General features: G+C 68.2%; 82 protein-coding genes and 1 other RNA gene. 46 read left to right on the forward strand and 37 right to left on the reverse strand.

What is annotated here, in order from left to right:
• On the forward strand, positions 1-1,160 hold a 1,160-nt coding region (gene eno / locus RMP06_RS16680), incomplete at its 5' end, for a phosphopyruvate hydratase (protein ID WP_310462920.1).
• A gap of 16 nt (positions 1,161-1,176) precedes the next feature.
• Positions 1,177-1,470, forward strand: coding sequence for a cell division protein FtsB (ftsB, locus tag RMP06_RS16685; protein WP_310462921.1), 294 nt, complete (start codon positions 1,177-1,179; stop codon positions 1,468-1,470).
• A 21-nt stretch (positions 1,471-1,491) separates the two neighbouring features.
• Here the strand turns inward: ftsB and glcF are convergent, their stop codons facing one another.
• The 4 genes from glcF to RMP06_RS16705 form a co-directional block, all read right to left on the reverse strand.
• Positions 1,492-2,742, reverse strand: coding sequence for a glycolate oxidase subunit GlcF (gene glcF, locus RMP06_RS16690; protein WP_310462922.1), 1,251 nt, complete (start codon positions 2,740-2,742; stop codon positions 1,492-1,494).
• On the reverse strand, positions 2,732-3,826 hold the full coding sequence (gene glcE / locus RMP06_RS16695; protein ID WP_310462923.1) for a glycolate oxidase subunit GlcE: 1,095 nt from the start codon (positions 3,824-3,826) through the stop codon (positions 2,732-2,734). Before glcE ends, glcF begins: the two co-directional genes overlap by 11 nt.
• Positions 3,826-5,265: an FAD-linked oxidase C-terminal domain-containing protein gene (locus RMP06_RS16700; RefSeq protein ID WP_409050190.1), complete on the reverse strand. Its 1,440-nt coding sequence runs from the start codon at positions 5,263-5,265 to the stop codon at positions 3,826-3,828. The genes glcE and RMP06_RS16700 overlap by 1 nt, the downstream gene beginning before the upstream one ends.
• A 170-nt stretch (positions 5,266-5,435) precedes the next feature.
• Positions 5,436-6,335: a LysR substrate-binding domain-containing protein gene (locus RMP06_RS16705; protein WP_310462925.1), complete on the reverse strand. Its 900-nt coding sequence runs from the start codon at positions 6,333-6,335 to the stop codon at positions 5,436-5,438.
• A gap of 74 nt (positions 6,336-6,409) precedes the next feature.
• On the opposite strand from RMP06_RS16705, the gene pnuC reads away from it, so the two are divergent.
• From pnuC to RMP06_RS16720, 3 genes are all read left to right on the forward strand, one after another.
• Complete coding sequence (gene pnuC / locus RMP06_RS16710) at positions 6,410-7,036, forward strand: nicotinamide riboside transporter PnuC (RefSeq protein ID WP_310462926.1); 627 nt, start codon at positions 6,410-6,412, stop codon at positions 7,034-7,036.
• Between the two features lie 7 nt (positions 7,037-7,043).
• Complete coding sequence (locus RMP06_RS16715) at positions 7,044-7,682, forward strand: AAA family ATPase (protein WP_310462927.1); 639 nt, start codon at positions 7,044-7,046, stop codon at positions 7,680-7,682.
• A 61-nt stretch (positions 7,683-7,743) separates the two neighbouring features.
• On the forward strand, positions 7,744-9,036 hold the full coding sequence (locus RMP06_RS16720; protein WP_310462928.1) for an acyltransferase family protein: 1,293 nt from the start codon (positions 7,744-7,746) through the stop codon (positions 9,034-9,036).
• Here RMP06_RS16720 and RMP06_RS16725 read toward each other — a convergent pair.
• Positions 8,975-9,793: a ferritin-like domain-containing protein gene (locus RMP06_RS16725; RefSeq protein WP_310462929.1), complete on the reverse strand. Its 819-nt coding sequence runs from the start codon at positions 9,791-9,793 to the stop codon at positions 8,975-8,977. The two genes, RMP06_RS16720 and RMP06_RS16725, sit on opposite strands and share 62 nt — an antisense overlap.
• Before the next feature lie 51 nt (positions 9,794-9,844).
• Here RMP06_RS16725 and RMP06_RS16730 point away from each other — a divergent pair, with 51 nt between their 5' ends.
• The 3 genes from RMP06_RS16730 to RMP06_RS16740 all read left to right on the forward strand — a co-directional run bounded on the left by RMP06_RS16730 (position 9,845) and on the right by RMP06_RS16740 (position 12,141).
• The gene (locus RMP06_RS16730) at positions 9,845-10,372 is read left to right on the forward strand and encodes a gamma carbonic anhydrase family protein (protein WP_310462930.1); all 528 of its coding nucleotides are present in this window, start codon (positions 9,845-9,847) and stop codon (positions 10,370-10,372) included.
• The gene (gene hslO / locus RMP06_RS16735; protein WP_310462931.1) at positions 10,369-11,346 is read left to right on the forward strand and encodes an Hsp33 family molecular chaperone HslO; all 978 of its coding nucleotides are present in this window, start codon (positions 10,369-10,371) and stop codon (positions 11,344-11,346) included. Before RMP06_RS16730 ends, hslO begins: the two co-directional genes overlap by 4 nt.
• Before the next feature lie 315 nt (positions 11,347-11,661).
• Positions 11,662-12,141, forward strand: coding sequence for a DUF1097 domain-containing protein (locus RMP06_RS16740; RefSeq protein ID WP_310462932.1), 480 nt, complete (start codon positions 11,662-11,664; stop codon positions 12,139-12,141).
• Between the two features lies 1 nt (position 12,142).
• Here the strand turns inward: RMP06_RS16740 and RMP06_RS16745 are convergent, their stop codons facing one another.
• Complete coding sequence (locus tag RMP06_RS16745; RefSeq protein ID WP_310462933.1) at positions 12,143-13,087, reverse strand: alpha/beta hydrolase; 945 nt, start codon at positions 13,085-13,087, stop codon at positions 12,143-12,145.
• 154 nt (positions 13,088-13,241) lie between these two features.
• On the opposite strand from RMP06_RS16745, the gene RMP06_RS16750 reads away from it, so the two are divergent.
• On the forward strand, positions 13,242-14,087 hold the full coding sequence (locus RMP06_RS16750; RefSeq protein ID WP_310462934.1) for a basic amino acid ABC transporter substrate-binding protein: 846 nt from the start codon (positions 13,242-13,244) through the stop codon (positions 14,085-14,087).
• Between the two features lie 15 nt (positions 14,088-14,102).
• Here RMP06_RS16750 and RMP06_RS16755 read toward each other — a convergent pair whose 3' ends face one another.
• The gene (locus tag RMP06_RS16755) at positions 14,103-16,616 is read right to left on the reverse strand and encodes a putative bifunctional diguanylate cyclase/phosphodiesterase (RefSeq protein WP_310462935.1); all 2,514 of its coding nucleotides are present in this window, start codon (positions 16,614-16,616) and stop codon (positions 14,103-14,105) included.
• 162 nt (positions 16,617-16,778) lie between these two features.
• Here RMP06_RS16755 and RMP06_RS16760 point away from each other — a divergent pair, with 162 nt between their 5' ends.
• Entirely contained in the window at positions 16,779-17,531 is a 753-nt protein-coding gene (locus tag RMP06_RS16760) for an amino acid ABC transporter permease (RefSeq protein ID WP_310462936.1), read from the forward strand.
• Between the two features lie 21 nt (positions 17,532-17,552).
• Here RMP06_RS16760 and RMP06_RS16765 read toward each other — a convergent pair whose 3' ends face one another.
• On the reverse strand, positions 17,553-18,524 hold the full coding sequence (locus tag RMP06_RS16765) for a tripartite tricarboxylate transporter substrate binding protein BugE (protein WP_310462937.1): 972 nt from the start codon (positions 18,522-18,524) through the stop codon (positions 17,553-17,555).
• A 111-nt stretch (positions 18,525-18,635) separates the two neighbouring features.
• Between RMP06_RS16765 and RMP06_RS16770 the strand changes: the two genes are divergently transcribed.
• A complete protein-coding gene (locus tag RMP06_RS16770) occupies positions 18,636-19,547 on the forward strand; it encodes an AEC family transporter (RefSeq protein ID WP_409050188.1) in 912 nt (303 codons plus the stop codon).
• Here the strand turns inward: RMP06_RS16770 and queG are convergent.
• Entirely contained in the window at positions 19,527-20,672 is a 1,146-nt protein-coding gene (gene queG / locus RMP06_RS16775; RefSeq protein WP_310462938.1) for a tRNA epoxyqueuosine(34) reductase QueG, read from the reverse strand. The genes RMP06_RS16770 and queG overlap by 21 nt on opposite strands.
• A 3-nt stretch (positions 20,673-20,675) precedes the next feature.
• Here queG and tsaE point away from each other — a divergent pair, with 3 nt between their 5' ends.
• The 3 genes from tsaE to RMP06_RS16790 are packed head-to-tail and all read left to right on the forward strand — an operon-like array spanning position 20,676 to position 24,078.
• Positions 20,676-21,167: a tRNA (adenosine(37)-N6)-threonylcarbamoyltransferase complex ATPase subunit type 1 TsaE gene (gene tsaE, locus RMP06_RS16780; RefSeq protein ID WP_310462939.1), complete on the forward strand. Its 492-nt coding sequence runs from the start codon at positions 20,676-20,678 to the stop codon at positions 21,165-21,167.
• Complete coding sequence (locus RMP06_RS16785) at positions 21,164-22,654, forward strand: N-acetylmuramoyl-L-alanine amidase (RefSeq protein ID WP_310462940.1); 1,491 nt, start codon at positions 21,164-21,166, stop codon at positions 22,652-22,654. The genes tsaE and RMP06_RS16785 overlap by 4 nt, the downstream gene beginning before the upstream one ends.
• Complete coding sequence (locus tag RMP06_RS16790) at positions 22,651-24,078, forward strand: alpha/beta hydrolase family protein (RefSeq protein WP_310462941.1); 1,428 nt, start codon at positions 22,651-22,653, stop codon at positions 24,076-24,078. The genes RMP06_RS16785 and RMP06_RS16790 overlap by 4 nt, the downstream gene beginning before the upstream one ends.
• On the opposite strand, the gene RMP06_RS16795 is transcribed toward RMP06_RS16790, so the two are convergent.
• Entirely contained in the window at positions 24,065-24,727 is a 663-nt protein-coding gene (locus RMP06_RS16795; protein WP_310462942.1) for a DedA family protein, read from the reverse strand. The two genes, RMP06_RS16790 and RMP06_RS16795, sit on opposite strands and share 14 nt — an antisense overlap.
• A gap of 190 nt (positions 24,728-24,917) precedes the next feature.
• On the opposite strand from RMP06_RS16795, the gene RMP06_RS16800 reads away from it, so the two are divergent.
• Together RMP06_RS16800 and mutL are read left to right on the forward strand one after the other, a co-directional pair.
• On the forward strand, positions 24,918-26,036 hold the full coding sequence (locus RMP06_RS16800) for an ABC transporter substrate-binding protein (protein ID WP_310462943.1): 1,119 nt from the start codon (positions 24,918-24,920) through the stop codon (positions 26,034-26,036).
• A 30-nt stretch (positions 26,037-26,066) separates the two neighbouring features.
• Complete coding sequence (gene mutL / locus RMP06_RS16805; RefSeq protein ID WP_310462944.1) at positions 26,067-27,869, forward strand: DNA mismatch repair endonuclease MutL; 1,803 nt, start codon at positions 26,067-26,069, stop codon at positions 27,867-27,869.
• Between the two features lie 14 nt (positions 27,870-27,883).
• On the opposite strand, the gene RMP06_RS16810 is transcribed toward mutL, so the two are convergent.
• The 4 genes from RMP06_RS16810 to RMP06_RS16825 form a co-directional block, all read right to left on the reverse strand.
• Entirely contained in the window at positions 27,884-30,454 is a 2,571-nt protein-coding gene (locus tag RMP06_RS16810; RefSeq protein WP_310462945.1) for a GspE/PulE family protein, read from the reverse strand.
• Between the two features lie 120 nt (positions 30,455-30,574).
• The gene (locus RMP06_RS16815; protein WP_310462946.1) at positions 30,575-32,071 is read right to left on the reverse strand and encodes a hypothetical protein; all 1,497 of its coding nucleotides are present in this window, start codon (positions 32,069-32,071) and stop codon (positions 30,575-30,577) included.
• Positions 32,072-32,083: 12 nt separating this feature from the next.
• Complete coding sequence (locus RMP06_RS16820) at positions 32,084-33,337, reverse strand: ATP-grasp domain-containing protein (protein WP_310462947.1); 1,254 nt, start codon at positions 33,335-33,337, stop codon at positions 32,084-32,086.
• Positions 33,334-34,845: a pyridoxal phosphate-dependent decarboxylase family protein gene (locus RMP06_RS16825; protein ID WP_310462948.1), complete on the reverse strand. Its 1,512-nt coding sequence runs from the start codon at positions 34,843-34,845 to the stop codon at positions 33,334-33,336. The genes RMP06_RS16820 and RMP06_RS16825 overlap by 4 nt, the downstream gene beginning before the upstream one ends.
• 168 nt (positions 34,846-35,013) lie before the next feature.
• Here RMP06_RS16825 and RMP06_RS16830 point away from each other — a divergent pair, with 168 nt between their 5' ends.
• The 3 genes from RMP06_RS16830 (at position 35,014) to RMP06_RS16840 (ending at position 37,613) form a co-directional block, all read left to right on the forward strand.
• The gene (locus tag RMP06_RS16830) at positions 35,014-36,462 is read left to right on the forward strand and encodes an 8-oxoguanine deaminase (RefSeq protein ID WP_310462949.1); all 1,449 of its coding nucleotides are present in this window, start codon (positions 35,014-35,016) and stop codon (positions 36,460-36,462) included.
• Between the two features lie 239 nt (positions 36,463-36,701).
• A complete protein-coding gene (locus RMP06_RS16835; protein WP_310462950.1) occupies positions 36,702-37,151 on the forward strand; it encodes a hypothetical protein in 450 nt (149 codons plus the stop codon).
• Between the two features lie 33 nt (positions 37,152-37,184).
• Positions 37,185-37,613 (forward strand): GFA family protein, encoded by a 429-nt coding sequence (locus tag RMP06_RS16840; protein WP_310462951.1) that lies wholly within the window; start codon positions 37,185-37,187, stop codon positions 37,611-37,613.
• On the opposite strand, the gene RMP06_RS16845 is transcribed toward RMP06_RS16840, so the two are convergent.
• The 5 genes from RMP06_RS16845 to RMP06_RS16865 form a co-directional block, all read right to left on the reverse strand.
• On the reverse strand, positions 37,600-37,842 hold the full coding sequence (locus RMP06_RS16845) for a type II toxin-antitoxin system VapB family antitoxin (RefSeq protein ID WP_310462952.1): 243 nt from the start codon (positions 37,840-37,842) through the stop codon (positions 37,600-37,602). The genes RMP06_RS16840 and RMP06_RS16845 overlap by 14 nt on opposite strands.
• 12 nt (positions 37,843-37,854) lie before the next feature.
• Positions 37,855-38,736 (reverse strand): TolB family protein, encoded by an 882-nt coding sequence (locus tag RMP06_RS16850; RefSeq protein ID WP_310462953.1) that lies wholly within the window; start codon positions 38,734-38,736, stop codon positions 37,855-37,857.
• Between the two features lie 19 nt (positions 38,737-38,755).
• Positions 38,756-39,577, reverse strand: coding sequence for an IclR family transcriptional regulator (locus RMP06_RS16855; protein WP_310462954.1), 822 nt, complete (start codon positions 39,575-39,577; stop codon positions 38,756-38,758).
• A 74-nt stretch (positions 39,578-39,651) separates the two neighbouring features.
• Positions 39,652-40,860 (reverse strand): CaiB/BaiF CoA transferase family protein, encoded by a 1,209-nt coding sequence (locus RMP06_RS16860; protein WP_310462955.1) that lies wholly within the window; start codon positions 40,858-40,860, stop codon positions 39,652-39,654.
• The gene (locus tag RMP06_RS16865; protein WP_310462956.1) at positions 40,860-41,723 is read right to left on the reverse strand and encodes an HTD2 family dehydratase; all 864 of its coding nucleotides are present in this window, start codon (positions 41,721-41,723) and stop codon (positions 40,860-40,862) included. Before RMP06_RS16865 ends, RMP06_RS16860 begins: the two co-directional genes overlap by 1 nt.
• 211 nt (positions 41,724-41,934) lie before the next feature.
• Here RMP06_RS16865 and RMP06_RS16870 point away from each other — a divergent pair, with 211 nt between their 5' ends.
• Genes RMP06_RS16870 through RMP06_RS16895 form a run of 6 tightly spaced genes read left to right on the forward strand, consistent with a single transcriptional unit; the run spans position 41,935 to position 48,813 of the window.
• Entirely contained in the window at positions 41,935-42,366 is a 432-nt protein-coding gene (locus RMP06_RS16870) for a VOC family protein (protein ID WP_310462957.1), read from the forward strand.
• A gap of 58 nt (positions 42,367-42,424) precedes the next feature.
• A complete protein-coding gene (locus tag RMP06_RS16875; RefSeq protein WP_310462958.1) occupies positions 42,425-44,113 on the forward strand; it encodes a tannase/feruloyl esterase family alpha/beta hydrolase in 1,689 nt (562 codons plus the stop codon).
• 56 nt (positions 44,114-44,169) lie between these two features.
• On the forward strand, positions 44,170-45,198 hold the full coding sequence (locus RMP06_RS16880; RefSeq protein WP_310462959.1) for a TRAP transporter substrate-binding protein: 1,029 nt from the start codon (positions 44,170-44,172) through the stop codon (positions 45,196-45,198).
• Positions 45,199-45,200: 2 nt separating this feature from the next.
• Positions 45,201-47,090, forward strand: coding sequence for a TRAP transporter large permease (locus RMP06_RS16885; protein WP_310462960.1), 1,890 nt, complete (start codon positions 45,201-45,203; stop codon positions 47,088-47,090).
• An 8-nt stretch (positions 47,091-47,098) separates the two neighbouring features.
• Positions 47,099-48,025 carry an NAD-dependent epimerase/dehydratase family protein gene (locus tag RMP06_RS16890; RefSeq protein ID WP_310462961.1) on the forward strand — a complete coding sequence of 309 codons (927 nt, stop codon included), beginning with the start codon at positions 47,099-47,101 and terminating at the stop codon, positions 48,023-48,025.
• 17 nt (positions 48,026-48,042) lie between these two features.
• Entirely contained in the window at positions 48,043-48,813 is a 771-nt protein-coding gene (locus RMP06_RS16895) for an SDR family NAD(P)-dependent oxidoreductase (protein WP_310462962.1), read from the forward strand.
• Between the two features lie 57 nt (positions 48,814-48,870).
• On the opposite strand, the gene RMP06_RS16900 is transcribed toward RMP06_RS16895, so the two are convergent.
• From RMP06_RS16900 to RMP06_RS16915, 4 genes are all read right to left on the reverse strand, one after another.
• Positions 48,871-50,322: an aldehyde dehydrogenase gene (locus RMP06_RS16900; RefSeq protein ID WP_310462963.1), complete on the reverse strand. Its 1,452-nt coding sequence runs from the start codon at positions 50,320-50,322 to the stop codon at positions 48,871-48,873.
• Positions 50,323-50,360: 38 nt separating this feature from the next.
• Positions 50,361-52,082: a GMC family oxidoreductase gene (locus tag RMP06_RS16905; RefSeq protein WP_310462964.1), complete on the reverse strand. Its 1,722-nt coding sequence runs from the start codon at positions 52,080-52,082 to the stop codon at positions 50,361-50,363.
• A gap of 122 nt (positions 52,083-52,204) precedes the next feature.
• Entirely contained in the window at positions 52,205-53,392 is a 1,188-nt protein-coding gene (locus RMP06_RS16910) for a GAF domain-containing protein (RefSeq protein ID WP_310462965.1), read from the reverse strand.
• A 59-nt stretch (positions 53,393-53,451) separates the two neighbouring features.
• Positions 53,452-54,405: a LysR family transcriptional regulator gene (locus RMP06_RS16915; RefSeq protein ID WP_310462966.1), complete on the reverse strand. Its 954-nt coding sequence runs from the start codon at positions 54,403-54,405 to the stop codon at positions 53,452-53,454.
• Between the two features lie 98 nt (positions 54,406-54,503).
• Between RMP06_RS16915 and RMP06_RS16920 the strand changes: the two genes are divergently transcribed.
• From RMP06_RS16920 to RMP06_RS16935, 4 genes are read left to right on the forward strand one after another with little or no spacing between them, the layout of a single operon-like run.
• Positions 54,504-55,490, forward strand: a complete 987-nt coding sequence (locus RMP06_RS16920; RefSeq protein WP_310462967.1) for a 2Fe-2S iron-sulfur cluster-binding protein — start codon at positions 54,504-54,506, stop codon at positions 55,488-55,490.
• A 25-nt stretch (positions 55,491-55,515) separates the two neighbouring features.
• Positions 55,516-56,784: an aromatic ring-hydroxylating dioxygenase subunit alpha gene (locus RMP06_RS16925; RefSeq protein ID WP_310462997.1), complete on the forward strand. Its 1,269-nt coding sequence runs from the start codon at positions 55,516-55,518 to the stop codon at positions 56,782-56,784.
• A gap of 36 nt (positions 56,785-56,820) precedes the next feature.
• Positions 56,821-57,291, forward strand: coding sequence for an aromatic-ring-hydroxylating dioxygenase subunit beta (locus RMP06_RS16930; RefSeq protein ID WP_310462998.1), 471 nt, complete (start codon positions 56,821-56,823; stop codon positions 57,289-57,291).
• A gap of 34 nt (positions 57,292-57,325) precedes the next feature.
• A complete protein-coding gene (locus RMP06_RS16935; protein ID WP_310462968.1) occupies positions 57,326-57,643 on the forward strand; it encodes a non-heme iron oxygenase ferredoxin subunit in 318 nt (105 codons plus the stop codon).
• A gap of 15 nt (positions 57,644-57,658) precedes the next feature.
• Here the strand turns inward: RMP06_RS16935 and RMP06_RS16940 are convergent, their stop codons facing one another.
• Together RMP06_RS16940 and RMP06_RS16945 are read right to left on the reverse strand one after the other, a co-directional pair.
• Positions 57,659-57,994, reverse strand: a complete 336-nt coding sequence (locus RMP06_RS16940) for a c-type cytochrome (protein WP_310462969.1) — start codon at positions 57,992-57,994, stop codon at positions 57,659-57,661.
• A complete protein-coding gene (locus tag RMP06_RS16945; protein ID WP_310462970.1) occupies positions 57,991-59,685 on the reverse strand; it encodes a PQQ-dependent dehydrogenase, methanol/ethanol family in 1,695 nt (564 codons plus the stop codon). Before RMP06_RS16945 ends, RMP06_RS16940 begins: the two co-directional genes overlap by 4 nt.
• A 171-nt stretch (positions 59,686-59,856) precedes the next feature.
• Between RMP06_RS16945 and RMP06_RS16950 the strand changes: the two genes are divergently transcribed.
• A complete protein-coding gene (locus tag RMP06_RS16950; RefSeq protein WP_310462971.1) occupies positions 59,857-61,029 on the forward strand; it encodes a helix-turn-helix domain-containing protein in 1,173 nt (390 codons plus the stop codon).
• A gap of 16 nt (positions 61,030-61,045) precedes the next feature.
• On the opposite strand, the gene RMP06_RS16955 is transcribed toward RMP06_RS16950, so the two are convergent.
• A complete protein-coding gene (locus RMP06_RS16955) occupies positions 61,046-62,713 on the reverse strand; it encodes a Na/Pi cotransporter family protein (protein WP_310462972.1) in 1,668 nt (555 codons plus the stop codon).
• 84 nt (positions 62,714-62,797) lie between these two features.
• Between RMP06_RS16955 and RMP06_RS16960 the strand changes: the two genes are divergently transcribed.
• The 8 genes from RMP06_RS16960 to RMP06_RS16995 all read left to right on the forward strand — a co-directional run bounded on the left by RMP06_RS16960 (position 62,798) and on the right by RMP06_RS16995 (position 69,605).
• Entirely contained in the window at positions 62,798-63,559 is a 762-nt protein-coding gene (locus tag RMP06_RS16960; RefSeq protein ID WP_310462973.1) for a GntR family transcriptional regulator, read from the forward strand.
• A 109-nt stretch (positions 63,560-63,668) separates the two neighbouring features.
• Positions 63,669-64,718 (forward strand): ABC transporter substrate-binding protein, encoded by a 1,050-nt coding sequence (locus tag RMP06_RS16965; RefSeq protein ID WP_409050189.1) that lies wholly within the window; start codon positions 63,669-63,671, stop codon positions 64,716-64,718.
• A gap of 18 nt (positions 64,719-64,736) precedes the next feature.
• Positions 64,737-65,558 carry an ABC transporter ATP-binding protein gene (locus RMP06_RS16970; protein WP_310462974.1) on the forward strand — a complete coding sequence of 274 codons (822 nt, stop codon included), beginning with the start codon at positions 64,737-64,739 and terminating at the stop codon, positions 65,556-65,558.
• Positions 65,555-66,322, forward strand: a complete 768-nt coding sequence (locus RMP06_RS16975; RefSeq protein ID WP_310462975.1) for an ABC transporter permease — start codon at positions 65,555-65,557, stop codon at positions 66,320-66,322. Before RMP06_RS16970 ends, RMP06_RS16975 begins: the two co-directional genes overlap by 4 nt.
• A gap of 27 nt (positions 66,323-66,349) precedes the next feature.
• Positions 66,350-66,850 carry a nucleoside deaminase gene (locus tag RMP06_RS16980; RefSeq protein WP_310462976.1) on the forward strand — a complete coding sequence of 167 codons (501 nt, stop codon included), beginning with the start codon at positions 66,350-66,352 and terminating at the stop codon, positions 66,848-66,850.
• A 267-nt stretch (positions 66,851-67,117) separates the two neighbouring features.
• Positions 67,118-67,333 (forward strand): cold-shock protein, encoded by a 216-nt coding sequence (locus RMP06_RS16985; protein ID WP_310462977.1) that lies wholly within the window; start codon positions 67,118-67,120, stop codon positions 67,331-67,333.
• A gap of 84 nt (positions 67,334-67,417) precedes the next feature.
• Positions 67,418-68,248 (forward strand): urease accessory protein UreD, encoded by an 831-nt coding sequence (locus RMP06_RS16990; RefSeq protein ID WP_310462978.1) that lies wholly within the window; start codon positions 67,418-67,420, stop codon positions 68,246-68,248.
• Positions 68,249-68,312: 64 nt separating this feature from the next.
• On the forward strand, positions 68,313-69,605 hold the full coding sequence (locus tag RMP06_RS16995) for a patatin-like phospholipase family protein (protein WP_310462979.1): 1,293 nt from the start codon (positions 68,313-68,315) through the stop codon (positions 69,603-69,605).
• Here the strand turns inward: RMP06_RS16995 and RMP06_RS17000 are convergent.
• The 11 genes from RMP06_RS17000 to gyrA form a co-directional block, all read right to left on the reverse strand.
• Positions 69,583-69,921 carry a ComEA family DNA-binding protein gene (locus RMP06_RS17000; RefSeq protein ID WP_310462980.1) on the reverse strand — a complete coding sequence of 113 codons (339 nt, stop codon included), beginning with the start codon at positions 69,919-69,921 and terminating at the stop codon, positions 69,583-69,585. The genes RMP06_RS16995 and RMP06_RS17000 overlap by 23 nt on opposite strands.
• A gap of 131 nt (positions 69,922-70,052) precedes the next feature.
• Positions 70,053-71,204: a lipopolysaccharide assembly protein LapB gene (gene lapB / locus RMP06_RS17005; RefSeq protein ID WP_310462981.1), complete on the reverse strand. Its 1,152-nt coding sequence runs from the start codon at positions 71,202-71,204 to the stop codon at positions 70,053-70,055.
• Positions 71,194-71,517: a LapA family protein gene (locus RMP06_RS17010; RefSeq protein WP_310462982.1), complete on the reverse strand. Its 324-nt coding sequence runs from the start codon at positions 71,515-71,517 to the stop codon at positions 71,194-71,196. Before RMP06_RS17010 ends, lapB begins: the two co-directional genes overlap by 11 nt.
• 19 nt (positions 71,518-71,536) lie before the next feature.
• On the reverse strand, positions 71,537-71,839 hold the full coding sequence (locus tag RMP06_RS17015; protein ID WP_179632597.1) for an integration host factor subunit beta: 303 nt from the start codon (positions 71,837-71,839) through the stop codon (positions 71,537-71,539).
• A 25-nt stretch (positions 71,840-71,864) separates the two neighbouring features.
• A complete protein-coding gene (gene rpsA / locus RMP06_RS17020; protein WP_310462983.1) occupies positions 71,865-73,580 on the reverse strand; it encodes a 30S ribosomal protein S1 in 1,716 nt (571 codons plus the stop codon).
• An 80-nt stretch (positions 73,581-73,660) separates the two neighbouring features.
• Complete coding sequence (locus tag RMP06_RS17025) at positions 73,661-75,700, reverse strand: bifunctional 3-phosphoshikimate 1-carboxyvinyltransferase/cytidylate kinase (RefSeq protein WP_310462984.1); 2,040 nt, start codon at positions 75,698-75,700, stop codon at positions 73,661-73,663.
• Between the two features lie 27 nt (positions 75,701-75,727).
• A complete protein-coding gene (locus RMP06_RS17030; protein ID WP_310462985.1) occupies positions 75,728-76,609 on the reverse strand; it encodes a prephenate dehydrogenase in 882 nt (293 codons plus the stop codon).
• Between the two features lie 19 nt (positions 76,610-76,628).
• The gene (gene pheA, locus RMP06_RS17035) at positions 76,629-77,726 is read right to left on the reverse strand and encodes a prephenate dehydratase (protein WP_310462986.1); all 1,098 of its coding nucleotides are present in this window, start codon (positions 77,724-77,726) and stop codon (positions 76,629-76,631) included.
• Positions 77,727-77,769: 43 nt separating this feature from the next.
• On the reverse strand, positions 77,770-78,870 hold the full coding sequence (gene serC / locus RMP06_RS17040) for a 3-phosphoserine/phosphohydroxythreonine transaminase (RefSeq protein ID WP_310462987.1): 1,101 nt from the start codon (positions 78,868-78,870) through the stop codon (positions 77,770-77,772).
• 46 nt (positions 78,871-78,916) lie between these two features.
• A complete protein-coding gene (locus RMP06_RS17045; RefSeq protein ID WP_310462988.1) occupies positions 78,917-79,507 on the reverse strand; it encodes a DUF2059 domain-containing protein in 591 nt (196 codons plus the stop codon).
• The gene (gene gyrA, locus RMP06_RS17050) at positions 79,507-82,179 is read right to left on the reverse strand and encodes a DNA gyrase subunit A (RefSeq protein ID WP_310462989.1); all 2,673 of its coding nucleotides are present in this window, start codon (positions 82,177-82,179) and stop codon (positions 79,507-79,509) included. The genes RMP06_RS17045 and gyrA overlap by 1 nt, the downstream gene beginning before the upstream one ends.
• Before the next feature lie 231 nt (positions 82,180-82,410).
• Here gyrA and ompA point away from each other — a divergent pair, with 231 nt between their 5' ends.
• The 8 genes from ompA to RMP06_RS21515 all read left to right on the forward strand — a co-directional run.
• Positions 82,411-83,106 carry an outer membrane protein OmpA gene (gene ompA, locus RMP06_RS17055; RefSeq protein ID WP_310462990.1) on the forward strand — a complete coding sequence of 232 codons (696 nt, stop codon included), beginning with the start codon at positions 82,411-82,413 and terminating at the stop codon, positions 83,104-83,106.
• Between the two features lie 88 nt (positions 83,107-83,194).
• The gene (gene ubiG, locus RMP06_RS17060; RefSeq protein ID WP_310462991.1) at positions 83,195-83,911 is read left to right on the forward strand and encodes a bifunctional 2-polyprenyl-6-hydroxyphenol methylase/3-demethylubiquinol 3-O-methyltransferase UbiG; all 717 of its coding nucleotides are present in this window, start codon (positions 83,195-83,197) and stop codon (positions 83,909-83,911) included.
• Positions 83,908-84,579: a phosphoglycolate phosphatase gene (gene gph, locus RMP06_RS17065; RefSeq protein WP_310462992.1), complete on the forward strand. Its 672-nt coding sequence runs from the start codon at positions 83,908-83,910 to the stop codon at positions 84,577-84,579. Before ubiG ends, gph begins: the two co-directional genes overlap by 4 nt.
• A gap of 13 nt (positions 84,580-84,592) precedes the next feature.
• Positions 84,593-84,952: a transfer-messenger RNA gene (gene ssrA, locus RMP06_RS17070) on the forward strand.
• A gap of 184 nt (positions 84,953-85,136) precedes the next feature.
• Positions 85,137-86,444, forward strand: a complete 1,308-nt coding sequence (locus RMP06_RS17075; protein WP_310462993.1) for a tyrosine-type recombinase/integrase — start codon at positions 85,137-85,139, stop codon at positions 86,442-86,444.
• Between the two features lie 1,112 nt (positions 86,445-87,556).
• Entirely contained in the window at positions 87,557-87,832 is a 276-nt protein-coding gene (locus RMP06_RS17080; RefSeq protein WP_310462994.1) for a hypothetical protein, read from the forward strand.
• A 94-nt stretch (positions 87,833-87,926) separates the two neighbouring features.
• Positions 87,927-88,250: a hypothetical protein gene (locus RMP06_RS17085; protein ID WP_310462995.1), complete on the forward strand. Its 324-nt coding sequence runs from the start codon at positions 87,927-87,929 to the stop codon at positions 88,248-88,250.
• 55 nt (positions 88,251-88,305) lie between these two features.
• Positions 88,306-89,093: hypothetical protein (locus RMP06_RS21515; RefSeq protein WP_310463000.1), on the forward strand; the 788-nt coding region annotated here is incomplete at its 3' end.

An 89,093-nucleotide genomic window follows, 5' to 3' on the forward strand; every position in this document is an offset into this window, starting at 1 on the left:
CCACCGGCTCGCGCGAAGCGATCGAGCTGCGCGACGGCGACAGCGGTCGCTACCTCGGCAAGGGCGTGCTCAAGGCCGTCGAATACATCAACACCGAAATCTCCGAAGCGGTGCTGGGGCTGGACGCCTCCGAGCAGGCCTTCCTCGACAAGACGCTGATCGACCTGGACGGCACCGACAACAAGGGCCGCCTGGGCGCCAACGCGATGCTGGCCGTCAGTATGGCGGTGGCGCGTGCCGCCGCCGAGGAAGCCGGCCTGCCGCTGTACCGCTACTTCGGCGGCATGGGCGCGATGCAGATGCCGGTGCCGATGATGAACGTCATCAACGGCGGCGCGCACGCGAACAACAACCTCGATCTTCAGGAGCTGATGATCATCCCGGTCGGTGCCCCCACCTTCCGCGAAGCCGTCCGCTGGGGCGCCGAGGTGTTCCACGCGCTGAAGAAGATCCTCCACGACAAGGGCATGAGCACCGCCGTGGGCGACGAGGGTGGTTTCGCCCCGAGCGTGCCGAACCACGAAGCCGCGATCCAGATGATCCTGGACGCGATCGAGGCGGCCGGCTACCGCGCGGGCGACCAGATCGCGCTCGGCCTGGACTGCGCCGCCAGCGAGTTCTACAAGGACGGCCAGTACCACCTCACCGGCGTGGGCTTGGTGCTGACCGCCGAAGCCTGGACCGACATCCTGGCCACCTGGTGCGACAAGTACCCGATCATCTCGATCGAGGACGGCATGGCGGAAAACGACTGGGCCGGCTGGAAGGTGCTGACCGACCGCCTGGGCAAGAACGTGCAGATCGTCGGTGACGACCTGTTCGTCACCAACACCAAGATCCTGAAGGAAGGCATCGACAAGGGCATCGCCAACTCGATCCTGATCAAGATCAACCAGATCGGCACCCTGTCCGAAACCTTCGCCGCCATCGAGATGGCCAAGCGCGCGGGCTACACCGCCGTGATCAGCCACCGCTCGGGCGAAACCGAAGACTCGACGATCGCGGACATCGCCGTCGGCCTGAACGCCGGCCAGATCAAGACCGGCTCGATGAGCCGCTCGGACCGCATCGCCAAGTACAACCAGCTCCTGCGCATCGAAGAGGACCTGGGCGAGATCGCCGTGTACCCGGGCCGCGCCGCCTTCTACAACCTGCGCTGAACGCCTGAAGGCTGGCATGACGACCTCGCGCGTCATCACCGTGCTGCTGCTGGCCCTGCTCGGGCTGGTGCATGCCACCCTCTGGTTCGGCAGCAGCGGCACGCCGCGCGTGCGGGAGCTGTCGGCGCAAGTCGCCGATCAGCAAGCCCGCAACGCCGCGGCCCGCGTGCGCAACGACCAGTTGCAGGCCGAGCTGAAAGACCTGAAGGACGGTCTGGAAATCATCGAGGAGACCGCCCGCCACGAGCTGGGCATGGTCAAGCCCGATGAGATCCTGGTGCAGTACCCGCAAGCGCCGCGGGCAAACTGACTGACCGCCCTGCCGCGGCGCTCACATCCTCCCAAGCGCCGCGTCCACCACCTCCACCCAATGCCGCACCGGCGTCGCGCAGCGCGAACCTGATCCGGTCTGCAGGTGCGTGATGCAGCCGATGTTGGCCGAGACGATCGTGTCCGGCTTCAGCGCGCTCAGATTCGCCAGCTTGCGTTCGCGCAACTGCTGCGACAGCGCCGGCTGCAGCACCGAGTACGTCCCCGCCGAGCCGCAGCACAGGTGGCTCTCGTCCGGCAGCGCCACTGTGAACCCCAGGTCGCGCAGGCCCGCTTCCAGCCCGCCCTTGAGCTGCTGGCCGTGCTGCAGCGTGCAGGGCGGGTGCAGCGCGAGCTGGCCGGCTTGTGCGGCGGCGACCAGCTTCGGTTTGAGGACCGGCACCAGCATCGGCAGCAGCTCGCTCAGGTCGCAGGTCAGCGCACTGATGCGGGTGGCCTTGTCGGCGTAGGCGGGATCGCCCGCGAGGTGGTGGCCGTATTCCTTCACCGTGACGCCGCAGCCGGAGGCGTTCATCACGATCGCCTCGACCTCGCCACGCTCGACCAGCGGCCACCACGCATCGATGTTGCGCCGCATGTCCGCCAGCCCGCCGCCCTGGTCCCCCAGGTGCGCCCGGATCGCGCCGCAGCAGCCGGCGCCGCGGGCGGTCACCACCTCGATGCCCGCCGCGTCGAGCACGCGCGCGGTCGCCGCGTTGATGTTCGGGCTCATCGCCGGCTGCACGCATCCCGCCAGCATCAGCATCCGCCGTGCATGCGACCGCGTCGGCAGGCCCCGCGGATCGGCCGGCACCGACTCGGGCACCTTCGCCTTCAGCACCGCCGGCAACAGCGGGCGCACCACCTGTCCGAGCGCCATCGCGGGCGCGAACAGCGGCGAAGTCAGCCCTTCCTTGAGCAGCCAGCGGGTCGCACGCTCCCGCAGCGGACGCTCGACCCGCGCGTCCACCAGCCGCCGGCCAATGTCCACCAGCTCGCCATACGGCACGCCCGACGGACAGGTCGATTCGCAGTTCCGGCAGGTCAGGCAGCGGTCCAGGTGCAACTGCGTCTCGCGCGTGGCCGGCTCGCCTTCGAGGAATTCCTTCATCAGGTAGATGCGGCCGCGCGGGCCGTCCAGCTCGTCGCCGAGGAGCTGGTAGGTCGGGCAGGTCGCAGTGCAGAAGCCGCAGTGCACGCACTTGCGCAGGATCGCCTGCGCGGCCTCGCCATCGGCGGTGCCGGCGAATTCGGGGGAGAGTTCAGTGTGCATGGGCGTGGCCGAGGAAATCGAACAGTCCGTGGGGATCGAAGGACGCGCGGACCTGCTGGTTCAGCCGCGCCAGCACCGAAGGCAGCGGCACGGTGCGCGGCTCGCCTGGCGCAGCGCCGACGTGGCACTCCGCATGCCCGCCCGCCTGCGCCGCCGCGGTGTGCACGGCGTCCACCGGCTCGTCGCTCAGCAACCAGCGCTGGCCGCCATGCCACTCGATCAGCCACTCGCCGCGCAGCCGCAGCATCGGCGCGTGCGGCGCGACCGACAGGCGCCACAGCCGCTGGCCGTTGGGCAGCCCCTGGGCGGCGAACGCCCACAACGCATGCGTGCGATCCCGCAGGTTGTCCCACAGCGGCCCTGCGACAGCATCCTCCAGCCGCGCGCCACCCAGGCTGTGGCGCGCCGCGTCCACCGCCGCCTGCGCGCCGCTCAGGCGCAGCAGCAGCACTCCTTCGTGCCACACGCTCGCGTTCAGCGGCAGCGGCTGGCGCGACCATGCGGTGAGTTTCGCCAGCGCTTCCGGTGCGCTCAGCGCAAAACGCAGCGTCGCCGTCGCTACCGGCCGCGGCAGCACCTTCAGCGACACGTCGCACAGCACGCCCAGCGTCCCCCACGACCCGGCCAGCAGACGCGACACGTCGTAGCCGGCGACGTTTTTCATCACCTGCCCGCCGAAGCTCAACAGCTCACCCCGGCCGTTCAGCATCGTCACGCCCAGCACGAAGTCGCGCACACTGCCCACCGAGGCCCGCGACGGCCCGGCCAGCCCGGACGCGACCATGCCACCGACCGTGCCGCGCCCGCCCAGCCGCGGTGGCTCGAAGGCGAGGCACTGGCCCTGTTCCACCAGCGCCGCCTCCAGTTCCGCCAGCGACGTGCCGGCGCGCGCGGTCACGACCAGCTCGGTCGGCTCGTAGGCGCTGATGCCGGCCAGCGGCGTCACGTCCAGCACCCGGGCCTCGGCACGAACCGGCACAGGGCGCCACGCGTCCTTGCTGCCGTGGCTGCGGATGTCGAGCGGCGTGTGGCTGGCGGCAGCGTCGAGGATCTGCGTGCGCAGGAATTGCAGTGCGTCGTCCATCAGAAACGCTCCAGTTCGGGAAACGGCAGCAGGCCGCGGCTGACGTGCATCTTTCCGTACTCGGCGCAGCGCTGCAGCGTCGGGATCACCTTGCCGGGGTTGAGCAGACCGGCCGGGTCGAACGCCGCCTTCAGCGCCAGCATCTGCGCGCGCTCCTCGGGCGAAAACTGCACGCACATCGAGTTCAGCTTCTCCACGCCGACGCCGTGCTCGCCGGTGACCGTGCCGCCCAGGCGCACGCTGGTTTCCAGGATGTCGGCGCCGAACTGCTCGCAGCGGCGGAGCTGGTCCGGGTCGTTGGCATCGAACAGGATCAGCGGGTGCAGGTTGCCGTCGCCGGCGTGGAAGACATTGCAGCAGCCCAGGCCGTACTTCTGCTCCATCGCCTCGATGGCGCGCAGGATCTCGGCCAACCGCTTGCGCGGGATGGTCGAGTCCATGCACATGTAGTCCGGGCTGATGCGGCCTGACGCCGGAAACGCGTTCTTGCGGCCGGACCAGAACCGCAGACGCTGCGCCTCGTCCCGGCTCACCGCCAGCCGGCTGGCGCCGCAGCGCTGCAGCACGGCGGTCATGCGACCAATTTCTTCCTCGACCTCCTCGGGCGTGCCGTCGCTCTCGCACAGCAGGATGGCCGCGGCGTCCAGGTCGTAACCGGCGTGGACATAGTCCTCCACCGCCGCCGTCATGCGCTTGTCCATCATCTCCAGCCCGGCGGGGATGATGCCGGCGGCGATCACGGCGGCCACCGCATCGCCCGCGGCTTCCACCGTATCGAAGCTGGCCATGATGCAGCGGGCGAGCTTCGGCTTCGGGACCAGCTTGACCGTGACCTCGGTCGTCACCGCCAGCATGCCCTCGCTGCCGACGACCACGCTCAGCAGGTCCAGCCCCGGTGCGTCGAACGCCTCGCCGCCGAACGTCACCGGCTCACCCTCGGCGGTGTAGCCCTTCACGGCGAGCACGTTGTGCAGCGTCAGACCGTACTTCAGGCAATGCACGCCGCCCGAGTTCTCCGCCACGTTGCCACCGATGGTGCAGGCGATCTGGCTGGACGGGTCGGGGGCGTAGTACAGGCCGAACTTCGCCGCCGCCTCGCTGATCGCCAGGTTGCGCACGCCGCATTGCACGACTGCCAGCCCGGCTTGCGCGTCCAGCCGCAGGATCTTGTTGAACTTCGCCAGCGACAGCGTGACGCCCTCGCGGTGCGGCATCGCGCCGCCGGACAGGCCGGTGCCGGCGCCGCGCGCCACAACCGGCACGCCCATCGCGTGGCAGATGCGCAGGATGTCGGCGACCTGCGCATCCGTCTCGGGCAGCGCCACCAGCAGCGGACGCTCGCGGTAAGCGGTCAGGCCGTCGCACTCGTAGGGCGTGACATCGGCTCGGCGCGACAGCAGCGCGTGCGCCGGCAGCACCGCGCGCAGGCGGGCCAGCACAGCGGCTTGCCGGGCGTCGCGGGCGGCGTCGTCAAGGCGGGATTCGGGGGTCTGGATCGACACGGCGCGCGCTCCTCACCCGAGGCGGGTGAACTGCTGTGGATCCTGCCGCGCCTCCGCTGCGCGGGCGTGAGAGTTGTTGCGCCCGGACGTGAAGGTTTTTCAGGTGGTCAGGCGACCGGGCCGATCGCCTGGCGCAGCCAGTCCGCGAACGCCGCGCATTCCCAGCGCTCCATCGCCCCCGGCCGCCAGCACAGGTGGTGGTGCTGCGGCGACGCTACCGCCCGCGGCGACAGGCGCACCAGCCGTCCGCTGTCCAGCCACGCCCCGCCCAGCCGCCGCCGCAACAGCGTCACCCCGAAGCCGCAGGCCGCCGCGTCCAGCATCAGCCCGACATCGTTGAACTGCGCACCCTCCCGCGGCTCCGGCAGATCGAGCCCGCAGGCGCGAAACCAGGTGCTCCACGGCTCCAGCGGGCTGCGGATCAGGCGCACGCGGGTGATGTCGGCGGCAGTGTCGAACGCGCCGAGCGGGCCGACCTCGTGCAGGTACTGCGGGCTGCAGGCGGGGAAGACCTCGTCGCTCAGCAGACGCACCTGCTCGACATCCGCGTAGGGGCCGGGGCCGTAGCGGATCTCCAGATCGGCCTCTTCCGACGTGACGTTGGTGAAGGGAATCACCACCTGCAGCACCAGTTCGATCTCCGGCCATGCCTGCCGGAACAGTGCCAGCCGCGGCAGCAGGATCTCGCGCGAGAAGGTGGGCGTCACCGCCACGCGCAGGGTGGTGCTGCGCCGTTCGACCGCCGCGCCGGGCACCTGCTGCAGCGCCAGCAGTCCTTCGCGCACGCGGGCAAGGTAGGCTGCGCCGTCCGGTGTCAGGCTGAAATCGCTGCGGGCGAAGAGCTTCGCGTCAAGCTGGGTTTCGAGCTGACGCAGACGGTGGCTGACGGCACTGGGCGTGACGCTGAGTTCGTCGGCGGCGCGCGTGACGCTGCGCAGCCGCGCCAGCGACTCGAAGGCGGCCAGACAATGGATGGGTGGGATTCGGCGGATGGCATCGGGGTGCATGGCGTGCCATGATCGTTCATCTGTCACACGCTGACACCCTCGGGTGCTCCCGAACTGCCTCGAAAGACCCGTCGATGGACGCCATCACCACTGCCCTGCAACCCATCCTCATCCCCGCCTTCACGCTGTGGGAGGCTCCCTTCACCTGGCTGGAGCTGATCGCCTTCGTGCTGTCGATCGCCATGGTGTTTGCCAACATGCGGGTGATGCCGGTGGCCTGGCCGCTGGCGATCGTGGCCTCGTTGCTCTACTTCGGACTGTTCTGGACCGGCAAGCTGTACGGCGACGCTTCGTTGCAGATCTTCTTCGCCGTGGTCGGGGCCTGGGGCTGGTGGCAGTGGCTGCGTGGCAGCGACCATGGTGCACCGCTGGTCGTGCGCCACCTGAGCACCTCCCAACGGCTGCCGCTGCTCGGTGCGGGACTCGCACTGTGGCCGGCAATCGGCTGGTTCCTGGACACCTACACCGACACCGACGTGCCCTATTGGGACGCCTTCCCGACCGCCTTCAGCCTGATCGGGCAATGGCTGCTGGGCCGCAAGTACGTCGAGAACTGGCCGACCTGGATCGTGGTCAACGTCGTCAGCGTGGCGCTGTTCGCCTACAAGGGCTACTACCTGACGGTGCTGCTCTACAGCATCTTCATCGTGCTGTCGGTGGTGGGCTGGAAGGCCTGGCGCCAGCAGGTCAGCCACCCGTGAACACCTGATGGCGGCCCGCGTCATCGCCATCGTCGGCGCCGAAAGCACGGGCAAATCGACGCTGGCCCGCGCGCTGGCCACCTCGCTGGAAGCCGACGGGCTGGTGGTCACCCAGTTGGACGAATATCTGCGCACCTTCTGCGACACCCACGGCCGCACGCCATGGCAGGAGGAACAGGCCGCCATCGCCGCCGAGCAGACCCGCCGCATCGCCGCCGCACGCGATGCGCGGCTGCTGCCCGTGGATGTGGTCGTCGCGGACACCACGGCGCTGATGACTGCGGTCTACAGCGAGCTGGTGTTCGGCGACACCACGCTGTATGCCTCCGCGCTGGCCGACCACCGGCAGGCGGACCTGACGCTGCTGATGGCGCTCGACCTGCCGTGGGTCGCCGATGGCTTGCAGCGCGACGGGCCGCAGGTGCAGCAGCCGGTGGACACGCTGCTGCGCGGGGCTCTGCTGGGTGCGGGCATCGGCTTCTCGGTGATCGGTGGATCGGGACCGCAGCGGCTGGCCAACGCCCGCGCCGCGTGGGCCGCTTCGCTTCGCCACGCCGTGCCACGCCCGCCACAACCCGGCGGCTGGCGCCACCGCTGCGGACGCTGTGGTGATCCCTTCTGCGAGCAGCATCTTTTTTCACGCTGAACCAGCGCGCGTTCCCCCGCACCAGAAACACCGCGCAGACACGCATGGCAGCATCGCCGCCGTGACTGCGCGCACCCCCTCCCCCACCCTGGCTCCCGGCCATCTGGCCCACCTGCCCTCGCTCGACGGCCTGCGCGGCATCGCCATCCTGCTGGTGCTGCTGCACAACTTCGACGTGCTCGACCTGAGCGGCCCCCGCGCACTCGGGTCGGTGCTGGTCAAGGAGTTCTTCTACGTCGGCTGGATCGGCGTGCAGCTGTTCTTCGTGCTCAGCGGCTACCTGATCACGCGCGGCCTGCTGCTGACGCAGGGCCAGTCCGACTACTTCCAGCGCTTCTTCATCAAGCGGGTGCTGCGGATCTTCCCGCTGTACTACCTGGCACTGCTGGTGTTCCTGCTGCTGCTGCCCGCCACCGGACTGGTGGAGCAAAGGTCCATGCAGTACAGCAGCCTGTGGTTGTGGACCTACCTGTCGAACTGGACCACGCCCTACGAGCCGACCGGCGGCCCGCTGCCGCACTTCTGGTCGCTGGCGGTGGAGGAACAGTTCTACCTCGTCTGGCCGCTGCTGCTGTGGAAGCTGCGGCTGCGCCACGTCTGGTGGCTGTGCCTGGCACTGACGGCGCTCAGCCCGCTGCTGCGGCTGCTGCTGGTGCAGCAGGGCTTCCCGGCCGAGGCGCTCTACGAATTCACGTTCAGCCGCATGGACGCGCTGACCGCGGGCGCAGCGCTGGCCACGTGGGACCAGGGACGCGCACTGCACGGCGCCACGCGCTGGCGGGCCTGGCATCTGCAGGCGCTCGGCCTGCTGCTGCTCATGGCCGCGGCCGTGGCCTCGCACGGCTTCCGGCGCATCGGCGCCGTGCCGCAGGTCGTGGGCTACAGCCTGCTGGCGCTGAGTTTCGCGGCGTTGACCGGCTGGGCCGTACTGACCGACCAGGCGCGCAGCCGCGGCGCGAGCGTGAGCCGCTGGAGCGCGGTGCTGCGCTGGCCGGTGCTGCGGTGCTTCGGACAGTACAGCTATGCGATCTACGTCTTCCACAAGCCATTGCACGACCTCGTCGGCGAGCCGCTGCTGGCGCGCTGGACCGGACAGGCACACACGGCTGACGCAGGCGTCGCGCTGCTCTACTTCGCCGCAGCCACCACGGTCACCTTCGGCCTGGGCGGGTTGTCGTGGCAACTGTTCGAGCGCCACTTCCTGGCACTCAAGGACCGTCTGCCCACGGCCGCCCCACAGACCAGCCGCACCGGCATCCGCGGCACGGTCACGGCTGCGCAGCGCCGCAACTTCAAGACACCGTCAGGCGCGCTGCGGGCGGCTCTTCGAGAAAGGCAAGCTCCTCGTCGCTGAAGCCGGCCGCCAGCCGCGCGGCGCGGTTGAACGGCGGCCGCAGCCGCGGCGCCTCGTACTGCGCCACCAGCACGCGGTAGTGCGCCACCGGATCCAGCCCTTCGCGGGCGCAGGCCCAGCGGTACCAGTGGTTGCCGATCGCCACATGCCCGACCTCGTCGCGCAGGATGACATCGAGGATCTCCACCGCCCGCAGATCTCCCGCCTTGCGCAGCTTGGTCTGGATGAGCGGCGTGGCGTCCAGCCCGCGTGCCTCCAGCGTGCGCGGCACCAGCGCCATGCGCGCCACGAAGTCGCCACGGGTCTTCCACGTCATGGTCCACAGCCCGTCGTGGGCCTCGAAGTCCCCGTATACATGGCCGAGCGTGGCCAGATGCTCGGCCACCAGCAGGTGGTGGGTGGATTCTTCGGCGGCCACACGCAGCCAGTCGAGGTAATACGCGGGCGGCAGGCCGGGGAAGCGCCAACAGGCATCAAGGGCTAAATTGATCGCGTTGAACTCGATGTGCGCAATCGCGTGCAGCAACGCGGCTCGGCCCACCAGCGTGAACGGCGAGCGTGGCGGCACCGCGTCCGCCCGCACCAGCACCGGCCGCGCTGACCGCCCCGGCAGGTCCGGCGGCTCGGCCAGCACCGCGTCGGGGTCGAGCGGCAAGGTCTGCGTCCGCGCCTGCGCCCACAGCGCCTGCACCGCGTATGCTTTGCGCACCGGATCGGCGATGCCCAAGGCCCCAAGGGCCAGTTGTCGTAAGTCCATCCCTAGAATTTTCCCCCGATTTCAGCGTACCTAACGATTTCAGGAGTGGCGATGGCCATCTTTCAGCTCGGCGAGCATGCGCCGCAGATCCACCCGACGGCGTTCATCGCCGACAACGCGCAGGTCATCGGCCGTGTGCAGATGGCCGAAGACAGCAGTGTCTGGTTCGGTGTCGTCGCCCGCGGCGACACCGACCTCATCCGCATCGGCCGCGGCAGCAATGTGCAGGACAACACCGTGCTGCACACCGACGAGGGCATCGAACTGGTCATCGGCGACCACGTCACCGTCGGCCACCAGTGCATGCTGCACGGCTGCACCATCGGCGACCACTCGCTGATTGGCATCGGCGCCATCGTGCTCAACGGCGCCAGGATCGGCCGCTACAGCGTCGTCGGCGCCGGCGCGCTGGTGACCGAGGGCAAGGAATTCCCCGACTACTCGATGGTCCTCGGCAGCCCCGCCAAGGTGGTCAGGACGCTCACGCCCGAGCAGGCCGAACGCTTCGCCCACGGCGCCACGCACTACGTGGACAACGCCCGCCGCTACCAGCGCGAACTGCAGGAGATCGCACGATGAGCCAGGGCACCCTGCAAGGCGGCGAACTCCACAAGTTCATCTTCGAGGGGCTGCCGGTGCGCGGCGCGCTGGTGCGGCTGACCGGGGCGTGGACCGACATCCTCGCCCGGCGTGCCGAATCGGGCGGTTATCCGGCGCCAGTGCGGCAGTTGCTGGGCGAGATGACGGCAGCGGCAGCGCTGATGCAGTCAGGCATCAAGTTCAACGGCGCGCTGATCCTGCAGATGCAGGGCGACGGGCCGGTGGCGCTGGCCGTGGCCGAGGCACAGCCGGACCTCTCGCTGCGCGCCACCGCACAGATCACGGGCGACATCCCGGACAACGCCCGCCTCGAAGCCCTGCTGAATGTCCACGGCCGCGGACGCTGTGCCATCACGCTCGACCCCAAGGACCGCCAGCCCGGCCAGCAGCCTTACCAGGGAGTGGTGCCGCTGCACGGCGACCACCATGAGCCGTTGCAAGACCTCTCCGAGGTGCTGGAGCACTACATGCTGCAGTCCGAGCAGCTCGACACCCGGCTGGTGCTGGCTGCGAACGACCAGGTGGCGGCGGGCCTGCTGATCCAGCGCCTGCCCATCGAGGGCGAGGGCAACCTGGGCGGCCGCAGCAGCGAGGACGAGATCGGGCTGAACGAGTCGTTCAACCGCATCGCCCATTTCGCCTCCACGCTGACGCAGGAAGAGCTGCTGACGCTGGACACCCACAGCATCCTGCACCGCCTGTTCTGGGAGGAGGAGCTGCGCTTGTTCGAGCCGCAGACGCCGCGCTTCGGTTGTTCGTGCTCACGCGAGCGGGTCGGGCGGATGCTGGTCAGTCTGGGCCGCGAGGAAGTGGAGAGCGTGCTGGCCGAGCAGGGGCAGGTGGAGGTGACGTGCGAGTTCTGCGGCCAGCGCCAGCGCTTCGACCCGGTCGATGCGGCGGAGCTGTTTCTCTCGGCCGCCGTGCATGTGCCGGGGTCCCCGACGGTTCAGTAAACAGTGATATTTGTCACACCCTGCTCCATCGGCGGAGCCTGAACAAGACAGTCTGCTCCGCCCGATTGGGGTTCGCCCTTGCTGCCAGCGACAAGGTACCGCTGAGTAGCAGGGGGCTTCCCCTTACTTAAATCTGACGGATTTGATCGATCGGTATCCACTTGCGGTCTGACATCCCGAAGCGGTTTTCCTCTGCATCTCCATACCAGTGACACCAGCCGGGACACCAGCGGGTACGGGCTTTGCCTTGCATCCCAGTGCAGGAAAGCCGGGGGCTTCTCCTGCACCATCCACATGAGACTGAGGAGACATGCAATGAGTCTGTTGATCGCACTGACCATCTCGATCGGCCTGCTGGCCGTCGTCGCCACTTGGCTGTTCCTTGGGCCGCTGGCCGCCATGAACCTGCAGATCTGGCAGGCGTTCATCGCCTGGGCCTGCTTCTTCAACAACGGCGGCAAGTCGGCCGGGCTGAAGACAACCATCGTCTGCATGAGCTTTGGCGCCGTGGTCGGCATGGCCTCGGTGCTGCTGATCGGGCAGCTCGGCGGGCTCGGCGCGCTGGCGGCACCGGTGGCCGTGGGCATCGGCGCAGCGGTGATCGTGCTGGCGGCACACCTGCCGCTGCTGTCGGCGATTCCGGCGAGCGTCTATGGCTTCGCGTCGGTCGCGGGCCTCATCCTGCTGAAGGGCATGCCCGCCACCGAAGCGATCGTGCCGACCATCCTGTCCATCGTGCTCGGCGCGCTGTTCGGCTGGGCGTCGGAGCAGGTGGCAGGCAAGCTGACCAAGTAAATCAGCCCTGCAAAGCACGGCGCAGGACCGCCGCACAGAGGTCCACCGCCGTGTTCGCCTCGTCGAGCACCCGGCCCATGGTGATGAAGCCGTGGATCTGGCGCTCGAAGCAGACGTACTGGGCGTGGTTGCCCGCCGCGCTCAGGCGGTCGGCGTACTGGCGGCCCTCGTCGCGCAGCGGGTCGAAGCCGGCGGTGAGCACCAGCGCCGGCGGCAAGCCCTGCAAGTCCTCGCGCAGCAGCGGCGAGGCGCGCCAGTCGCTCCACTGCCCCGCGTCCGGGATGTAGTGGCCGCGGTAGTAGGCGATCGAGTCGGCGGTGAGCATGTAGCCTTCGCCGCATGCCGTGTGCGATGGCGCGACCGCGCGCATGTCGGTGGCCGGGTAGACCAGCAGCTGGAAGCGGATCGGCAGATCGCCCGCATCCCGCGCCGCCAGCGCCACCACCGCGGCCAGATTGCCGCCCGCGCTGTCGCCGCCGATGGCCAGCCGCGCCGCATCCAGCGCCAGCTCGGCCGCGTGGTCGTGGACCCAGCGCGTGGCGGCCAGCGTGTCGTCCACCGCGGCGGGGAAGCGGTGCTCCGGCCCCATGCGGTAGTCCACCGACACCACAGCACAGCCCGCCCCATTGGCCAGTTGACGGCACAGGGTGTCGTGCGTGTCGCGGTCACCGATGGTCCAGCCACCGCCGTGGTAATACACCAGCACTGGCAGCACCGTCTCCAACGCCACGCCAGCCGGGCGGATCAGCCGCAGCGGGATGTCCCCGTGCGGCCCGCTCCCCACCAATTCCTGCACCAGCGATACCTCGGGCGAATCAGGCTGCGTGAAAAAGCGGCGCTCGCGGTAGAAGCGGCGGGCGTCCTCCGGAGTCATCAGGTGCGTGGGCGGAATGCCGCGTGCAGCGACAAGGTCCATCAGGGCACGGGCTTGGGGATCGAGAAGCATCGTCACCTCGGCGACAGGTTGGACAAAAACGGGTACCAAAACGGCCCAAGGCAGGCCGTGACCCGGGTTGACCACCAGACTGTAGCGCTTGCGCCGCCGTAAACTTGCCGGCTGCTTTTTTCAACTCCTCCAAATTCAGCCACCAAGGATTCCCATGAAAACCACCTGGACGACCCGCCGATTCCTGAAGACCTCCAGCCTGCTGATCGCCAGTCTGGTGCTGGCCGCCTGCGGCAAGCAAGAAGCCGCCGCACCGGCCGCCCCCGCCGCCTCGGCCGCAGCAGCATCGCCGCCCGCCAAGGTCTACGTCGTCGGCACCGACGCCGCCTACGCCCCCTTCGAGTCGCAGAACGAGAAAGGCGAGATCGTCGGCCTGTCGATGGACATCCTGAACGCCATCGCCACCAAGGCGGGCATCCAGGTCAAGTTCGTCAACACCCCGTGGGAAGGCATCTTCAACAGCCTGCAGCAAGGCGACCGCGACGCGCTGATCTCGTCCATCACCATCACCGACGAGCGCAAGCAGACGATGGACTTCTCGGCGCCCTACTTCGACGCGCAGCAGCTCATCGCCGTCAAGGCCGACTCCAAGGTCGCCAAGTTCGACGACCTGAAGAAGCTCAAGGTCGGCGTGCAGACCGGCACCACTGGCGACGAAGTCGTCACCAAGCTGCTGGGCAAGAACAGCACGGCGATCAAGCGCTTCGAATCGACTCCGCTGGCCCTGAAGGAGCTGGAGTCGAGCGGCGTGGACGCGGTCGTGGCCGACAACGGCGTGGTGATCCACTACGTGGCGAACAACGCGGGCGCCAAGTTCAAGACCGTCAGCGACAACGCATCGTTCGCGCCCGAACAGTACGGCATCGCCGTCAAGAAGGGCAACGCCGAGCTGCTGGAGAAGATCAACAAGGGCCTGGCGGACATCAAGGCCGACGGCACCTACGACAAGATCTACGCCCAGTACTTCGGCGCTGCCCCGGCCGCTGCCGTCGTCAAGTGAGCCATCGCATGATGGTCATGTGAGCTGGGGCGTGCCCCAGACCTGCCGCCAGAGATCAAACTCGGCGGCAGGCATCGGCCGGGCGAACAGCCAGCCCTGGCCCTGGTCACAGCCCTGCCGCTCCAGCAGGGCGCGCTGGCCCTCGGTTTCCACCCCCTCGGCGACCACCTTCAGCCCCAGGCCATGCGCCAGCGCGATGATGGTGCCGGCAATGCTCAGGTCACGCCCGTCGCGCTCGATGCTGCTGACGAAACTGCGGTCGATCTTGAGCACATCCACCGGCAACTGCTTCAGGTACGACAGGCTCGAATAGCCCGTGCCGAAGTCGTCGATCGCCAGCGTCACACCGGCACGCCGCAGCTCGCTCAGGAGCTGAGCCGGCGCGCTGCCCGCCTCCATCAGAGTCGACTCGGTGATCTCCAGCTCCAGCACATTCGGCGGCAGCCCATGCTCGGCGCGCAGCTGACGCAGCAGCGCTGGCAGGGATGGCTCGCCAAAATGGCGCGCGCCCAAGTTCACCGCCACCGGCAACCAGCCGTGCCCCTGCCCATGCCAGTGCGCGATCTGGGCCGCCACCTCGCGCAGCATCCACTCGCCGATGACCGTGATCAGGTCGCTCTGTTCCGCCACCGGGATGAAGCGCGCTGGCTGGATCCAGCCCTGGTCCGGGTGTTTCCAGCGCACCAGCGCCTCGGCACCCACCACCTCACGGGTCTGCAAATCGAGCTTGGGCTGGTACCACGCCCGCAGCTCGCCGCTGGCCACCCCGCGCCGCAGCGCCGACACCAGAATCAACCGCTCCAGCGACGCCTGGTTCATCTGCGGGTCGTAGAAGCGCCAGGTGTTGCGGCCGTCGTCCTTCGCGCCATTGAGGGCGCTCTCGGCGTTGCGCAGCAGCACATCGCTGGCCTCCCCGTCGCCAGGAAACAGGCTGATGCCGGCGGACACGGTCAGCGTCAGTTCGTGGCCCTCGACCAACAGCGGTGCGGACAGCGTCCCAAGCACCTGCCGCACCACGGCGACGCAGTGGTCCCGCCCGGTGCGCTCCAGCAGCACGACAAACTCGTCGCCCCCCAGCCGCCCGACGAACAGCCCCTGGTCGATCAGGGGGCGCAGCCGGGCCGCCATCTCGGTGAGCACGGCATCCCCTGCAGCGTGGCCCATGGAGTCGTTGATCGACTTGAAGCCATCCAGACCGAGGACGAGCACACCCGCCTGAACGCTTGGCACCTGTGCAGCCGATCGGGCCCCGATCCACTGCCTCAGGCGCGCACCGATGGCCTGCCGGTTGGGCAGGTCCGTGAGGGCGTCGTGGTTGCTCAGGTAATCGGTGCGCGCCTCGGCCTGGCGCAGCCGCGACTGGTCGGCGCCAATGCCCACGTAATGGGTGATCTCGCCTTCTGCGTCGCGCAGCACGGTGATGGTCTGCAGCAGCGGGTAGATGCGGCCATCCTTGGCGCGGTTCCAGAACTCGCCCTGGAAGGTGTCTTCCTCGCGCAGCGCGGCCCACATGTGCATGTAGAACACGGGGTTCAGCCGCCCCGCATCCAGCATCGCCGGGTTGCGGCCCAGCACCTCGCGGGCCTCGTAACCGCTGGTGCGCGTGAAGGCCACGTTGGTGGCCACGATCCGGTTGTGCGGGTCGGTGACGACGATGGACTCGCTGGCCGACACGAAGATCCGTGCGGACAGCCGCAGGCGCTCTTCCTCGCGCTTGCGTTCGCTGGTGTCGCGCACGATGCCATTGACCTCGACGGTGCGCCCGGCGGCGTCGCGGACCATCTCGGCGTTGAGATGGAGCCAGCGTTCGGGTGGCGCCCCATCCAGACGAACTTCGATGTCGAGCAGGCCGTCGCGCAGCGCGGACTTCCAGTGGCGGCGCAGGCGGCCCTTGTCGCGCGGCGCCATCAGCGCGATCGCGCCGTCGAGGTCCAGCACCGAGCCGACTGGAATACCGAACATCTCGCACGCCCGCTCGCAGGGCAGCATGCGGTCCGCCGCGACATCGGCCCACCAGCTGCCCAGACCGGCCGCCCGCTGCGCACTGCGCAGACGCACCTCGCTGCGGCGCAGCAGATCGGCCGCGGTGCGGCGTTCGAACCAGCGCGACAACTCGCGCGCCAGGGCGTGCAACAGGCCCGGATCGGGTGGATGTGCGCAGGGCAACGCGGTGTCGGGGTCGATGCAGGCCAGGTCGATGCGGCCAACGGGTACGCCGTCCCGCTCGACCCGCTGCGACAGGTGCCAGCCGGTGGCCGGCATGTCATCGCCCGCGTGTCCGTCGTCCAGCGCCACGCGGATCTGCACGATCTCCGGACGCTCGAACGCCATCGGCAGACAGACCGCCACCACCTGCGCCGCCTGGGCGCAGCTCAGGCCATAGTCACCCAGCGACGCACTCACCTCGAACAGACAGCGGGTTTCGCGCAGGCGCGCGTCGAGCTGGCGAGAGCGTTCCTGCAGCGCAGCGGCCAGGGTGTCCCGATCGTCCGGGCCGTCTTGTCCGCGGGGGGTGGATCCAGCTGCCATCAGCGCGTCAACTCCTGGATTTCGATCGGCCCATTCTGCCGTCGCTGGGGGCGATTTTGGGTATCGCCTCAGGACTGGCCCCGTTGCCCCGCGTAAACTCGCACGGCACGATGCAAAGCGCCCCTTGAATCGACACCGTCAACGAGACAGACACACCACATGATGGATTTGCGCTGGAACATTCTGGCCGGCTACGGGCCCCTCTTTGCGGAAGGCGTGATCACCACGATCGAGCTGACACTGGTGGCCATTGTTGCCGGCATGGTGCTGGGGGTCAGCTTCGGGCTGATCAGCAGTTCGGTGAACGCGCCCCCCCCGCGCTCGTGGCCGTGGGCCTGGGGCATGAAAACGCTGCGGGCCATCACCACCGCCTATGTCACGTTCTTTCGCGGCACCCCGCTGTTCGTGCAGATCCTGCTGGTGCATTTCGCGCTGATGCCAGCACTGATCCACCCGGACAGCGGCCTGCTGCTCAGTGGTGACCTGGCCCGCACCTTCCGCCAGGAGCACGGCGCGTTCTTCTCGGGCTGCCTCGCCTTGAGCCTGAACGCCGGCGCCTACATCTCCGAAATCTTTCGCGCCGGCATCCAGAGCATCCACCTCGGCCAGACCCAGGCTGGCTACTCGCTGGGCCTGACGCATGCGCAGAGCATGCGCTTCGTCATCCTGCCCCAGGCCTTCCGGCGCATGGTGCCGGCCTTGGTCAACGAGGGCATCACGCTGATCAAGGACTCGTCGCTGGTCTCCGCCATCGGGCTGGCCGAACTCGCGCTGGCCGCGCGCACGGTGGCGGGGGCGTATTCGCGCTACTGGGAGCCGTATCTGGCGATTTCGGCGATCTATCTGGTGCTGACGCTGGTGCTGTCCACGCTCGCCAAGCGGCTTGAAGCGCCCGCCCACCTGCGCGGGCGCTGAGGAACGATGGGGGTTGGTCGATCAGTCCAGCTTGAGCTTCTGGACTTCGACCACCTTCTTGTAGACCTCGAACTCGGCCTTGATCTGCGCGGCGAACTGCTCGGGCGTGTTGGCCACGATCACCGAGCCGGTGTCCTCGATGCGCTTCTTCACCACCGGGTCTTCCAGCGTCTTGCGCACCGCCGCGCCGATCTTGTCCACCACGTCGCGCGGCGTGCCCTTGGGCGCGACGAAGCCGTAGAAGGCCATGCGGTTGACCGGCTCCAGCCCGATCTCCTTGAAGGTCGGCACGTCCGGCAGCACCGCCAGCCGCTGCGGCGCCGACACGACGATCGGGATCAGCCGCCCGTCCTTGATGAAGGGCAGCGCCGAGGGCATGTTGTCGAAGATCACCGGCACCTGGCCCGCCACGGTGTCGTTGAGCGCGGGGCCGGCGCCGCGGTAGGGGATGTGGGTGATGAACACGCCGGAGAGGCTCTTGTACAACTCCATCTGCAGGTGGCCGATGCCGCCGGTGCCGGAGGTGGCGTAGCTGTAGCGGCCAGGGTTCTTCCTCAATTCCGCCAGGAAGGTCTTGTAGTCCCGCGCCGGGAAGCTCGGATGCACGGCGATCACATTCGGCGTGGCGGCGATGTTGATGATCGGTGCGAAGTCGGTGAGCGGGTTGTAGGGCGTCTTGGGGTTGATGGCGGGGTTGGCTGCCGTGGTGGAGACGGTGGCCATGCCCAGCGTGTAGCCGTCCGGCGCCGACTTGGCCAGCTCGTTGGCACCGATGATGCCGCCGCCACCCGCCTTGTTCTCCACGATCAGCGTCTGACCGAGCGCCGGGCCGATCTTCTCGCCCATGATGCGGGCGATGATGTCCGTGGTGCCCCCGGGGGCGAAGGGCACGATCACCTTGACCGGCTTGTTCGGGAAACCTTGCGCCTGCAAGGCCAGTGGAGCCCCCAGCAGAGCCGTGGCGACGGTGGCGAGAATCTGGCGACGTTTCATGCGGGGTGCTCCTGGGTGTGTATCGGTGCGCATGCTACCCAGCAGGGGGGCGTTGTGCGCGTTGTGGATGCTGCGTAGGGGAAAACCAGATGCCTGCGCTAGGCTCGCGCCATGCTGTCCATCGCCCTGCTCCTGCTCCCGGATTTCCTGCTGATCGTCACAGGCTTTGTCCTGTGTCGCTGGACGGCGCTGAACCGACCCGTGTGGAATGGCGCCGAGCGGCTGGTGTACTGGCTGCTGTTCCCGGTGCTGCTGTTCACGTCCATCGTGCGCAGCCCGCTGCAGCCCGCCGCCACGCTGGGGTTGGCGGCGGGCGGGCTGCTGACGGTGGGCACGGGCGTCGTGCTGGCCACGCTGCTGCGCGCCGTGCCGAGGGTCGATGCCCACCTGCAGGCGTCCGGCGCACAGGTGGCGTTCCGCTTCAATTCGTACGTGGCGCTGGCGCTGGCCGAGCGGCTGGGCGGGTCGGCGTCGGTGGCCTGGGTGGCGCTGCTGATCGCGCTGTGCGTGCCGCTGTGCAACATCGGTGCGGTGTGGAGCCTGGCGCGCCACGGCGGCCACAGCACCGGGCGCGAGCTGCTGCGCAATCCGCTGATCCTGGCCACCGTGGCGGGATTGATCGGCAATCTGGCGGGGCTGAAGCTGCCGCAGGTGGTCGACATCACCTTCGGCCGCATCGGTGCCGCCGCCTTGCCGCTCGGGCTGATGGCCGTGGGCGCGGGGCTGGAGTTCGGCGGTCTGCGCAAAGCGCCGGGGCTGGCGGTGGCGCTGCTGGGCATCCGCCATGCCGTGCTGCCGCTGGTCGGACTGGGACTGGGGGTGCTGCTGGCCTTGCCGCTGGGGCAGGCGCAGATCCTCGTCGCCTTCGCCGCCATGCCCACGGCGTCGAGCTGCTACGTGCTGGCGGCGCGCATGGGCGGCGACGGGGTCTACGTCGCCGGGCTGGTGACGGCGTCCACGCTGCTGGGGATGGTCAGCGTGCCGGTGGCGCTGACGCTGTTCTCACGGCTGCACGGCGGCTGAGGCCAGCGCCGGCCGCTGCGACAGCGCCCAGTCGATGTGTTCGGCCAGCAACGCACTGGCACCGGATCGCTGCGCCGCCAGCGCCTCGGCAATCGCCGGATCGCCCGTCTCGCGCCATGCATTGCCCAGCGCCACCGCCACGTTGCGCTGCCAGCGGGCGTGGCCGATGCGGCGGATCGGGCTGCCCTCGGTGCGCTGCAGGAAGGTCGCCTCGTCCCACGCCCACAGCGCCAGCAGCGTCGGCGCGCGCAGCGGCTCGCGGGCATCGAAGTCAGGCAGCACGCTGCGCTGGGCGTACTTGTTCCACGGGCACACGCGCTGGCAGTCGTCGCAGCCGTAGACCCGGTTGCCGATCGCGGCGCGGAACTCGACCGGAATCGGCCCATCGTGCTCGATCGTCAGGTAGCTGATGCAGCGCCGAGCGTCCACCCGGTAGGGCGCGACGATGGCCGCGGTCGGGCAGGCGTCGATGCACGCCGAGCAGCTCCCGCAATGGGCCTCGGCGGGCGGGCTCAGTGGCAACGGCACATCGATGAACAGCTCGCCCAGGAAGAACATCGACCCCACCGACCGGTCCAGCAGCAGCGTGTGCTTGCCGCGCCAGCCCAGGCCACTGCGGCCCGCCAGTTCCACCTCCAGCACCGGCGCCGAATCGCAGAAGACCCGGTGGCCGAAGGGGCCGATCTCGGCGGCGATGCGCTCGGCCAGGCGCTGCAGCCGGTTGCGCAGCACCTTGTGGTAATCGCGGCCCCGGGCATAGACCGACACCACCGCCTCGCCAGGTTGCACGGCACGCGCGGCTTCCTGTTCCCGCCAGTCGGGCGGGGTGTCGCGCGGCAGGTAGTCCATGCGCACGGTGATGACGCGCACCGTGCCGGGCACCAGCTCGGCTGGCCGTGCACGCTTGAGCCCATGGGCGGCCATGTAGCCCATGCTGCCGTGGAAACCAGCCGACAGCCACGCCGCAAGACCCGGCTCGGCTGTTGCCAGATGTACACCGGCCACGCCGATCTGTGAGAATCCCAACTCGACAGCCCATGTCCGTACCAGCCCGGCGAGCCGTTCAGGATCGGGCGCCACCGGCACGGGAACGGGCGAACCCGACGCATTACTGAGGTCGTTCATCCGGTGATTCTAGAAACCCGCCAGCAGCACTGGTCCGACGAAGCCGCCTGCGAGGCCACCGCCCGCGCCCTGGCCGGCCGTCCGGCGCTGCGCCGCGCCTGCATCGAACTGCACGGCCCCCTCGGCGCCGGCAAGACCACCTTCGCCCGCCACCTGCTGCGCGCGCTCGGCGTGACCGGTCGCATCAAGAGCCCGAGCTACGCCATCGTCGAACCGCATGAGGTCCCCGCCACGGCCGAAGCGGACAAACTGGACATCTGGCACTTCGATTTCTACCGATTCGGTGATCCCCGGGAGTGGGAGGATGCCGGCTTTCGCGACCTGTTCGCCAGCCCTGGCCTGAAACTGGTCGAGTGGCCTGAAAAGGCCAGCGGGCTGCTGCCGGTGCCTGACCTCTCGCTGTCGCTGCTGCCTGAAGCCGACGACGGCCGGCAGGCACGGTGGCAGGCCTGCACGCCGCTGGGCGCGGCGCTGTTGAACGAGACCCTGCCATGACACAACTCCTTCCCGCCTTCGATACCCTGGACACGGTCAGCCGCCGGGGATGGTTCCGCCAGGCGGGTGCGCTGGTGCTCGTGCTGGGTGCCGGTGATCTGGTCCACGGCGCCACGCTGGTGGCGGTGCGGGTCTGGCCAGCGGCGGATTACACGCGGGTGACGCTCGAATCCGACACCGCGCTCGAAGCCCGCCACTTCGTCACCGACGGGCCGGCACGGCTGGTGATCGACATCGACGGTCTCGAACTCAGCCCGCAATTGCGCGAGCTGGTCGCCAAGATCGGCGCCAACGACCCGCACATCGCCGGCGTGCGCCTCGGCCAGAGCCAGCCGCGCCAGGTGCGCATGGTGTTCGACCTCAAGCGCGCCGCCACGCCGCAGGTCTTCACGCTCACGCCGATCGCGCCCTACCGCTACCGGCTGGTGTTCGATCTTTATCCGGCGCAGGCCCCCGACCCGCTGCTGGCCCTGGTGAAAGAGCGTGAAGCGGCACCCACCCCGCTGCCCGCGCCCGCCAGCACCACGGCCGAAGCCTCTGCACGCGCAGCGTCGGACGTGGACGACGCACTCGGCGAGTTCATTGGCCGTGTCGACCGAACGAACCGCCCCACGCTGCCGCTGCCACCCGCGCCGCCCACTGTGGCGCTCAAGCCGGAGAGTGCCGGTCCGGCCTCTGCGCCTGCGGCCACGGTCGCACCGCCACCACCGCGGGTCGCCGCAGCACCGGCCGCCGCCGAGGGCGCACCGTCCGTGCCGCCCGGTCGCGGTGGCATCAATCGGCTGGTGATTGTCGCCATCGACCCCGGCCACGGCGGCGAAGACCCCGGCGCGATCGGCCCGACCGGCCTGCGCGAAAAGGACGTCGTGCTGCAGATCGCCAAGCAACTGCAGGAGCGCATCAACGCCCGCCCCGGCATGCGCGCCATGCTGACCCGCGACGCCGATTTCTTCGTGCCGCTGCACGAGCGGGTCAACAAGGCCCGCCGCGTGCAGGCCGACCTGTTCCTGTCGATCCACGCCGACGCCTTCATCACGCCAGAGGCGCGCGGCGCCTCGGTCTTCGCGCTGTCGGATTCAGGCGCGACCAGCACGGCCGCCCGCTGGATGGCGAAGCGCGAAAACGCCGCGGACGCCATCGGTGGCATCAACGTCGCCACCAAGGACACCCACGTGCTGCGCGCCCTGCTCGACATGAGCACCACCGCGCAGATCAAGGACAGCCTGCGCGTGGGCCGCGAGGTGCTCGGCAACATCGGGCAGGTCGGCAAGCTGCACAAGGGGCAGGTCGAGCAGGCGGGATTCGCGGTGCTCAAGGCGCCCGACATTCCCTCGATCCTGGTCGAGACCGCCTTCATCTCCAATCCCCAGGAAGAAGCCAAGCTGCGCGACGAGGACTACCAGGCGCAGCTCGTCAAGGCCGTCTACACCGGCATCGTGCGCTACTTCTCCCGCAACCCACCCCTGGCCCGCGAGCGTCTGCTATGACACTGAATCCTCTCCTGTCGGCGCTTCTGCTGGGCACCACGGTGCTCACCGCCGGGGCGCAATCGGCGCAATCGGCATCTTCAGCCCCATCGGGCACTGCGCTGCCGACTGCCGCCCCGTGTCCGACCGGAATTCCCGAGGGCACCCGCTGCCTGAACGGCCGCGATTACCTCGGCGCCTACTACTGGATCGCGGTGCCGAAGGACTGGGCGCCCGAGACGGGCGTGCTGGTGGTGCACGCCCACGGCGGCCCCGCGCTGGGCGAGCCGACCCTGGCGCGCAGCACCGCCGACCTGCAACGCTGGAGCGTGATGCTGCGCGCCGGCCATGCCTGGGCCGGGTCCAGCTTCCGGCAGGGTGGCGTCGAGGTGCTGGCCGCGGCCGAAGACACCGAGCGGCTGCGCCAGCTCACGCTCGCCGCCATCGGCCAGCCGCGCCGCACCGTGCTGCATGGCCAGAGCTGGGGTGCCGGTGTCGCCGCACGCATGGCCGAACGCTACGTCACCCCCGACATCGACCCGCGCCGCACGACACCCGGCCCGCTGCCCTACGACGCCGTGCTGCTGACCAGCGGCGTGCTGGCGGGCGGAACGCGGTCCTACGACGTGCGGATCGACCTGCGCGTGGTCTACCAGGCGCTGTGCAACAACCACCCGAAGCCCGAGGAAAGCGCCTATCCGCTGGGGATGGGCTTGCCGCTGGAATCGAAGCTCACCCGGGCCGAACTGGCCGAGCGGGCCGATGCGTGCCTGGGCGTGCAGCGCAAACCCGCCGAGCGCAGCGCCGCCCAGCAGCAGCGGCTGAACACCCTCACCCGCGTGGTGAAACTGCCTGAAAACGAGATCCTGCCGCACCTGAACTGGGCGACCTGGCATTTCCAGGACATCTCGATGCGCAAGCTGAAGGGCCGCAATCCCTTCGGCAACGAAGGCGTGCAGTACAGCGGCTCGCCCGACGACGCCGCGCTGAACCGCGACGTGCAACGCTTGCGGGCCGACCCCGCCGCCCTGGCCGAACTCGGCCGTGACACCGATCCGACCGGCCGGCTTCTGCTGCCCACGCTGACCCTGCACGGCACCGACGACATGACCGCCTTCGTCGAGCTGGAATCCCATTTCCGCGACAACGTGGCCGAGGCGGGCGCTGCGGACAAGCTGGTGCAGGTCTACACCGCCGACCGCGAACACAGCTACTCCAGCGATGCGCAGTACGTGAGCGCGGTGGGCGCGCTGCTGGACTGGGTGGACAAGGGGAGCAAGCCCGATGCCGCCTCCCTGTCACAGCGCTGCAAGGCGCTGCCTGCACAGTGGCAACCGGCCAGCGGCTGCCGCATCCGGGTCGATTACCAGCCGGCTTCCCTCGACAGCCGTGTGCCGCCGCGGCGCCGAGCCGAAGTGGCCACGCCGGGCGTCAAGCGGCCCTGACCTTGGCCTTTGCTTCGTTGCGGCGCGCTTTCCAGGCGCCAAACAGCACCAGTACCCCGGGAATCGCGATCATCGACCAGATGATCTTGTCCAGGTGCTGCTTCACCCACGGCACGTTGCCGAAGAAGTAGCCCACGGTGACGATGCCACCCACCCACAGCGCGCCGCCGGTCACGTCGTAGAGCGTGAACTTGCTGCGCGTCATCTGGGCCACCCCCGCGACAAACGGTGCGAAGGTGCGCACGAAGGGCATGAAGCGGGCGGCGATGATGGTCTTGCCGCCGTGGCGCTCGTAGAAGGCGTGGGCCTGGTCGAAGGCGCGCTTGTTGAACCAGCGGCTGTCCTCCCACTGAAAGACCTTGGGACCAAGGAGGCGGCCGATGGTGTAGTTGCTCTGGTTGCCCAGCACGGCCGCCGCGAACAGCAGCCCGACCGACAGCGTGTAGTCCATCAGGCCGACGCCGCACATGGCACCCACCACGAACAGCAGCGAATCCCCCGGCAGGAAGGGCATCACCACCACGCCGGTCTCGACGAAGATGATGAGGAACAGCAGCGCGTAGACCCAGGCCCCGTAGGTGGTCACGAAGGTGGCCAGGTGCTTGTCCACATGGAGAATGAAATCGATCAGGAAGGGCAGGATGTCCATGGCGCGCGAGATTAACACCGCCATCTCACCCCCATGTGGCACCAGATTAGGCAATTCCACACACCCGCTGGAAGCAGTCGACCGGGCGACAGGTCAGGTGAAAAAACCGTGGTGCACACTCGGTCCCGTCCATTTCAGGGGTTGACAAACCAGTCTCCCTGCATATTCAGCTTCTCTTACCTCCGAATCCATGCTACGCAGACGCTTCGTTCTGGCGAGTGCCGCCGCCGTGCTGGTGCGCCCTGCCGGAGCAGCCACAGCGGGGTCCGACCTCGTGTTCGGCCAGTCCGCGCCGCTGACCGGCCCGCTGTCGCCACCGGTGCTGGCGTTCAATGCCGGCGCGCAGCTCGCTTTCGACACGCTCAACGCACGCGGCGGCATCGGCGGCCGGCACCTGCGCTGGGTCACCGCCGACGACCGGGGCGATCCAGTCCTCGCACAGGCCATCTGCGACAAGCTCATCACCGAACAGAACGCCACCGCACTGTTCGGCTGCGCCGGCAGCCTGAGCATGGCCGCCATCGAGCCGCTGCTGCGCCGCCACGGCGTGCCCGCGCTGGGCGGACTCTGGGTGGCCGATTCGGTGCGGGCGCAGTGCCGGGGCATCGCCTATTTCGTGCGCGCCAGTCTCAGTCAGGAAGCATCGGCGCTGGCGCTGCATCTGGCCACGGTCGGCCTGCAGCGCATCGGCGTGGTCCACCTGTCCAGCCCGTTCGGGCAGGAGGGCCTCAAGGTCATCGCCGACGCCTTGACCGGCCAGGGCCTGACGCTGGCCGGCACCGCCGCCGTCACCCCCGACGGCGCCACCGCGCAGGAAGCCGCGCGCAAGCTGCTGGCACTCGCCCCGCAGGCCATCGTGCTGTTCGTCAACGGCTCACAGGCCGCCACCGTGATGGCCACCGCCGCCGGGCTGCGCCGCCATCCCGCGTTCTACGGCCTGTCCATCGTCTCCGACGAGGACGCCATCCGCCGCATCGGCGCGCAGGCACGGGGACTGGCCATCTCGCAGGTCGTGCCCTACCCCTGGAGCGAGAGCGACCGCCAGATCGCCGACTACCGCGACCTGGCCAGCGCCGCCCAGGTGCCGGTCGGCTACGCGAGCCTGGAAGGCTGGCTCAACGCGCAGGTACTGATCGAGGCGCTGCGGCGCTGCAACGGCGACCTCAGCCGGGCCCGGCTGCACGCCACGCTCAAGGTGCTGCAGTGGTACATCGCCGGCATGACCGTGAACTTCAGCCGGCAGGAACTCAGCGGCTCGCGCTTCGTCGAGCTGGTGCAATTCACCGAGTCGGGCCGCTACCTGCACTGAGCACGGCAGGCGGGTTCCTACAATCCGCCCATGTCGATCCTGTCCCCCGCCCCCCGCCGTCCCATCCGCGAACTGCCGGATGCGCTGATCAGCCAGATCGCCGCGGGCGAAGTAGTCGAGCGGCCGGCCTCGGTCGTGCGCGAGTTGCTGGACAACGCGCTCGACGCTGGTGCGGCGCAGATCACCGTGCGGCTGGCGGCTGGCGGCGTGCGCGCCATCGTGGTCGAGGACGACGGCGCGGGCATCCCCGCCGACGAGCTGCCGCTGGCCCTGCGCCGCCACGCCACCAGCAAGATCGACTCGCTCGCCGAACTGGAGCAGGTCGGCACGATGGGCTTCCGCGGCGAGGCGCTGGCTGCGATCGGCTCGGTGGCAGAGCTGTCCATCACCAGCCGCACCGCCGACGACGCCCACGCCCGGCGCATCGACGCCCGCACCGGCGAGCTGTCCCCCGCTGCACGCGCCACCGGTACCACCGTCGAGGTGCGCGAGCTGTTCTTCTCCACGCCTGCGCGGCGCAAGTTCCTCAAGACCGACGCGACCGAGCTGGGCCACTGCCTCGAAGCCGTGCGCCGGCATGCGCTGGTGCATCCGGAGGTCGGTTTTGCGGTGTGGCACGAGGGCCGGCTGGTCGAGCAGCTCCGCCCCGCGGCGGCCGAGCAGCGGCTGCGCGACGTGCTGGGGGCGGACTTCATCGCCGCGAGCCGGCCGGTCGAGGTACAGGTCGGGCCGCTGGTGATCCGCGGCCGGGTCGGTCTGCCCGAAGCGGCGCGGGCGCGGGCGGATTTGCAATACGCCTATGTCAACGGCCGCCATGTACGCGACCGGCTGATCGGGCATGGTGTGCGCTCGGCCTACGAGGACGTGCTGCACGGGACGCGGCAGCCAAGCTATGTGCTGCGCATCGACATCGCGCCGGACCGGGTGGATGTGAACGTGCATCCGACCAAGATCGAGGTGCGGTTCCGGGATTCACGGGAAGTGCATCAGGCGGTGCGGCGTGCCGTGGAGCAGGCGCTGGCCTTGTCGCGCACGGCGGATGTGCCTGCCGACGTGTCCGCCGAACCGCTGGGCACGGCGCCAACCCCCATGTCCGTCTGGCGCCCGACACCGCCGATCCAGGGCAGCCTCGTGCTCCAGCATGCTGCCGCGCTGCACGCCCGCGAGATGCCACCGGACTGGCCCCGCAGCCCGAGCGCCGCGCCGGTGGTGGACACCGCGCCAGCGCCGGCCGACGACTGGCCGCTCGGCCGTGCGCTGGCGCAACTCGGTGGCCTCTACGTGCTGGCCGAGAACCGCCACGGACTGGTGATCGTGGACATGCACGCCGCGCACGAGCGCATCGTCTACGAGCAGCTCAAGGCCCGCCTCGGCGACGGCCAGGGCGAACGCACGATCGACAGCCAGCCCCTGCTGATCCCCGCCACCTTCTCCGCCACACCGACCGAAGTCGCCGCGGCCGAAGCCCATGCCACCACCCTCGCCCGCCTCGGGCTGGACGTGGCGCCGCTGTCGCCGGGGGTGCTGGCGGTGCGCGCCGTGCCCGCTGCGCTGCGCGATGCGGACGCGGTGGCGCTGGCGCGGTCGGTGCTGGGCGAGTTGTCGGAGCACGAGGCCAGCGCGCTGGTGCAGCGGGCGCATGACGAGATCCTGTCCACCATGGCCTGCCACGGCGCCGTGCGCGCCAACCGGCGGCTGACGCTGGAAGAGATGAACGCGCTGCTGCGCGACATGGAACGCACCGAGCGCGCCGACCTCTGCAACCACGGCCGCCCGACCTGGCGCCAAGTGACGATCAAGGAACTCGACACGCTGTTCCTGCGCGGGCGCTGAGCCCGCCTCTGCCGTCAAAGATCCGCGACGCTGCGGACCTCGTCGAGGCTGGTCAGCCCGGCCAGCATCTTCTCCACCGCGTCCTGCCGCAGCGTGCGCATGCCGTCCACCAAGCCTTGGCGCTGGATGTTCCACGCCGGCGCACCGGCGCGGATCAGGCGGCGCAGCTCCCGGTTGATCACCAGCAGCTCGTGCACCGCCACCCGGCCGCGGTAGCCCGATTCGCGGCAGCGCTCGCAGCCGGCGCTCTGGTAGCGGCGCAGGCGGCCGTCGCGGCCATAACGTTCCAGCCAGCTTGCACGCAGTTGCGCGCGCTCGGCCTCGGCGGCTTCCACCGCGGCGCCATGGAAGTAGCCCTCGATCCACTCGTCGATTTCCGGCTCCTTGGCCGAGCGGCTCATGCGGCAGGCGCTGCACAGCCGCCGCAACAGCCGCTGCGCGTGCACCCCCAGCAGCGCGTCACCCAGATTCCACGGCTCCACGCCCATGTCCAGCAGGCGCTGGATCGCCTCGGACGCCGTGCGCCCCGGCATCGACGCCAGCACCAGCCGGCCCGAGACCGCCGCCTCGACCGCCAGCCGCGCGGTGGCGCTGTCCGGGATCGTGTCGATGACGATCACGTCCGCATCCGCCGACAGCACCGCCCGCAGCGCCTGCTCGTGGGTATGGCCGGCCCGCGGATTCACCTCGATCTGGCGCACGCCGGGCAGCGTCATCTCGATGCGTTCCTCGATGGAGACGATCTTGCGGTCCGGCTGGTTCACCAGCGCCAGCTCGGCGAACAGCGTCGTGGTGCGCCCGGAGCGGGCCGGACCGACCGTGAGCAGCATCCCCGACGGGCGTTTCAGCATCGCGGTGATGCGCTCCTGGTCCTGCGTCGTCAAACCCAGTCCGTCAAACTTCAGCGTCTTGAGCCGCGTTGGCAGCCCGAGCACCACGTCCTCGAAGCCGCCCTGCGTCGGCAGCGTCGTCACGCGCAGCTCGATCTTGTGCGCCTGCATCAGCCGCGAAAACGCCAGCCGCCCTTCCTGGGGCCGGCGAGTGTCCTGCACGTCCATCTCCGCCAGCATCTTGATGCGCGGAATCAGGCTGTTGCGGTAGCTGCCGGGCAGCTCGCTGTGCGGCTCCATGCGGCCGTCGCGGCGCAGGCGCACCCACAGCTTGTCCTCGCTCGGGTGGTTTTCGAGGTGGATGCTGCTGGCGCCGCGGCCCATCGCGTCGGCCACCAGCGTGATGAGCAGCTGCACGACCGGGCCTTCCGCGCGGTCCGACTTGTCACCCTTGGCGGCCTTGCCGGTGCGCCGAGGCGCGGTGGACTCGCTGGCGGATTCGCCAGCCGCTGCGTCCTGCTCCACACGTTCGCCACCCAGTTCCGGCATGGGCAAACGCTCATAGCCGCGCTCGATCGCCGCCTTCAGGTCGCCTGTGCCGGCCAGTGCAGGCGCGATCGTGCAATGCGTCAGCGTCTGCAACTGCTCCAGCACCGCCTGGCGCGTCACGTCCTGCATCGCCACCACCAGACGCCCGGCGCGGTGCACCAGCGGCAACACCTCCAGCGCCCGTGCCAGGTCGACCGGCAATCGGGCCAGCGCCTCGATCTGCGGCTTGAAGGTGCTCAGGTTGACGACTGGATAGCCCAGCTTGCGCGCCAGCGCCACGCGCAGCTGCTGTGGCGTCACCCACTCGCGGCCCAGCAGCACCTGGCCCAGCGGCTGCTGGCGCTCGTTGACCTGCTGGCCGAGCACGTCGTTCAACTGCGCGTCCGTGACATAGCCCAGCGCCACCAGCGCCTCGCCCAGCCGCACCATCGGCATGCGCGCCTGCTTGTCCAGCGCCGACAGCAGCTGCTCGGGTGTCACGATCTGGCGCGCCACCAGCAGCTCGCCGAGCTTCTGGCCGCGGTTCTTCTTCTGGATCTGCACCGCCTGCTCGACCTGCTCGGCCGTGACCGCCGCTTCCTCGATCAGCAGCGTGCCCAGGCGCTCGCCCACCTGCACGCGGTCATAGGCCGAGCGCGGCAGGAAAGAGGTCTGCACCGTGCCCCGGTCATCCAGCGGCGCGAACAGGAACAGGCCCACTTCGTTCTCGACATGACCGACAGTGACCCCCCCCACCGTGCCACCCCCGTGGAGGTGGACGGTGTAGGGCTGGGCGGCGTGGTGCTCCAGCACCTGCGCGTGTTCTTCAGAGGCCGGTTCGGCTGGATTCGCCGCAGCCGGCGCGGCCGCCTCCGACGTGACCGCCATCGCCTGCCGGGCCAGCGGCACGGTCGGCACCTGCAGCGTGATGCGCCGGATCTGGTCGAAGCGCATCGGCAGCGTGATCCGTTCCGGCGGCACCTGCACCCGCGCGATGCCGGCGCCGACCTCCATCAGCACCAGTTGCCCGGTCATCAGATTGCCGGTGCGGCCCTCGATCTCGCAGGCCAGCGGCGAGCGTTGCGGCTCGGGCAGCGCGTAGGCGGCGAACGGCGGTGTCGGCCACGCAAACGGCGCCTCACCGCCCTTGCGCGGACGCGCCGACAGCGGCAGCGGCGCTTCGGCCGGTGTGGCGGACTTCAGATGCGACTGGGACAGATCGGACATGGGCGGTTCCTGGGGCAAGCAAGCAAGCCATGCCAGCGCGCCACGCGCACCGGGACGGATGGATGCTAGGGAATCAGCCGCTGGGGGGAACGGGGGAATAGGTGCCGATTGATGGGGCGATTACCCCATCCGCCGCACCAGCCACCCCACCTTGTCCAGCGCCGCCATCGCCTGTGCGACCGCAGTGGCGCGGCCCTGCACCGAGCGCGTCGCCTGCACCACGGTCCGCGCACTGGCACACAAACGCAGCGCGCTGACCGGATGCCCGTCGCGCAACCCGCAGGCCACTGGCTGGCCCAGCTGGAAGCGCCCACTGGCCAGCGAATCCTGCGGCTGGTTCGCATCCGACTCGGCCAGGGCGCGGTGCAGGTCGGCGGTCTGCGCCGGTGTCAGCGGGACACGGAGGCCTTGCGGTGTGCGGCGGTAGACGAGGAACGGAAAGATGGTCTGGTGCCGGTCCCAGCGCCTACCCGCCCAGCGCCCGCCGCGCGCGCCTTCCAGCGACGTGACCGGCACGGCTTCAAAGGTGGTGTCGCTGCGCAGCCGCTCCGCCACCGCACGGCCCCAATGCTGCAGGAACCGGTCCACCAGCGGCTCCGGCACGGCGCGAAAACGCTGCAGCTCGACCAGCGCCGCCTGCCAGCGCAGCAGCAGCCCAGGGTTGGGCGTGTCATCCAGGCCATCGGCGGCGGGCCAGTGGCCGGGCCAGTCGCTGCGGGCGGTGTAGAGCTGCAGGGCGGTGAGCGGGTGGTGCCAGCAGCGCCGCGCCAGCGCAGGTGGCAGCAGCAGCGCGCCGCAGAAGGCCGGACCCGTGACGAACTTGGACCCGGTGATCGCGACCATCCAGTCCTGCGCCAGATAGTCCGCCAGCGAAGCGGGCGTCAGCCGGAACTGGCAGGCATCGACCAGCACCTCCAGCCGCTCGCCGTGGCGCTTGCGCAGCCGGGTGGCGCAGGCGGGCGTTGGCGCGAGCAGGCCGGTCTTGGACACGTCGGTCAGCACCAGCAGGCAGCGCCGCCCGGCACGCAGCACCTGCTCCACCCCGGCAGAGAAATCGGCATCCACGGCCTCGGCACTGCGCGGCGTGCCGTCGGCTTCGCGCAGCGCCACGGCGATCGGCTCGCAGGGAGATTGCGCCGACACCGGGGCACCACGCAACACGGTGCGGCCCTGGCAGGTACCGGTGGCGAAGTGGCGGGTCGCCAGCGCAGCGGGTACCCCACTGCCGGTCTCCGCCGCTTCGGCCATCACCGCCTGCACGGCCAAGCCCGGATCACGCGCCACCAGCTGCGTGGCGAAGAGGTGCAGATCGGTGCCGGAGGCGGCCAGCACGGTGTCGGTTCCGAGCACGGCGTCGGCGCCGCTGAGCTGCAACAGCGTGCGCCGCAGCCGGGCGACTTCCGCGGCGTACCCACCCGATCGCGCCGCCAGCCGCGCGCACAGCGCCGCCGCGGCCTCGAACGCTGGCGTGGAAATCACCGAGGCCGTGGACGATCCGAGTGCGACCAGCCCGGGGTCCGGCCGCGGGGGACAGCCATAGGCATTGGCCCCCGCACCGCCGAGACGGATGCGGGCGTCACCCCCTTCGGTCAAGGCCCGCGCCGCGGTCGTGAACATGGCATCCGCCTCTCAGGCCAAGGTCGTGCGTGTGGCGACCGAGCGCTCCAGCAATGCGCGGAAGGCAGTGCGCACCTTTTCCATCGCGGGCAGCTTGTAGGGGAAGAGATCGGGTGAATCCATCGAATGGACGGCGGCGCCAGGATCAATCTCGAACACCAGCAGATCGCCGTCCGGCATCTCGGCGCAGTCGATGACGAGGTAATCCAGCCCGATGCGTTCGCTGACGCCCTGCAGCGCCGCGGCGTGGCGTTGCGCGAAATCGGTGTCGAAGTCGGCCATGAAGCGCTCCTCCTCGGCGCGCTTGGCGGCGGACTCGGTCATGCCGGCGTTGAGGTAATGCACCATCCAGTGCGAGGACACGCCCAGATGCACCGCGTAGGGCACACCATCCACCAGCACCACGCGGAACTTGCGGAACTGGCCGTCGGCGCTGGCGTAGTCGACGAAGCGGGACAGGAAGAACTCGGCATCGGGCATGGCCGCGAGGTAGCGCGTCAGATCGAAGGGCGAGGCGAGCTTCTCCAGCCCGCGGCCGGCGTGGGAGTCGACTGGCCGGATGATCAGCGGCCAGCGGCCGTCCGACAACACGGCGATCGGATCGATCTCGCAGCGCACCAGGCGCTGCAGCAGCGCGCGATCGGCCCGGATGGTCTGCGGAATGTGCAGGCCCGGCACGCCATGCAATTCGCTGCACGCCTGGGTGCGCGCCGTGCGCAGCGTGCGCGCCGGGTGGTTGATCGCCGGCGTACCCCAGCCGGCGCAGGCGTCGGACAGGTCTTCCAGCAGACCGCGCACCGGGTCGGACTCGGACACCGCGATCCACAGCGCGTCGTGCGGCGGCAGCCAGTGCGGCAGCGGCTCGCCGGGCTGCACATAGAGCATGGTCAGCGCCACGTCCGTGCGCTCGGCGAGAAACGCCAGCGGTGCGTTCGTCATCAGATCGCCCGGTGTCATCACGGCCAGCAGGCGCAGCGCCGGGGTGCCCTCGGCGGGCAGGTCAAAGACACGCCGGCACTCGATCGCCTGTGCCTGCGTCGCCAGCCCGACATCGCGCAGCCCCTGCAGCAGCAGGACGGTGGACAGGTCCATCAAGGCATTGGCGTCGTGTTCGTCTTCGGTGGCGCGGCTGATCAGCGTCTGGGCCAATGGCATCAGGTCGGTGCCCTGGAAAGCCATGGCCATCAGACGCGCCAGCCCCATCAGCGGCGGCGGCTGAACCGCTGGAATCTGTTGCGGCTGGAATTCGATGCAGGGCATGTTCATGGGGCGGTCTCGCAAGAAAAAGCAGGATCGGGCAGGCGCTGGGCGCCCAGACGCAGCACGGCGTCGAGCAGAACGTCGAGGTCGGCCGCCTCGGTGCGGTGGTTGACCAGTGCGACGCGGATGGCCGTGCGCCCGCCCAGCGTGGTCGTGGAAGGAACGGCCAGGCCGGACTCGTGCAGATCGGCGACCAGTTCGGCGTTGAGGTGGTCGGTGGCGGCGGCGTCCAGCCGGTGTGCGCCCGGTGGGCCGAGGTAGCGGAAGCAGACGATGTTCAGCGTGACCGGCGCGAGCAATTCCAGCGCCGGCTCGGACAGGATGCGCGCCTGCAGCCGCTGGGCGAGCTGGCAGGACTGGGCGATGGCGGCGCCGAGGCGGTCGGTGCCGTGGGTGACGAGGGTGAACCAGACCTTGAGCGCCCGGAACCCCCGCGACAGGTCCGGCCCGAGGTCACACGGCCACGGCGAGCCGGCCGCCAGCCCGCGCGGGTGGCGCGACAGGTAGGCCGCGGGCGAGGCGAAGGCGGCGAGCTGGTCGGCCTGGTCGCGCACGAGGATGAAGCCGGCGTCGTAGGGCACCTGGCCCCACTTGTGGAAATCGAGTGCGATCGAGTCCGCGCGTTCGATGCCACGCAACCGTGGCGCCACCTGCGGCGACAGCATCCCCAAGGCGCCAAACGCCCCATCGACGTGGAACCACAGCCGCTCACGGGCCGCCACGTCGGCGATGGCGGCCAGATCGTCCACCGCGCCGGTGTCCACCGTGCCCGCCGTGCCGACGACGAGGAAGGGGCGCAGGCCGGCGGCGCGGTCGGCGGTGATCCGGGCCTGCAATGCGGCGAGGTCGATGCGGTGGTCCGCGCCAACCGGCACGCGGCGCAGCGCCTGTGTGCCCAGGCCACTGATGGAAAACGCCTGGGCCACACAGCCGTGGACGCTCTCCGCGGCATAGGCGACCAGCCGCGGGCCGTCGGCACTGGCGGCCACACCGGTCTGGCGCGACAGCGTGCCCAGCGTTCGCGTGCGCGCCACGAGCACGCCGATCAGGTTGGCCATCGACGAGCCCGTGACCAGCAGCCCGCCCGCCGTGGCGGGGAAACCGAACAGGTCACGCATCCAGCGCACGATCTGGCGCTCGACTTCGAGCGGCATCTGGTCGCGCCCGCCGAGGTTGGCGTTCAGACCCGCGGCGAGCATCTCGGCCAGCATGCCCTCCACTGTGCCGCCGCCATGGACCCAGCCCATGAAGCGCGGGTGCGTGTTGCCAACCGCGTAGGGCAGCACCTGGGACATGAAGCGCCCGTGCGCCTCGGCCAGCGCGATGGGTGCGGCCGGCAGCGGTTCGTCGAAGGCGGTGCGCACCTCGGCAGGGATTGGCTGCCAGACCGGGCGTTCGCGGATCTGTTCGAGGTGGTCGAACAGATCGTCGAGCATCCGGTGGCCCTGCGCGCGCACGGCGGCCCAGTCGGCGGGGTTGGCGGGATCCAGCGAAAAGGATTCAAGTTCTGGCATGGGGTGACGACATTCGGCGTCCCCCGAGCGTAGGTGCGGCCCCTGCGGCTGTCCGATCGAACAGGCCGGCGTTCAGGGCGCTGTTCGGCATGCCGTCCCGGTCAACACGTCCGTCAACACGCCACCGAACCATTGCGGAAACGCCTCCCAGCCCTCGACAATCCCCCGATGAACACCCCGCCCTCCCCTCTCCTGCTGATCCACCAGGCCGACCTGATCGCCACCTTCGACGACACCCGCCGCGAGCTGCGCGGCGCGAGCCTGCTCATCCGTGGCGAGCAGATCGCGGCGGTCTACGCGGCGGGCGAAGTGCCGGCGCAGATCCTCGACGAGGTGCGCGCCCACGGCGAGGTGATCGACGCGCGGGGCCACGTCGTCACGCCGGGGCTGGTGAACACGCACCACCACATGTACCAGTCGCTGACCCGCGCCGTCCCCGCCGCGCAGAACGCCGAGCTGTTCGGCTGGCTGAAGACGCTCTACCCGATCTGGGCTGGGCTGACGCCGGAGATGGTGCAGGTCTCGACCCAGGTGGCGATGGCCGAGCTGCTGCTGTCGGGCTGCACGACGAGTTCGGACCACCTCTACATCTACCCGAACGGCGTCACGCTCGACCACCAGATCGAGGCGGCACAGCAGGTCGGCATGCGCTTCCACGCCGCGCGGGGCAGCATGAGCGTGGGCGAGTCGGCGGGCGGGTTGCCGCCGGACCACCTCGTCGAGCGCGAGGAGGCGATCCTGGCCGACACGCAGCGGCTGATCGAGACCTACAACGACAACGGCCGCTACAGCCGGCTGCGCGTGGTGGCGGCGCCGTGTTCGCCGTTCTCGGTCAGCCGGGAGCTGATGCGCGACTCGGCGGCGCTGGCCCGCAGCCTCGGCGCGCGGATGCACACCCACCTGGCCGAGAACGACCACGACCTCGCCTACAGCCAGTTCAAGTTCGGCATGACGCCCACGGAGTACGCCGAGAGCGTGGGCTGGCTGGGCGACGACGTGTGGCACGCGCACTGCGTCAAGCTCGACGCGCACGGCCTGGCCCGCTTCGCCGCGACCGGCACGGGGGTCGCGCACTGCCCTTGCAGCAACATGCGGCTGGCCTCGGGCATCGCGCCGATCCGGCGGATGCTGAACGCGGGCGTGCCGGTTGGCCTCGGCGTGGACGGCAGCGCGAGCAACGACGCGGCGCACCTGTTGAACGAGGCGCGGCAGGCGCTGCTGCTGGCGCGGGTCGGGCGGGCGATGCAGCCGCCGGAGATGGACGCGGGCGGCGTGCTGCGCTACGGCTGCGACCTCGGGCCGGCGGAGATGACGGCGCGGGATGCGCTGGAGATCGCCACGCGGGGCGGCGCGAAGGTGCTCGGCCGGGATGACATCGGGCACCTGTCGGTGGGGATGGCGGCCGATCTGGTGCTGTGGCCCACGGGCGGGCTGGCGATGGCCGGCGGCGCGGTGCATGACCCGCTGGCGGCGCTGTTGCTGTGCGCGAGTCCGTCGGTGGCGTGGAACATCGTCGGGGGGCGGGTGCTGGTGCGTGAGGGGGCGTTGACGACGGTGGATCTGGGGCCGCTGGTGGAGCGGCATGATCGGTTGGCGGTGGGGTTGGTCGCGGGGTGACGAGCGTAGACCTGAAATGACAGATTCGGTATGCTGGATGACATTGCAGCGGCGTATCAGGTTACACGTGTAATGTAGGGTTTCAGGCTATTTATACGGAGGGAGAACCATGAAAAAGCCAGAAAAACTCAACGACAACAGGGACTTGCGATGCTTTGCTAGCGAGTTGATACGCAGCAGCAAGGCGTGACGTCGATATTAACTTAGGCGCCACCAATCATCCCCACATTGGAGTTCACATGAAAACGGGAAAGTATTCTGTGGTTATCGGAAATGTTCCGCCTACTTCAAACATCGGCGAAGGCTCCGTAGTGATAGGCGCCACCGATTCAAACGGCAATACGATTCTGAACACGCATATGGCAGTCGGCTATGGCGCGAAGGCAGGCCCGGGCTCCATTGCAATTGGCGCGTTCGCAGGATCTGGCCTTCCTGAATTCTCCTTTCCACCGCAGCTACAACCCGAGATGGAAGACATTATTCAGTTGGTTGTTCGCAGCGAGAATCAGGCACTTGTAGATGCTCTTGCAAACGTCGCCGCTGAACTACGTCCGCAAAGTCCTGATAGAGGTGTCGTCCTTGCTGCCTGGGAAGGTGTGAAGTCGCTTGCCACTGTAGATGGTGCCTATAATCTCCTATCTCGTGCTTCGACCGCATTGCTTGCCTATTTGGCGCAGAGTGGTGCCTAACTCGAACGTTACCTGCAAATACCTGGAAAACATATGACCACCCGCCTCGGAAAATGCCTCTGCGGCGCCGTCCGCTTCCGCCTCTCGGCTGAACCAGTTGCGACCAGAATCTGCTGGTGCCGCGACTGTCAGCATCTGGCGGCGAACGGCACGGTCAATATCCTGGTGCCGACCGCAGCCCTCGACATCGACGGCCCGACCAGCGAATACACCAGCACCGCCGACAGCGGCAACACCATGCGGCGCCGGTTCTGCCCGACCTGCGGCTCGTCGCTGTTCGCCAACTCGTCCGCACGCCCGCAATTCACCGTCGTGCGCGTGGGCGCGCTGGACGATCCCTCGTCCGTCAAGCCGACGATGAACATCTGGACCAGCAGCGCGCCGACGTGGGCCTGTCTCGATCCGACGCTGGAGCAGGTGGAGCGGCAACCCGTGCCGCCGCCGACCGTCAGCCCGAACTGACCGCAAGAACCAGGCTGGACAGCAAACTCGGCCCAGGCTCTTCGCGGCGGCGCGGCACTTCCGGCATGTCGGGCACAGTGCCACCCAGCGCCGCCAGCCGCTTGGCCGCCTGCACCCGCACGAAGGTCTTGACGGCCTCCCGGAAGAGATCGGCCTTGTCCATGCTTGGGTCGGCCATTTCGAGGGCCTGTTCGTACAGCGCATCGTCCAGGTTGACGGTGGTTCTCATGGGCGCCTCACTTCACCCCATGCGCTCATAGGACACGAAGGCCAGCGTCCGGCTGTCCGGCGCCCAGGAGTTGACGTTGAGCGTGCCCTGGCCGCCGAACAGCTTCACCAGCGTCCGCGAGATCCCGCCGCTGGCCGGCACCAGGCGCAGCTCCACCCACTTGTCGGGCGGGTGGTCGCCGGGGGCCACGTCGTCCTTGCCGTAGGCGACATAGGCCACCCATTGCCCGTCCGGCGAGACGTGCGGGAACCAGCCGTTGGCGTCCTCCTGCACCATGTGGGTCGGGTGGGCGCCGTCCGCGTCCATGCGCCAGAGTTGCATCAGGCCGCTGCGGGTGGAGTTGAACCAGATCGAGCGGCCGTCGGGCGAATACTCGGGGCCATCGTCCAGGCCAGGGGTGTCCGTCAGGCGGGTTTCCGGGCCACCGTGGACGCCGATGGTGTAGATGTCGTACTGCCCGCCCCGCTCGGCGCAATACGCCAGACGCTGCCCATCGGGCGACCAGCCGTGCAGGTAGCTCGGCCCTTGTTCGGTCACCAGCACGGGCGTCCCGCCACTCAACGGCAGGACGTAGATGCGCGAGGCGGCGTCCTCGTTGGTGAAATGGCTGATCGCCAGTTGCGTGTTGTCGGGCGAGAGGACGTGGTCGTTGTTGCAGTCCATGGCGAAGCCGGTGTCGATGCGCGTGACCTCGCCCGTCGCCAGTTCGAAGGCGTACATGCCGCCCTGGCTGTTGTAGACGAGACGGCGACCATCGCGGGTCCAGTTCGGCGCCTCGATCACCTCATCGAATTCCTTCAGCACGGTGCGGACGCCGGTGTAGATGTCGAGGGTTTCGAGGAGGCTGCTGGCGTCATGCCGCGTGACCAGTTTGCGGAGGGCTTCGATGTCCATGTGCAGGTTGTCCTTGTGTTCAGAGTCTGACGTGCCGTTCTGTCATGCCGCCGATGCGTGACGACAGCTTGCGTGCGGCCAAGCCCAATGCGTCTGTCACCTCGGGAATCGACTTCCGCTGGAGCTGGTCGATCCGCTCGGCATAGGGCACGGTCAGGGCGGCCACGGCACGCCCCTGGGCATCCAGCACCGGAAAACTCACGGCGTACAGACCGCGCACTTGCACGCTGGGGATCGATTCATACCCGGCGGTGCGGATCGACGCAAGCGTGCTCTCGATCTGCGGGTCGGCCTGTTCGGGACGGCGCTGCAGCGATTCCTCGATGCGCAGCTTGAGGGTTTCCTCGTCCTGAAAGGCCAGCAGCACCCGGCCCGATGCCGAGATGATCACATCCAGCTCCGCCCCCGCCCGCACCGCGAACCCCATGCCGCTGGGCGTGTCCACCTTGCACAGCACCACCTGCTTGCCTTGCCCGTAGACCGTGAGGTGGCAGGACTGGTCGAGTTCGCTGGCCAGGCGCTGCATGATCGGCGTCGCCTCGAACAGCAGCCGGTGCGTCGGCGGATGGATGTGCGACAGCTCGAACAGCTTGGTCGTGACGCCGTAGGTGTTCTCGTCCACCAGGGTCACGTAGTCGCGGTTCACCAGACAGGCCACCATGCGGTAGATCTCGCCGACGCTGCGGCCGAGGCGCTGCGCGATGTCCTTCTGCGACAGCGGCTGCTCGCTGCGGCAAAGCGCCTCCAGGATGTCCAGGCCCTTTTCGAGTGCCGGTGCCGCATACGAGCGCGCCTCGGCTTCGGCGGCCGTGCCTGTGGTGTCCTTGGCGTCGTCCTTCATCCCTGCTCCATCTGCTGTCCATCGGGTGGCTGCCATTGTCCTGCACGCTGCGCGATGGGCCACCCGCCGCCGCCTCAACCGCTGCGCGGCTCCTGCGCGGCAGAGGAGGCCAGCAGGGCCTCGATCGCCTCGGCGCCATAGCCCAGCTCCGCCAGCAGCGCCCGCGTGTCGGCCCCGCGTGGCTGGGCCGTGGCGCGCCGCGGCAGGTGGGCGTCATCCACACGGATCGAGGAGCGGATCGCTGCGGTGCGGCCCTCCGTCGGGTGCTGCTCGTGGTCGATCAGGCCGACGGCGACGAGGTGCGGGTCGTGGGGCAGGGTGTCGAGGGTGTGGCAGGGCTGTGCCGCGAGGTCGGCCGCCTGCAGGAGGGCGAGCCACTGCGCGGTGGTGCGGCCCGTCAGCGCGGCGCCCCGGACCTCGAACCACTCGCCCACATGCCGCGCCCGCGCCGCCACGCTGGTGAAGCGCGGGTCGTCCAGCAGGTGCGCCCGGTCGGTGGCGACGAGGAAAGCGCGCACCTGCGGGTCGGTGTTGACCGTGAACGAGATCCAGCCGTCCGCCGTCTTGACCGGCTTGTTGTGCGGGCTGAGCAGGCGCAGGTCGCCGGGCGGGCCGACGGGCGGGTCGAAGCTGTGCTGCGCGAGGTGCTCCTGCAGCACGAAGGCGGCCATGGTCTCGAACATCGGCACCTCGATGCTGCAGCCGGTGCCGCTGGTGCGGCGCTCGACCAGTGCGGCGAGGATGGCGCCGGCGGCGATCTCGCCCGCAACGTGGTCGCAGATCAGCAGCGGCACATACGCCGGCGCTCCGTCGCGCGCCTGCATCAGCCCGGCGATGCCCGAGACGCCCTGCACGACGCTGTCGTAGGTGGGCAGGCCGGCATACGGGCCGTCGGTGCCGTAGCCGGTGATCAGGCAGTGGACCTTCTCGGGATGCTTCGCCCGCACGGTGGCCGCGTCCAGTCCCAGCCGCGCCAGCGCCTGCGGACGCATGTTGGCCACGACCACATCGGCCGATTCGACCAGCCGCGCCACGGCCTCGCGGGCACCGGGCTGCTTCAGATCGAGGCAGAGGTTGCGCTTGCCGCGGTTGAAGTGCAGGTAGGTGCCCGAGTGCTGGCCGGTGGGCGACAGGCCACCCAGACCGCGCATCAGGTCGCCCTCGGGACTCTCGACCTTGATGACCTCGGCGCCGTACTGGCCCAGCCGCCAGGTACAGACCGGGCCGACCACGACGCTGGTCAGGTCCAGGACGCGCACGCCCTTGAGGGGTTCGAAGCCCATCAGACCGCCTCCTTCACGTCCTCGTCCTCGTCCTCGTCCACCTCCATCTCGACCGCCAGACGGTTCTGCTCGTCGAAGGCCCTGAGTTGCCAGCGTCCGCCTGCCGGGTCGGCCGTCAGCACGACCGGGCGGTTGCAGTAGAGCGGCGCGAGATGCCGCACCGCCAGCGCCGCCGGGGTGACGCCCAGATCCCGCCGCAGGAACTCGGTGAGCAGCAGCGTACACAGGCCGCCGTTGACCACCAGATCGGGGAACCCCTCGACCGTGCGGGCGTGGTCGCGGTCGAGGTGGATGCGGTGCGAGTTGAAGCCGAGCGCCGAGTACTGGAACAGCAGCGTCTCGTCGGGCACGACGGTCTTGCAATGTGCGGACTGCGGGGCCGCGGCGGGCGCGGCTTCAGCGGCACCGGCACCGGGTGGCCGAGGCGGCAGCAGCAGGTAGGTCTGGGTCTCGACCAGTGCCGGCTCGGACGACGCGGCCAGCCGCAGCGTGTGCGCGATCTTGACCACTGCCATCGGCCCGGACGCCGTGGTCTTGCGCACGAGGCTCTGGATGCCGCTGGAGCGCACCACCGAGGCGCCGACCGGGATGTCCTGGTGAAACGCGACCGTCCGGCTGCCCAGCATCAGGCGCGGCAGCCCGAGGTCCGGCATCGGCACGCCCAGCCCCGGAAAGCCGTCGCCGCGCAGCGCCGAGCGCCGCGTGTCGGCCCCCAGCAGCACGAACTGCCAGCCGCGGGGCAGTGCCTGACCCGCCGCCACCTCTTCGGGGTCGAGGTCCAGCATCGCCGCGACCCGGCGCACGGTGGACAGGCTGCAGGTTTCTTCCCGCTGCACGGCGGCGGCTTCGCCCGTGTCAGGCATGGATCGGGCATTCATCAGGGTCTGCGGCATGGATGAAACATCCTGTTCTTCGATGAAAAGCATTGGGCCGTCATCCGCCATAAAAGTCCATTTTTGCGGCTTAGGTGTTTTTACCAATGATTTGAAGTCTTCATAGGTGAATCATTGGTTCATGTGCCAACGGTTGGGCAACCCACCTCCACCTCCCCCTCCACACCCACGCAGGACCGCCATGAACTTCAAGTTCCACCACATGAACCTCTGCACGGACAACCTGCCGCGCCTGACCCAGTTCTACAAGACGCTGTTCGACCTGGGGACCATCCAGGACCAGGAGCACACCGTGGTGAGTGGTGTGCGCGAGGACCGGGCCTACACCGGCAATGTCGATTTCCTGACCGACGGTGACATCGAGTTCCACTGGGCCGAACGCGACCTGGACACCGGTTTCAAGATGAAGCAGTTCGTCAACCCGATGGGCCACGGGCATTTCTGCTTCCGCACGGACGACATCAAGGGCTTCATGCGCCGCTGCGACGCCCTGGGCATCCGCTATTCGGACTACGGCTGCTGGGCCATCCCGGGCTGGCACCAGGTCTTCCTGCATGACCCCGATGGCCATGTGATCGAGATCCACCAGCCCGGCGTGTTCGACCACCGGTAAGCGCCGCCGCCCCTGCCGTACCCATGCCCACAGAGCTACAGAACAACGGAGACAAGCCATGACATCCCATTCCCTCTTCCCACCACAGCCACAGCCGCGGCTGGCCGGCGTGCCCTTCCTGCTGCTGCCCCTGCTGCTCGCGGCCTGCGGCGGTGGCAGCGATGACACCAGCACGACCACCAGCAACGCCGAGAAGGTCGCCTGCGAAAGCCTCGCCGGCACGACGCTGGCGGGCGGCAAGGTGCTGACGGCCGCGGCCATCCCGGCCGGCGACTACACGCCCCCCGGCCAGCCCGGCCCCGTGACCGGCCTGCCCGCGTTCTGCCGTGTCACGGCGCTGATGCAACCGTCCACCGATTCCAGCGTCAACGTCGAGGTCTGGATGCCGCGCCAGAACTGGAACGGCCGCTTCCTGGGCACCGGCAACGGTGGCGGCGGGGGCAGCATCGCCTACATCACCGGCATGGCGGAAGGCTTGAAGCGCGGCTTCGCGTCCGCCAACACCGACCTGGGCACCGCGCCGGACCCGAACCTGGCCATCGACCACCCCGAACGCTGGCGCGATTTCGGCTACCGCGCCAACCACGAGATGACCGTCACCGGCAAGGCGCTGGCCACGGCCTACTACAAGGCCGCGCCGCGCACGTCGTACTTCCAGGGCTGCTCCACCGGCGGCCAGCAGGCGCTGTCGATCGCCCAGCGTTACCCCGACGACTACCACGGCATCGTCGCAGGTGCCCCGGCCAACAACCGCACGCACCTGCACACGATGTTCATCCACAACCTGAAGGCCCTCACCGCCCCCGGCGCGGCGCTCTCGCAGGCCAAGCTCAACATGGTCACGGCCAAGGTGCTGGCGGCCTGCGTGGGCAAGGACGGCGGCGCCCCGACCGACACCTTCCTCACCGACCCGCGCCGCTGCAGCTTCGACCCCGAGACGCTGCCCAAGTGCGCCGGCACCGACAGCGACACCTGCCTGACCGTGCCCCAGTTGACCGCGCTGAAAGCCACCTGGAACGGCCCGGTCAACCCGCGCACCGGCGAGCGCATCTTCTCCGGCCTGCCGGTCGGCTCGGAAAGCGCCGTGCTCGGTCTGGGCTTCCAGGGCGACACCACCTCCTGGCCCGCCCAGCAGTTCTACATGTTCAAGTGGGCGCTGGGTTCTGCCTGGAACTACGCCACCTTCGACATGGACCGCGACATGGACACGGCGGACGCCCGTCTGGCGTCGATCATGAACGCCAACGACACCGACCTGTCGCGCTTCAAGGCCAACGGCGGCAAGCTGGCGATGTTCACCGGCACGGCCGACCCGGGTGTGCCGTATGCCAGCGCGATCGACTACTACGAGCGCACGGTGCAGGCCCAAGGGGGTGACCTCGCCGCCACGCAGAACTTCTTCCGCTACTTCCTCGTGCCGGGCATGGGCCACTGCAGCAGCATCACCGGCGGGCCGGGCGTGGGCGACTTCGGGCAGTCGTACTCCCAGTACGTCCCCAAGGACGCCGACCACGACATCCTGCTGAAGATGGTGGACTGGGTGGAGAACAAGACCGCGCCCGACAGCGTGATCGCCACCCGCTACGCCGACGCCACCGGCACCACCGTGGCGATGGAACGCCCGATCTGCGCCTACCCCAAGGTGCCGACCTACCAGAGCGGGGACGCCACCAAGGCCAGCAGCTTCAAGTGCGTGGACGCGCCCCGCAACGGTGTCCAGGCGCCGGCTGCGCGTTACCTGAACTGAGCTGCGCCGAGCCGAGCCACCCTCCGCCATCCACACCGATTCAGGAAACCCTGACCATGAACACCACCCGCTCCACCCCCGCGCGCCGCGCCGTCCTCCAGCAACTGGGGGGACTGGCCGCCGCCGCCCTCGTCCCTGGCGTCGCGCTGGCCCAGGGCAACAAGTTCAACCTCAAGATCGCGATTTCCCTGCCCGAGAGCCACCCGACCAGCGCCGCACTGAAGGCCGCCTGCGCCGAGATCCTCAAGGAATCGGGCGGCCGGCTGACGATCGATGTCTACCCCAACGGCCAGCTCGGCAGCGACACCGACACCGTCTCGCAGGTGCGCTCCGGCGCGATCGACTTCGTCTGCACCGCCAACCAGATCTGGGGCAACCTGGTCCCGGTCATTTCGATCAACACGCTGGCCTTCGCCTTCCCCGACTACGCCACGGTCTGGAAGGCGATGGACGGCGAGCTGGGCGCGCACATCCGCAGCCAGTTCGACAAGATCGGGGTCGTGCCGGTCGGCAAGGCATTCGACCACGGCTTCCGCCAGATCACGCACGCCTCCAGGCCGATCACCTCGCCCAAGGACATGGAGGGCATGAAGATCCGCGTGCCGGCCAGCCCGAACTCGACCTCGCTGTTCAAGGGCCTGGGCGCCTCGCCGACCACGGTGCCGATCGGCGAGCTGTACACCGCCTTGCAGACCAAGGTCGTCGATGGGCAGGAAAACGCGCTGCCGACCATCGACGCCACCAAGCTCTACGAGGTGCAGAAGTACTGCTCGTACACCTCGCACATGTGGGACTGCTTCACGCTGGTGGGCAACAAGCGCAACTGGGCGGCGCTGCCGGACGACCTGCGTGCCCTGACCGCCCGCGTGTTCGACGCCCACGCCCTCAAGCAGCGCGCCGCGCACGAAGTGCTGAACGCCTCGCTGGAGGCCAAGCTCAAGGGCGCAGGCATGCAGTTCAACCCCGTGGACGGCAAGCCCTTCCGCGACACGCTGCAGAAGGCCGGTTACTACACCGACTGGCAGAAGAAGTTCGGCCCGGAAGCCTGGGCGCTGCTGGAAAAGTACAGCGGCAAGCTGGCCTGACCATGCACACCTCCCACGCACCGGGCCAAGGGCCATCGGACCCGTCTCTCGCAACGACCCCTTGGCAACGCGGCGTCGCGGCGGCGGATCGCCTGCTGGGGTGGCTCACGGAGGTGCCGGCCGCGCTCCTCGTGCTGCTGGAAATCCTGGTGCTGCTGGCAGGGGTCGTGAGCCGCTACGCCTTGCACCGGCCGCTGACCTGGTCGGACGAGCTGGCGGCGATGATGTTCCTGTGGCTGGCGATGCTGGGGGCCGTGATCGCCTTGCGCCGCTCCGCGCACATGCGGATGACGGCGCTGGTGGACCTGGCCTCACCCGAAACGCGGGCCTTCCTGGACCTGCTCGCCACCGTGGCCGCCGGGACGTTCCTGCTGCTGATCGGCCACGGGGCCTTCGAGTTCGCCATCGAGGAGGCCATCGTCACGACCCCTTCGCTTGAAATCTCGAATGCGTGGCGCGCGGCGGCGCTGCCGTGCGGCATCGTGCTGATGGGCCTGTCGGCGCTGCTGAAACTCGCCGAAGTCACCGACTGGCGGCGCCTGCTCGCGGCGCTGGCCGTGGCGGCGACGGCGGTGGCGGTGCTGTGGGCGATGCGTCCGCTGTTCCAGTCACTGGGCAATGTCAACCTGCTCATCTTCTTCGTCTTCATCGTCGCGGCGCTGGTGCTGAGCGGGGTGCCGATCGCCTTCTCCTTCGGGCTGGCCACCTTCGGCTACATCGCGCTGGCCACCTCCAAGCCGACCATCGTCATCGTCGGCCGCATGGACGAGGGCATGGCGCACCTGGTGCTGCTGGCGGTGCCGCTGTTCGTGTTCCTGGGCGTGGTGCTGGAGCTGTCCGGCATGGCCAAGGCGATGGTGCGCTTCCTGGCCTCGCTGCTGGGCCATGTGCGCGGCGGCTTGTCGTATGTGCTGGTCGGGGGCATGTACCTCGTGTCCGGCATCTCCGGCTCCAAGGCGGCCGACATGGCCGCGCTCGCCCCGGTGCTCTTCCCCGAGATGCGCAAGCGCGGGATGCCCGAGGGCGAGATGGTGGCGCTGCTCGCGGCGACTGGTGCGCAAACCGAGACCATCCCGCCCAGCATCGTGCTGATCACCATCGGCTCGGTCACGGGCATCTCCATCGCGGCGCTGTTCGCTGGCGGGTTGGTGCCGGCGCTGGTGCTGGCGGTGCTGCTGTGCTTCGTCGTCTGGTGGCGCAACCGCAAGGTCGCGCTGACCGGCATGGTGCGCGCCAGTGGGGGCGAGATCGGGCACGCGCTGCTGGTCGCGCTGCCGGCGCTGGCCTTGCCCTTCATCATCCGGGCCGCCGTGGTGGAAGGGATCGCCACCGCCACCGAGGTCTCGACCATCGGCATCGCCTACGCGATCCTGGCGGGCGCCCTGCTGTATCGACAACTGGACTGGCGCAAGCTGTGGCCGGCGCTGGTGGACACCGCGGCCTTGTCGGGCGCGATCCTGCTCATCATCGGCACGGCCACCGGCATGGCCTGGGCGCTGACCCAATCGGGCTTCTCGCGCCAGTTGGCCGAGGCCATGACGCAGTTGCCCGGGGGCACGCCCGGTTTCCTGGCCGTGTCGATCCTGGCGTTCGTGGTCCTGGGCAGCGTGCTGGAGGGCATCCCGGCCATCGTGGTCTTCGGGCCGCTGCTGTTCCCGATCGCCAAGCAGTTCGGCGTCCACGATGTCCATTACTCGATGGTGGTGGTGCTGGCGATGGGCATCGGCTTGTTCGCGCCGCCGTTCGGCGTGGGCTACTACGCCGCCTGCGCCATCAGCCGCGTCAGCCCGAGCGTGGGGATGCGGCCCATCCTGGGCTACCTGCTGGCGTTGCTGGTCGGCACCGTGGTGGTGGCGGCCGTGCCGGCCCTGTCGATCGGTTTCGCCAAGTAGCCGCCGCCATGACCACCCTGTTCCTCACCGGCGCGACGGGCTACATCGGCGGCTCCGTCGCCCTGCGGCTGGCCGAAGCCGGGCACCGGGTGCGCGGCCTCGTGCGCAGCGCCGAGGCGGCGGCGTTCCTCGACGCCCGAGGCATGGAACCCGTGCTGGGCAGCCTCGACGACACCGCGCTGCTGACCCGCGAGGCTCGGTGCTCGGACGGCGTGGTCCACACCGCCAGCGCCGACCACACAGCGAGCGTCCACGCGCTCATCGCCGGACTGGCCGGGTCGTCCAAACCGCTGATCCACACCAGCGGCGCCAGCGTCGTCGGTGACGATGCCCGCGGCCAGCCCTCGTTCGGCCCCGTCTTCGACGAGGACACACCGTTCGCCGTGGACCCGCGCAAGCAGGCCCGCCGCGACATCGACCTTTGCGTGCTCGCGGCGGCAACGCAGGGGGTGCGCAGCGCCGTGATCTGCCCCAGCCTCGTCTACGGCGTCGGCCACGGATTCAAGCGCAACAGCGTGCAGATCCCTTTTCTCGTGGCGAATGCCCGTGCGCAGGGCGAGGTCCAGATCGTCGGCCAGGGGCTGAACGTGTGGTCGAACGTGCATCTCGACGACCTCGTGGCGCTGTACCTGCTCGTGCTCGACCAGGCGCCACCCGGTGCCTTCTATTTCGCGGAGAACGGCGAAGCGTCGTTCGGCGACCTCGGCGCGGCCATTGCCACGCGGCTCGGGCTGCCCGGCGTGGTCTCGCTGGACCCGGTCGTGGCCGCCGAGCGTTGGGGCGTGCCGCGGGCGTGCTTCTCGCTGGGCAGCAACAGCCGCGTCCGGGCCGTGCGGGCGCGCCGCGAGCTGGGCTGGGCGCCGCGCCACCGCGCCGTGACCGACTGGGTGCGCGACGAGATGCCCGTCGAGTCACCACCGTCTTCCCCTACCTGAAAGTGAAAGAGATTCCCATGTTGCTCAAGGACAAGGTTTGCCTGATCGCCGGGGCGGCGTCGCCGCGCAGCATCGGCTACGCCACGGCGGCGCTGTTCGCCGAACACGGTGCCAAGGTCATCCTCCTCGACCTGCTCATGAACGAGCAGGTGGTGAGCGGCTTCCGGGCCGAGGTGGAAAACCGCCTGCAGCGCCCGGTGTCGGCGCACGGCCTGCGCTGCGACATCAGCCAGGCCGACGACTGCGAGCAGGCCGTGCGCCAGGTGGTCGAACTGCACGGCACCCTCGATTGCCTCGTCAACTCCGCCGGCATCGTCCAGTCCCAGCCGCTGCTCGACATCACCGCCGCGGACCTGGACCGCATGCTGGACATCAACCTCAAGGGCGCGTTTTTCCTCTGCCAGAGCGTGCTGCGGGTGTTCCGCGAACGCCGCTCGGGCACCATCGTCAACGTGGCGTCGCTCGCCGCGCAGCGTGGCGGCGGGCTGGTCGGTGGCCCGCACTACGCGGCGTCCAAGGGCGGCATGCTCAGCCTGACCCGCAGCATCGCCCGCGAGTTCGGGCCGCTGGGCATTCGGGCCAACGCGATCTGCCCGGCCATGATCGACACGCCGATGCTCGATGGGCTGAACGCTGAACGGCTGCAGGGCATCGTGGACGCCATCCCCCTGAAGCGCACCGGCACCACGCGGGAAGCGGCGGGCGCGTGCCTGTTCCTGGCGTCCGAGCTGTCCGGCTTCGTCACGGGTGCCACCCTGGATGTCAACGGTGGCACGCACATCCACTGACGCGCTGGAGATCGCTGCCCCCACCGCGCCACCGCCAACCGTCCGGGTCAGACCGGGTCAGACCGGGTACTGCTGCACCGACGGCTCCAGCGTGATCCACTTCAGTTCGGTGAACTCGTCGATCACGGCGCGGCCGTCGAAGCGGCCGTAGCCGCTGTTCTTCATGCCGCCATACGGTGCCTGCGCCTCGTTCTGCACAGTCGCGCCGTTGACGTGGACCGAGCCGCAGTCGATCTGCAGCGCCGCGCCCAGCGCACGGGTCACGTCGCGACCGAAGACGCCTGCCGACAGGCCGTAGGCGGTGTCGTTGGCAGCGGCCACGGCGGCTTCGACACCCTTGACGCGCACGACGGTGGTGATCGGGCCGAAGGTCTCCTCGTCGAAGATCTTCATGCCGGGCTTGACGTGGTCCACGATCGTGGCCGGCATGACCGCGCCATCCGCGTGACCACCGCAGGCCAGCGTGGCGCCCTGGGCCAGCGCGTCGTCGATCAGCGCGTTCAGGCGCGGGCCGGACTCCTTCGTCACCATCGGGCCGATCACGCAGGCGGCGTTCTTGGTCGGGTCTCCTGCCGGCAGCTCATTGGCGCGCGCAGCGAACTTGGCCACGAACTCGTCGGCGATGGACTCGTCCACCACGATGCGCTCGGTGGACATGCAGATCTGGCCTTGGTAGAGGAAGGAGCCGAACACGGCCGCCTTGACCGCCTCGTCCACGTTGGCGTCGTCCAGCACCACCAGCGGCGACTTGCCCCCCAGCTCCAGCAGGCAACGCTTGAGCTGGTGGGCCGCCTTCACGGCGATGATGCGGCCGACGCGGGTCGAGCCGGTGAAGTTGATGCGGCGCACCGCCTTGTGGGCGATCAGCGTGTCGATGACTTCGGGCGCGTCCTTCGGGGCGTTGGTCAGCATGTTCAGCACGCCCGGCGGGAAGCCAGCCTCGACCAGCGCCTCGGCCACGAGCTGGTGGGTGCGCGGGCTGGCCTCGGAGGCGCGGAACACCACCGTGTTGCCGCAGACGATCGGGTAGGCGATGGCGCGGGCGGCCAGCACCACCGGCCCGTTCCACGGCACGATGCTCAGGATCACGCCGACCGGCTGGCGCACCGTCATCGACAGCGCACCGGGCTTGTCGGTGGGGATGGTCTCGCCCTGGATCTGCGTGGCCAGCGAGGCGGCTTCGCGGAACACGTTCGCGGCCAGGTAGACGTTGAAACCCGCCCACAGCGGCGAGGCGCCGACTTCCTCGCCCATCGCCTGGATGAAGGCGGGCGTGCGGGCGTCGAGCGCGTCGGCGGCCTTCAGCAGCAGGCGGCGGCGCTCGGACGGGGGCGAGTGGCGCCACGCCAGGAACGCCGTCTGGGCCGAATCGACCGCCGCGACGGCATCTTCGACCGAGCCGGCCGCTGCGCGGGTGACGACTTCGCCGCTGACGGGGTGGCGGCGCTCGAAGGTGGCGCCATCGGAGGCGGCGCGGAGTTCGTTGTTGACGAGCAGTTGGGAGTCCATGGGGTGTTCCAGGTGGGGGGTGGAAAGGCGGAAGGGGTTCAGGCGGTGAGGATCTCGGCCATGCGCTCGCCGATCAGGGCGCAGCTCGCCATCGTGGCCACCGAGGCGATGCGCGGCATGATCGAGCTGTCGGCGATGCGCAGGTTCTGCACGCCGTTGACGCGCAGCTTGGCGTCCACGACCGCTTTGCTGTCCTTGCCCATGCGGCAGGTGCCGGCCTGGTGGAAGTAGGTCGTGGCGCCGTCGCGCACGAAGTCCTCCATGTCCTTGCCGGTGAGCTTCTTGCCCGGGGCGACCTCGCGCTTGACGAAATCGCGCATCGCGGCGGAGTTGCCGATCTCGCGGGCGACCTCGATGCCGTAGGCCAGCGCCTTCACGTCGTCCGGGTGGCTGAGGAAGCGGGCATCGACGATGGGGCGGTCGGCCGGGTTGGCGGACCTCAGGCGCAGCTCGCCGCGGCTCTTCGGCGCGACCAAGCCCGAGCACAAGGCCCAGCTCGTGTTCGGCGGGGCGTAACGCTGGCCCACCACGTCGCTGGCGTAGGGGATCTCGATCTGAACCAGGTTGACATCCGGCGACGCCAGCCCCGCCTGGCTCTTGAGGAAGCCCGACGCATTGGCCGCGCTGTTGCGGTGCGGCATGTGCTCCTTGGGTTCCCACAGGCAACCGCCGTGCAGCAGGTGGTCCTGGAAGTTCTGGCCGACTTCGGGGGCGTTCACCAGGGTCTTGATGCCGTGGCTGCGCAGCTGGGCCTCGTCGCCGATGCCGCTGAGCATCAGCAGCTTCGGGGTGTTGATGCCACCGGCGCTCAGGATCACCTCGGTCTTGGCTTCGATGCGGCGCGGACCCGCCGACCCGCCCAGCTCGACCCCCGTCACCTTGGTGCCGGAGAAGGTCAGGCGATCGACCTGGGTGTTGACCAGCAGCGTCACGTTCTTGCGGCCCAGCACCGGGTAGAGGTAGGACCGCGCCATGCTCTGGCGGCGGCCGTCGCGGATGATCTGGTTCATCAGCGCGAAGCCGCCGGCGCCCTCTTCCCGCGCACCGTTCAGGTCATCGAGGATCGGCATGCCCAGGCTCTTGCAGGCGGCCAGCATCGCGGGCGCCAGCGGGTGCGGGTTGGCGGCGGGCTGGCACCACACCGGGCCACCCTGGCCACGGTAGCGGGCGTCCGGCTTGCCCTGCCAGTTTTCCATGCGGCGGTAGATCGACAGGCCGTGCTCGTTGCCCCAGGATGTGTCTGCGCTCTCGGCTGCCCAGGACTCCAGGTCGTTCTTGAACGGAGGCGCCCAGATGGTGGCGTTGATGCTGCTGCCGCCGCCGACGACGCGGCCCATGTGCTCGGGAATCGCGCGGTTGTTGGTGCCGGCGGACGGGATGGCCACGTCCTTCCAGTCGCGGTCGGTGCCGAGGTTGGTGAACCAGACGCTGGGGTCTTGCACCGAGGGGGCGGTGTCCCAGTCGCCGGCTTCCAGCACGAGGATGCTGGCGTCGGGGCGGGCCACGGCAAGGCGGCCGACCAGCGCCGAGCCTGCGCTGCCCGTGCCGACCACGATGTAGTCGTAGGCGGCTTGCAGGTTCTTGGCGCGTTCGGTCTGGTTGGCGCGGACGGCGTCGAGTTCGTCGGCGAGGGCGTGCAGGCTGCTGCCCGCGAGTCCGGCGGCGGTGGCGGCACGGATGAAGCCACGGCGGCTGATGCGGCCGGCCATCAGGGCGTGTTCGAGTCGGTCCAGGTGGTCCTGGTTCTGGCGCGTGAACATGGGAGCGTCTCCGTTCGTCTAGGTGGCGAACGGTAGAGGCGCAGGGGGTGCCGCCAGAACTTCGGGAAAACGTGGGGTGGGCGGTGTTCCGTTTGAGAACACGGCCGGGCCGATGCGGTCGATCAACCCCGCAGGCGGCGGTAGATCAGCCCGCGTGACACGCCGAGCTGCTTGGCGGCGTCCGACACGTTGCCACCACACGCCTGGAGCGTCGTGCGGATGAGGTCGAGGTCCGATTCGCGCAGGCGCTTGGCCGCACGCGGATCGGCGACAGGCTCCTCCATGGGTTCGGCAGTCGGTTCGGGGACGACCGGCGGTTCCGGCGCTGCAGCGGGCAGGCTCACCCCGGCCACCAGCCCGCGCCGCCCGTCTGGCGCCCGCATCTCGGCGCGTGCCCACACCTGCAGCCCATTGGGCAAGGCCAGCGGCGCAGCCCCCGCCGCCGGCAAGGCCACCAGTTGTTCCCACGGCAAACCGAACGACGGCTCCAGCCACCGCTCCGCCTGGGCGGCGGGATGGGCACGTCCCCCGAGCAGGCTGCGGGCGACGCCGTTTTCCCACGCGATCCGCCCACCCACGTCGATCCCGATCAGCCCCACCATCGCCGAGTCGAGCAGGTCATGCGCGACCTGGAAGCGCACCACCAGGTGCTCGGTGGATTGCGCCACGAGCAGCCGGTTCTCGATCGCCCCGGCATACAGACCGGCCACCGCCGCCGCATCGAAGGCAAACGGGATGCGCTCGCTGGAGAGGTCGAGCACCCCGGCCAACTGCCCCCGGATGTCGCGGATCGGCGCGGCGGCGCAGTGCATCTCCTTCACGCTGTCAAAGAAGTGCTCGCCGCCCTGGACGCACACGGGCTTGCCGGTGCGGGCGACCACGCCGGGGGCGGTGGTGCCCACCGCATCTTCGGAGAGGTTGACGCCCAGCCGCGTCGCCACCGGCATCAGCTCCTCGTGCGAGCGCCCCACGCAGGTCGAGCCGATGAGCACCCCCGTGGCGTCGGTCAGCATCGCCGTGCAGTTCGACGTGCTGAGCATCGCCTCCAGCCGAGGCACTTCGTCCAGCCATGCCTGGCGCAAGGGGCGGTTCTTCATCAGGGCCAACTGGGTCCGGCTGGCGGTCACGGGCTGGAAGGTGGCGCGTTCGTTCGGGTTGCCATGCAGCCGCAGGCAGCGCGCCCACGACTCGAACACCGCTTCGCTGACCACGCCGGTCGGCGCTTGTCCGCCCTCGAAGAAGCGTTCACGCGCCAGCGCGATGCGGTCGGGACGCGACTGCAGCAGGGACAGGTTCGACAGGTGGTGCATGGCGCCGATCGTCGTGCGTCTGCCCGCGCGCGCCTATGGGCTGGGGCGAATGTGGTGCATCACCCGGCGTGATGTGGCTCCGACGGCGCCAGCTCGGTGGCCTGGTCCTCGCCGAACAGCTCGAACACCAGCCCGCGCAACCACTGGTGGATCGGCGAGCGATGCACCTTGGCATGCCAGAACACGTTGATCGCCACCGCAGGCAGGTCGATCGGGTGCGGCTGGTGCGTCAGCCCGAACGGTTCGGCCAGGCTCTCGGCCAGCCGCTCGGTCACGGTCGCCACCATGTCCGTGCGCCGCAGGATGTGGCCCACGCTGACGAAGTGCGGCACCGTCAGCCGCACGGTGCGCTCCACCCCGGCGCGCCGGATCAGCTCATCGACCTTGCCGTGCCCCGTGCCGGCCGACACGATGACCAGGTGCTCGGCGGCCTTGAATTCGGCGAGGGACAGCGACCGTCCGGGCTGGTCCAGCGGGTGGTGCTGGCGAAACAGGCACACATACCGCTGGCGGAACAGGCAACGCTGGAAGAAACCCGCCTTGAGCTGCGGCAGCGGCCCGATCGCCAGATCCACCTTGCCGGCTTCCATGTCGTCGCGCAGGGTCGTCGCCGTGGTGCGGACCGTGCCGAGCGACACCCCCGGCGCCACCTCGCGCAGCCGCTCCAGCAGGCGCGGCAGGAACACGATCTCGCCGATGTCGGTCATGCCGATCGTCACCGACCGCTGCACGCTGGCGGGATCGAAGCGGCTGTGCTGGTTCAGGCCGCTGTGGATCATGCCGAGCGCATAGCCGATGGTTTCGCCGAGCTGCTCGGCAAACGGGGTCGGCATCATGCCCGCCGGGGTCCGCACGAACAGGTCGTCGCCGAACTGCCGCCGCAGCTTGGCCAGCGTGTTGCTCACCGCCGGCTGCGTCAGGCCCAGGTTCTCGGCCACCTTGGACACGCGCCGCTCGACCATCAATTGCTGGAACACCACCAACTGGTTGAGGTCGATGTCCGTCAGTTCCATGGAGACTCCATCACGCTCAGTGATACACAACATTCACCTGATTCTATTGGCTGATTCGCACGAAGCAGGAATGATCCACACACCCCACCGAACCTGCCATGGACATCCTCGTTCAACCCCTCAACCGCGTCATCCGGGTCCGCCCCGGCGCCAACCTGCTCCAGGCCTTGCAGGAGGCGCAGGTGCCGATGTCCTACTCCTGCATGGCAGGCCGCTGCGGCACCTGCCGCTGTCGCGTGCTGGAAGGCGAGGTGCTGCACGACGGCGGCCCGCAGCAGCCCCCGCTCGCCGGTGACGCAGGCTACGTGCTCGCTTGCCAGACCTACCTCACCGAGCCTTGCACGATCGAGATTCCGGAACCCGACGAGGTCGTGGTGCATCCGGCGCGCATCGTCAAGGGCACCGTCACCGCCATTGAGGCACTGACACACGACATCCGCCGGCTGGTGATCCGGCCGGCCAAACCCATCGAGTTTTCGCCCGGCCAGTACGTGCAACTGCAGTTCACGCCTAGCCACATCCGTCCGTACTCGATGGCCGGACTGAGCGGCGACGAGGTGTTCGAGTTCCACGTCCGTGTTGTCCCCGATGGGCGCGTGACCGGCTACATCGCCAACGACCTGAAGGTCGGGGACGCCGTGCGGGTCAGCGGGCCGCTTGGCTCGGCCTATCTGCGCCGCCAGCACGAAGGCCCGATGCTCTGCGTCGCGGGCGGCACGGGGCTGGCGCCGATCCTGTCGATCCTGCGTGGCGCGGTCGCGCAGGGCATGCCCAACCCGATCCACCTGTACTTCGGTGTGCGCTCGCCGCGCGACGTGTACGGCCTGGCCGAACTCGACGCCCTGCAGCGCGAGCACCCGGCCCTGAACGTGCAGGTCGTCGTGGCCTCGGGCGGCGATCCGGCGATCCACCGTTGCGGCCTCGTCACCGACGCCATCGAACAGGACCACGGCATGCTCGACGGCTGGCGCGCCTACCTGTGCGGCTCGCCGCCGATGGTCGAGGCGGCCACGGTGGTGGTGCGCCACAAGGGCATTGCCGCGGCGCACATCTATGCCGATGCGTTCTACAGTCAAACCACCTGAGTGAGGAGACAACACCATGCCATCCATGCGCGACCCCTCGACGATCTTCCCCACCGAACCCACCTGGGAAGGCGACGGCACCCACCGCATCCCCTTCCTCGCCTACACCGACGAAGAGATCTACAAGCGCGAGCTGGAGCGCTTCTTCTACAAGTCCCACTGGTGCTACGTCGGCCTCGAAGCCGAAGTGCCGAACGCGGGCGACTTCAAGCGCACGGTCATTGGCGAGCGTTCGGTGATCATGGCCCGCGACCCGGACGGCACGGTCAGCGTGATCGAGAACGTCTGCGCCCACCGCGGCATGCGCTTCTGCCGCGAGCGCCACGGCAACCGCAAGGAATTCGTCTGCCCGTACCACCAGTGGAGCTACACGCTCAAGGGTGACCTGCAGGGCGTGCCCTTCCGCCGCGGCGTCAAGCAGGATGGCAAGGTGCAGGGCGGCATGCCGGCGGACTTCAAGACCAGCGACCACAACCTGACCAAGCTGAAGGTCGCCGTGCGCGGCGGCGTGGTCTTCGCGTCCTTCGACCACGAGGTCGAGTCGCTGGAGGACTACCTCGGCCCGGCCATCCTGGGTTACTTTGACCGGCTCTTCAACGGCCGCAAGCTGAAGATCCTCGGCTACAACCGCCAGCGCATCCCCGGCAACTGGAAGCTGATGCAGGAGAACATCAAGGATCCGTACCACCCCGGCCTGCTGCACACCTGGTTCGTCACCTTCGGGCTCTGGCGCGCCGACAACAAGTCGCAGTTGCGCATGGACGACCGCCACCGCCACGCCGCGATGATCTCCACCCGCGGCACCGCGGACAAGTCCGCCGACGCGGCGCAGGTGACACAGGTGTCGAGCTTCAAGGCCACCATGCAGCTCCACGACCCGAGCTTCCTCGACATCGTGCCCGAGCCGTGGTGGAACGGCCCGACCGCGGTGATGACGACGATCTTCCCGAGTGTCATCCTGCAGCAGCAGGTCAACAGCGTCTCGACACGCCACATCCAGCCCGACGGCCACGGCAGCTTCGATTTCGTCTGGACCCACTTCGGCTTCGAGGACGACACCGAGGAGATGACCCAGCGCCGCCTGCGGCAAGCCAACCTGTTCGGTCCGGCGGGGTTCGTCTCGGCCGACGACGGCGAGGTGATCGAGTTCTCGCAGCAGGCGTTCGAGAGCAAGCCCTTCCACCGCGCCGTGGCCGAACTCGGCGGGCGCACGGTGGAGGACACCGAGCACATGGTCACGGAGACCCTGATCCGCGGCATGTACCGCTACTGGCGCGAAGTGATGGAGGCTTGAGCCATGATGACGATGACGACCCCGACGACGACCCCGATGACGTTCGATGACTGGTTCGCCCTGACCCAGCTCTACGCCGACTACGCCAGCGCCGTCGATTCCGGGAAGTGGGATCTCTGGCCCGAGTTCTTCACCGACGACTGCGTGTACCGCCTGCAGCCCCGCGAGAACCACGAGCGCGGCTTCCCCCTGGCCACGCTGGCGTTCACGAGCAAGGGCATGCTCAAGGACCGCGTCTACGGCATCCAGGAAACGCTGTTCCACGACCCGTACTACCAGCGGCATGTCGTGGGCACGCCCTTGGTCCGCGAAGTCGGCGACGGACGCTGGCGCTGCGAGGCGAACTACGCGGTGTTCCGCACCAAGCTGTCCGAGGTCTCGACCGTGTTCAACGTCGGCCGCTACCTCGATGTCGTGGTCCGCACGCCCGAGGGGCTGAAGTTCGCCTCACGGGAGTGCATCTACGACTCCGAGATGATCCCGAATTCGATCATCTACCCGATCTGAACCGATCCCTGAACCAATCCGAACCGAGGTATCCATGAGCACCACCAACTGGGTTGATGCCCTGTCCGCCGCCGACCTGCCCGAAGACGACGTGATGGGCGTGGCGGTCGCAGGGCGCGACATCGCGGTCTACACCGTCGGCGATGCGGTCTACGCCACCGACAACCTCTGCACCCACGGCCACGCCCGCCTGTGCGACGGCTTTCTGGACGGCCACGAGATCGAATGCCCGCTGCACCAGGGCAAGTTCGACGTGCGCGACGGCCGCCCGACCTGCGCGCCCGTCACGGAGGCGGTGCGCAGCTATCCGGTGAAGGTCGAAGGCGGGCGGGTGTTCCTGCAACTCGGTTGAAAGCCACGCCCCCGCTCACTTCGGCGCGCTGGCCGCAGCCGCCCACCCGTTCACCGACCCCACATACCCCCACAGCAGCTCCACCTGCCCCGGCTTGAGCACGGCGCCCCAAGCCGGCATCGCCCGCAGCCCCTCGTTCACCGACCGCACGAACCGCGCCTTGTCGTGCTGCGGAAAGGTGCGCAGGTCGAAGCCGATGCTGTTGGAGACGAGGTTGATGCCGTGGCACCGCTGGCAGGACATGACGTAGAGGCGCCGCCCGGCCTCGGTCGGGTCAGGCGCCGCCTCCTGCGCCTGCACCGACCCGGACAAGGCGCCCCACAGCGCCAGTGCGAAGACGCCTGTCTTCATCGTTTCGGCAGCGCGAAGGTCCACACCGACCCACCCGCCGGCACATTGGCCGTGTCCGGGTCGCCCGCCAGTGCGCCGTAGACGTGGGCCGAGCCGCTGAGCACGGTGATGTACTCGCGCCCGCCCTTCTCCCACGCGATCGGCAGGCCGGAGATGCCCGAGCCGGTCTGGAACGACCACAACTGCTGGCCCGACTTCGAGTCGAACGCCAGGAACTGCCCGTTCTGTGCCCCCGTGAACACCAGCCCGGAAGCGGTCGAGAGCACGCCCGCCCAGAACGGCGACTTGTTCAGCACCGTCCACACCGGCTTGGCTGCCACCGGATCCCAGGCCACCAGCGCACCCCGATTCCCGTCCGCAGGGCTGACGAAGCCACCCAGTTCCAGACCGAGGTACCAGTTCGGGCCACCCGGGCGCTCCTGCTTGGTGTAGCGGACCTTCATCCCCACGTCGATCGTGTTCATGAACACCAGCCCGCGCCCCGGATCGAAGCTCATCGGCATCCAGTTCTTGCCGCCGAAGGCGCTCGGCCAGACCTCGACGTGGTCCTTCATCTCCTCGGACTTGCGGATGGTGGCCGTCATCGGCGTGTCGATCGGTCGGCCGGTCTTCATGTCGATGCCGGTGGCCCAGTTGACGGTGCGCGCGAACTGCGTGGCCGACAGCAGCTTGCCGGACTGGCGGTCGATCACGTAGAAGAAGCCGTTGCGGTTGGCCTGCATCAGCACCTTGGTCTTCTTGCCCGCGATGGGCAGATCGGCCAGCACCAGCTCGTTCACGCCGTCGTAGTCATACGGATCGCCGGGCGAGAACTGGTAGGTCCAGACGATCTCGCCCGTCGAAGGGCGCAGCGCCAGCACCGAGTTGATGTGCAGCGAATCGCCGCCGCGGGTCGCCGCGTTCCACGGACCACCGTTGCCCACGCCCCAGTACACGAGGTCCAGCTCCGGGTCGTAGCTGCCGGTCAGCCAGGTCGGGCCGCCACCGGTCTTCGCAGCGTCGCCCTTCCAGGTGTCGCCGCCCGGCTCGCCGGGGAGGGCAGTGGTCCAGCGGTGCCACTTCTTCGCGCCGGTCTTCAAGTCCCAGCCGTTGATGAAGCCGCGGGTGCCGTATTCGCCGCCCGAGATGCCGGTCACCAGCACGCCGCCGGCGATCAGCGGCGCGTGGGTCATTGAGTAGCCGTCCTTGTAGTCGGCGGCCTTCTGCTTCCACAGCACCTTGCCATCGGCCAGCGAGATCGCCAGCACATGGGCGTCGATCGTGGTGCGGTAGAGCACGCCGTCCAGCACCGCCATGCCGCGCGTGTGGATGCCGCAGCACAGGTAGCCGGCGATGTCGTTCGGCGGGTCCACGCCGACCTTCCACTTCTGGCGGCCGGTGATGGCATCGACCGCCACCGTGCTGTTGTGCGTGGCGACGTACATCGTGCCGTCGATCAGCAGCGGCTGGTTCGAGGCGTTGGTCGAGTTGTCCAGGCTCAGGTTCCAGACCGGCGCGAGGCTCTTGACGTTGGCCGGCGTGATCTCCTGGCTGGTCGAGTGGCGCTGCAGCCCCCAGCCCATGCCGTAGGTGCTGATATCGCCGGGCGTGGCGGCGTCGTTGCGCAGGTCGGCCAAGCTCTGGGCGCTGCTGGCGGTGGCCAAGGCGGCCACCGCGCAGGCAATGAGGCTTCGGATGGGCAGGTTCAGCATGGGGGTGTCTCCTGTTGTGCAACTCGGTGCGGATCAGTTCACGGACCACGATAGACCTAGCCCGGCAGCGCGGCCACTTCGGGATTTACCCGAGGCCCGGAGTGTTCCGCCACGGCACACCTTGCCCCGTGGCCCGGCCCGCCCGCACACTCGCTGCACGGAGACACCGCCATGCCCCACGGTTCCAACCTGCCCGCCAACCCGTTCTACGCCTCCGCCGCCCAGCGCATCGCCCTGGCGCGGCAACGCTATTTCGAGGCAGGCATCCGCCCGTCCGGCATGGTCAGCGAGGCCGTGATCCAGTCATGGACCCGCTGCCTGCACGCCCGGCGCGATCCCAGCCAGCCGGCGGAGTTCGAGCCGGTCACGCCCAGCCGCGTCCACGGCGCACTGCGGCTGAACCAGCAACTGCTCGCGGCGGCGGCCGACGAGATGGCGCGCCTGCAGTACACGCTGGCCGGCACCAGCAGCACCGCCATGCTCACCGACGCCCAGGGCATCATCATCAACAGCACCTTCGTGCAGGCGCGCAGCCACGAGCGGCTGATGCCGGTGACGACGCGCATCGGCGTGAACCTGTCGGAAGAGGCGGTCGGCACCACCGCGCCGGGCGTGACGGCACGCACCGCCCGGCCCTGCGTGGTCTCCGGCTCCGAACACTACTTCGGCAACGTGCAGACGATGCACTGCGCCGCCGCGCCGATCCACGACATCCGCGGCCAGCTCGCCGGGGTGCTGGACCTGTCGAGCGAGGGGCTGCCGTTCGGATTCGACGCTGGCTCGGTGGTCGGGCACTACGCGGCGGAGATCGAGAACCGGCTGCTGTGCGCGCAGTCCACCGAGCACCTGGTCGTGCGGATGCAGATCGCGCCGAACCTGCTCGACACGCCGATGGCCGGGCTGGCGGGGATCACGGGTGACGGGCGGCTCGACTGGTTCAACGGCGCGGCGGCGCGGCTGCTGGGGCTGCGGGACGGTGCAGCAGGACAGGCGCGGGGCGGGGTCGAGGCGCATTTCGGCGTGCCGCTGTCCACGCTGATTGGCTGGAGCACGCCGGCCCAGCCCCAGCCGCTGCACCTGCCCAATGGCCTGATGCTGTGGGTCCGCTGCGACTGGCGCAGCCGCGACGGGCACCGTCCTGTGCATGCGGTCGCGCCCAAGCCGGTGGCCGCGGCCGTCCCGCCAGTCGAGCGGCCGGACAGCACGGCGTCACTGCGCGAGACCGAGCACCAGGCGATCGTGCGGGCGCTGGCCGAGCATGGCGGGAACGTGTCGAAGACGGCGCGGGCGCTGGGGGTGTCGCGGGGGCGGGTGTACCGGCATCTCCGGGCTGACACCGCTTGATGTGCATGCGGGCGCTTCACCCTCGCATGTCGTCCAGTCCGCCCACCCGCGACGGCCGCAACCGCGTCTTCGCCAGCGCCCCCGCCGGCTCCAGGATCGGGTACGCGATCGAGCAGATGTGCGAGTTGATGCGCTTGAGGTCGCTGATCAGGTCGAGGTGCAGCGAACTCGTCTCGATGCTCTCGGCGGTGTTGTCCTTGAGCCGCCCGAGGTGGTTGGCCGCGTAGCTGTGCTCCAGCTCCCGAAACCGCGCCTTCTCCTCCAGCAGCTTCTGGGCGTCCCGCGGATGGCCATCCAGGAACACGCTCATGCCCAGCCGCAGGTTCGCCATCAGCCGCTCGTGCAGGTGGATGATCTCGGCCATGCCGGCGTCCGAGAAGCGGCGCTGCTTGAGGATCTTCTTGTCCTCGATGTCCTGCAGCACGCGCTCGATGATGTCGCCGATCTGCTCCATGTTGATCGTGAACGAGACGATCTCGGTCCACCGCTGGCTCTCGCGCTCGGACAGCGGCTGGCGGGAAATGTGCGTCAGGTAGAGCTTGATGGCGGTGTAGAGCGCGTCCACCACGTCGTCCATCTGGCGCAGCCGCTCGGCCTGGTCGAGGTCGTTGTCGCGCAGCACCGGCTGGATGCCGCTGAGCATGGTCTCGACCGCGTCCGCCTGGCGCAGCGCCTCGCGCGCAGCGCAGCTCAGCGCGAGTGAGGGTGAACTCAGCACCAGCGGATCGAGGTGGCGCGGGGTGCGGCCGTCGGTGAGCGGCGGCGTGACCATCCAGCGTTCCAGCAGGTGGGCCAGCGGTCCCGTCAGCGGCACGAACAGCAGCGCCTGCGCCACGTTGAACGTGAGATTGAAGACCACCACCTGCAGCAGCACCTCGGGCACCCACTGCTGCAGCCAGACATGGAGCAGCCCCATGAACGGCGCCACCGCCGCGCAAGCCAGCCCGCGCAGGACGAGCGAGCCCATCGGCAGGCGGCGCGTCGAGACATCGGAGCCCGACACCGACAGCACCGCCACCAGCGCGCGCCCCAGGTTCGCCCCCAGCACCAGCCCGAGCGCGGTCGCCACCGGCACCATGCCCTCCTGTGCCAGCGTGCCGACCAGCAGCACGACGGCCAGGCTGGAATAGGACACGATGGCCAGCACTGCGCCGACGAGCAGCTCCAGTGCCAACTCGTTCGGCAAGGTCACCAGCAGCGCGCTGACCAGCGGTGCCTCGACCAGCGGGCGCGTGCTCTCGACGATGAGCCGCAGCGCCAGCGTGATCAGCCCGAGGCCGGTGGCGATCTGGCCGACCCGGCCAGCGGTGGTTTTCTCGCGCGACAGGTGCAGCACGACGCCGCAGAAGATCAGCGCCGGTGACAGCCACGACAGATCGAACGAATACACCAGCGCCATCACGCTGGTGCCCACGTCCGCGCCCAGCATCACGACCAGCGCAGGAGCCGTCGCCACCAGACCCTGGCCGACGAAGGACGACACGATCAGCGCCGTCGCGGTGCTCGACTGCACCACACAGGTCACCGCAACGCCCGCGGCCATTGCCCCAGGCCAGGCGGCCATGCTGACGGCCAGCATTCGGCGCAGGCTTTCACCGAACAGCCGCAGCACGCCCGTGCGGACGATCTGCGTCGCCCAGATCAGCAGGGCGATCGCGGCGAACAGGTTGAGCAGATGGAGCATGGAGGTCCCGATTGCACACGCTCTCGGCGCGTGTATACACTGGGATGAACACCTCAGAATACAACGTACCTCGTCCGATCGCCCATGCGCCATAGCCCGTCCCTGACGCCGAATGCCCTGCAGCCCGGGGGCAGCCCGCCCGCCGCCGACGCATCTACCCTCTCATCGGACGAACACGCAACCAGCACCACCCAGCGCATCGTGGACGCCATCACCGCCGCCATCGTCGAGCGGCGCCTGATGCCCGGCACGAAGCTCGCCGAGCAGCCGATCGCCGACATCTTCAAGGTCTCACGCACCCTCGTGCGGCAGGCACTGATGCAGCTCAGCCGCGATCGCCTGATCACGCTGGAACCGGCGCGCGGCGCGTTTGTCGCACAGCCGAGCGTCGAGGAGGCGCGACAGGTCTTCGCGGTGCGGCAGATGCTGGAAACCGCGCTCATCCGGCAGCTCGCCGCCAGCATCACGCCAGCCCAGATCGGCGAGTTGCGCACCCACCTCATCGCCGAGCGCGAAGCCGTGCTGCGCACCGATGTGCCGGGCCGCACCCGGCTGCTGGCTGATTTCCATGTAGTGCTTGCACGCCAGCTCGGCAACGAGGTGCTGGCGCAGCTGCTGGCCGACCTGCTCTCGCGCTCTTCGCTGATCTCGCTGATGTACCAGTCTTCGCACTCGGCCGAGCATTCGCAGGACGAACATGTGGCCATCGTCGAAGCCCTGGCACGCCACGATGCAAACGCCGCCGTTGCCTTGATGGTGGACCATATCGGCAGCGTCGAGCGCAACCTGAGTCTGAATCCGCGCGTCCACGATCTGGCCAGCGTGCTGGCACCCTCCCCGATCTGATCTGGCCGCCGATCGGGTCAAGGGTTCGACCCGATCGCAGAAGCTGCCTCTGGCACGCAAACTGCTTTCCCAAATTGTCCACCAAACTGTATACGATCCGGAGTACTCCATGCTGAACCCCTCGCCGATCCGCCGCACCATGCTGGTGCTCGCCTGCGCCTCCCTGGTGGGCACGCTGCCGCTGGCTGCACAAGCCCAGGAAACGCCGATCAAGTTCCAGCTCGACTGGCGCTTCGAAGGCCCGGCCGCGCTGTTCCAGGTGCCCGCCACCAAGGGCTTCTTCAAGGACGAGAAGCTCAACGTCACCATCGACGCCGGCAATGGCTCGGGCGGCACGGTCACCCGCGTGGCCTCCGGCACCTACGACATGGGCTTCGCTGATCTGGCCGCGCTGATGGAGTTCCACGCCAACAACCCGACCGCGCCAAACAAGCCGGTCGCGGTGATGATGGTCTACAACAACACGCCGGCCGCGGTGCTCGCGCTGAAGAAGAGCGGCATCAAGACCCCGTCCGACCTGAACGGCAAGAAGCTCGGCGCACCGGTGTTCGACGCCGGCCGCAAGGCGTGGCCGATCTTCGCCAAAGCCAATGGCATCTCCAACGTGGCCTGGACCGCGATGGACCCGCCGCTGCGCGAGACCATGCTGGTGCGCGGTGACATCGACGCGATCACCGGGTTCTCGTTCACGTCGCTGCTGAACCTCGAAGCGCGGGGCGTGAAGGCCGAGGACGTGGTCGTGCTGCCCTACCCGCAGTTCGGTGTGAAGCTCTACGGCAACGCGATCATCGCCAGCGAGGAGTTCGTCAAGAAGAACCCAGAGGCGATCAAGGCCTTCCTGCGCGCGTTCACCAAGGGTGTGAAGGACGTGATCGCCGATCCCAAGGGCGGCGTCGAGATGGTCAAGGCCCGCGACGGAATCATCAACAGCGAGCTGGAACTGCGCCGCCTGAAGCTGGCGCTCGACGCCACCGTACTGACCCCGGACGCCAAGGCCGAGACCTTCGGCGACGTGAAGGGACCGCGCTTGTCGCTGATGGCCAGCCAGGTGTCCGATGCCTTCGCCACCAAGGAGCGCGTCAAGGCCGAGGCGATCTGGAACGGCAGCTTCCTGCCCACCGCCGCCGAGCGCAACATCTTCGTTGCGGCCAAGAAGTAAGGCAGAGGTTCGTCGCGCATGACCGCTTTTGTCGATTTCCAGGATGTCTGGCTCGCCTACAACGACGAGCTGCTGGCCCAGAACCAGTTTGCCGTCGAGAACATCAGCCTGCAGGTCGGCGAGGGCGAGTTCATCGCCATCGTCGGGCCATCGGGCTGCGGCAAGTCCACCTTCATGAAGCTGGCCACCGGCCTGAAGCGCCCGAGCCGCGGCCGCGTGCTGATCGACGGCCAGGAAGTGACCGGTCCGCTGAAGATCACCGGCATGGCCTTCCAGGCGCCGAGCCTGCTGCCCTGGCGCACGACGGTGGAGAACGTGCTGCTGCCGCTGGAGATCGTCGAGCCGTACCGCTCGTCGTTCAAGCAGAAGAAGACCGAGTACCAGGACAAGGCGCGCAAGCTGCTGCAAAGCGTGGGCCTGGGCGGCTACGAGGACAAGTTCCCGTGGCAGCTCTCGGGCGGGATGCAGCAGCGGGCCTCGATCTGCCGCGCGCTGATCCACGAGCCGAAATTGCTGCTGCTGGACGAGCCGTTCGGCGCGCTGGATGCGTTCACGCGCGAGGAGCTGTGGTGCGCGCTGCGCGACCTGCAGGCGGCGCAGAAATTCAACGTCATCCTCGTCACGCACGACCTGCGCGAGAGTGTGTTCCTGGCCGACACGGTCTATGTCATGAGCAAGAGCCCCGGGCGCTTTGTCGTCAAGCGCGAGATCGACCTGCCGCGCCCGCGTGACCTGGAAATCACCTACACCCCCGAATTCACCGGCATCGTGCATGAATTGCGCGGCTACATCGGCGCCATGCGCAAGCCAGCCGCAAGCCCCGTGGAGATCGCCCAATGAACAACAAGACGTTGGAGCGCTGGTCGCCGTGGATCCTGCTGGTGGTCGTGCTGGTGGTCTGGCAGGTGCTGTGCTCGGTGTTCAATGTGTCGGAGTTCATTTTCCCGAGCCCGGCCGCGATCTTCAGTGCCATGAAGGAGCACAGCGCGACGATCGCCGGCCACGCCTGGCGCACCTTCTGGGTGACGATGGCGGGCTTCGGGCTGTCGATCGTGGTGGGCGTGCTGCTGGGCTTCCTGATCGGCAGCTCGCGCATGGCCTACACCGCCGTCTACCCGCTGATGACGGCGTTCAATGCCTTGCCCAAGGCGGCGTTCGTGCCGATCCTGGTGGTGTGGTTCGGCATCGGCGTCGGCCCGGCGATCCTGACGGCTTTCCTGATCAGCTTCTTCCCGATCATGGTGAACATCGCCACGGGGCTGGCCACGCTGGAGCCGGAGCTGGAGGACGTGCTGCGTGTGCTGGGTGCGAAACGCTGGGACGTGCTGACCAAGGTGGGGCTGCCACGTTCGTTGCCCTATTTCTACGGCTCGCTGAAGGTGGCGATCACGCTGGCATTCGTCGGCACCACCGTGTCAGAGATGACCGCGGCCAACGAGGGCATCGGCTATCTGCTGATCTCGGCGGGCAGCTCGATGCAGATGGGGCTGGCGTTCGCCGGCCTCGTCGTGGTGGGCGCGATGGCGATGGTGATGTACGAATTCTTCTCGGTGGTCGAAAAACGCACCACCGGGTGGGCACACCGCGGATCGAACGCCAATTGAGGCTCAGGTCGGGGCATCATGGTGACCATGAACACCTTCACCCGCTCCGACCCCACCCAGGCGCAGATGCTGGTTCATTTGCGCCAGGCCGCTGACATAGCCCGTGCGGCCATGGAGCAGGGACACCACCCGTTCGGCGCGCTGCTGGTGGGGCCGGACCACGAGACGGTGCTGCTGATCCAGGGCAACGTGGACAGCGTCAACCACGCAGAAGCGGTGATCGCCCGGCAGGCAGCGGCCAAGTTCGACGCTGATCTGCTCTGGGACTGCACGCTCTACACCACGGTCGAGCCCTGCTGCATGTGTGCAGGCACACAGTACTGGGCCGGCATCGGGCGACTGGTCTATGGCATGAGCGAGACACGACTGCGCTCGATGACCGGCCGGCACCCCGAGAACCCGACGCTGGACGTGCCCTGCCGAGAGGTGTTCTCGCGGGGCCAGAAGCCGATCCGTGTCTGGGGGCCGATCGCCGGCATCGAAGACGAGCTGGCCGAAGTCCATGAACGCTTCTGGCAGGCACGCTGAGCCGCACCCTGTCCGGCCATTGAAAAAAATTCGAGCAAGAATCCAGGACTGCGACTACACTGCACGCACAGACATGCACAAGACCGTTTCTTATAGGTCTTGCTCCTCTTCCGCTTCGCCACCGATGCAGTATCGGCGGAGCCGGCCCAGGTCATCAAATCCCCGGTTTGACGTTTCTTGAGTGTCTCTGTCCCAGCGGCTGCCATGTGCTTCTTGGTATTCGCGGGGTGTTTTAAATTTTTTACCACTCAACAAGGAACATCATCCATGAGTACGACCCAAACTGGCACCGTGAAATGGTTCGACGACGGCAAGGGCTTCGGCTTCATCACGCCGGCCGACGGTAGCAAGGACCTGTTCGCCCACCACAGCGAAATCAAGAACAACGGCGGCTTCCGCTCGCTGGCCGAGAACCAGAAAGTTCAATTCGAAGTGAAGCAAGGCCCCAAGGGTCTGCAAGCGTCGAACATCGTTGCGCTGTAATTAGCCGCAGGCCTTCGGGCCACCAGAAAAAACCGCCGCTTTCGTGGCGGTTTTTTTTTGCCTCCCCCACTCTCTCATTTCCCCATGAGCTGGCTCGGACACCTCAACCTTCAGTATTCACTGGACGGTCGCCGGACGATCGCGCTGGACCGACACCACGGTCCGCTCCGGGTACTGCAGCGCCTCTACCCGGAGGGTGAAACCGTCTGTCACCACGTGCTGGTACACCCACCGGGTGGCATCGTCGGTGGCGACGTGCTGGAAATCAACGCCGAACTCGCCTCTGGCACACATGCGCTGATCACTACGCCGAGTGCGACCCGGTTCTACCGCAGCGCTGGCCAGCCTGCCGTACAGCGGGTGCGGGCACGGCTCGAACCGGGAACTCGGCTGGAGTGGCTGCCTCTGGAGACCATCGCCTACCGACAGTGCGTAGCGGAAAACCGGCTCCAGTTCGACCTGGCCCCCGGCGCCGAGATGATGGGCTGGGATCTGCTTGCGCTCGGTTTGCCCGCCGCTAATGAACACTGGGACCGGGGCCACTACACCCAACGGCTGGAGCTGCCAGGGGTCTGGTTGGAACAGGCCGTGATCGACGCCAAGGACCGCCGACTGCTCGACAGCCCTGTGGGGTGGGCTGGCCGCCGTGTATTGGGAACCCTGTGGTTCGCGGCGGGAACCGCCTTGTCAACGGACCGCCGCACCGAACTGCTCGACCGCGCCCGAACCGCTATCGGCAGCTCCACCTTGGCGAACACGGCAGGTGCGACCGCACCGCATGCCCGCACGGTCGTGGTGCGCGTGCTGGCGGATCGGGTGGAACCCGCCATGCAACTGATGGTCGCGGTACGCAATGCATGGCGAAACGCGGCGTGGCAGCTCGATCCGCATGCCCCGCGCATCTGGCACACCTGAAACACGGCCGATTCCGGTGCCTTCTGCTCAACCGCAGCCCATGCCGGCTCGATAGACTGGGCCCATGGACACCCCGAACGCTCCCGCTACGCCCTCGCCTGGTCGTGTCGGACTCCTGCTGACCGGGGGCGGCGCCCGGGCGGCCTACCAGATGGGTGTACTCAAGGCCATCGCACGCATCGGTCGCGAAGCTGGAGCACCTCGAACCAGCCCCTACCAGGTGATTGCCGGCACGTCCGCCGGTGCGATCAATGCCGCGGCGCTGGCCTGCCAGGCCGACCGGTTCGATGCCGCAGTGGGTGAGGTGGTCGATATCTGGTCGCAGTTCCGCTCGGAGCAGGTCTACCGCACCGACTCGCTGGGCATCATCCGCACCGGCGCACCCTGGCTGACGATGATGTCCTTCGGCTGGGCGCTGCACCGGTGGCGGCGTGCGCGACCACGCTCCCTGTTGGACAACAGCCCGCTCGAAACCCTGCTGCTGCGCATGGTGCGCTTCGAGCGGCTGCCACGGCTGATGGCCGATGGTCACTTGCATGCGCTGGCAGTGACGGCGTCCAGCTACTCCAGCGGCGAACATGTCACCTTCTACGAGTGCGCACAGGACATCGCACCTTGGACCCGTTCGCAGCGGTTGGCAGTGCGCACCCGCCTCGGTGTGCGGCACCTGCTGGCGTCTGCCGCGATTCCCTTCGTGTTTCCAGCCACCTCGCTGCCGGTGGGCGACCGGGTGGGCTGGTTCGGCGACGGCTCGATGCGGCAGGCCGCACCCATCTCGCCCGCAGTCCACTTGGGAGCAGAACGGATCCTGATCGTTGGTGCCGGCCGGATGCACGAGCCACCCGGCGGCCACCAGGACATCAGCGGTTATCCCAGCATCGCGCAGATCGCCGGCCACGCGCTGTCAAACATCTTCCTGGACGCGCTGGCCGTGGACATCGAGCGCCTGCAGCGCATCAACAGCACGCTTGCACTGCTGCCACCAGAGGCGCGGGCGCGCACGCCACTGCGCCCGATCGAAGCACTGGTGATCGCACCGAGCCAGCGTCTGGACGACATCGCAGGCAAGCATCTCGACAGCCTACCCCGCACCATCCGGGCGCTGCTCCGGGGTGTTGGCGTCACAGGACAGGGCGAAACGGCTCGCGGCGCGGCACTGGCGAGCTACCTGCTGTTCGAATCCGGCTACACCCGCGAACTGATCGCCCTCGGTGAAGCCGATGCCAAGGCCAAACGCGAAGAGGTGCGGGCCTTTTTCGGCTGGGGCAGCAGCGCCGGGGCGCGCATGTTGGCGGTACCCCAGGACATGGCGCTGCCACTGGAAAAAGACCGCCTTACTTTTTCTTCTCGGACTTGAGTTCTCCGGCCGGCATGGCAGCCGCAGCCACCTGGGCGCCCACCGCCCGCTCGAAGGTGCTGCCGTTGACCGTCAGCCCGCCAGTGGAATACTTGGCTGCCGTGGCCTGCTTGACACCTTTGACGCGCTCCATCACATCGGCCCAGTCCTTGAACGGCGCCCTCTTGCGCTCGTCGAGGATCTTGCCGGACATCGCCGGGCCGATGCCCTTGACGGCCTCCAGCTCCGCCTGGCTGGCCTTGTTGATGTCAGCGGCGGCCAGACAGGTGGCCGCAGCCAGACTCAGCACGACGCTCAGTATTTTCCGGATCAGCATGGTGGTTCCCCTCGTTGGTCATGGGCACATGGACTCATGTGCGCGACATGCAGGGCAACGATACGGGGCACAGGGCAGACCCCGCATCCCTCCAAAGGGTCACACCGAAGGGGGATAGGCGCAGGGCACGCTCAGTGGTCTTCGAGGCGGCGTGGCGGGAAGGTGTCCCAGCCATGGCAGCCAGGGCACTGCCAGAAGTACTGCTGTGCCTCGAAACCACAGGCCGCACAACGGTAGCGCTGCAGCGGCCGCAGCGCCTGCGCGACGCTGAGTTGCACCGCCTGCAGCTCCTCCGCATCAAGCGCCTGACGGCCATGTTCGCGCAACAGGCACAGCGCCGGGCCAAGTCCGGGCTGGACCTGCAGATGCGCGAGCAGCAGCTGTCGGCGCGAGTGGGCATCGCCATCCAGCTTGAGCAGGGCCGCCAGCAAATCCGAGGTCGGCGCGCGCGTGTGCAGTTCGCGCAACACTGCCCGTGCCTCGTCGCCGCGACCGCAGGCCAGCGCGCTGGTCGCGAGTTCGGTCGCAATCACCGACAGCGCCCCCGGATGGATGCTGGCCAGCGGCAGCCACCAACTCAATGCCTGGTCGTGCTGCCCGAACCGGGCACAACGCTGCCCGGCCAGCACCAGCGGCCGTGGCGCCTGAGGTGCCGCCTGGCGCGCCTTTTCCAATGCCGCCAGCGCATCTTCGCCGTGTCCGCGGGCGTCGGCTTCGAGTGCCAGCTCACATCCGTAGTGGGCGATGCGCTGGCTGAACGACCCTGCGGCCACCGTCTCCAGCCCCCGTGCCACTTCGATGGCAGATTTCCAGTCACGCGAACGTTCGTGCAGCGTCAGCAGTGCCAGACGCGCATCTGTGGCGAATGCCGTGCCTTCCAGCGCCTTGTAGGCCGCCTCCGCACGGTCGAACAATCCCGCTTTCAGGTAATCCTGCGCCAGCGCGTGCTGCGCGCGGTCGCGCTCGGCGGCGGGCAGATCAGCCCGGGCGAGCAGGTGTTGGTGTACGCGGACGGCACGCTCGTACTCGCCGCGGCGCCGGAACAGATTGCCAAGCGCAAAGTGCAGATCCGAGCTAGCAGGGTCGTGCTGAACGGCCTCGATGAAGGCGTCGATGGCCTTGTCCTGCTGTTCATTGAGCAGCAGGTTGAGTCCCTTGAAATAGGCGCGGGGCGAGGATTCGACATCACGGCGCCATTGCCGCAGATCGAAGCGGGACGCCAGCCAGCCGAAACCAAAGGCCAGCGGCAGGCCCAGCAAGAGCCACTGCAGGTCAAATTCCATCGCGGGGGGGGAGGCTCGACAGGACGTCGGGGCCTGCGGCAATCAGACCACCCGGCAGCGGCACGGCGTCAACGGCCGGGGTGGCGGGGGCACGCGTGGGCAGCTTGCGGCGCTGGCGCCACCAGTTGGGGGTCATCGCCAGCACGCCGAACACGGCCCCTGCGGCAAAGACCACGAGCACCATCAGCACCATCGGTGCGCGGAACTCGAAGCCGAAGAACCATTTGAGCTGCGCTTCGTGCTGATTGTTCAGCGCAAAGGCAAACAGGATGAAGAAGACGGCGGCTCGAAAGAGCCAGGAGAGAAATCGCATGGCACTGCGATTCTAGTGCTCAGCCTTCAGCACGGTCGGCGGATGGCTGATCGACAGCCTCGCGCAGGGCCTTGCCCGGCTTGAAATGCGGAACGAGCTTCTCGGGAATGGTGACCGGCTCGCCGGAGCGGGGATTGCGCCCCACCCGCGGCGGCCGGTGGCTGATCGCGAAGCTGCCGAAACCACGGATCTCGATGCGGTGACCTTTTCCGAGCGCGTCCGACATCGCGTCGAGCATCGTCTTGACGGCGAACTCGGCATCGCGGTGCGTGAGCTGGCCAAAGCGATTGGCCAGCAAGGTGACGAGGTCGGATCGGGTCATGCAGCGAGGGTCGTGGGGTTCAGGCTCAGTTGCCTTGGTCCAGCTTGGCCTTGAGCAGAGCGCCCAGGCTGGTGGTGCCAGCGTTGCCAACCGTCTCGCGGTTGTCCACCGACAGGCGCTGGAGGGCTTCCTGCTGCTCGATGCTGTCCTTGGCCTTGATCGACAACTGGATCGAACGCGTCTTGCGGTCGATGTTGATGATCATGGCGGAGACATCGTCGCCTTCCTTCAGCAGGTTGCGGGCGTCTTCGACACGCTCGCGGGCCAGCTCGGAAGCGCGCAGGTAGCCGGTGACTTCCTCGCTCAACTGGATCTCGGCGCCACGGGCGTCCACGGTCTTCACCTTGCCGAGCACGGTCATGCCGCGGTCGTTGATCGAGGTGTAGTTGGTGAACGGGTCGGCGTCGAGCTGCTTGATGCCCAGCGAGATGCGCTCGCGCTCGACATCGATGCCCAGAACGACAGCGTCCACTTCCTGGCCCTTCTTGAAGTTGCGCACGGCCGCTTCGCCAGTCTCGTTCCACGACAGGTCGGACAGGTGAACCAGACCGTCGATGCCGGCGGCCAGACCCACGAACACGCCGAAGTCGGTGATCGACTTGACGGGGCCCTTGACCTTGTCGCCGCGCTTGAAGTTCTGCGCGAACTCGTCCCACGGGTTGGCGCGGCACTGCTTCATGCCCAGCGAGATGCGACGCTTGTCTTCGTCGATTTCCAGGACCATGACTTCCACTTCGTCGCCCAGGGCCACGATCTTGGAAGGCGCCACGTTCTTGTTGGTCCAGTCCATTTCGGAGACGTGGACCAGACCTTCGATGCCCGGTTCGATCTCGACGAACGCGCCGTAGTCGGCGATGTTCGTGACCTTGCCGAACAGGCGGGTGCTCGACGGGTAGCGACGCGACACGCCGTACCACGGGTCGTCGCCCATCTGCTTCAGGCCCAGCGAGACGCGGTTCTTCTCGGCGTCGAACTTCAGGACCTTGGCGGTCAGTTCCTGACCAACCGTCACCACTTCGCTCGGGTGACGGACACGGCGCCATGCCATGTCGGTGATGTGCAGCAGGCCGTCGATGCCACCCAGGTCCACGAACGCGCCGTATTCGGTGATGTTCTTGACCACGCCGTTGACGAAGGCACCTTCGCGCAGCGTTTCCAGCAGCTTGGCGCGCTCTTCGCCCATCGAAGCTTCCACCACAGCACGGCGCGACAGCACGACGTTGTTGCGCTTGCGGTCGAGCTTGATGACCTTGAACTCCATCGTCTTGCCCTCGTAGGGGCTCATGTCCTTGACCGGACGCGTGTCGAGCAGCGAGCCCGGCAGGAAGGCGCGGATGCCGTTGACGAGGACCGTCAGGCCGCCCTTGACCTTGCCCGAGACGGTGCCGGTCACGAAGTCGCCAGACTCCAGCGCGGTTTCCAGCGACAGCCACGAGGCCAGGCGCTTGGCCTTGTCGCGCGACAGGATGGTGTCGCCGTAGCCGTTTTCGATGGCGTCGATGGCCACCGACACGAAGTCGCCGATCTGGACTTCGAGTTCGCCCTTGTCGTTCTTGAACTCTTCCAGGGGAACGTAGGCTTCGGACTTCAGGCCGGCGTTGACGACGACGAAGTTGTGCTCGATGCGGACGACTTCGGCGGAGATGACTTCACCGGCGCGCATGTTGGAGCGCTGAAGCGACTCCTCGAACATCGCGGCAAATGAATCCATGCCGAAATCGGCCATAGCTGCTTGGGACATTGGGGACTTTCTGCACCGGGACACCCCGGCGGCGGGTGCCACTTCCGTGGCGGGGTTAGGTTGCTGATCCGGTCGGCGGGTCAGACGGCGGGCGCCGTCATTGCGTCGAACGGTTGGCTCGCGCTCCACCAGACCCCCACCTGCTGCATCGAGGCTTCGATGCCGAGCTGCGAGTTGTCCAGCAAGAGCGCGTCTTCAGCCGGCTTCAAGGGCGCGGTGGCGCGGGTCTTGTCCCGCTCGTCACGCGCCTCCAAGTCGGCTCGAAGGTCTTCGAGACTAGCAGGAATTCCCTTGGAAATCAATTGGTTGAGTCGCCGGGCAGCGCGCGCGGCGGCCGTCGCCGTGAGGAAGATCTTGAGCTGCGCATCGGGGAAAATGACCGTGCCCATGTCGCGCCCGTCGGCCACCAGGCCGGGCAATTGCCGGAAACCAACCTGCAGATCGAACAGCGCCGCCCGGACCGCCGGCCACGCCGAGATCTGCGACGCCATCGTGCCGACCGCCTCGTCGCGCAGCTCGTCGCTCACGTCCTCGTCCGCCAGCAGCACGCGCACGCCCTCGAAGCGCAGCGCCATCGAGCGGGCGATCGCCGCCAGCCCCGCCTCGTCGTCCGCCGAGACACCTGCACGGCAGGCCGCCAGCGCCGTGACGCGGTACAGCGAGCCGGAATCGAGCGTGTGGTAGCCCAGCCGTGCCGCCACGCCTGCGGACAGCGTGCCCTTGCCGGAAGCGGTCGGGCCATCAATGGTCAGCACCGGGATGTCCGCCGGACGGGCGGCCACCACCGAGAACAGCGCCTCGAAGTAGTCGGGGAAGGTCTTGGCCACGCACTTCGGGTCGAGGATGCGCACCGGCACCGCATGCGCGCCGTCGCCGGCCGGGTTCAGCCGGTTGAACGCCACCAGCGACAGGCACATCGCCATGCGGTGGTCGTCGTAGGTGTGGATCGCGGCGGGCTGGAAATGCGCCAGCGGCTCGATGCGGATGTAGTCCGCGCCCTCCTCCACCGTGGCACCGAGCTTGCGCAGCTCGCAGGCCATCGCGGCGATGCGGTCGGTTTCCTTGACGCGCCAGCTCGCGATGTTGCGCAGCGTGCTCGGGCCGTCGGCGTAGAGCGCCATCACGGCCAGCGTCATCGCCGCGTCGGGGATGTGGTTGCAGTCGAGGTCGATCGCCCGCAGCGGCCACGCGCCACGGCGAATCTCCAGCGCATTCGGCTCGGCCCGGACCACCGCGCCCATCGCCTCGGCGGCCTCGACGAAGCGGATATCGCCCTGGATCGACGCACTGCCCACACCCTCGATGCGCACCGGCGCGTCCACGCCCGCGATGGCGCCCAGCGCGATGAAGTACGACGCCGACGACGCATCGCCTTCGACATGGACTTCACCCGGTGTGACGTAGCGGCTGCCAGCGGGGATGACAAACCGCTCCCAGCCGTGGGGCTCGACGGCGATGCCGAAGCGTTGCAGCAGGTTCAGCGTGATCTCGATGTAGGGCTTGGAGATCAGCTCGCCGACCACCTCGATCGTCACGGCCCGGTCGGTCGCCGCCAGCGGCAGCGCCAGCAGCAGTGCGGTCAGGAACTGGCTCGACACATCACCGCGCACGCGCACCGGCGTGTCCAGCTTCAGCGCGCCGCCCGCCACGCGCAGCGGCGGATAGCCCTCCACGCCCAGGCATTCGACCACGCCACCCAGCCCGCGCAGCGCGTCCACCAGGTCGCCGATCGGCCGCTCGTGCATGCGCTTGACGCCGCCGAGCGTGAACGCGGTGCCACGCACCAGCGTCGAGATCACCGACAGCGCGGCGGTCAGTGGACGCATGGCTGTGCCGGCGTTGCCGAGAAACAGCTTGGCCCCGCGCACCGCAGGACGCCCAGCAAAGCCGGTGATGCGGGTGAAACGGCCGTCCTCCACGATCGTGCAGCCGAGCGTGCGCAGCGCGTCCAGCATCACGCGGGTGTCGTCCGAGTCGAGCAGATCGACCAGCGTCGTCGTGCCCGCGCTCAGGCCGGCCAGCAGCAGCAGGCGGTTGGAGATGCTCTTGGAGCCGGGCAGTTGCACGGTGCCGGCAGCGTGGCCGAGCGGCGGGAGGTCGAGGAAGGGAATCGAGTACATGGCGCGGAGCAAAAACAGCAGGCAGGTTCAGCGGGCCGAGGCCGGACGGGCGTTCATCTGCCAGCCGGCGCGGCCATCGGAGGCGGTGCGGATGAGGTCTTCGAGCGCCTCCTGGTTGCCCGAGCGCATGACGATCTCGAAGGCGTCGAGCGCGTGGCGCAGGCGCTGCGACTGCTTGAGGATCTCCTCGCGGTTACTCAGCAGGATGTCGCGCCAGACGTTCGGATCGCCCGCCGCAATGCGGGTGAAGTCGCGGAAACCGGGGCCGGCCAGCGACAGGAACTCGCGCCCCGCCGGCTGCGCCAGCATCGCGTTGAAGTAGGCGAAGGCCAGCAGGTGCGGCAGGTGGCTGACGGCGGCGAAGGCGGTGTCGTGGTTCTCCGGCGTCATGCGCAGCACCTGGCAGCCGATGGCGGCCCAGACATCGGTGGCCTTCTGCACCATCACCGGGTCGGTCTGCGGCAGCGGCGTGAGGATGACCTGCTTGCCCTGGTAGAGCTGCACGTCGGCGTGCTCGACGCCGGCGACTTCCTTGCCCGCGATCGGGTGCGCGGGGACGAAGCTGCCGATGCGCTCCTTGAGCACGCGCCGCGCCACGTCGACCACGTCGCGCTTGGTGCTGCCCACGTCCATGAACAGCGTGCCCGGCTCGACCATGTGGCGGATCGCCTTGAACGTCGCCTCGCTGGCGGCGACCGGCACGGCGATCAGCACGATGTCCGAGCCGGACACCGCCAGCAGCGCCGACTCGGCCGCGATGTCGATCACGCCCATGCGGCGGGCGCGTTCCACCGTGGACGGCGACTTGCTGTAGCCCACCACGCGCTGCACCAGCCCCGCCCGCTTGAGCGCCAGCGCGAAGCTGCCGCCCATCAGGCCGCAGCCGATCACCCCCAGTTGATTGAACATGATGATGGTCGAGCGGTGCTCAGTGGACGTCGATCGGGTAGGTGCCGAGCACCTTGAAGAAGGCGCAGGACTCGCGCAGCTCGTGCAGCGCGGTCTGCACCGCCGGCTGCACGGGGTGGCCCTGCAAGTCGATGAAGAAGTAGTACTCCCATTGGCCCGAGCGGGCTGGGCGCGACTCCAGCCGGCTCATCGACACGCCATGTTTCTTCAGCGGCGCAAGGATGTCGTACATGGCACCGGGGCGGTTTTCCACCGAGACGACCAAGCTGGTGCAGTCGTGGCCGGACGCCTGGGGCGCGGGGTGGCGCAGCGGGTCGGTGACGATGGCGAAGCGGGTGCGGTTGTGGGTGTCGTTCTGGATCGCCGGGGCGACGACGTGAACGCCGTATTCGCTGGCCGCCCGCGTGCTGGCGATGCCGGCGATCGACGGGTCGAGCGAGGCGAGCCGCGCCCCTTCGGCGTTGCTCGACACGGGGCGGCGCTCGGCGTGCGGCAGGTGCAGCGACAGCCATTCGTGGCACTGCGCCAGCGCCTGCGGGTGGGCACAGACCGCGGTGATGCCGTCGAGCGCGTTTTCCTTGCGCAGCAGGTTGTGGCGCACGAACAGGCTGGTCTCGCCGATGATGAACAGCGGCATGGTCAGGAAGATGTCCAGCGAGCGGGCGACCATGCCCTCGGTAGAGTTCTCGACCGGCACGACGCCGAAGTCGGCCACGCCCGCCGACGTGCTGCGGAAGACCTCGTCGATGCTCGCGCACGGCACGCACACGATGGACGAGCCGAAATAGCCGAGTGCCGCCTCCTCGCTGAAGGTGCCGGCCGGGCCGAGGTAGGCGACGCGGGTGGGCGTTTCCAGCGCGCGGCAGGCCGACATGATCTCGCGCCAGATCGGGGCGACGCTCTCGTTCTTCAGCGGACCGGGGTTGCCGGACTTCAGGCCGTCGATCACCTGCGCCTCGCGCTCGGGGCGGAAGACCACCGAGCCTTCGTGCTTCTTGATCTCGCCCACCTCCAGCGCCAGCCCGGCGCGGCGGTTGAGCAGGGCGAGCAGTTCGCGGTCGAGGGCATCGATCTTGTCGCGCAGTTCAGGCAAGGTCGGCAGGGTCGGCGTGGTCATGGCGGTTGTCTCGTGCTCTTGTTGTCTTGTTGTCTTGTCTTGTTCAGCCGTTCGTCGCAGCGAACTCGCGCAGGCAGGCCACCAGCGCCTGCACGCCAGCCAGCGGCATCGCGTTGTAGATCGAGGCCCGCATGCCGCCGACGCTCTTGTGGCCCTTGAGCTGCAGCAGGCCGCGGGTCTTGGCACCTGCCAGGAACGCTTCATTGCGCGACTCGTCCCGCAACTGGAACGGCACGTTCATGCGCGAGCGGCAGGCCGGGTCGATCCGGTTGACGTAGAAGCCGGCGCCCTCGCCGTCGAGGTAGCCGTAGAGCAACCCGGCCTTCTCGATGGCGCGGCGCTCCATCTCGGCCACGCCGCCCTGGCGCTTGAGCCACTGGAACACCAGCCCGGCAATGTAGATGCCGTAGGTCGGCGGCGTGTTGTACATCGAGGCGTTGTCGGCCACGGTCTTGTAGTCGAAGGCACTCGGGCAGATCGCCAGCGCGTGGCCGAGCAGGTCTTCACGCACGATGACGATCGTGACGCCGGCCGGGCCGATGTTCTTCTGCGCGCCCGCGAACGCCAGACCGACCTTCGACCAGTCGATCGTGCGCGAGAGGATGTGCGACGAGCAGTCGATCACCAGCGCGGCGTCGCTGCCGAGCGCCTGCAGGTTCGGCAGCGCCTGGAACTCGACGCCGTGGATCGTCTCGTTGGTGCAGACATGCACGTACCGCGCCCCCGGCCGCAGCGCCCAGCCAGCCGGATCCGGCATGGTCAGGTGCCCGCCCTCGGCATTGCTGGCGATGACCTGGGCGTTGCAATAGCGCAGCGCCTCCTTGGCCGACTTCTGCGACCACGAACCGGTGATGACGAAGTCCGCCTGCTCGCCGCGCGACAGGTTCATCGGCACGATCGCGTTCTCGGCCAGCCCGCCGCCCTGCATGAACAGGATGCGGAAGTTCGCCGGCACCGCCAGCAGCGCGCGCAGATCGGCCTCGGCCGCTTCGGCGATGGACATGAACTCGCGGCCGCGGTGGCTCATCTCCATCACGCCGATGCCGGAGCCATGCCAGTCGAGCATCTCGGCCGCGGCTTCGCGCAGAACTTCTTCGGGCAACGCCGCCGGGCCGGCGGAGAAGTTGTAGGGACGCTGGGACATCGTCAACTCACAGGCAGAACACAGGGAATGGCGTGACGGACTGGCATTACTTCTTGGCAGGCGCCGAGGCACCCTTGGCCGGAGCCGCCGGCATGCCCAGACGGCCACTGACGCTGCGGTCCAGGGCCTGCAGCTTCGGCTCGACGATCGGGCGTGTCTCGGCGACCAGCTTCTCGGACAGTCCCTTCTGGATCTCGGGGGACATCTGCTGGTAGCGGCGCACCACCGGCGACTCCAGCCAGCCCACCAACTGCTTGAGTTCGTCCTCGGTGAACTTCTCGTCGAGCAGCGGCCCCATCACGCCCGGCGCCATCTTCAACGCCTTGTCGCGCAGCAGCGGATTCGTCTCCTCGACGTACTTGCGGATGTCGGCCTGGATCTCCTTGGCCAGCGCCTCACGCTTTTCAGGCGCGATGCGGGTCTGCAACACCTGGCCGGCCTGCTGCATCATCGCCATGGCCGGTTGTTCGACGAGGCTGCGGGCGATGCCCTCGACCCCGCCCTGCTGCAACTGGATCACCTTGGCGATCAACTCCTTCTTGGCGGCGCTGGTCTCGGCCACGGCCAAGGTCGGGGCGGTCATCAGCACACACAGGGCGCCGGTCGTCAGCGCCGAGCGCCACAGATTGGAAGTCATCAGACGCCTTCCCCGGTGGTGTCACCGGCATCGGTTTCAGGATTGGCAAAATCGGCGTCCGGCGCGGTATCGACCACAGCTTCGGCGGCAGCATCGTTCTCGACGATCCGCTGCAAGCCCGAGAGCTTGGAGCCTTCGTCCAGCGCGATCAGCGTCACGCCCTGGGTGGCGCGGCCGAGTTCGCGGATCTCCGACACCCGGGTGCGCACCAGCACGCCGCGGTCGGTGATCAGCATGATCTCGTCGGCGGAGCGGACCAGCGTTGCCGCGACCACGCGGCCGTTGCGCTCGGTCTGCTGGATGGCGATCATTCCCTTGGTGCCTCGACCGTGGCGGGTGTACTCAACGATGGAGGTGCGCTTGCCGTAGCCATTTTCAGTGGCGGTGAGCACGCTCTGGGTCTCGTCCTCGGCGACCAGCATCGCGATGACGCTCTGCCCTTCTTCCAGCGCCATGCCGCGCACGCCCCGCGCCTGCCGACCCAGCGGGCGCACGTCGTTCTCGTCGAAGCGCACCGCCTTGCCGCCATCGCTGAACAGCATCACGTCGTGCGCACCGTCGGTCAGCGCGGCGCCGATCAGGTAGTCGCCCTCGTCCAGGTCGACGGCGATGATGCCGGCCTTGCGCGGGTTGCTGAAGTCGTCCAGCGCCGTCTTCTTGACCGTGCCACGGGCCGTGCACATGAAGATGTAGTGGTCGGCGGGGAAGCGGCGGTTGTCGCCTGTCAGCGGCAGCACGACGGTGATCTTCTCGCCCGGCTGCAGCGGGAACATGTTGACGATCGGCTTGCCGCGGCTGGCGCGCCCGCCCTGCGGCACCTCCCACACCTTCAGCCAGTACACACGCCCGCGGTCGCTGAAGCACAGGATCCAATCGTGCGTGTTGGCGATGAAAAGCTGGTCGACCCAGTCGTCGTCCTTGGTCGCGGTCGCCTGCTTGCCGCGGCCACCGCGCTTCTGCGAGCGGTATTCGGCCAGCGGCTGGCTCTTGATGTAGCCAGTGTGACTGAGCGTCACGACCATGTCGGTCGGCGTGATCAGGTCTTCGGTGCCGAGTTCCTGCACGTTGTGCTCGACCACCGAGCGGCGTGCGCCCACCTTGGTCTGGCCGAACTCCAGCTTCAGCGCGGTCAGCTCCTCGCTGATGATGAAGGTCACGCGCTCGGGCTTGGCCAGGATGTCGAGCAGGTCGGCGATGACCGCCATCACGTCCCGGTACTCGCCGATGATCTTGTCCTGCTCCAGCCCGGTGAGCCGCTGCAGACGCATCTGCAGGATCTCGCCGGCCTGGTCGTCCGACAGCCGGTACAGGCCGTCCGGCTGCATGCCGTAGTGCGCGGGCAGGCCTTCCGGGCGGTAAGCTTCACGGCCGCCGAGGGTGCCGGCTTCTTCGGCACGGGCGAGCATGTCGCGCACGAGCTGCGAATCCCAGCTCTTGTGCATCAGCGCGGCCTTGGCGACCGGCGGCGTGGGCGAGGCCTTGATGATCTGGATGAAGTCGTCGATGTTGGCCAGCGCCACGGCCAGGCCTTCGAGCACATGCCCCCGCTCGCGCGCCTTGCGCAGCTCGAACACCGTGCGGCGCGTCACCACCTCGCGGCGGTGCTCCAGGAAGATCTCCAGCAGCAGCTTGAGGTTGCACAGGCGCGGCTGGCCGTCGATCAGCGCCACCATGTTCATGCCGAAGCTGTCCTGGAGCTGCGTCTGCTTGTAGAGGTTGTTCAGCACGACCTCGGGCACCTCGCCGCGCTTCAGCTCGATCACGACCCGCATGCCGGACTTGTCCGACTCGTCCTGGATGTGGCTGATGCCGTCGATCTTCTTTTCGTGGACCAGCTCGGCGATGCGCTCCAGCAGCGTCTTCTTGTTCACCTGGTACGGGATCTCGTCCACGATGATCGACTGGCGCTGCCCGCGGTCGATGTCCTCGAAGTGGACCTTGGCGCGCATCACCACGCGACCGCGCCCGGTGCGGTAGCCCTCGCGCACGCCGCTGACGCCGTAGATGATGCCGGCGGTCGGGAAGTCCGGCGCCGGGATGATCTCCATCAGTTCGTCGATGGTCGCCTCGGGGTGCTGCAGCAGGTGCAGACACGCGCTCACCACCTCGTTGAGGTTGTGCGGCGGGATGTTGGTGGCCATGCCGACCGCGATGCCGGACGAACCGTTCACCAGCAGGTTGGGCAGGCGGGCCGGCATCACCAGCGGTTCTTTTTCGCTGCCGTCGTAGTTCGGCCCGAAATCCACCGTCTCCTTGTCCAGATCGGCGAGCATTTCGTGGGCGATCTTGGACAGGCGGATTTCGGTGTACCGCATGGCAGCGGCGTTGTCGCCGTCCACCGAGCCGAAGTTGCCCTGGCCATCGACCAACATGTGGCGCAGCGAGAAGTCCTGCGCCATGCGCACGATCGTGTCGTAGACCGCCGTGTCGCCGTGCGGGTGGTACTTGCCGATCACATCCCCGACGATGCGGGCAGACTTCTTGTAGGGGCGGTTCCAGTCGTTGCTCAGCTCGTGCATCGCGAACAACACGCGGCGATGCACCGGCTTGAGTCCGTCGCGCGCATCCGGAAGCGCCCGTCCGACGATCACGCTCATGGCGTAATCCAGATAAGAGCGGCGCATCTCCTCTTCAAGGCTGATGGGCAGTGTTTCTTTGGCGAATTGAGTCATGCGGTCAGGGTCCCAGCGCGGACGATCGAGCCCTGCATTCTACGAGCCACGCAATGTCGTCGCGGCGCAACAGCCGCTCTGGAAGGCGCCGTTGCCCCGAACGATCCGCTTGACCTCGTATGGCACAATCAATTTGTCGGTCCCTAGCGCCGCGCTCTCATCGGCAAGCATGGGCCGCCGCTTTTTCTGCATCTTGCAGCCCGATTTGCGGCTTTTCTCGAGAGGAGAACCATGAACAAACTCAACAAGGTTGCACTGCTGTTCGCGTCGGCCGCACTGGCCGCCTGTGCGACCGGTGGCTCGACTTCCGGCGCAATGGACAACTGGCGTGCTGCTGACGGCACTGTCGTCAAGAACGGCACCAACGAACTGTGCTGGCGCGATGCGCCCTGGACCCCGGCGACCGGCGTGCTGCCGTGCGACGGTGTTCCGGTTCCGGCCAAGCCAGCTGCTCCGGCACCTGCGCCCGCTCCGGCACCTGCGCCCGCTCCGGCACCTGCACCTGCGCCCGCTCCGGTGGCTCCGGCTCCGGTCGTCGCACCCGTGGCAGCCCCGGCTGCCCCAGTCAGCGAGAAGGTCACCTTCGCCGCCGACGCATTCTTCGACACCAACAAGTCGGTGCTGAAGAAGGAAGCAGGCGCCAAGCTCGACGATCTGGTCAGCAAGGTCAAGGACATCAACCTCGAAGTCATCATCGCAGTCGGCCACACCGACAGCGACGCTTCGGATGCCTACAACCAGAAGCTGTCGGTCCGTCGTGCGGAAGCCGTCAAGAAGTATCTGGTCAGCAAGGGCATCGAGCCGAACCGCGTCTACACCGAAGGTAAGGGCGAGAAGCAGCCTGTCGCCGACAACAAGACGAAGGAAGGCAAGGCCAAGAACCGCCGCGTCGAGATCGAAGTGGTCGGCACGCGCGCCAAGAAGTAAGCAGCTTCGGCTTGCTCACAACGAACCCCGCTCCGGCGGGGTTTTTTCATGGGCGAACCGCTTCGACGACTTCGACTAGGATCACCGGATGACGACGATGACCAACGCCGATCCCAAGGAACTCGCCAAGTTCAGCGAGCTGGCCCACAAGTGGTGGGATCCCGACAGCGAGTTCCGCCCTCTCCACCAGATCAACCCGCTGCGCCTGGGCTGGATCGAGCAATGCGCCGGCCCGCTGGACAGGCGCCGGATCGTTGACGTCGGCTGTGGCGGCGGCATCCTCAGCGAAGCCATGGCACGCAAGGGCGCCGAGGTGCTCGGCGTCGATCTGGCTGAACGTTCCCTGAAGGTTGCCCAGCTTCACGCGATGGAAGCGGGCATTGACAACGTGCGCTATCGCGAGGTCGCTGCCGAGGTATTGGCCGATGAGCAAGCCGGCCAGTTCGACATCGTCACCTGCATGGAGATGGTCGAGCATGTGCCTGATCCTGCCGCCATCGTTGCAGCCTGCGCCAAGCTGGTGAAACAGGGCGGCTGGGTTTTCCTGTCGACGCTGAACCGCAGCCCCAAATCCTTCCTCTTCGCCATCGTCGGCGCCGAATACCTGCTGCGGATGCTACCCGCCGGCACACACGAGTACGCCAAGTTCATCCGCCCGAGCGAGCTGGCGACCTGGTGCCGCTCGGCGGATCTGGACCTGCTCCACACCCGCGGCATGGAATACAACCCGCTGACCAAACGCTACTGGCTCAGTGGAGACACCAGCGTCAATTACCTGCTGGCGTGCCGCAAGGGGACACCGTGACCGCGGCACAACGTGTCCATGCGGTGTTGTTCGATCTTGACGGCACGCTGATCGACAGTGCGCCAGACTTGGGTGGCGCTGGCAACGACCTGCGTGAACGGCGTGGTTTGCCTGCCCTGCCCCTCACCGAATTCCGGCCGATGACTGGTGCAGGCGCCCGCGGCATGCTGGGCATCGCGCTACAGATCACGCCGGAGCACCCGGAGTTCGAGCCCCTCAAGCACGAGTACCTCGCGATCTACGAGGCCCGCATGACCCGGCTGACGCGGGTCTTCGATGACATGGCACCTGTGCTCGGCGCACTGGACGCAGCCGGCGTACCTTGGGGCATCGTGACCAACAAGCACAGCCGCTTCGCAGCGCCCGTCGTGGAAGCGGCGGGGCTGCACCAGCGCAGCCGCGTGCTGGTCTGCGGCGACACGACACCCCACGCCAAGCCACACCCTGCCCCGCTGCTCGAAGCCGCGCGGCGCATGGGTGTCGATCCGGCCCGCTGCCTGTACGTCGGTGACGACCTGCGCGACGTACAGGCAGGCCGCGCCGCCGGAATGGGTACGGTGGCAGTGGCCTGGGGCTACCTCGGTCAAGGCGAGCCGATCGAGGCGTGGGGCGCCGATCACCTGATCAATTTACCGACCGAACTCTTGAACTTGCCCGGAATGACCTAAACTATGTGGCTCAGGGGCCGACCTGGTTTCGACGTGGGTTCGGAATTGGAGTAGGGCGTGTCGAGCACCAGTTCGCTCGTAAAACCACTGGAAACAAAGTAACTGCGAACGACTCTACGTACGCTCTCGCCGCTTAACACCGGCGAGCCTCTCAACGGTTGGCCGATGGGCCGGGTCCGCAAGGGCTGAGAGGTAATACACATGGGCTGGTCTCCGGTGGTGTCACACAGCCGGGGACAAGACAAAGTGACTGGTGTTGTCTGAAGGGTGTTCCTGCCCGTCAGCGACATGAGACTCAAATCAGAGAACTACACACGTAGAACTGCCCAAGGATGGCTTGCGGACGGGGGTTCAATTCCCCCCGGCTCCACCACATCAAGGTTCGCAGACGTTCGCATAAGTCCGCAGAACCACCAAAAAGCCCTAGAGAATCAACGCTCTGGGGCTTTTTTTCGTCCGCATGAGGTCGCACCAGTTCGCTACCTTCCGCGCTCCCCGTGGAAGAACTAAAGGAAGAACCTCAGAATCAGGTTCTTCCACCTGAAAAGTTCTTCCTCATGGCCCGTCACCTGATCCCATCCGACAAGACCATCAAGGCACTGAAGCCCGGTGCGACCGATGACGACGGGGCGCCCGTCAAGCGGCTGAACGACGGGGACGGGCTGTTCCTCATGCTGTGGGTGAAGGGCGGCGCCCACGGGTGGCGCTTCCAGTACGTGCTCAACGGTCGAAAGAACATCCTCAGTCTGGGCACCTACCCGGACACGGGGCTGGCACTGGCCCGGCGCAAGGCCGACGAGGTGCGGGCGCTGGTGGCCGCAGGGACCGACCCGAGCGAGAAGCGCAAGGCGGAGAAGGTCGAACACGACCGCCAGCACGAGGAACGCCAGCGGGAAGCGGCGGGCCTGCCACCTGTGGGGAGCTTCGAGGCTGTGGCCCGCGAGTGGCTGGAAGAGGTTCACGCCCACAAGGTCAGCCCGGGCCACGCCGACCGGACCCGCATCCGCTTGGAGCAGCATGTGTTCCCGTGGCTGGGACGGGTGGCGCTGGCCAGCGTGACGGCGCCGAAGCTGCTGGAATGCCTGCGGCGGGTGGAGAAGCGCGGGACGGTCGAAACCGCGCACCGGGTGAAACAGGCGTGCGGGCAGGTGTTCCGGTACGGCATCGCCACGGGGCACTGTGAGCGTGATCCGTCGGGCGACCTGCGGGACGCCCTGCGCCCTGTCGTGGTCACGCACCATGCGGCGCTGACCGAGCCGCGACGGGTGGGCGAGCTGCTGCGGGCCGTGGACGGCTACCCCGGACAGCCGACGACCCGGGCCGCCCTGCTGCTGTGCGCCCTCACCTTCCAGCGACCGGGCGAGGTGCGGGGCGCGGAGTGGGCAGAGTTCGACCTGGACGCGGGAACCTGGCTGATCCCCGGGCACCGGATGAAGCGCAGCGTGCAGGGCAAGGCGACGGGACCGGCGCACCTGGTCCCCCTGTCTCGGCAGGCCGTGGCCGTGGTGCGCGAGCTGCAGCCGCTGACGGGTGGCCGGGTGCATCTGTTCCCGGGCCTGCGCTCGCCGAAGCGGCCCATCAGCGACGTGACCCTAGGCGCTGCGCTGGCCCGGCTCGGGTTCGGCAATGACGAGATGACGGCGCACGGGTTCCGGGCGATGGCCCGCACGATGCTGGCCGAACGGCTGGGCGTGGCCGAACCCGTCATTGAGGCGCAACTGGCCCATGCCGTGCCCGATGCGCTGGGGCGGGCGTACAACCGGACCGAGTTCGCCGACCAGCGCAGGCAGATGATGCAGACGTGGGCCGACTACCTGGACACGCTGCGCACCGGGGCGCAGGTGATCCCGATCCGGGCCGCCTGATCCTCGGGCCTTCCTTCCTGGTGCTGACTGCTGGCAGACCGCCACGCCCCTGACTCGGCACGACCTCACGCACACCACCAGCCCGGCCCCTGTGGCCGGCTTCGTCTGTCTGGCTGGGTGTTCCTGGCTGGCGTGAGCCTGTCCGTGTGGACTGCTGTGCAGGGGGCAGGCTGGCCCGGCCTGCCGGTGATCCGGTAGCCGCCGGGGAGAGGCGGCGGAGCGGGTTCCCCTACGCGCTGCACTGGCTGGAACGGGGGCGCCAAGGCAGAAAGACCAGCGAAATCAACGACTTGCGGGAACTGTGGTGAATTCGTGAGGCTGGCGCATGCACACCTTACCGGGGACAAATCAGGTTTCAGCCATGTGCAGACACCAGAAATCCCAATGAAATCAAGCACTTAGAACAGATTCAGGCCGTCAGGATCTGCCGGGGACAGACCGGGGACACCAGAGGGAGAGGCAACGGGGACAGACCGGGGACAGCCGGGGACAGATGAGAGAAGGAGAGAACTCTTCTTCCTTCCCTTCCTGTCGTGGTCGGGGTGGTCGGTGCCAGTCCTGGCCGGGCACCCCACCCCCCCCTATAGGTTCTTCCGGGGGTGGAATTCACCGAGGGTAATTCGCCCCGCGACCGTTTCCGGCTGCAAGGCGGGTTAATCGAGGTTATTCGAGGTTATGGGGGGTTATGTCGATAGAGGAGTCCTATCGACTGCCGTCCCATTTTGGGCGTGTCTGCTGCCCTTCTCCCTGGCGCACGTCCCTGGCCTGTTGCGGACGGATGGCGCGATGAGGTCACCTGCGCAAGCCCTCCCCGGCTGGGGTGTGTGTGCGTTTTTGCAGGATTACGCACTCATGCGCACTCATGCGCACGATTCAGGAAGGTTTGTGCTACGCTTTGGGCAGGTGCTTGAAAACACCTCAGAATCAGCGGTTTGCCGCCCCGTCAGTGCGGCTTTGTCACGTCCAGAATCTTCCGGTTTCGGCGTGGTGGCCCTTGTCCGTAAGGCTGGGGGCATGGCTGATTCCATGTTTTCAACCACCACGCCCCCCTCTCGCCATGCTTGAAAACGTGGCAACAGGGGACGCACCGAGTTCAATCAGGAACCGTGACCATGACGACCACCCACACCGCCACTGAACAGGCCACCAGCACCACCGCTGCCCCGTTCACCCTGCCTTCCCCTGCATCGGCCTCATTCGACACGGCCACCGCGCTGCGCCAAGTCGGCGAGCTGGTCACGCTGCTGACGTGTGCCCTGTCCTATGCCGACTCCTACGACCTGGACGCCCCGTACCACGCCCGCAACCTGATGGGCTGCGCCTTCGACAGCGCCGAGCGCCTGCACGCTGCGCTGATGGCCGTGACGAACGAGGCGGTGCCAGCATGAACGCCATCACCCGCCTGTTCTTCCCCGCCGCCATGCGGCGCCTGGCACTGCGTGAGCGTGCCTTTCGCGTGATCGCCACTGATCGGAGCGCACGATGACCACCAGCCAGAAATCCGCAAGCCCTGAGCCGCTGTTCCGGCCGTTCGCGTGGGATTACCAAGACGTGGGCCTCGGCGACACGCTGCCGGCGCATGCGGTCCGTGCTTCTGCATCAACCGTGCGTGACCTGGCGTGTGGCGCTGCCGTGGTGCTGGAGATGATCGAGCGCAGCCAGATAGACCGCTGCGATACCGATGACGAGCCGCTGCTGAGCCGGTTCCACGAAGGGGCCTTGATGCGCCTGGCCATCGCAGCGATGCGCATGGTCGAGCGCGATGCAACCGAACTGTTTGCCATGCAGGTGACAAAGCAAACGTAATGGGGCCGGTGCGCACCGACGGCGGTGGGCGGTACATCGGCAGAGGAAACAGACGATGACCAAAGCCGAGGAAAGCAAGATGGACACGCCAATCTTGGTGAACGTGCTGGACAGGATGCGCGCCGAAGCCGATGAACGACGCAGCGCAGCCGCCGCCCGCCGCGCTGCGAAGGAAGCACACGAAGCGCAGTTCATCAACTTGACGCAGTTGTGCGAACGGGTCGGGCGCGGCCACCACCTCGACCGTTTACGGTGTCGAGATGTCGTGTTCAGGGTGCTGCGCACCGACTGGACGCCGCTGCACTGCCTGCTGGTCCGCCGAGATGCCGATATCCAAGCTGAAGAGACACGATGGCTACCGCTGCCTCCTGTGCCTGTAGTGAGCCTATACAGAGGTTTTGGGGTCAGCGATTCGCAGTGCTACACCGTGGTGGACCTGAACGGCGCTCCGGCCTCTTCTGACCCGCTGGCGTCGGCACTTGGTCTACACCACATACATGCCGACATCAAACCCGAGGCCGTGCGTCGTCTGGGCGGGTTCAGTTCCGACGCACTGGCGATCAGGATTGAAGACGCCGAACGCCTGTTCGGCCTTCAAGCGAAGGCCAATAGCGAAACTGCCAATACAGATCTGGCGCCCGCTTCTGGCGCTGCCCGCGTCACCGAGACGCTGCCTGTAGACGTTCCGCCAGTCGTGCGGGAACTGTCCTGGTCAAGTTATTTCGCACAGCCCGATAGGTTGTGTGATTGCCGATTGCTGCTCGAAGGCATTGGGAGGCAAGTTGCCCAGTGTGGAGTGCAGACGCACGCTGTTGTAGAAGCTGACGATGTAGTCGGCGATGT

It is taken from the genome of Sphaerotilus sp., assembly GCF_031429695.1.
GTDB lineage: Bacteria > Pseudomonadota > Gammaproteobacteria > Burkholderiales > Burkholderiaceae_C > Sphaerotilus.

What these genes read in the sequence shown, in the direction of transcription:
- RMP06_RS16810 (WP_310462945.1), bottom strand. Translation starts at nt 30,454, where the DNA reads ATGTCCGATCTGTCCCAGTCGCATCTGAAGTCCGCCACACCGGCCGAA.
- RMP06_RS17045 (WP_310462988.1), bottom strand. Translation starts at nt 79,507, where the DNA reads ATGACTTCCAATCTGTGGCGCTCGGCGCTGACGACCGGCGCCCTGTGT.
- ftsB (WP_310462921.1), top strand. Translation starts at nt 1,177, where the DNA reads ATGACGACCTCGCGCGTCATCACCGTGCTGCTGCTGGCCCTGCTCGGG.
- RMP06_RS17010 (WP_310462982.1), bottom strand. Translation starts at nt 71,517, where the DNA reads ATGCGATTTCTCTCCTGGCTCTTTCGAGCCGCCGTCTTCTTCATCCTG.
- RMP06_RS16955 (WP_310462972.1), bottom strand. Translation starts at nt 62,713, where the DNA reads ATGCTCCATCTGCTCAACCTGTTCGCCGCGATCGCCCTGCTGATCTGG.
- RMP06_RS16845 (WP_310462952.1), bottom strand. Translation starts at nt 37,842, where the DNA reads ATGAGAACCACCGTCAACCTGGACGATGCGCTGTACGAACAGGCCCTC.
- RMP06_RS16820 (WP_310462947.1), bottom strand. Translation starts at nt 33,337, where the DNA reads ATGAACATGCCCTGCATCGAATTCCAGCCGCAACAGATTCCAGCGGTT.
- RMP06_RS17025 (WP_310462984.1), bottom strand. Translation starts at nt 75,700, where the DNA reads ATGTACTCGATTCCCTTCCTCGACCTCCCGCCGCTCGGCCACGCTGCC.
- RMP06_RS16715 (WP_310462927.1), top strand. Translation starts at nt 7,044, where the DNA reads ATGGCGGCCCGCGTCATCGCCATCGTCGGCGCCGAAAGCACGGGCAAA.
- rpsA (WP_310462983.1), bottom strand. Translation starts at nt 73,580, where the DNA reads ATGTCCCAAGCAGCTATGGCCGATTTCGGCATGGATTCATTTGCCGCG.
- RMP06_RS16985 (WP_310462977.1), top strand. Translation starts at nt 67,118, where the DNA reads ATGAGTACGACCCAAACTGGCACCGTGAAATGGTTCGACGACGGCAAG.
- RMP06_RS16750 (WP_310462934.1), top strand. Translation starts at nt 13,242, where the DNA reads ATGAAAACCACCTGGACGACCCGCCGATTCCTGAAGACCTCCAGCCTG.
- RMP06_RS16960 (WP_310462973.1), top strand. Translation starts at nt 62,798, where the DNA reads ATGCGCCATAGCCCGTCCCTGACGCCGAATGCCCTGCAGCCCGGGGGC.
- RMP06_RS16830 (WP_310462949.1), top strand. Translation starts at nt 35,014, where the DNA reads ATGAACACCCCGCCCTCCCCTCTCCTGCTGATCCACCAGGCCGACCTG.
- RMP06_RS16855 (WP_310462954.1), bottom strand. Translation starts at nt 39,577, where the DNA reads ATGAAGGACGACGCCAAGGACACCACAGGCACGGCCGCCGAAGCCGAG.
- pnuC (WP_310462926.1), top strand. Translation starts at nt 6,410, where the DNA reads ATGGACGCCATCACCACTGCCCTGCAACCCATCCTCATCCCCGCCTTC.
- RMP06_RS16725 (WP_310462929.1), bottom strand. Translation starts at nt 9,793, where the DNA reads ATGGACTTACGACAACTGGCCCTTGGGGCCTTGGGCATCGCCGATCCG.
- RMP06_RS16755 (WP_310462935.1), bottom strand. Translation starts at nt 16,616, where the DNA reads ATGGCAGCTGGATCCACCCCCCGCGGACAAGACGGCCCGGACGATCGG.
- RMP06_RS16730 (WP_310462930.1), top strand. Translation starts at nt 9,845, where the DNA reads ATGGCCATCTTTCAGCTCGGCGAGCATGCGCCGCAGATCCACCCGACG.
- pheA (WP_310462986.1), bottom strand. Translation starts at nt 77,726, where the DNA reads ATGACCACGCCGACCCTGCCGACCTTGCCTGAACTGCGCGACAAGATC.
- RMP06_RS16875 (WP_310462958.1), top strand. Translation starts at nt 42,425, where the DNA reads ATGACATCCCATTCCCTCTTCCCACCACAGCCACAGCCGCGGCTGGCC.
- RMP06_RS16785 (WP_310462940.1), top strand. Translation starts at nt 21,164, where the DNA reads ATGACACAACTCCTTCCCGCCTTCGATACCCTGGACACGGTCAGCCGC.
- RMP06_RS16880 (WP_310462959.1), top strand. Translation starts at nt 44,170, where the DNA reads ATGAACACCACCCGCTCCACCCCCGCGCGCCGCGCCGTCCTCCAGCAA.
- RMP06_RS16770 (WP_409050188.1), top strand. Translation starts at nt 18,636, where the DNA reads ATGCTGTCCATCGCCCTGCTCCTGCTCCCGGATTTCCTGCTGATCGTC.
- glcE (WP_310462923.1), bottom strand. Translation starts at nt 3,826, where the DNA reads ATGGACGACGCACTGCAATTCCTGCGCACGCAGATCCTCGACGCTGCC.
- RMP06_RS17080 (WP_310462994.1), top strand. Translation starts at nt 87,557, where the DNA reads ATGACGACCACCCACACCGCCACTGAACAGGCCACCAGCACCACCGCT.
- RMP06_RS16890 (WP_310462961.1), top strand. Translation starts at nt 47,099, where the DNA reads ATGACCACCCTGTTCCTCACCGGCGCGACGGGCTACATCGGCGGCTCC.
- RMP06_RS16800 (WP_310462943.1), top strand. Translation starts at nt 24,918, where the DNA reads ATGCTACGCAGACGCTTCGTTCTGGCGAGTGCCGCCGCCGTGCTGGTG.
- RMP06_RS16980 (WP_310462976.1), top strand. Translation starts at nt 66,350, where the DNA reads ATGAACACCTTCACCCGCTCCGACCCCACCCAGGCGCAGATGCTGGTT.
- RMP06_RS16870 (WP_310462957.1), top strand. Translation starts at nt 41,935, where the DNA reads ATGAACTTCAAGTTCCACCACATGAACCTCTGCACGGACAACCTGCCG.
- RMP06_RS16850 (WP_310462953.1), bottom strand. Translation starts at nt 38,736, where the DNA reads ATGGACATCGAAGCCCTCCGCAAACTGGTCACGCGGCATGACGCCAGC.
- RMP06_RS16975 (WP_310462975.1), top strand. Translation starts at nt 65,555, where the DNA reads ATGAACAACAAGACGTTGGAGCGCTGGTCGCCGTGGATCCTGCTGGTG.
- RMP06_RS16765 (WP_310462937.1), bottom strand. Translation starts at nt 18,524, where the DNA reads ATGAAACGTCGCCAGATTCTCGCCACCGTCGCCACGGCTCTGCTGGGG.
- RMP06_RS16905 (WP_310462964.1), bottom strand. Translation starts at nt 52,082, where the DNA reads ATGTTCACGCGCCAGAACCAGGACCACCTGGACCGACTCGAACACGCC.
- RMP06_RS16795 (WP_310462942.1), bottom strand. Translation starts at nt 24,727, where the DNA reads ATGGACATCCTGCCCTTCCTGATCGATTTCATTCTCCATGTGGACAAG.
- RMP06_RS16945 (WP_310462970.1), bottom strand. Translation starts at nt 59,685, where the DNA reads ATGCTGAACCTGCCCATCCGAAGCCTCATTGCCTGCGCGGTGGCCGCC.
- ompA (WP_310462990.1), top strand. Translation starts at nt 82,411, where the DNA reads ATGAACAAACTCAACAAGGTTGCACTGCTGTTCGCGTCGGCCGCACTG.
- RMP06_RS16760 (WP_310462936.1), top strand. Translation starts at nt 16,779, where the DNA reads ATGGATTTGCGCTGGAACATTCTGGCCGGCTACGGGCCCCTCTTTGCG.
- RMP06_RS17030 (WP_310462985.1), bottom strand. Translation starts at nt 76,609, where the DNA reads ATGTTCAATCAACTGGGGGTGATCGGCTGCGGCCTGATGGGCGGCAGC.
- RMP06_RS16925 (WP_310462997.1), top strand. Translation starts at nt 55,516, where the DNA reads ATGCGCGACCCCTCGACGATCTTCCCCACCGAACCCACCTGGGAAGGC.
- RMP06_RS16835 (WP_310462950.1), top strand. Translation starts at nt 36,702, where the DNA reads ATGAAAACGGGAAAGTATTCTGTGGTTATCGGAAATGTTCCGCCTACT.
- gyrA (WP_310462989.1), bottom strand. Translation starts at nt 82,179, where the DNA reads ATGACTCAATTCGCCAAAGAAACACTGCCCATCAGCCTTGAAGAGGAG.
- queG (WP_310462938.1), bottom strand. Translation starts at nt 20,672, where the DNA reads ATGAACGACCTCAGTAATGCGTCGGGTTCGCCCGTTCCCGTGCCGGTG.
- RMP06_RS16705 (WP_310462925.1), bottom strand. Translation starts at nt 6,335, where the DNA reads ATGCACCCCGATGCCATCCGCCGAATCCCACCCATCCATTGTCTGGCC.
- lapB (WP_310462981.1), bottom strand. Translation starts at nt 71,204, where the DNA reads ATGGAATTTGACCTGCAGTGGCTCTTGCTGGGCCTGCCGCTGGCCTTT.
- RMP06_RS16745 (WP_310462933.1), bottom strand. Translation starts at nt 13,087, where the DNA reads ATGCTTCTCGATCCCCAAGCCCGTGCCCTGATGGACCTTGTCGCTGCA.
- RMP06_RS16790 (WP_310462941.1), top strand. Translation starts at nt 22,651, where the DNA reads ATGACACTGAATCCTCTCCTGTCGGCGCTTCTGCTGGGCACCACGGTG.
- RMP06_RS16860 (WP_310462955.1), bottom strand. Translation starts at nt 40,860, where the DNA reads ATGGGCTTCGAACCCCTCAAGGGCGTGCGCGTCCTGGACCTGACCAGC.
- RMP06_RS16740 (WP_310462932.1), top strand. Translation starts at nt 11,662, where the DNA reads ATGAGTCTGTTGATCGCACTGACCATCTCGATCGGCCTGCTGGCCGTC.
- mutL (WP_310462944.1), top strand. Translation starts at nt 26,067, where the DNA reads ATGTCGATCCTGTCCCCCGCCCCCCGCCGTCCCATCCGCGAACTGCCG.
- RMP06_RS16970 (WP_310462974.1), top strand. Translation starts at nt 64,737, where the DNA reads ATGACCGCTTTTGTCGATTTCCAGGATGTCTGGCTCGCCTACAACGAC.
- RMP06_RS16900 (WP_310462963.1), bottom strand. Translation starts at nt 50,322, where the DNA reads ATGGACTCCCAACTGCTCGTCAACAACGAACTCCGCGCCGCCTCCGAT.
- ubiG (WP_310462991.1), top strand. Translation starts at nt 83,195, where the DNA reads ATGACGACGATGACCAACGCCGATCCCAAGGAACTCGCCAAGTTCAGC.
- RMP06_RS17015 (WP_179632597.1), bottom strand. Translation starts at nt 71,839, where the DNA reads ATGACCCGATCCGACCTCGTCACCTTGCTGGCCAATCGCTTTGGCCAG.
- RMP06_RS16990 (WP_310462978.1), top strand. Translation starts at nt 67,418, where the DNA reads ATGAGCTGGCTCGGACACCTCAACCTTCAGTATTCACTGGACGGTCGC.
- glcF (WP_310462922.1), bottom strand. Translation starts at nt 2,742, where the DNA reads ATGCACACTGAACTCTCCCCCGAATTCGCCGGCACCGCCGATGGCGAG.
- RMP06_RS17000 (WP_310462980.1), bottom strand. Translation starts at nt 69,921, where the DNA reads ATGCTGATCCGGAAAATACTGAGCGTCGTGCTGAGTCTGGCTGCGGCC.
- RMP06_RS16895 (WP_310462962.1), top strand. Translation starts at nt 48,043, where the DNA reads ATGTTGCTCAAGGACAAGGTTTGCCTGATCGCCGGGGCGGCGTCGCCG.
- RMP06_RS17085 (WP_310462995.1), top strand. Translation starts at nt 87,927, where the DNA reads ATGACCACCAGCCAGAAATCCGCAAGCCCTGAGCCGCTGTTCCGGCCG.
- RMP06_RS16995 (WP_310462979.1), top strand. Translation starts at nt 68,313, where the DNA reads ATGGACACCCCGAACGCTCCCGCTACGCCCTCGCCTGGTCGTGTCGGA.
- RMP06_RS17075 (WP_310462993.1), top strand. Translation starts at nt 85,137, where the DNA reads ATGGCCCGTCACCTGATCCCATCCGACAAGACCATCAAGGCACTGAAG.
- RMP06_RS16920 (WP_310462967.1), top strand. Translation starts at nt 54,504, where the DNA reads ATGGACATCCTCGTTCAACCCCTCAACCGCGTCATCCGGGTCCGCCCC.
- RMP06_RS16940 (WP_310462969.1), bottom strand. Translation starts at nt 57,994, where the DNA reads ATGAAGACAGGCGTCTTCGCACTGGCGCTGTGGGGCGCCTTGTCCGGG.
- RMP06_RS16930 (WP_310462998.1), top strand. Translation starts at nt 56,821, where the DNA reads ATGACGTTCGATGACTGGTTCGCCCTGACCCAGCTCTACGCCGACTAC.
- RMP06_RS16865 (WP_310462956.1), bottom strand. Translation starts at nt 41,723, where the DNA reads ATGCCTGACACGGGCGAAGCCGCCGCCGTGCAGCGGGAAGAAACCTGC.
- RMP06_RS16950 (WP_310462971.1), top strand. Translation starts at nt 59,857, where the DNA reads ATGCCCCACGGTTCCAACCTGCCCGCCAACCCGTTCTACGCCTCCGCC.
- RMP06_RS16910 (WP_310462965.1), bottom strand. Translation starts at nt 53,392, where the DNA reads ATGCACCACCTGTCGAACCTGTCCCTGCTGCAGTCGCGTCCCGACCGC.
- RMP06_RS16815 (WP_310462946.1), bottom strand. Translation starts at nt 32,071, where the DNA reads ATGTTCACGACCGCGGCGCGGGCCTTGACCGAAGGGGGTGACGCCCGC.
- RMP06_RS16935 (WP_310462968.1), top strand. Translation starts at nt 57,326, where the DNA reads ATGAGCACCACCAACTGGGTTGATGCCCTGTCCGCCGCCGACCTGCCC.
- hslO (WP_310462931.1), top strand. Translation starts at nt 10,369, where the DNA reads ATGAGCCAGGGCACCCTGCAAGGCGGCGAACTCCACAAGTTCATCTTC.
- RMP06_RS16825 (WP_310462948.1), bottom strand. Translation starts at nt 34,845, where the DNA reads ATGCCAGAACTTGAATCCTTTTCGCTGGATCCCGCCAACCCCGCCGAC.
- RMP06_RS16915 (WP_310462966.1), bottom strand. Translation starts at nt 54,405, where the DNA reads ATGGAACTGACGGACATCGACCTCAACCAGTTGGTGGTGTTCCAGCAA.
- RMP06_RS16885 (WP_310462960.1), top strand. Translation starts at nt 45,201, where the DNA reads ATGCACACCTCCCACGCACCGGGCCAAGGGCCATCGGACCCGTCTCTC.
- RMP06_RS16840 (WP_310462951.1), top strand. Translation starts at nt 37,185, where the DNA reads ATGACCACCCGCCTCGGAAAATGCCTCTGCGGCGCCGTCCGCTTCCGC.
- serC (WP_310462987.1), bottom strand. Translation starts at nt 78,870, where the DNA reads ATGTCCCAGCGTCCCTACAACTTCTCCGCCGGCCCGGCGGCGTTGCCC.
- RMP06_RS16965 (WP_409050189.1), top strand. Translation starts at nt 63,669, where the DNA reads ATGCTGAACCCCTCGCCGATCCGCCGCACCATGCTGGTGCTCGCCTGC.